Origin of the sequence: Pseudomonas sp. PDM25, assembly GCF_019219045.1 — a bacterium.
Lineage (GTDB): Bacteria > Pseudomonadota > Gammaproteobacteria > Pseudomonadales > Pseudomonadaceae > Aquipseudomonas.
In genome coordinates this window covers 230,686-346,028 of sequence record NZ_JAHUWL010000005.1, presented here as the reverse complement: position 1 = coordinate 346,028, position 115,343 = coordinate 230,686, and the positions used below count along the sequence as shown (strand labels likewise).

Here is a 115,343-nt window from a genome sequence, read left to right as displayed (position 1 = left end):
GCGCCAGCCTGTGGAACCTCGAAGGTTCACAGCTCGTGCCGATTTCGGCCTATCACCGCGCCAGCCAGGAATACCTGCTGCCGGAGCCGATCGACGTCAGTCTCTTCCCTGATTACCTGGACGCCTTGCACACCGGCCGCGCCATCGACGCCCACAACGCCATGTGCGACCCGCGCACCCGGGAAATGGCCGAACACCTGCGCTCGCGTGATGTGAACGCCATGCTCGACGCCAGCATCCGCGTCGACGGCCAAGTGGTCGGCGTACTTTGCCTGGAACAGACCGGTATGACCCGCGCCTGGCAATCGGACGAAATTGCTTTCGCCGGCGAGTTGGCGGATCAGTTTGCCCAAGTCATCAACAACCACAACCGCCGCACCGCCACCAGCGCCCTGCACCTGTTCCAGCGTGCGGTCGAGCAAAGCGCCAACGCCTTTTTGCTGGTCAATTGCGACGGTGTGGTGGAATACGTCAACCCGAGCTTCACGGCGATCACCCAGTACACCACCGAAGAAGTCCACGGCCAGCGGCTGTCGGAACTGCCGGCCCTGGAAAACCTCAGCGAACTGCTGTTCGACGCGCCCTCGGCGCTGGCCAAGAGCAACAGCTGGCAGGGTGAGTTCAAAAGCCGTCGTAAAAACCTCGAACCCTACTGGGGTCAGTTGTCGATTTCCAAGGTTTACGGCGACAACCGCGAGCTGACGCATTACATCGGCATCTATGAAGACATCACCCAGACCAAACTCGCCCAGCAGCGCATCGAGCGTCTGGCTTACACCGATAACCTGACCAACCTCGGCAACCGCCCGGCCTTCATCCGCAACCTCGATGAACGTTTCGCCCGAGACAGCGATACCCCCATCAGCTTGTTGCTGGTGGACATCGACAACTTCAAGCGGATCAACGACAGCCTCGGCCACCAGACCGGCGACAAACTGTTGATCAGCCTGGCCCGACGCCTGCGCAACAGCCTGAGCCCGAGCGGCAGTCTGGCGCGGTTCGCCAGTAATGAATTCGCCGTGCTGCTGGACGACACCGACCTGCGTGCGGGCCAACAGATTGCCAATCAATTGCTGGCGACCCTCGACAAACCGATGTTCGTCGACAACCAGCTGATCAGCGTCACCGGCTCCGTAGGCCTGGCCTGCGCGCCGTTGCACGGTCGCGATCCACAAACCCTGATGCGCAACGCAGGCCTGGCACTGCACAAGGCCAAAGCCAACGGGAAACATCAGGTTCAGGTGTTCACCGAAGCGCTGAACGCCGAAGCCAGTTACAAATTGTTCGTCGAAAACAACCTGCGCCGCGCCCTGACCCAGAACGAGCTGGACGTGTTCTACCAGCCCAAGCTCTGCCTGCGCAGCGGTCGTCTGTTGGGGATGGAAGCGCTGCTGCGCTGGAACCATCCGGAAAAAGGCATGATCCGCCCGGACCAGTTCATCAGCGTCGCCGAAGAAACCGGCCTGATCATTCCCATCGGCAAATGGGTCGCCCGCCAGGCGTGCCGCATGAGCAAAGACCTGACCGCCGCTGGCCTGGGCAATCTTCAGGTGGCGATCAACCTGTCGCCCAAGCAGTTCTCCGATCCGGACCTGGTGTCGTCCATCGCCAACATCCTCAAAGAAGAAGCGCTACCGGCAAACCTGCTGGAACTCGAACTCACCGAAGGCCTGCTGCTGGAAGCCACCGAAGACACCCACTTGCAGCTCGATCAGCTCAAGCGCCTGGGCCTGACCCTGGCCATGGATGACTTCGGCACCGGTTACTCGTCGCTCAGCTACCTGAAAAAATTCCCGATCGACATCATCAAGATTGATCGAAGCTTCATCCACGAAATCCCCGACAACCAGGACGACATGGAAATCACCTCCGCAGTGATCGCCATGGCCCACAACCTGAAACTCAAGGTCGTGGCTGAAGGCATCGAAACTGCCGAGCAGTTGGCTTTCCTGCGCCGTCACCGCTGCGACGTCGGCCAGGGTTACCTGTTCGACCGACCGATCCCCGGCGTAGAGCTGATCGAAAAGCTCAAGCGCTACCCGCGTGGCCCGCTATCTCTATAACACTGCAGTCAAAATGTGGGAGCGGGCTTGCTCGCGAAGGCGGTGTGACCGTCGACATCATTATTGCCTGACACACCGCCTTCGCGAGCAAGCCCGCTCCCACAGGGGTAGTGATTAACTTGGCATCATTGGGCAAACTGGCGGTCTGACTTTCTACATTCAAACCTGACTGAGAGGACTGATCATGGTTCTGCGCTCGGAAATCCTGGTGAACAAAAACGTGCTCCCGACTAAAGAACAAGCTCTGCCCGGCCGTGAAACCCCAATGACCGTGCCGGAAAAACACTTCGTCCACGACGCCCCGCTGCTCGGCCCGTTCGCGATGGACGTGGATTTCGCGATCTTCGGCCTCGGCTGCTTCTGGGGCGCAGAGCGCAAGTTCTGGCAGCGCGAAGGCGTGGTCAGTACGGCGGTGGGCTACGCTGGCGGCTTTACGCCGAACCCGACGTATGAAGAAGTCTGCTCGGGCCTGACCGGCCATAGCGAAGTGGTACTGGTGGTCTACGAGCCGGCGAAAGTCAGCTACGAAGAGCTGCTGAAAATGTTCTGGGAACTGCACAACCCGACTCAGGGCATGCGCCAGGGCAATGACATCGGTACTCAGTACCGCTCGGTGATCTACGCCACCAACCCGACTCAACTGGCGGCGGCCGAACACAGCAAGCAGGTGTTCCAGGCGGAGTTGACCAAGGCTGGCAAAGGCACCATCACCACTGAAATCGACGAAGCCCCGACGTTCTACTTTGCCGAGGCTTACCACCAGCAATACCTGGCGAAAAACCCTGAAGGGTATTGCGGGATTGGCGGTACAGGCGTGACTTGCCCGATCTAAATTTCAGGCCCTAAAAGCATCGCGGGCAAGCCCGCTCCCACAAGTTATGTGTCTGACCACAATGTTGTGATCGACATAAAACCCTGTGGGAGCGGGCTTGCCCGCGAAGGCGTCCGATCAGACGCCACTCATGCAACTGGTCAACTCTCTGCGATCAACCAATCCATCTGCCACCCACCCTGGGTCTGCCCCAACTTCTTGGACAACCACGGCAGCAACTCACGCAGCTCCTCTTCCAGCCCCCACGGCGGATTCGCAATCGCCAACCCCGAACCGTTCAGGCTGTTCGGCGTATCCAGCGGATGCACCAGCAACTCGACCCGCAGCAACTTTGGCGCGCCCGTACCCGCCAGGTCCTGATAAAAACGACGCAACAGGCGCTGGTCCTTCACCGGGTACCAGATCGCCGCCACCGTCTGCCGCATCCGGCCAATCGCCTCTTTCAGCGACGCCGCACAGCGCTGCATCTCATCCAGCTGTTCGAACGGCGGATCAATCAACATCACCGCCCGCTTCTCCTGCACCGGCAACATCGCACGCGGCACATGCCAGCCTTCGCCCAGATGCACCTTCACCCGACGGTCGCCCGCCATGTTGTCCTTGAGCAGCAAACCGTCCTCGGGGTGCTTCTCATTGAGCATCACCCGATCCTGCGGCCGCGTCAGACGTCGCGCCAACTCCGGCGACCCCGGGTAATAGCGCAACTGGCCATCCGGGTTCATGTCGTGCAGCACCTTCATGTAATCAGCGGTCAACGCCGGCAGATCCGGCTGATCCCACAAACGCGCAATACCTTCCAGGTACTCACCGGTACGGCTCGCCTGATCACCCTGCAGGTCATACAGACCAATGCCGGCGTGAGTGTCGAGATAGGCAAACGGCTGCTCCTTGCGCGACATCAAAGCGATGATGCGGGTCAAAGTCAGGTGTTTGAACACATCGGCGTGATTGCCGGCATGGAAGGCGTGACGATAATTCATGGCTGCTCCTGCGAAGGGCGGGAAGTTTACCTTGTACGGCGGCGAACGTCAGGACCTCACAGCCGAGCGGGCTATCTCACCCCCTACTTCGGGCATCACACAACCCCTGTGGCGAGGGGGTTTACCCCCGTTGGGCTGCGAAGCAGCCCCAAAACCTGCAATCCGGTTATGCCTGACATACCGCACTGCCCGGTTTACGACTGCTGCGCAGCCGAGCGGGAGCAAGCTCCCTCGCCACAAAAGCCGCCCGGCGCTACTCCGAAGACCGCGCCTTCAACCGCCGCCCAAGAACATCCAGCACATCACACCCATCCCGCAACGGAATGGCACAGAGCAACGCAAAATCACTAAGAATGAAGGACTGACACTCGATCGAACCGCGCATGGACAGGTTCTCCATCACTTGGGTGACGGCACGAATTCGGTAGTTGGCAGCGTCATACAAAACATCCAGCGGCGCTTGCGTGTCGACGAACAGGGTTGGCATGTCGTCGCAATTGCTGGTGAGTGCCATGAAGCGGCTTTGGGGATGGGGGGTTGGTTTTACGTAGGGTGGATCTGGCGTTAACGTCGTCATTTGTAAATTCCATGAGTATGAAAATGAGCTGCCAAACGCCCCCTCCTACAGGTTTGGGTGGCAGCCATGCGCAGGAGTAGGAGTACCGATCACTCATGAACCTCGGCCACGCCGAAGCGTGTCCCGCGCACAGCCGCCGCAAACGATCATATGGACACGAGTTAAGTGCCGCAATCAAACGACAGAGCTGTTGCATCATGAGATAGGGCTCCTACACCCTGCCACCACTTGCGCGGTGACAGCCAAAGACTATCCCTGCAACCCATCGCCCACCAGTTCATGGAAGCCGCCACAACTTGAAGGAAACCTCCGATGAGCTTGCCCGGAAATTTCGTAATGGTTGCGAGAATTTTAAACAAAACTTAAACATTCCGTAGGACTGGCAATTGGCATTGAGAATGCCGACGCATGGGATTCCAGCCTGACAGGCGCTACCTTCTCCATCACCAGCTGGCCCGATCTTCAACGCTCGCTAAAAGAAGATCTTCCTTCCAGGTCTCCTGAGCCAACAAATAGACATCTTGAAGAAATCCGCGGGGATCCTCCAATGCATACCACTCACCACGCGGCCAACTGCCTGCATCTTCTTCATCTATATCAAACAAACTCTGAAAATCATAAGACGCATCGCTTAGCTTTTCCGCTAGAAAATCCATCAGCACGAGCTTATGTCTATAGGACAGATAACCTAGATTTAAGCTGTATCTTTTGATCAGCTCCGCTCTGTCAAAGCGATCATTAGGATTAAACACTTCCAGTTCCGCACCCCGAGTTTCCTCGCGATCATAAACATCAAAGACGCCAATAAACCACATCAAATCGGGTTGAAATTCTTCATTTGAAAATGGATCTCGCAACATCATTTTCTCTCCGCAGGAAAACCTGTAAAAGGCCGAAGCACATTGTCCTTATCGAACTTAACTTCAAACCAATTTAGATCTTCATTTAGTGCTGGGTTACTAGCGTCTTTCTTGTTTGGTTTATAACCACGCCCAGCCCTAGGTAGTTCCATCCTTACAATTGGATATTTATTGTGGTCCTTCCCTGTATGTGGGCTCAAACCTAACACTTCCCTTGTCATAGCTTTATTCAACGCCCCAAAATGCATACGCCAGTTTCTGAATTGAGAGCTCAAATTCCCTCTAGCGCCTTTCGGAACCTCACCGGTATGAGGATCTGCCCCGTTAACTGCTCGCTGTTTGAGCGCTTGGTCAGATATTTCTGAGCTGTGTTTTTTGACTGTGTGCATATCATATTTTGCTTCCATTTCTTCAACACGCCGCTTCGCATTCGCCTCAGCCAGCTCATCAATCCGCGCCCTCCGCTGATCACCTGTCAGCTTTGGCAGCGGCGGCTCACCTTCATCCACCCTAGCGCCAGTCGTATCATCCGGCGCCGAACACCCAGGCTTATTCGGCGGCGGACAGCTCCCGCTCAACCCCAACGGATCAACCCACCCCGTCGGATTCGGCGTGTACTGGTACTGATTCAGTCCACCCGCCAACTTGATCGGGTCCGGTGTCAGGTACCGACCAATCTCCGGATCATAGTACCGATGCCGGTTGTAGTGCAGACCACTCTCGACATCGAAGTACTGCCCCTCGAACCGTAACGGTTGCTCGAGCTGCTCTCCCCCACCGAATGCCAGGCGAGTGACCTTGCCGTAGGCGTTGTACTTCGCCGACCAGACAATCTCGCCGCCAAAATCGGTCAGTTCCTGAGGCGTGCCCAGGTGATCGAGTTGGTAGTAGAACGGGCAGGCCTTGCGTGGTCCTTTTCCGTCGAGCATAGCCAGTGGGCGGAAGCTGCCCGGTTCGTAGACGTAGCTGCGGTAATGCTCGCGGCTGCTTTCGGCGATGAGGTGGTCGCCTTGCCAGAAGAACTCGGTGGTTTTGCTGTCGACGGTTTTGCTGATGCGGCGGCCGAAGGCGTCGTAGCGGTAACTTGAGCAACGACCTTCAGGGGTGGTGACGCCGACCAAGCGGTGCTGGCAGTCGTAGCGGTATTCGGTGACGAGTTTTTGCGCGGTGCCGCGGCGTTCGCGGATGAGGTTGCCGAAGGCGTCGTAGTCGTAATGGCGGTCGCCTTGCATGAGCAGGCGGTTGCCTTTGACGGTCGCGGCGCCGGGGCGGTCCTGCATCAGCAGATTGCCCGCTGGGTCGTGGGCGAAGCTTTCCGGTGCGTCGTCGCGGGTGTGGCGGACGCGGATCAGGCGGTTGAGCGGATCGTATTGGTAATTGCGTTGGCCGTGACGGGTGTCGGCGATGCTGTCGAGATTGCCGTTGGCGCTGTAGGCATAGTCGCGGCGATACAGTGTTTGGTGCTGTTGACTGACAGCGTGGGCCTTCAATCGACCTTGATCGTCGTAGGCATATTCGCTGAGCAGCTGCCCCTGCTGGCGTTGCTGTTCGCGGCCGAAGGCAAATTGGTGAGTGGTAAGCCGCGCGCCGTTGAGGTCGATCGCCGTCAGCGCGCCGCCCTTGGCGTGCTGGTAATCGAGTTTGCTGCCGTCCGGCAGGCGCAGGCGATTGAGCTGGCCGCAGGCGTCGTAGCCATAACGTAACGTCCCCCAGCCCTGATGCTCGGTGATCAGGCGGTCCTGTTGGTCGTACTCGAATTCCAGCGGATGGTCGTGGCCGTCGTCGACGCTGACCAACCGGCCAAGGCTGTCGTAGCGGTAATCAACCTGGATGCCATCAGGCAGGGTTTTGACCCGCAGGCGTCCGGCCGAGTCCCGCTCGTAAGCGGTCATCAGCTGCGAGCCGTCCTCGCCGAACTCGGTTTTCTCCAGCAGCTGGCCATTGAGGTCGTAGGCGTACGCCGTGCGTTGGCCGTCGAATCCGGTTTCCTGTCGGATCAAGCCATTGGGCGTGTAGTCCAGGCGATATTTTTCGCCGGATTCGTTTTCGATTTCCGTGAGCAACAGCTGGGCGTTGTCGTAGCGGTACTGCAGTTGGGTGCCGTCGGGATTGAGGCGGCGGCTGACCAGGTGCAGGTCGTCGACATATTCGTAGCGGGTGACGCGACCCAGTTCATCGCGTTCGGCGGTGATCTTGCCGTAGGCGTTGTAGCTGAACGCGCGGCTGGCGCCGGTAGGAAGCGTGGTCTGGATCAGTCGGCCAACGGCATCCCATTGGTACTGGGTGACGGCGCCGTGTTCGTCCTGACGGGTAATCTGCCGCCCCAGCGCGTCGTAGGAAAACCGCCGCACACCACCATCCGCCAGCGTTTCCTCAACCAACTGCCCCAAGGCGTTCCAGACGAACACATGCCGGCTGGTGTCCGGGTAACGGATCGACAGCAGTTGCCCTTTGTCGTCGTAGTGATAGTGGGTGACCTGACCGTCGGGATCGGTCGCTTCGGTGACGTCGCCCTGGGCGTTGCGTTGATATTTCCACACCGCTTTGCCGCGATAACGCGCATGCAGGAAACCGCTGCGGTACTCGTAGGCCGTCGGTTCGTCGTCCGGCGGAATCAGCGCAACCAGCCGTCCGACTTCGTCGTAACGGTATTCGGTGACGGCGCCGAGCGGGTCCTGCTCGGCCAGCAACCGACCGTGGTCGTCGTAGGCCTTGAGGTGTTCGCCGCCGTCCAGCTCGACCTTGCGCACCAGCCGCGCCCGGTCGTCGTGGACGTAAACCTCTTCGCTGCCATCGATGTTCTGAACGGTGACACTGCCTCCGTCATCCCAGACGTAACGCGCGTCCATCTGCGCAAACGACGCCCAGTGTCGGATGCATCGGGCCGCCTTGCCGGACCGTTCCCACTCCCAGAAGAAACTCACCCCTCCGGTCAGTTGCCGCTGCAGGATGACGTGCTGATCGTCGTAGTCGTAACGTTCGCTTTCGCCGGCGGCATTAGTCGCCTCGATCAAGCGATGACGAGCGTCGTAGCGGTAGGCAACCAGAGTTTGTTCAGTGCGCCAAGCGTCTTCCAGGGTGTCGGCCGGCTGAAAACGCTGATACTCGACGGCGATCATGTGCCGGCGGTCATAGCGCAACAGAAGGGAACGCCCTGCGCCGTTGTCGAGGCGCTTGACCCTGTCAGACGTATCCCGCTGCACCGTCAGCCGATTGCCATAGGCATCGCTGATCGCTGTCAGACGTCCTGCACTAAAGTGGAAAAACCGCGCTTTTTCTCCAGCCAGGGCGAGGATCAGTTCTTCTGGTTGATCTCCGAGATAAATCGCCGCCCGCGACAGGCTGTTGTGGATCGACGGGCGCTCGGTACTCGGTAGCGGAAAGGTCGTACGGCGGTTTTCGTGGTCGATCCAGATGACGGTGTCGCCATCGATTTCCAGTCGATGTGCAAGGCTGTGACTCCAGCCGAAACCGAGGCCGATATCGATCTCGGCGGCGCTGGTGCGATAGAGCCGGGTGAAGTCGAACGGCAGGATGCCGTCCAGCGAGCCGTCGGTCAGGGTCAGCAGTTCTTCGCCGGTGACCATCGACACCGGGCAGTTGTTGGTGCAGGTCAGCGGCACACAATCGGCGCTGTCGCCGTTAGGGTTTTTCGCCTGATCCGGGGCGTTGTCGTGGTGTTCGTCTTTCTTCAGGGACGCATTGCGACGTGCGCTCCAGTTCAACTGCATCCGGCCTTTTTTCATGCCGGCAGCAACGCCTCGGGCAGCGACTTTTTTGTAGCGGTCGACGTAGCTGATGAAGCCATTGATGATCGTGAAAATCGCTTTGACGAGGCGCAGGACAGCGCTGAGTAATTGCGCAGCTCGATTAGCCAGCCGCATAGTCAAATAGGCGATACCGGCCCCGGCTGCAGCGAACGTCAGAACGATGCCGATCAGGATGTCGATCAACAGTTGCACCACCACCGTCGACACGGCCTCGGCGGTTTTACCGGCAATCTCGCCGGGCGGCAGCATGTCCAACCAGAGGCTGGCGGTGCGTAACAGTAGGCACAGCGCCGCTTCGTCACTGGCCAGCAGTTGGGCCTTTTCCATGACATCGGGGGCGGTTTGCGCGAGTTTCTTCAACTCTGCCGCGCTCTCGCCCAACCGCTCACCAAACTTCCCGGGATCCTTGAGGATGTCCGACAGCAGGCCGATGCCGTCCCACACGCCCTCGATTGCCGCCCAACTGCCCGCGAGCATTCCATTGCCTACAGCAACCGAAGAAGATTCCGACCACTTCGGCTTGAATGCCTTCCATTCATCTTGCAGCCAGTTTTCGAGTTCCTTCGTCAGGCCATCGTAGGAAGAGAAAAGATCATCGACGTGCTGCGGCGTGACTTCCTGGTGAACATGAACGCGGTAGAACTTGCCGGGTGTACCGATGAACGTTCCCTTGCCGTTTTTATCGAGTGTGACTGGCGTCTTTTCGCCGCCCTCACTGGCAATCACATCGACCTGAATATTCCCCACGGGGATGTCATAAACCGACTCGAATTTGCTCTCTATCTCTAGCTTTCCACCCTTTGGGCACTGCACGACGGTAGATAAAAACTCGTCATCGCCACTGCTCACCGCTGTGCTAGTGCTGCCGAATCGAATGATCCGTTCCATGCCCATCAGCGAAGGCAAATCAGCCGCGTGACTGGCCTTGTCCGCCGCCCGATTGAACCAGTGCTTTAACTGTTCGCGATAAAGAGAAAGGGTGTTTGGGAAACCGTCGAGCTCCTGCTCGATACGTACGATCTGATCCATCAGTTCAGCTCCACCATCAGGTAGTCCACCAAGGCTGTTTTGGGTGCCTGAGGCAGGTCCGGTGTTTCAAGAAAGATCGCGACCTTGTGGCGTAAAACACTTTCGGAAAACGCCTCAAAAAGATCAGGACGTTCCTCGCTCAACCACTTCACCAAGTTGTTGATGCGGGTTGTTGCGGACTCTTCGGCGAGGTGTTTGAGCAGCGATTCGGAAACTTCCCACCATGGAAAAACCCGAGAAGCTTTCAGCGCACTACCACCAATTTCGACCGGCTGGCCATTGATCAAACAGCGCCCGATCACCGGCAGCAGCTGCGAAGCGTCAACCTCGGCCGACCGAAGAATTGGCAGCAAATAACGCCCGTCCCAGAAGCGGAAAAACACCGCATTACCGTTGGGCAAAAGGACTTGAGTGAGGCTGCGAAGATGCTCGACCAACACCTCCTGAGGGGCAGAAGACACCGCCAGCCAACCCCAATCACGAGACTCGGTATTGGCAACCCACTCCCAAAACTCACTGCCAGCAGCGACGATTCCGACATAGGGCATTATCGGCTCCCACTCGGCGTAAGCGGTGTCGGCCCAGATCGGACTGGGTGCTTGAGCGGAGATCGAACGCTGCCAGGCCTTGAAAGGCCCTGCGTCGCTCGCGTTGCTGAAAACCGCGAACAACTGCTCGGAAGGTTTGAGCGGTTGGTGATCCAGCCAGTCGAGAGGTGACAAGTGATCAGGCTGCACAGACACCGTCCTTGCAGCGCTCACACTCTTCACAGAACGGCGCGTCGCTTTTCAGGCTCATGATCTGTGCGGCGCTCAGCAGAGCGGCCGGGGCGACGACGAGTTTCAACGGCGTATCCGGCGACACGGGCGCAGCGGCCATCGACGGCATCAACCCGCCACCGACCTGAATTGGCACGCTGCTGAAAATCCCGCCGGGACCGATGTTGATCCACTGCCCGCCCGCCTGAATCGTCGCGCTGGCCCCGCCGTCGATCACCACTTGCTGACCGGCACTGACATGGAATTGCTGACTGGCATTCAGCGCCTGGCTGGTCACCCGAATGTGTCGGTCACCGACCACCACCAGGTGATCATCCAGTTTCACTTCGGTCTGGCGCTGGCCATGGGTGATGCGCTGCTCGTCGGCTTTCAGCTCATGGCGAGCGGTGCCGGTGACGACGATGCTGCGGGCGTTATCGACCTGCACCTGTTGATCATTCAGTACGTGCTGAGTCCAGTTTCGCTGTGCGCGCAGGTAGATTTCCTCGGCGCCTTTGCGATCTTCGATGCGCAATTCGTTGTAACCGCCGCCACCAGGACTGCTCTGGCTGCGGAAAATGCTGCGGGTTTTGTCGGCGGGAAGATCGAGCGGCACCGGGGTTGCGGCGTTTGGCAGGCAACCCATCACCAGCGGTTTGTCGGCATCGGCGTCGACGAATCCCACCAGCACTTCCATGCCGACTCGCGGGATCATCACGCTGCCATAACGGTCGTGCGCCCAGCCGGTGGCGACGCGCAGCCAGCAACTGGAGTGTTCATCGAGCTGACCGTCACGGTCCCAAGCCAGCTGAACCTTGACCCGACCGAACTCGTCGCAATGGATTTCACTGTCGGTCGGGCCGGTGACCACGGCAGGTTGATAGCCGAGCATGCGGGGTTTTTCCGGCCCGAGTGGAGGGCGAAACGAAACGTCCCACGGTGTTGCCAGAAAGGTATTGCGATAGCCCTGGAAATCATCCGGGCCGTCGCTGGTAACCGACTCTTCCAGCACTTGCGGCTGGCGGCCACGGTGTTCGATTTCGGTGATCAACCACAGGTCATTCCATGCCCGACGCGGATGCTCGGCCAGGTGTAGGAAATGCCCGCTGACCAATGCCGATTCGTCGCCACGACCTTCGGCCTGACGGAAGTCGGCGTTGTGGCGTTCGAGGGCTCGTTGGGCCAGATGCTTGCCGTGTTCGCGGTCGGTGAATTGGCCAGGGAAGTGGTAATCCTCGAGTACTGGTCGCAGCTCACTGTCGAGGCGGCTTTCAAGTTGCAGGCGAGGTTTTTTGAAGTCGTAGTCGCGACGGGTTACCGCTGTCGTCCGGGTTTCCAGGCGCACGTTGAAACGTTTGATGGCCGGCGCATCCGCCGCCATTCCGCTGCCCGGCAGGTACAACGTTGGTTCGGGCAGACGAGGGAAAACCGTCTGGTCATCACCAAACACCAACAGGTGCCCGTCGAGGCCGTGCTGAAAGTGGTAGTGAATGCCGATTTCGGCACACAGCCGCTGGATGAACGCCAGATCGCTTTCGGCGTATTGCACGCAGTACTCACGCGCTGGGTAGTCGCTGCCGAGCCGGAACTCGAAGGCATCGCGCTGGATACCGTGGTCTTTGAGAATTTGCGCGACGATCGCCGGCACGCTTTTGTGCTGGAAGATCCTCTGATTGATGCGCTGACCGAGGTAGGCCAGACGCGGCACGAGGCTGATTTGGTAGCCCGTCAGACGTTGCCCGGAATCGCTTTGGCCAACGCGAAAAATCTGACCATGAATGCCGGAACCCTGCGCATCAAAACTCAGAAATGCCTGACGATGCAGGAGGCTTTCGAGTTCGATGTCCGGCCGTTCGCTGACCAGTTCCAGGTCAAAACGGTAGGGCTGGCTGATGGCTTCCGTACCTGTGAACTCAAGCACCTTGAGCTCATTCTGGACGCCGTCGATCGTCAACGTGAAGCGCGGTTGATTGGCAGGAGCGAACATCCGATGTGTCTCTGCAGAATGAAGGCGGGCGATTCTGCATGAGCGACAAGGGGTGTTGATGGAGGTACAGGAAAATCAGATTTGCCCTACTTTTTTAGAGATTTGTCCTTCAATAATCAGTGTGTTTGGCTACATACAACTCCTTCAAAAGCACCACCGGACAAATGTGGGAGCGGGCTTGCTCGCGAAAGCAGTGTGTCAGTCAACATTAATGCCGAATGACCCACCGCATTCGCGAGCAAGCCCGCTCCCACATTGGAACTTCGATGCCACAAGATCTGCGCCATAAAAAAACGGCCCGCCTCCATAAGGAAGCGGGCCGTTTTCATGTTCGGCAAAAGATCAGAGCATCAGCTCATCCCGATCACTTGTTCAGGCGGAAATCTGCCTCGGCAGCGGCGAAGCGCTGAAGCATGCCTTTGGTAGGCTCGCCCGATTTGCTGACGATGTAGATGGCCAGGCTGGCGAAGATGAAGCCCGGGATGATTTCGTACAGGCCCAGCAGTTCGAAGTGTTTCCACACGATCACGGTGATCGCGCCGACCAGGATGCCGGCCAGTGCGCCGTTGCGGGTCATGTCTTTCCAGATCACGGAGATCAGGACAACCGGACCGAAAGCAGCACCGAAACCAGCCCAGGCGTAGCTGACCAGACCCAGTACACGGTTCTCCGGGTTAGCAGCCAGAGCGATAGCGATCAAGGCAACCAGCAGCACCATGGCACGGCCGACCCAGACCAACTCGACCTGGGAAGCGGTTTTACGCAGGAAGGTTTTGTAGAAGTCTTCGGTCAGGGCGCTCGAGCACACCAGCAATTGGCAGCTCAAGGTGCTCATCACAGCAGCCAGAATGGCCGACAGCAGTACACCGGCAACCCATGGGTTGAACAGGATCTTGGCCAGTTCGATGAACACACGCTCGTGGTTTTCGCTCACTGGCATGGCCACGGCAGGGTTGGCCGAGAAATAGGCAATACCGAAGAAGCCTACAGCCACGGTGCCGCCCAGGCACAGGATCATCCAGGTCATGGAGATGCGACGTGCTTTGGCAATCGACTTGACCGAATCCGCCGCCATGAAACGCGCCAGGATGTGCGGCTGGCCGAAGTAGCCCAGGCCCCAGCCCATCAACGAGATGATGCCGATGAAGGTGGTGTTTTTCAGCATGTCGAAGTTGCTTGGGTCTTGCGCTTCGATGGCCAGGAACGTGGTGTCGATGCCGCCGGTGGCCAGCAGCACGATGATCGGCGTCAGCAACAGGGCGAAGATCATCAGGGTGGCTTGTACGGTGTCAGTCCAGCTCACGGCCAGGAAACCGCCGACAAAGGTGTAGGCAATCGTCGCCGCAGCACCGGCCCACAGCGCAGTCTCGTAGGACATGCCGAAGGTGCTTTCGAACAGACGGGCGCCAGCCACGATGCCGGAAGCGCAGTAGATGGTGAAGAACACCAGGATCACGACCGCGGAGATGATCCGCAGCAGGCCGCTTTTGTCTTCGAAACGGCTGGAGAAGTAATCCGGCAGGGTCAGCGCATCGCCGTTGTGCTCGGTCTGCACGCGCAGACGGCCGGCGACGAACAGCCAGTTCAGGTAAGCACCGATGATCAGACCGATGGCGATCCAGCTTTCGGACAGACCGGACATGTAGATGGCGCCCGGCAGGCCCATCAACAACCAGCCGCTCATGTCGGAGGCGCCGGCGGACAATGCCGTCACGACGCTGCCCAGGCTGCGACCGCCCAGAATGTAGTCAGAAAGGTTGTTGGTGGAGCGATAGGCCATGAAGCCGATCAGCACCATTGCTGCGATGTAGATCACGAACGTGATCAGTGTTGGATTGCTTACGCTCATTAAGTGATGCCCTGGCTTTGTTTTTATGTAGCGGCAGAGTGTGAAACCGCCGACAAACGACAACGTTTGTTCAGACGACTTCGGGGCCCGCGCATTTATGACTGATGTTTCCCCAGGAAAGCCATCAGCCGGTGCACCTGTCTTTTGTGACCGGTTGCACCTTGGGCGCGAATGCTATTCAACAAAGCAAATAAGGTGCAACCAGTTTCGCGAGAATAAGTTGCACCTAATCGGATTTACCTGAAAAAGCCCTGTTTTTGCTCCTTTTTAGCGCAGTCTTGGCGGTTTACTAGAAGCAAAAGCACCAAGCAGGAGCGGTACGCTCGTACCGGAATTTATTTCCTGACGAGCTGCGTATTATTCCGACAAAAAAAGGGTTGCACCCGGTTGCACCTCGACGGTTGCACGGCTAATCTTGCCGCCAGCTGATGCCACGCGGTCGTGGCAAACATGAGGATAAAAATATGGCTACCACCACCCTTGGGGTCAAACTTGACGACCCGACCCGCGAGCGCCTCAAGGCCGCCGCGACCTCGATTGATCGCACGCCCCACTGGCTGATCAAGCAGGCAATTTTCAATTACCTGGAAAAACTCGAGGGTGGTGCAACCCTGACCGAGCTGAGCGGTTTGATCAGCAAAGATGCTGACGACGCCGGCGAAGTCCACGCTGACCACGCGCACCAATGCTTCCTCGAGTTCGCCGAAAGCATCCTGCCGCAATCGGTCCTGCGCGCTTCGATCACCGCCGCTTACCGTCGCCCTGAGCCGGAAGTGGTGCCGATGCTGATCGAGCAGGCTCGCCTGCCGATCGCCATGGCCGAAGCCACCAACAAGCTCGCCGCCTCGATTGCTGAAAAACTGCGCAATCAGAAGAGCGCCGGCGGCCGTGCCGGGATTGTTCAGGGCCTGCTGCAGGAATTTTCCCTGTCGTCCCAGGAAGGCGTGGCGCTGATGTGCCTGGCCGAAGCGCTGCTGCGCATCCCGGACAAAGGCACCCGCGACGCACTGATCCGCGACAAGATCAGCACCGGTAACTGGCACCCGCACTTGGGCAACAGCCCGTCGCTGTTCGTCAACGCCGCCACGTGGGGCTTGCTGCTGACCGGCAAACTGGTCGCCACCCACAACGAAGCCGGCCTGACGTCGTCCTTGAGCCGCATCATCGGCAAGAGCGGCGAGCCGATGATCCGCAAGGGCGTCGACATGGCGATGCGCCTGATGGGCGAGCAGTTCGTCACCGGCGAAACCATCGCCGAAGCCCTGGCCAACGCCAGCAAGTTCGAAGCCAAGGGCTTCCGTTATTCCTACGACATGCTGGGTGAAGCCGCACTCACCGAGCACGATGCCCAGAAATACCTGGCCTCGTACGAACAAGCCATCCACTCGATCGGCAAAGCGTCCCACGGCCGTGGGATTTATGAAGGTCCGGGCATTTCCATCAAGCTGTCGGCACTGCACCCGCGTTACAGCCGTGCGCAGTACGAGCGCGTGATGGACGAGTTGTACCCACGCCTGCTGTCGCTGACCCTGCTGGCCAAGCAATACGACATTGGCCTGAACATCGACGCCGAAGAAGCCGACCGCCTCGAGCTGTCGCTGGATCTGCTGGAGCGCCTGTGCTTCGAGCCGCAACTGACCGGCTGGAACGGCATCGGTTTCGTGATCCAGGCTTATCAAAAGCGTTGCCCGTACGTGATCGACTACGTGATCGACCTGGCTCGTCGCAGCCGTCATCGCCTGATGATCCGTCTGGTAAAAGGCGCGTACTGGGACAGCGAAATCAAGCGCGCCCAGGTCGAAGGCCTGGAAGGCTATCCGGTCTACACCCGCAAGGTGTACACCGACGTTTCCTACATCGCCTGCGCTCGCAAATTGCTGTCGGTGCCGGAAGTCATCTACCCGCAATTCGCCACGCACAACGCCCACACCCTGTCGGCCATTTACCACATCGCCGGTCAGAACTATTACCCCGGTCAGTACGAGTTCCAGTGCCTGCACGGCATGGGTGAACCGCTGTACGAACAGGTTGTAGGCAAAGTTTCCGAAGGCAAGCTGAACCGTCCGTGCCGCGTGTACGCACCGGTCGGTACTCACGAGACGCTGTTGGCGTACCTGGTGCGTCGTCTGCTGGAAAACGGCGCGAACACCTCGTTCGTCAACCGCATCGCCGACCAATCTATTTCGATCCAGGAGCTGGTGGCCGATCCAGTGGCCAGCATCGAGCAGATGGCGACGCTGGAAGGCGGCTTCGGCCTGCCGCACCCGCGTATCCCGCTGCCGCGTGATCTTTATGGTGCCGAGCGCGCCAACTCCAGCGGCATCGACATGGCCAACGAACATCGTCTGGCTTCACTGTCCTGCGCCCTGCTGGCAACCGCTCATAACAACTGGAAAGCCGCGCCGATGCTCGGTTGCGCGTCCAGCACTGAAACCCCGGCTCCGGTGCTGAACCCGTCGGATCTGCGCGACATCGTCGGCCACGTACAGGAAGCGACCGTCGAAGACGTCGATAACGCGATCCAGTGCGCCCTGAACGCTGCACCGATCTGGCAGGCCACTCCGCCCGCCGAGCGCGCCGCGATTCTGGAACGTGCCGCTGATTTGATGGAAGGCGAGATCCAGCCGCTGATGGGCCTGCTGGCTCGCGAAGCCGGCAAGACCTTCGCCAACGCCATCGCCGAAGTACGTGAAGCCGTGGACTTCCTGCGTTATTACGCGGTGCAGGCGCGCAACGATTTCACCAACGACGCCCACCGCCCATTGGGTCCGGTGGTGTGCATCAGCCCGTGGAACTTCCCGCTGGCGATCTTCAGCGGCCAAGTCGCTGCGGCACTGGCTGCCGGCAACCCGGTTTTGGCCAAGCCAGCGGAACAAACTCCGCTGGTGGCTGCTCAAGCCGTGCGCTTGCTGCTCGAAGCCGGGATTCCGGAAGGCGTGGTGCAATTGCTGCCGGGCCGTGGCGAAACCGTTGGCGCGCGTCTGGTCGGTGACGATCGGGTTAAAGGCGTGATGTTCACCGGTTCGACCGAAGTCGCTCGTTTGCTGCAACGCAATGTCGCTGGTCGCCTGGATGCTCAAGGTCGCCCGATTCCGTTGATCGCCGAAACCGGTGGCCAGAACGCGATGATCGTCGACTCTTCGGCACTGACCGAACAAGTTGTGATCGACGTGGTGTCCTCAGCCTTCGACAGCGCCGGTCAACGTTGCTCGGCACTGCGTGTGCTGTGCTTGCAGGAAGATTCCGCTGACCGTGTCATCGAAATGCTCAAAGGTGCCATGGCTGAATGCCGTCTCGGCAACCCGGAACGCCTGTCCGTGGACATCGGCCCGGTGATCGACGCCGAAGCCAAGGCCGGTATCGAGAAGCACATCCAGGGCATGCGCGACAAAGGTCGCAGCGTGTACCAGGTGGCAATCGCCAACACCGAAGAAGTCAAACGCGGCACCTTCGTGATGCCGACGCTGATCGAACTGGAAAGCTTCGACGAACTGCAACGGGAGATCTTCGGTCCGGTGCTGCACGTGGTTCGCTACAAGCGCAAAGACATCGATCAGCTGATCGGTCAGATCAACGCTTCCGGTTACGGCCTGACCTTGGGTGTGCACACTCGCATCGACGAGACCATCGCCAAGGTGGTCGACAACGTCAACGCCGGTAACGTCTACGTGAACCGCAACATCGTCGGTGCTGTGGTCGGCGTGCAGCCGTTCGGTGGCGAAGGCTTGTCGGGTACGGGTCCGAAAGCAGGTGGTCCGTTGTACCTGTACCGTCTGTTGTCGACACGTCCTACCGATGCAATCGAACAATCCTTCGCTCGTGGTGATGCCATCGCGACACCGGACGTTCGTCTGCGTGATGCCATGAGCAAACCGCTGAAGGCCCTGCAAGCCTGGGCCGGCAGCAGCAAGCTCACCGACCTGAGCACCCTGTGCGTGCAGTTCGCGGCGCAATCGCAAAGCGGGATCACCCGTCTTCTGGCGGGCCCGACCGGCGAACGCAACAGCTACGCCATTCTGCCGCGCGAACACGTGCTGTGCCTGGCGGAAGTCGAAGGCGATCTGCTGACGCAACTGGCGGCGGTATTGGCCGTCGGCGGTTCGGCGGTATGGCCGGAAGCTGAATTGACCAAGGCGTTGTTCGCACGTCTGCCGAAGGACATTCAGGCGAAGATCAAACTGGTTTCCGACTGGAACAAGGACGAAGTGCTGTTTGATGCGGTTCTGCATCATGGCCATTCCGATCAGCTGCGTGCGGTCTGCCAGCAAGTGGCCAAGCGTGCCGGCGCGATTGTCGGGGTTCATGGCTTGTCGCAAGGCGAGACCAACATCGCGCTGGAGCGTCTGGTGATCGAGCGGGCGTTGAGCGTTAACACTGCTGCGGCGGGTGGTAATGCCAGTCTGATGACTATCGGCTAAACCGCAACAAGACCAGGCACCTGCAATAGGTGCCTGGTTCGCAATATCCCCTGTGGGAGCGGGCTTGCTCGCGAAGGCGGAGTGTCAGTCGACATCCACATTGACTGATCCACCGCCTTCGCGAGCAAGTCGAATCGTCGCACCGCCGCCCCCACATTTGATTAGCGGTGCCCGCACCGCACCATCACGCTCATCAATCATCCTGTTCAGCCTTTATTCGCACGCCTAGACTCGGTCCATTCCAAAAAAAGGTAGGCCGCCATGTCCGAGACGTTGCTCAGTTCCCGCAATCTGGCTTTCGAGCTGTATGAAGTCCTTGATGCCGAGGGCCTGACCCAGCGTGAGCGTTTCGCCGAGCACAACCGCGAGACCTTCGACGCCGCCATCGGCACCGCCCGCACCATCGCCGAGAAGTTCTTTGCCCCGCACAATCGCAAGGGTGACGAGAATGAGCCGCGCTATGAGGACGGTCAGGCAATTCTGATTCCGGAAGTGAAACCGGCGGTGGATGCCTTCCTTGAAGCCGGTTTCCTCAACGCTGCGCGCAGTTTCGATGCGGGCGGCATGCAACTTCCTACGCTGTTGTCCCAAGCCTGCTTCGCACATTTCCAATCGGCCAACGCGGCGTCGACTTCTTATCCGTTCCTGACCATGGGCGCGGCGAACCTGATCGAAAGTTTCGGCACCGAGGAGCAAAAACAGCGCTTCCTGCAACCGATGATCGACGGTCGCTTCTTTGGCACCATGGCGCTGACCGAACCCCATGCCGGCTCGTCGCTGTCGGATATTCGTACCCGCGCAGAGCCTGCGTCTGACGGCACGTATCGACTCAAGGGCAACAAGATCTTCATCTCCGGCGGTGATCACCCGTTGTCGGAAAACATCGTGCACATGGTGCTGGCCAAGTTGCCGGATGCACCGGCGGGTGTGAAAGGGATTTCGCTGTTCATCGTGCCCAAGTTTCTGGTCAACGATGACGGCAGCCTGGGCAAACGCAACGACGTGTTGCTGGCCGGGCTGTTCCACAAGATGGGCTGGCGCGGCACCACCTCCACCGCGCTGAACTTCGGCGATAACGGCGAGTGTGTCGGCTACCTGGTGGGCAAGCCTCATCATGGCTTGAGCTACATGTTCCAGATGATGAACGAGGCGCGGATCGGCGTCGGCATGGGCGCGGTGATGCTCGGTTACGCCGGTTATCTGTATTCCCTGGAATACGCCCGCGAGCGGCCGCAGGGTCGCGTGCCGGACAGCAAGGACCCGAACACCGCGCCGGTGGCGATCATTCAGCACGCCGACGTCAAACGCATGTTGCTGACTCAGAAAGCCTACGTCGAAGGTTCGTTCGACCTTGGGTTGTACGCGGCGCGACTGTTTGATGACACCACAACCCTTGAGACTGAAGCTGAGCGCAAACAGGCCCACGAACTGCTGGATTTGCTGACGCCGATCGTCAAATCCTGGCCGTCGGAGTTTTGCCTGAAGGCCAACGAACTGGCGATCCAGATACTCGGCGGCCATGGCTACACCCGCGAATACCCGGTGGAGCAGTATTACCGCGACAACCGCCTGAACCCGATCCACGAAGGGACTCACGGCATTCAATCGCTGGACCTGCTGGGCCGCAAACTGGCACAGAACGGTGGTGCGGGGCTCAAGCAATTGATCCGCCTGATTGCCGATACCGCCGAGCGCGCTCAAGCGTATGAATCGTTAACCGCGCTGCGTGAGCCGCTGGAGAAATTGGTGGCGCGCCTGCAAACGGTGACCATCGGTTTGCTGACGGATTTGGCGCAAGGCAAGGTTAATAGCAGCCTGGCGAACTCGGCGCTGTACCTCAAAGTGTTCGGGCACACGGTGATTGGCTGGCGCTGGCTGGAGCAGGCGATTCGCGCGCAGGAAGGGCTGGCCAAAGGGAATGCGGTGGATGTGAGCTTCTATAAAGGCAAGCTGCAGGCGGCGCGGTATTTCCTGACGTGGGAAGTGCCGGGTTGCCACCATGAACTGGCGATTCTTGAGGCGCGGGATGATGTGTGTCTTGGGATGCAGGATGAGTGGTTCTAACTGGAGCCTTGTGGTGCTGCTGACATCCATTCGCGAGCAAGCCCGCTCCCACAGGAGTCCGCGTTGAACCAAACAACGCGATCAACTGTGGGAGCGGGCTTGCTCGCGAAGGCGCCCGCACAGACAACTCATCAACTCAGCTTGAACCCACCCACTTGCCGCGCCAAATCATCCGCCAACCGCTGCAACGTCTGACAATCCTCACGACAAGCCCTGACCTCCCCGGCGGTGGCACGGGCCAGGTCAGAAATCCCCTGCACGTTCCGGTTGATCTCTTCCGTCACCGCCGACTGCTCTTCCGTCGCCGCCGCCACCTGATGGTTCATGTCGCTGATGCGCTCCACCTGCCCGGTAATCGCGGTCAACGACACCCCGGTGCGTTGGCTCGACTCAACGCCCGTGCCAGTCGCCGCTTGCCCGGAATGCATCGACGACACCGCGTTCTCCGCGCCTTGCTTGAGGCTGCCAATCATCTGCTGAATCTCATCAGTCGATGACTGCGTGCGCCGCGCCAACGTGCGCACCTCATCCGCCACGACCGCAAACCCACGCCCCATGTCCCCGGCCCGCGCCGCTTCGATGGCCGCGTTGAGCGCGAGCAAATTGGTCTGCTCGGAAATCCCGCGAATCACTGCCAGCACCTGATCAATGGATGCCACTTGATGGGCCAACTCGCCCACCGCACTGGCAGCGAGGCCGATTTCATCGGACATGCTTTCAATATGCCGGATCGACCCGCCCACCACTTCCCGCGCCTGCATCGCCTCATCCCGGGCAGTTTGTGACGCCACCGCGGCATTGCCGGCGTTCTGGGCGATTTCCTGCACCGTCAGGCCCATTTCGTGAACGGCGGTGGCGACCATGTCGGTCATTTCCTGCTGTCGGCCGGAGCGTTCGGCAGTGTTGTCCACCACCCGCGCCACTTGCCCGACTGCCGTGCGTAAACGCTCGCTGGTGGTCAGCACTTCGCCGATCATGTCGCGCTGACTTTCCAGGAACCGATTGAAGCCGCGAGCCAGGTCACCCAGTTCATCCGCGCGACTGGAATCTAACCTGTGGGTCAAATCTCCACCACCGCTACCGATGGCTACCAGCGCCGCTGTTACCCGACGGATCGGCCGCACCAATCCACGGGCCAACAACACCACCAGCATCAGGCAAACCAGCGCCACCGCCAGGCCAATACCGCTGCTCATCCACATCGCGCGGCGGGCTTCGGCATAGATCTGCGACTGTGGCACTTCGGCCACCAGGGTCCAGCCCAAGTCCCGCAACGGCAGACTCAATGCCAGAAAATCTTCGCCATCGCGATCGAAGCTGCTGTGGGTGGCAGCCTGTTGGCCCATGACGGCTTGCGCTGCCGGGGCGCCAATCTGTTCGGCCAACGTGCGCTTGCCGCTGAACTGCGCTTCGGGGTGAACCTGGATCAAACCGTCGGAACGTACGAGATAGACCTTGCCGCGCTCACCGAAGTTGAAGTTGTGGATCAGCTCCGACAGCTCTTTCATGCTCAGGCCAAGCCCGGCAACGCCCACGACTTTGCCGGCCTGCTCGACCTTGAGGTCGATGAACAGCGCCAACTCTCCGGTCGCGGTGTCATTGTCGATATTGAGGGTGCGCGGCTGGTTGCTGTCGAGAAACGAATAGAACCAGGCGTCTTTGGGGTTGGAGCGGCTGAGGATCCGGTCCAGGCCTTTTTCCGTGAAGTAATGGTTTGAAGCCGTGCCGACGATCAGCGCGGTAAAGGCTTTGTGCTCGGCGCGGATGCCTTCCAGATAGGTGACGAAGGTGCTGGTCTGGGCACTGTTTTCACCCCCGGCCAACCAGTCGCGCACCATGCTATTGCTGGCGATGTCCTTGGCGGCGGTGAGGGGCTGAACGAGGATTCGCTCGATGTCGTTGCGCATCGCTTCGATGCTCGACGGCAGCGCTTGCTCGACCAGATAGCGCTCGGCGAGGCGATTGACCACGAGGGTATAAATGCCAACCACGATCAGAATACTGACCAGCAGGGCGGTGCCCATGCTCAGGATCAACTGCCATTGAATACTGCGTCGCCAGAACTGCATGGAGCACCCCCAAAGAATAAGAGGCTGAAACACTGCAACAGCCGTGCCGATTGTATACAACACAAACGACAATTTATTCTTTGGTTGTGCGCAAAGCCGATCAGGCCTGATTGATCGTCTTGGAGATCACTTCAACCGTGGCGCTGACTTGCTCTTGGTAACGGTCGAGTTCCTGCTTGTGCTGCTTCTGCATTTCGATCTGCTGGGAGCACAGATTCATCGCGGCCAATACCAGCAAGCGGTCACCGATCAGCGTCGGGTACTTCCTTTTGGTGTCGGCCAGGGCAGCCTTCAGCATTAACGCGGCGTCCAGCAGGGTTTGCTCTTCCCCGGCCGGCGCCTTGATCGAATAGTCCTCCCCCAGGATCGAGACGACTTTTACCCCTGCGGCGCCGTGATTCATGCGCTGACTGGGCCGGCGCTGACGCGCTCAACCAGGGCCTGGATGCGTGCCGCGGTGGCACCTTGTTTCTCTTCCTGTTCCATCAGGCTCAGTTGCAGGCTTTCGTTTTCATCCTTGGCCTGGGCCAGTTCTGCGCTCAGGGTTTGGTTGGTGCCGAGCAGGGTCTGGTTCTGTTGCACCAGGTCGCTGACCAGCTGTTCCAATTGGCTTAGGGATGCTTCCAACATTTTGATTTTCCAAGCATTTTCAAAGGGCGCGTACGATAAAGAAAAGTCACCACGGATGCCAGGGTTATTGGGGCGCAAGGCCTTGATTTTCCTGGCGGGCGACCTTCCTCGCGAGCTTTAAAGACTGTGATTGGCGGATCTGGTTCCTGCACTTCGTCGCCGGAGCGGTTGTGCGACAAAAACCCGCAGGGGCTCAAGACTTTAGTCGTATGACCGATAAGTCATCCATACGTCAGTCTCAGCGCCGCACGGATGCGCTCTTTTCGGTAAACACCATGTCCCTTCGTAATATGAATATCGCTCCACGGGCGTTCCTCGGTTTTGCCCTGATTGGCGGCCTGATGCTGATTCTGGGTGTGTTTGCCTTGAACCAGATGAGCAAGATTCGCGGCGCCGCCGAGGACATCACCTCAAGCAGCGTGCCGAGCATCAAGAGCCTCGACGAATTCACTCAGCTGACCCTGCGCCTGCGGGTGCTGTCCTACCGTTTGCTGGTGAACCGCGAGCCGGACGTCCAGCAAAAGACCATGGATCTGCTGGAAACCCGCAATCAGCAGATTCGTGCCGCTCAGGCGACTTACGAAAAACTGATCACCAGCCCGCAGGAACGTTCGGCCTACGACCAGTACGTGCAGTTGCTCGGCCAGTACCGTCAGATCGAAGACCGGATGAAGACCCTGTCGCGCAACAATCAGGTGGATGAACTGCGCACCCTGCTCAACACCGATCTGCTGACCAACTCTGAAGCGGTGAACACCGTGTTGAACCGTTTGCTGGAGATCAACACTCAGCAGACCCTCGACACCAATCAACAAGCCGCCGACCAGTACGCTTCGGCCTTCAACCTGGTGATCACCCTGCTGGTGATCGCGACCGGCCTGACTCTGCTGTTCGCCTGGTTGTTGACCAACAGCATCACCAAGCCGATCGCTAATGCCCTGAGCGCTGCCGAAGAAATTGCTGAAGGCAACCTGACCCGCCCGATCACCGTCGATGGTGAGGACGAAGCCGGCCGCTTGCTGCTGGCCATGTCGAAGATGCAGGACAAGCTGCGCGACACCCTGCAACGGATTTCCGGGTCCGCCACGCAACTGGCGTCCGCCGCTGAAGAACTCAACAGCGTCACCGACGAAAGCGCCCGTGGCCTGACCCAGCAGAACAACGAAATCGAACAAGCTGCCACCGCAGTCAACGAAATGACCAGCGCCGTGGAAGAAGTCGCGCGCAATGCCGTCAGCACGTCCGAAGCCTCGAAGAACGCCACCACCTCCGCCGGTGATGGCCGTGACCTGGTGCAGGAAACCGTCAGCGCCATCGAACGCATGAGCGCCGACGTGCAGAGCACCGCCACCCTGATCGGCGACCTGGCCAACGAGTCCCGTGACATCGGCAAAGTGCTGGACGTGATTCGCGGCCTGGCTGATCAGACCAACTTGCTGGCATTGAACGCCGCCATCGAAGCCGCCCGTGCCGGTGAGGCCGGTCGTGGTTTTGCCGTGGTGGCGGACGAAGTCCGTGCCCTGGCGCATCGCACCCAGCAGTCGACCAGCGAAATCGAACGCATGATCGGCAGCATCCAGAGCGGTACCGAGCACGCAGTGGATTCGATGCGCAACAGCACCGAGCGTGCTGAGTCGACGTTGAACATCGCTCGTGGTGCAGGCATGTCGCTGGACACTATTAATAGCGCGATCGTCGAAATCAACGAACGCAACCTGGTGATCGCCAGCGCGGCCGAAGAGCAGGCGCAAGTGGCCCGTGAAGTGGACCGCAATCTAGTGAACATTCGTGATCTGTCGGTGCAGTCGGCGACCGGGGCTAACCAGACCAGTGCCGCGAGCAATGAGCTGTCGCGATTGGCGCTGGACCTGAACAACATGGTTGGGCGGTTTAGCCTCTAAGAGCACCGCGAACTCTGTGGGTAAGGGATTTATCTGTGGCGAGGGGATTTATCCCCGTTCGGCGGCGAAGCCGTCGCAAGACCTGTTTGCGGGGCATGCCTGAAAGAACGCAGGGGGCCGCTTCGCAGCCCAACGGGGATAAATCCCCTCGCCACAGTGATTGCACCCGGAGCTGCGGGTGTCATCTGCTTGCTGCAAAAGCTTTTTGACAGCATCACATTTCAACAGGTTAGAATCGCTGGCACGCAGACTGCATGGTCAGTTTGCGCCCGCCTTTCAGCTTTCTGGAGTACTGCCTTTGAATGCGACGACCATCAACAGCCTGTTCTTGATCGGCGCGTTGCTGGTAGGTGCAAGCATTCTGGTGAGCTCACTTTCATCGCGCCTCGGTATCCCGATTCTGGTGATCATCCTCGCGGTGGGCATGTCGGCCGGCGTCGATGGCGCCGGCATTATCTTCGATAACTACCCAACGGCTTATCTGGTCGGCAACCTCGCGCTGGCCGTCATCCTGCTCGACGGCGGCTTGCGCACCCGGGTTTCCAGCTTCCGCGTGGCGTTATGGCCGGCGCTGTCGCTGGCGACGGTCGGGGTGTTGATCACCACCGGGCTGACCGGCATGGCCGCCGCGTGGCTGTTCAACCTGAACCTGATTCAGGGCCTGCTGATCGGCGCTATCGTCGGTTCCACCGACGCCGCGGCGGTGTTCTCGCTGCTCGGCGGCAAAGGCCTGAACGAACGGGTGACCGCCAGCCTCGAGATCGAATCCGGCAGCAACGACCCGATGGCGGTGTTCCTCACCGTGACCCTGATCGACATGCTCGCCAGCGGCCAGACCGGTCTGCATTGGAGCCTGCTCGGGCACTTGATGCGTGAGTTCGGTATCGGTGCTGTCATCGGCCTGGGCGGCGGCTGGGTCATGCTGCAACTGGTCAACCGTATCCACTTGGCCACCGGCCTTTATCCGATCCTGGTCATTGCTGGCGGACTGGTCGTGTTTGCCCTGACCAACGCCTTGCACGGCAGCGGCTTTTTGGCGGTTTACCTGTGCGGCCTGGTCATCGGCAACCGCCCGGTGCGCAGCCGCCACGGCATTTTGCACATGCTCGATGGCATGGCCTGGCTGGCGCAAATCGGTATGTTCCTGGTCCTCGGGCTGCTGGTAACGCCCCATGACCTGTTGCCGATTGCCCTGCCCGCTCTGGGCCTGGCGCTGTGGATGATTCTGTTTGCGCGGCCGTTGTCGGTAATCGTCGGCCTGCTGCCCTTCAAGGCGTTCCATGGGCGCGAGAAGGCGTTCATTTCCTGGGTCGGGTTACGCGGCGCGGTTCCGATCATTCTGGCGGTGTTCCCGCTGATGGCCGGCCTGCCCAACGCCCAGCTCTATTTCAACCTCGCCTTCTTTATCGTGTTGGTGTCGCTACTGGTGCAGGGCACGAGCCTGCCGTGGGTGGCGAAGCTTTTGAAAGTGACCGTTCCGCCGGAGCCGGCACCGATCTCCCGCGCCGCCCTGGAAGTCCACGTCACCAGTGAGTGGGAGCTGTTCGTTTATCGCCTCGGTGCCGAGAAATGGTGCATCGGCTCGCCCCTTCGCGAACTGAAAATGCCCGAAGGCACCCGCATTGCAGCCCTGTTTCGTGGCCAGCAACTGCTCCATCCGTCGGGTAGTACAGTGCTCGAAGTCGACGATTTGCTGTGCGTCATCGGCCATGAACACAACCTTCCGGCCCTCGGAAAACTCTTCAGCCAGGCACCGCAACGAGGCCTCGATTTGCGCTTCTTCGGCGACTTCGTACTCGAAGGAGACGCCCAACTGGCTGCGGTTGCGGCGCTGTACGGGTTGAAAGTGGAAGGCATCGATCCAGACATGTCGCTCGGCCACTTCATTGCCCAGAAAGTGGGCGGTGCCCCCGTCGTCGGTGACCAGGTGGAGTGGAACAACACCATTTGGACCGTCGCGGTCATGGAAGGGAACAAGATCGGTAAAGTGGGCGTCAGATTCCCCGAAGGAAGTCGCCCCGGTCCGGGACTCTTCCTCTAAACTCCACACTTCGTCTCGCTTTCGATCGGTCTCTATGTCAACCCTGCGCACGTTTATCATTACGGCCCTGCTGGGCTTGAGTCTTTCTGTCGGTACATTGCAAGCGGCCGAACCGCCGTCCAGCGAAGCCGTGCAGGCGAACCTGGACAAGATCGCCGAGCGCAAATTGCCGGAAGCCGATCAGAAAGCTCTCCAGAGCATCCTGCAAAGCACGCTGACACAGCTCAACAACAAGCGTGATTACGAGCAGAAGCTGGCCGATCTCAAGCAGCAACTGGCCAACGCCCCAAAGCAGAACATCGAGAACCAGCGAGAACTGGCCAAGCTCAAAGCCACCAAATTGCTGCCAGTACCGCAGCGCTATGCCAAAGAGCCTATTCAGCAACTGGAGCAAATGCTCACCGAGCGCTCCACCCAGCAAAGCGATCTGCAAAAAGCCCTGGCCGACGCCAACAGTCTGGTGATTACTGCCCAGACCCGCCCCGAGCGCGCCCAGGCCGAAATTTCTGCCAGCCAGACGCGCATCCAGCAGATCAACAACATCCTCAAGATCGGCAAGGACGGCGGCAAGATCTTGACCCCTGAGCAACGCGACCTGCTCAACGCAGAGCTCGCGGCGCTGAATGCCCTGATCCCGTTGCGCCGCCAGGAACTGGCCGGCAACAATCAACTGCAGGACTTGGGCAACAGCCAGCATGACTTGCTCTCGGAAAAATCCGATCGCCTGGATCAGGAAATCCAGGAACTGCAAACCCTGATCAACCAGAAGCGCCTGGCCCAATCCCAAGAGACGGTGACGCAGCAATCCATCGAAGCGCAGAAATCCGGCGGCAGCACCCTGCTGGCGACCGAAAGCGCAGCCAACCTCAAGCTTTCTGACTACCTGCTCAAAAGTACTGACCGCCTCAACGAAGTCACCCAGCAGAATCTGCAGACCAAGCAGCAACTGGACAACGTGACCCAGAGCGACTCGGCGCTGGACGAGCAAATCAACGTGCTCAAGGGCAGCCTGCTGCTGTCCAAGATTCTCTATAAACAGAAACAGTCCCTGCCACGCCTCAGGCTCGACCGTGACCTGGCCGACCAGATCGCCGACATTCGCCTCTATCAATTCGAAGTCAGCCAGCAACGGGAACTGCTCAGCAACCCGGCGACCTATGTCGACAACCTGCTGTCGACTCAGCCTCCCGAGCAAGTCACCCCGCAACTGCGCAAAAGCCTGCTGGAGCTGGCCACAACCCGCGCCGACCTGCTAGAGCGGCTGAACCGCGAACTCAGCGCGGTGCTCAACGAATCGATCACGTTGCAACTCAATCAGAAGCAACTGCTCAGCACCGCGCAAAGCCTGCGGGCGACCCTCGATGAGCAGATGTTCTGGATTCCCAGCAACAAGCCACTGGACCTGGAATGGATGCGCGCCGTACCGGAGCGCCTGGAACGTCAGGTCACCACGCTGCCGTGGGCTTCCAGCCTGAGCGAATTAAGTGACGGCCTGACCCAACGGCCGCTGCTGTTCCTGCCCCTGGCGCTGTTGATCGGCGCCCTGCTGTGGCGACGCAAAAGCCTGTATGCCCGACTGAGCAAGGTTCACCAGGACATCGGCCACTTCAAACGCGACAGCCAGTGGCACACGCCGCAGGCCATCCTGATCAACATTCTGCTGGCGATGCCGGTGTCCCTGGGCCTGGCCTTGTGTGGCCTGGCCTTGCAAATCGACGCCCGCGGACAGAACGCGAACATGGGCGCGGCGCTGCTGCAAATGGCCCAGGCCTGGCTAGTGTTCTACACCGCTTACCGGATCCTTGCGCCGGGCGGCGTGGCCGAATTGCATTTCCGCTGGGAAAAACCCCAGGTCGAATTCCTGCAGGGCTGGGTCCGTCGACTCGGGCTGGTGGTCATGGCGTTGGTCGCGGTGGTGGCAGTCGCCGAGCTGCAACCCGCGACCCTGGCCGATGACGTACTCGGCATGCCGGTGGTGCTGACTTGCTATGCGCTGATGGCCTGGCTGCTCAGCCGTCTGCTGATCAGCAGCCCGACTCACCAGAACGCTTCGCTGTTCCGCAAGGCCGTGGGGATCCTGTTCACCGTCCTGCCTGTCGCGTTGTTCGTGGCGGTGTGCTTCGGCTATTACTACACCGCGCTGAAGCTCAGTGACCGATTGATCAACACCCTTTACCTGCTGATGTTCTGGCTGGTGATCGAGGCCACCTTCGTGCGCGGCCTCAGCGTTGCGGCACGCCGCCTGGCCTACCAGCGCGCCCTGGCCAAACGCCAGGCCGCGAAAGAGGCCGGCGACGGCGAAGCGGTGATCGAAGAGCCAACGCTGGATATCGAGAAGGTTAACGAGCAGTCCCTGCGCCTTATCCGCCTGGCACTGCTGGGCGGTTTCATCGCGGCGTTGTACTGGGTCTGGTCCGATCTGATCTCTGTGTTCTCGTACCTGGATAACGTCACCCTCTACGAATACACCAGCGGCACCGGCGCCAACATGAGCATGGTGCCGATCAGCATTGGCGACATGCTCGGCGCGCTGATCATCATCGGCATCACCTTCGCCCTCGCGCGCAACTTGCCGGGGTTGCTGGAAGTGTTGGTGCTGTCGAAGCTGAACCTGGCTCAGGGCAGTGCGTACGCCACCACCACCTTGCTGTCTTACGTGATCGCTGGCATCGGTTTCGTCTCCACCTTGTCGACACTCGGCGTGAGTTGGGACAAGTTGCAATGGCTGGTGGCGGCGCTGTCGGTAGGTCTCGGCTTCGGGATGCAGGAAATCTTCGCCAACTTCATCTCCGGGATCATGATCCTGTTCGAACGTCCGGTGCGGATTGGCGACACCATCACCATCGGCAACCTGTCCGGTACGGTGAGCAAGATCCGCATCCGCGCCACGACGATCACTGACTTCGACCGCAAGGACATCATTGTCCCGAACAAGACGTTCATTACCGGGCAACTGATCAACTGGTCCCTGACCGACACCATCACCCGAGTAACCCTCAAGCTCGGTGTCGATTACGGCTCGGACCTGGACCTGGTCAAGGAATTGCTGCTCAAGGCCGCACGCGATAACCCGCGAGTGCTGAAAGACCCGGAACCCCACGTGTACTTCCTGAACTTCGGCGAAAGCACCCTCGACCACGAGTTGCGCATGCATGTACGTGACCTCGGTGACCGTAACCCGGTGCTCGATGAGGTCAACCGCTTCATCAATCGCGAGTTCAAGAAACAGCACATCAACATCTCGTTCCGGCAGATGGAGGTTTACCTCAAGAATCTTCAGGGCCAGGAATACAAAATGGTGCCCATCGAGCCGGAAACCAAGACCATCGTTCCCATGGCCGATGGCAAACCTGTGCAAGAGCCGCCGGCCGCCAAGCTCGACTAAGCGGCTTATCCCTAGCAGAATGCTCGGACATTCTGCTGGAGATGGCCCTTGAAAGCCCTCGACGAACTGACCTTCGATAATCGTTTCGCCCGCCTGGGCGATACGTTTTCCACCCATGTGCTGCCCGAGCCGATCGACAATCCGCGCCTGGTGGTGGCCAGCCCTGCCGCCATGGCGCTGCTCGATCTCGACCCTGCCGAGGCCGAAACCCCTGAGTTTGTCGAACTGTTCAGCGGCCATAAGCTCTGGGCCGACGCGATCCCGAGGGCGATGGTCTATTCAGGTCATCAGTTCGGTTCCTACAACCCGCAGTTGGGTGATGGTCGCGGTCTGTTGCTGGGCGAGGTCTACAACGAGGCCGGCGAGCATTGGGACCTGCACCTCAAGGGTGCTGGCCAGACGCCCTTTTCGCGCATGGGTGATGGACGGGCGGTGCTGCGGTCCTCGATCCGCGAATTTCTTGCCTCCGAAGCGCTGTATGCCCTGAACATCCCGACCACCCGCGCCCTGTGCGTGATCGGCTCCGACACGCCGGTGTGGCGCGAGAAGCAGGAACGCGCGGCCATGGTCCTGCGCATGGCGCCGAGCCATGTGCGTTTCGGGCATTTCGAGTATTTCTACTACACCAAACGTCCCGAGAAGCAGAAAGAACTCGGCGACCACGTGCTGGCCATGCATTTCCCGCGATGCCTGGAACAGCCGGAACCGTACCTGGCGATGTTTCGCGAAATCGTCGAGCGCAACGCCGAACTGATCGCCAAATGGCAGGCTTATGGCTTCTGCCACGGCGTGATGAATACCGACAACATGTCGATCCTGGGCATTACCTTCGACTACGGCCCGTTCGCCTTCCTCGACGACTTCGACGCCCACTTCATCTGCAACCACTCCGATGATCAGGGTCGTTACTCCTACAGCAACCAGGTGCCGATCGGCCAGTGGAACCTCAGCGCCCTGGCCCAGGCCCTGACGCCGTTCATCAGCGTCGAAGCCCTGCGTGAAACCCTCGGCCTGTACTTCCCGCTGTACCAGGCCCATTACCTGGACCTGATGCGCCGCCGCCTCGGTTTCACCACGGCCGAAGACGATGACCAGAAACTGCTGGAGCACCTGCTGCAACTGATGCAGAACAGTGGCGTCGACTACAGCCTGTTCTTCCGCCGCTTGGGAGAAGAATCACCGGAACTGGCCGTCGCCCGGTTGCGTGATGACTTCGTCGACATCAAAGGCTTCGATGCCTGGGGCGAGCTCTACATCGCCCGGGTGACACGTGAAGGCGAGGTCGATCAGGAACAACGCCGCAAACGGATGCATGCGGTGAATCCGCTCTACATTCTGCGTAATTATCTGGCGCAGAAAGCCATCGATGCGGCGGAAAGCGGCGACTATGCAGAAGTTCGCCGCCTGCATGCGGTGCTGAGTAATCCGTTCGAGGAGCAGCCGGGGATGGAGAGCTACGCGGAGCGTCCGCCGGAGTGGGGCAAGCATCTGGAGATCAGTTGTTCGTCTTGATGATTGATCAATCCATGGGATCGATGGCACTGACGACTCGAGCAATGATGTCTGCCATCGTGATGTCATCAAGTCGCTCAATGAACTTGGCTGAGCCGTCCCGAACTCGCTGCTCAATATCAAAACTGCGCACCTGATTGCAAACCGCTACACCGTTCGTTTCGTGGCCGGAGATGATGACCGCCAATCCGGAGTTTCGACTGAAGTTCCCACCACTGGTCACGGGCACTGTCATGCTGACACCCAACGAGTTGATTTCCCTTGGCGTAATCACCACAAACCGATGCCGGTTCATCATCTCTCGTCCCGCAACCGGGTTCGGGTCAATCCAGTAGACATCGCCCCGCTGGGGGGCTTGCCGCCTAACCATCAACCTAGCTCCCGGCCGACTGAATCGCCTTCACGTGCAAACGCCGTCTGAGCATTCAGCTCAGCGACTTCTTCGGAACCTTCAAGCAATTCGGCAAGGCTGTAGCGCTTGCGAGGAGGCTGTACAACCGGGCGGGCAATCAACTCGCCATCGACCACATTCAGTTCCAACTGTGCCCCTACTTCCAGGTGCAGGAGCTTCAGTAAAGTTGGCGGGAGGGTAATAACCGCAGCCCCACCTTGACGGCGGATTTTGGAAGTCACGGACATGGGATAACTCCTATCCGATAAATGAAAGGCATCGATCTCTCGATAAGTGCAACAAAAGTAGCACGAAGTTAAAGGCAAAGCGAACTCCTCACTAAGAGACTTGAAGATCGTGGCGTTGCTTCCAGCGTAGCCACCGATCCCAAACCGAACGCTTGGAAAATGTGAGGATTTGCGACAAACGCGTAGCTCCTGCCGGCCTTTCACGGCTTGATAAAAGCAGTTTGCAACACCAGATCAGTTCAAGATTGCCCACTCATTTCAGAGTACGACTATGTCCGACCCACTCCTCATCCCCTGCCCCCACTGCAACGGCCTCAACCGCATCCCCGCGGAGCGCCTCAACGACCATCCAAAATGCGGTCGCTGCAAAGCCGAAGTCCTGCTGAATAAACCCTTTGAGTTGAAGCAAAGCGATTACGCCAGCCAGATCAAAGGCGATCTGCCGTTGCTGGTGGACGTTTGGGCGGATTGGTGTGGACCGTGCAAGTCGTTTGCGCCGGTGTTCGAGCAGGCGGCGGCGCAATTGGCCGGCAAGTGCCGGCTGGCCAAGCTGGACAGCGAGGCAAACCAGCAGTTGTCGGCGCAGCTGGGGATCCGTTCGATCCCGAGTCTGATCCTGTTCAAGAACGGCCGGGAAGTGGCGCGTCAGAGCGGGGCCTTTCCGTTACCGCAGTTGATGAGCTGGTTGCGTAGCCAAGGGATCTAAAGCCACCCCAAATCAACTGTGGGAGCGGGCTTGCTCGCGAAGGCGATTGATCATTCAACATTGATGTCGACTGACCTGACGCATTCGCGAGCAAGCCCGCTCCCACATGGGTTCTGTGTCACCTGTAGGAATCAGGCGTTTTCGAGGAGGTTGTGCAGATCGACGAATTGCTGCGTCAGCTTGTGACGCGGGTCGAGGTGAATCAGCGGTGTGTTGGCCTGGTGGGATTCACGCATGCGCACCGAGCTGCACAGGTACACCGGTAATACCGGCAGGCCTTCGGCGATCAGTTCGTCGAGGATTTGCTGGGGCAGACTGGCGCGAGCCTGGAACTGGTTGACGACGATACCTTCGACTTCCAGCCCTTCGTTATGGTCATCCTTCAATTCTTCGATTTCCGCCAACAGGCCGTACAGCGCCTGACGCGAGAAGCTGTCGCAGTCGAAGGGAATCAGCACACGATCAGCGGCAATCAATGCAGATACCGCGTAGAAATTCAGCGCTGGCGGCGTATCGAGGTAGATCCGGTCGTAATCGCCGTCCAGTTCCTCGAGCAATTTGCGCAGCTTGTTGATCTTGTGTTTGGCCTCAAGCTTGGGCTGCAAGTCAGCCAGCTCGGCAGTGGCCGTGATGACGTGGAGGTTGTCGAATGGGGTTTCGTAGATATCGACCTGGTTTTTCTTGGCGAAAGGCCCGGAAGACAAGGTCTGCTTGAAAAAATCGGCGATACCCATGGGAATGTCATTACCGGTGAGCCCCGTCAGGTACTGAGTGGAGTTCGCCTGGGCATCGAGATCCACCAATAAAGTGCGATAACCCTCGCTGGCACTGACCGCCGCCAGATTGCAGGCAATGCTGGATTTGCCTACGCCACCTTTCTGATTGAACACCACGCGCCGCATGTCAAAACCTCCGTGTATCAAAGAATGACCGAGTGTAGTAGTCCACGGCGCTGCTTAGCTACCTCGCCAGCATCGGGACTACACAGTCAGGTGCAATCTCGCGCGGAAAAATCCGTGAACTCATGCACCGCTTGCTGACAGAGCCGGCAGATCCGCCGGCCGAAATGCGGATAATGGCCAAACGACAGCCATGCACGAACCAACCGGTACATTTCATTGAGCAAAATGTAACCATCATTTGCTACACGCCCGCCGCAACGGGATAATGCGCACCACTCAGCGCTCAGCGCTACGTAAGGTACGTTCGCCTGTTTTGCGACTCACCGCGTCAAGGAAGCCCGCAGGGGCGGGATGAATGTCAGTGATCAATTTCAACATCGCCCAATGGCGCGCGTGGGCTCCTGGGCTCGAAAGCGTGGACGATTGGCAAGCCTGGAGCCGACAACCGGTCGTGCTTGCGAGCAGCGATGCCGCACCCGACGTCTCGTTTCTGCCGGCCATGCAACGCCGGCGACTCAGTCGTCTGGCGCGGATGGCGTTCAGTGTCGGCTGGCCCTTGGCCGAAGGCCGTCAGGACCTACCGTTGGTCTTTATTTCTCGCCACGGCGAAACCCCGCGCACTTTCGATATTCTCAGCGATCTGGCTACCGAACAGCCGCTGTCGCCGACTCAATTCAGCCTGTCCGTGCACAACGCGATCATTGGCCTGTGGTCGATCATGCGCGGCGAAACCAGCGAAATGACGGCCCTCGCTGCAGCCGGCGATGGCCTTGAACACGGCATGCTAGAGGCCGCGGCTTTGCTTTCCGAGGGCGCTCCCGCGGTACTGCTGATCGTCACCGAAGAGCAACCGCCAAAGGCCTACTCGACCTGGATCGACGACGTGCCGTTCCCTTACGCGGTCGGCCTGCTGATCACTCCCGGAAATGACTGGCAGCTGTCCCTGAACAGCGCCTCGGATGAGTTGTCCAAAGCCCAATGGCCCCATGCCCTGAACCTTTTGCGTACCCTGCTCGGCCAGCAAACAACCTGCCAACATGCCTGGAAAAATCGTGTATGGACCTGGCAACGCAACCTGTAACCGAAAAAAACCGCGACGCCTATTACTGGCGCCTGCTGGCTACCGCCGCAAGCTTCACCCTGTTCGGGTTGGGCGGGCTGTGCCTGCGGCTGGTGGTTTTCCCGCTGCTGAACTGCCTGCCCGGCGATGCCCGGACACACCGGCGGCGAGCGCGGCACACCGTCGCCCGCCTGTTCTGGTTTTTTGTGCGATTCATGGCGCGTACCGGCGTGCTGACTTACGACATCCAGGGCGCCGAAAAACTCGGTCGACCGGGGCAAATGATCGTCGCCAATCACCCGTCGCTGATTGATGTGGTGTTCCTGATCGGCCTGGTGCGCCACGCCAACTGCGTGGTCAAGAAAAGCCTCTGGGAGAACCCTTTTACCCGCGGCCCGCTACGCTGCATCGAATACATCAGCAACGACGGCAGCATGGACATGCTCGATGCCGCTGCCGACGCGCTGAAAAGCGGCCAGACCCTGATCATCTTTCCTGAAGGCACCCGCACTCAGCCCGGTCAGACGCCAGCCTTCCATCGGGGTGCTGCGGCAATCGCCCTGCGCGGTGCGAAAATCCTCACCCCGGTGATCATCAAGGTCAACCCGACCACATTGACCAAGGCCGACCCCTGGTATCGGATCCCCAAACGCCGTGTGCACTTCAGTTTTCGTGTCGGGGCCGATATAGACCCACAAGCCTTCGCCTCGCTGGGCCCTGCTCCTCAGGCCTCGCGCAAGCTCAATGACTATTTGCATCATTACTACATTAAGGAGCTCGCCGAAGATGAGCGATCTACACCGTGAAATCAAAGAACTGATCATCGACGCCCTGGGCCTTGAAGACATCAGCGCACAAGACATCGGCGACGAGCAGACGCTGTTCGGCGAAGGCTTGGGCCTGGATTCGGTAGACGCCCTGGAACTCGGCCTGGCCATCCAGAAAAAGTACGGCATCAAAATCGACGCCGACGCCAAAGACACCCGCAATCACTTCAGCAACGTGGCGAGCCTTGCGGCGTTCGTCACTGCAAAACAGGCAGCTTGAGACCGGACCATGCAAACTCGTGACGACATCTTCAACACCCTGCGCGATGCTTTGGTCGAACTCTTCGAGCTGGACCCCAAGCGCGTAAGCCTCGAATCCAACCTGTATCAGGACCTGGAAATCGACAGCATTGACGCGGTCGACCTGATCGATCACATCAAACGCCAGACCGGCAAGAAAATCGCGGCCGAAGAGTTCAAATCGGTGCGTACCGTCAGCGACGTGGTCGAGGCGGTCTACCGCCTGGTTCAGCCAGCCGCATGAGCCGACTGATCGGCCTCGGCCTGCTGCTGGCGGGCCTGCTGTACCCCTTTGCGGTGTATTTCGGCATGGAACATTTCGCGCCGTGGCAGTTCGGACTGCTGCTGGGCAGCCTGTGGCTGGCCCGGGCGCTACTGGGTGCGCGCCGGCCTGGCAATCTGTGGATGGCGATCACCGCGATTGCTTTTTGCCTGTTGCTGGCGTTGTTCGACAGCCCACTGTTGCTGCGCTGGTATCCGGTGCTGATCAGCGCCTTCATGCTCGGGCTGTTTGGCCTGAGCTTGATCGTTGGCCCGCCGATCATCGAACGCCTGGCGCGTTTGCGTGAACCGCAACTGCCGGCCAAGGCGATTGTTTATACCCGCCAGGTGACGATCGTCTGGTGCGTGTTTTTCTTCTGTAACGGTTTGCTCGCTGCCGCCCTGACCCTCTGGGCGCCGCTAAGTTGGTGGATGTTGTACACCAGCCTGATTTCATACGGATTGATGGGCCTGCTGTTTGCCATTGAATGGCTTATACGACAACGGGTACGAGGCCACCCATGAATTGGATAAAACTTGAGCAATTGTTGCTCAAGGCACAACCGGAACGTGCCGTGACGGCCGAACCGACCCTGAATCACGCTCAGCTGTGCGAACAGGCGTTAAGCCTCGCCGCGGGCCTGCAAGCCCAGGATGTGCGGCGTATTGCCGTGCACCTTGAGGACGCCGCTGACCTGGCGATTGCCCTGCTCGGTGCCTGGCGCGCCGGGGTCAGCGTGCTGCTGCCCGCAGACCTGCAAGCCCAGACTCGCCAGCGCTGGTCGACCGAAGTCGATCTGTGGCTGACCGATCAGGCCGATGACGCACACCTGAGCGATTACCGGGATCCGCCGTTGATGGCGGCCGCACTGGATCTGGATCTGGATCGCTGTTCGCTGAGCCTGTGCACGTCCGGCTCCAGCGGCGAGCCCAAGCGTATCGACAAAACCCTGCGCCAACTGGCCAATGAAGTCGAAGCGCTGGAACGGCTCTGGGGCGCCGATCTTGGCGCCGCTTGCATCATCGGCAGCGTCGCCACTCAACATATCTACGGATTATTGTTTCGGGTGCTATGGCCGCTGTGCGCCGGGCGCTCGTTTGTGCGCAAGCAGCTGGCATTCCCTGAAGACCTGCAGCGCGCCAGCCGTGAACACCCGGCGTTTGCCTGGGTCGCCAGCCCGGCGCTGCTCAAGCGCATGGGTGACAACCTCGACTGGCCCGCATTAAGTGCGGTTCGCCGAGTATTTTCCTCCGGCGGTGCATTGCCGGCCGAGGCCGCACAAAGTCTTCAGCAACGCCTGCAGCAATGGCCGACGGAGATCCTCGGCAGCTCGGAGACCGGCGGTATCGCCTGGCGTCAGGGCCACGCGCTCTGGCAGCCCTTTGCTGACATCGAGTTGAGCCAGGACAGCGACGGCGCCCTGCTCATTGCTTCGCCGTACTTGCCGCCCGGCCATATCGAACACACCGCGGATGCCGCGCGAATCGCTGCCGACGGCCGATTCGAACTGCTCGGACGGCTGGACCGAATCGTCAAACTGGAAGAAAAACGTATCTCGCTACCGATGCTGGAACAGGCACTGATGGCCCACGACTGGGTCGCCGAAGCGCGTCTTGGCGTGGTTCAGGAGAACCGCGCCTCATTAGGTGCGCTGCTGGTGCTGACCGAGTCAGGCCTGCATGCCTTGCGCAATCAGGGTCGACGCACCCTCACGCAAGAACTGCGTCAGCATCTGAGCCAGCATTGCGAAGCCCTGGCCCTGCCACGACGCTGGCGCCTGCTGCGGCAACTGCCGCTGAACGCTCAGGGCAAACTGCCCCAGGCCACCGTTGAAGCCCTGCTGCTGGCGCCGCGCCCAAAGGCGCCGCAAGTGCTGGAGCAGGTCGAAGTCGATGGCGAGTGGAGCCTGCAACTGGCGGTACCACCCGACCTCGCCTACTTCAGCGGCCACTTCCCCCGGGCGCCGGTATTGCCCGGCGTGGTGCAAGTGGAATGGGCGTTAACGCTGGGCCAGCAATTGATGGACCTGCCGGCAAAATTCGCCGGCATGGAAGTGCTGAAATTCCAGCAACTGGTGCGCCCCGGCGATGAAGTCCAACTGCACCTGCGCTTCGATCCGACGCGCAGCAAGTTGTATTTCACCTATCGCAACGAGACCGCGACCTGCTCCAGTGGACGGATCTTGCTGGAGGCCTCAAGCGATGCATAACTATGGTGAGTGCTGCGCACTCATTCGCGAGCAAGCCCGCTCCCACAGGGGATTCGTGTTTGCAAGAGATCCAATGTGGGAGCGGGCTTGCTCGCGAAGCAGGCACCTCGGTCTTTCAGGTGTGAGCCAACATGCATAACCCCTGCGCAATTGTCCCGGTCTACAACCATGAAACCGCCATCACCACGGTGGTTGATGCGCTGCTCGCCAGCAGCCTGCCATGCATTCTGGTGGACGATGCCAGCAGCCTGGCCTGCGCAAAGGTGCTCGATCAACTGGCCTTGCGCGACAACGTATTCCTGATCCGGCTTGGTGCCAACCAGGGCAAGGGTGGCGCGGTCATGACCGGTTTTCGCGAAGCCTCGCGCCTGGGCTTCAGCCATGCCTTGCAGGTGGACGCCGACGGTCAGCATGATCTGCAAGACGTCCAGACCTTCATTGAACTGTCACGCGCCCATCCCGAGGCGGTGATCTGCGGCTATCCACGATACGACGCCAGCGTGCCGAAAGGTCGCTTGTACGCCCGTTACCTGACTCACGTCATGGTCTGGATCAACACCCTGTCGTTGCAGATTCGCGATTCCATGTGCGGGTTCCGCGTCTATCCGTTACCACCGACCCTGGCGCTGATCGATTCGGCGAAGATCGGCAAGCGCATGGACTTCGACTCCGACATTCTGGTACGACTGGCCTGGCGCAATATCCCCATGCAATGGCTGCAAACCAACGTTCATTACCCACTGGATGGCGTCTCGCATTTCCGCCTGTTCCACGACAACGTGCTGATTACGAGCATGCACACCCGGTTGTTCTTCGGCATGTTGCTGCGCGCGCCAGTGATTCTCTGGCGACGGTGGCGAACATGAGCACTGACGCGGATAAAAAGCACTGGGCTGATCGCGAAGAGCGCGGCAGTTTCTGGTTGATGAAATTCACCGCACTCTGCGCCAAAGTGCTGGGCCGTCGGCTGCTGAGCCCGCTGCTGTACGGCATCGTTCTGTACTTTTTCCTGTTCGGTCGCGGCGCCCGTCGCAGCGCCTGGCAATACCAGCAGCGGCTCGCCGACTGGAGTGGTCGCAACGAATTGCGCCCGACCCATTGGCGAGTGTTTGGCCAGTTCATGGCCTTCGCCGACTCCATGCTCGACAAGCTCGACGTCTGGAACGGCAAATTGAGCATCGAGCAGATTGAAATCATCGACCCGGCCTTGCTGCGCAATCAACTGCGCGGCACCCGCGGGCAGATGCTGGTAGGCGCGCATTTGGGCAATCTCGAGGTCTGCCGTGCGCTGGCCGAGATCGGCGAAAAAGTCACGATGAACGTGCTGGTGCACACCAAGCACGCCGAACAATTCAACCGCTTGCTCGGTGAAGCTGGCGCGACTAATTTGCGGCTGATTCAGGTCAGCGAACTGGACCCGCTGATCATGCTGCAACTCCATGAACGCCTGGAGCGCGGCGAATGGCTGGCGATTGCCGGCGATCGCGTGCCGCTGCATGGCGGGCGCAGCGTGACGGTGGATTTCCTCGGCCATCAAGCCGCGTTCCCTCAGGGGCCCTGGTTGCTGGCCGGTCTGCTGAAATGCCCGATCAACCTGATGCTGTGCCTGAAGAAGCCGACGGGCGACTATCGACTGACCCTCGAACCATTCGCCGAGGCCGTGGTGTGGAAACGCAGCGACCGTGAGCAGGTCATTCATCAGTGGGCCTCCCGCTATGCCGAACGCTTGGGTCACTATTGCCTTGAAGCGCCCCAACAATGGTTCAACTTTTACCCTTTCTGGAAGACCGATGACGACGCCAACGCTTGAGCCGGTAACCTTCGGCGAACTCCCTTTGCGCATTGAGGACGTGCTGGCCCTGGCCAACCGTCAGGTGCCGACGCAGTTGCAAAGCGACCCTGCGTACCGCGAGCGTATCGCCAAGGGTGCGCGATTCCTCGACTCCCTGCTGGACAAGGAAGGCGTGATCTACGGCGTGACCACCGGTTACGGCGATTCCTGCGTGGTCGCGGTGCCGCTGCATCACGTCGAGGCGTTGCCTCGTCATCTGTACACGTTCCACGGCTGCGGTCTGGGCAAACTGCTGGATGCGCAGGCCACTCGCGCGGTGCTGGCGGCGCGTTTGCAGTCGCTGTGCCACGGCGTGTCCGGGGTGCGCGTGGAACTGCTGGAACGCCTGCAAGCCTTCCTCGAACACGACATTCTGCCGCTGATCCCGGAAGAGGGCTCGGTGGGCGCCAGCGGTGATCTGACGCCGCTGTCCTATGTCGCCGCGACCTTGTCCGGCGAGCGTGAAGTGATGTTCCGGGGCGAACGCCGACTAGCTGCCGACGTGCACCGCGAACTGGGTTGGGAGCCGCTGGTACTGCGCCCCAAAGAAGCCCTGGCGCTGATGAACGGCACCGCCGTCATGACCGGTCTCGCGTGCCTGGCCTATGCCCGCGCCGATTACCTGCTGCAACTGGCCACGCGCATCACCGCGTTGAACGTGGTCGCCCTGCAAGGCAACCCCGAGCACTTCGACGAGCGCCTGTTCGCCACCAAACCGCATCCTGGGCAAATGCAAGTCGCCGCGTGGCTGCGCAAGGATCTGGCGATCGACGCGCCGACCGCGCCGCTGCATCGCCTGCAAGACCGTTATTCCCTGCGTTGCGCGCCCCATGTCCTCGGCGTATTGGCCGACAGCCTGAACTGGCTGCGCTCGTTCATCGAGATCGAGCTCAACAGCGCCAACGACAACCCGATTATCGACGCCGAAGCCGAACGCGTGCTGCACGGCGGGCACTTCTACGGCGGCCACATTGCGTTCGCCATGGACAGCCTGAAAAACCTGGTGGCCAACGTCGCCGACCTGCTCGACCGTCAACTCGCCTTGCTGGTGGACGAGCGTTACAACCACGGTTTACCGAGCAACCTGTCCGGCGCCACCGCTGACCGGGCGATGCTCAATCACGGCTTCAAAGCCGTGCAGATCGGCACCAGTGCCTGGACCGCCGAAGCGCTGAAAAACACCATGCCGGCCAGCGTCTTCTCGCGCTCCACCGAGTGCCACAACCAGGACAAAGTGAGCATGGGCACCATCGCCGCCCGCGATGCGATTCGCGTGCTGGAACTGACCGAACAGGTCGCCGCCGCCACCCTGCTGGCCGCCAACCAAGGCGTCTGGCTGCGCAGCAAGGCCGAGGATGCACGTCCATTGCCGCCAGCCCTGGCCGCCATGCACGAAGAGTTAGCCAAGGACTTCCCGCCGGTCATCGAAGACCGCGCGCTGGAAGGTGAATTGCGCCTGTGTCTGCAACGTATCGCCGAGCAACACTGGAGGCTGCATGCGTAGCAAGGGAGTGCTTCACACCGATACGGAAATCCTCGTGCCGTTCTTTGATGTCGACACCATGAACGTCGTCTGGCACGGCCATTACATCAAATACCTGGAAGTCGCCCGCTGCGCGCTGCTGGACAAGATCGGCCACAACTATTCGGCCATGGTCGAGTCGGGTTACGCCTGGCCGGTGATCGATCTGCAATTGCGTTATGTGCGCGGCGCCGTGTTTGGCCAAAAGCTCAACGTGCGCGCCAATCTGGTGGAATGGGAGAACCGTCTGAAGATCAGCTACCTGATCAGCGATCTGGAAACCGGCGAACGCTTGACCCGCGCCAGTTCCGTGCAGGTCGCCGTGGACATGAGCAGCCGCGAAATGCAGTTGGCCTCACCCAAGGTCTTCACCAACGCTGTTGAAAGGATGCTCGCATGAACCCGTTCTTCAAATGCCTCGGCGCATTGGCGCTGCTTGGGTTGTCATCGATCGCTCATGCATTCGATCTGCAACAGCTCAGCGATCAATTGGCCAAACCTGACGTCATCCACGGCAATTTCATCCAGGAAAAACACCTGCGCGCCCTGCCCCAGCCGCTGACCAGCAAGGGCACTTTCGTCCTCGCTAAAAACCACGGTCTGCTGTGGCTGCTGAAAACCCCGCTGCAACAGGATTACCGCATCAGCGCCAAAGGCATTGCCCGGCGTGACGCCAACGGTTGGCAAATGCTGCCGAGCAAGAGTGCCGGCGCCGAGCAGAACCGTTTGTTCCTCGCCGTCCTGCAAGGTGACAGCAGCGGGCTGCAACGGGATTTCGAGCTTTCACTGAGCGGCGACGCACAGAACTGGAAGCTGACGCTGACCCCGCGCTCCATGCTGCTCAAGCAGGTCTTCACTCAGATCAACATTGACGGCGGCGAACTGGTGCACAGCATCGAGCTGCTCGAAACCCAGGGCGACAGCACGCTTTTGCGCATGCAGGACAGCACCAGCGCCCAACCGTTGAGCGACGCGGAGCAACATGACTTTGCCGAGTGAACGGAGGCTTCCACGGCTGTTTCTGATCCTGCTGCTGGCGGTGCTCGCGCTCGCCGGTTGGCAATGGCGTGACGGCGCACCGCTGTCGGCCAACCTCATGGAACTGGTGCCGGGTACGGCGCCGGACGCGCTGGAACTGCGCGCCGAACAACGCATGCAAGAACCACTGAACCGCGAAATGCTGGTGCTGGTCGGCCACACCGATCGCCAGCAAGCGGTCGCGATGGCGCAGAAACTGGGCGAGCAATGGCAGGCGAGCGGCTTGTTCGAGAAGGTCCAGTGGAACCTGCAAGCCGACTTGCCGGCGCTGCGCACGCAATTGCTCAATGGTCGACTTGCGATGTTGTCAACGGCTGACCGACAGCAGCTGATCGAGCATCCCGATGCCTTTATCCAGCAGCGAGTCCAAGCGCTGTTCGACCCCTTCACCGGTTTCAGTCTGGTGCCGAGCCAGGATGACTGGCTCGGCCTGACCGGACGCATCCAGAACAGCCAGCCGCAGCACGGTTCAGTGCAACTGGACATCGGTAGCGGTGCGTTGGTCGCCGATGCCGACGGCAAGAGTTGGGTGCTGCTGCGCTCGCGCACCACCGGCAATGCCTTCGACATGAACCTGCCGCTGCAAGTGGCCGACCTGCTCCAGCACAGCCGTGAAGAAGCCGCCCAGGCCAACGTTCAATTGCTTGCCGCCAGCGGTTTGCTCTATGCGGCCAGCGGGCAAAAGCAAGCCACCCGGGAAATGACCTGGGTCGGAGGCGGCGCCACGGCGGGCATTCTGTTGCTGTTGCTGCTGGCCTTCCGGCGCTGGCGGGTGTTGCTGGCCTTCGTCCCGGTGCTGGTCGGCATGCTTTTCGGCGCGGTGGCCTGTGTGGCGCTGTTCGGCCATATGCATGTGATGACGCTGGTGCTCGGTTCGAGCCTGATCGGCGTAGCGGTCGATTACCCGCTGCACTATCTGTCCAAGAGCTGGAGCCTGAAGCCCTGGCACAGTTGGCCGGCCCTGCGCCTGACGTTGCCGGGCCTGACGCTGAGCCTGATCACCAGTTGCATCGGTTACCTGGCCCTGGCCTGGACACCGTTCCCGGCGCTGACCCAGATTGCCGTGTTCTCTGCCGCCGGTCTGCTCGGTGCTTATTTGTCCGCGGTGTGCCTGCTGCCGGCACTGCTCAAGGGCACGGATTTGCGTCCAGCGCAGTGGCCGCTGCGGGTGTCCGAGTATTTGCTGAGGTGCCGTGAAACGCTGCTCAAACTCGCAAGTACGCCGGTGCTGTTGGCGCTGCTGATTGCCTTTTGTGTGGGCGGCCTGTTGCAGCTCGACACCAAAAACGACATTCGCCAATGGGTCGCTGCACCGCAGCAACTGACTGACGAAGCACAAACCATTGCACGCATCACCGGCTATCAACCCACCAGCCAGTTCTTCCTGGTGCGCGCGGCCAATCAGCAGCAACTGCTGGAACGCCAAACCGCGCTGAGCGAGCGGCTGGATCAGCTGGTCAGCCTGGAAAAACTCCAGGGTTATCTGTCGCTCAATCAATTGGTCAGCCCACCCACCGAACAGCGCAAAGTGCGTGAAGCGCTGAACAAGTTGCCGCCGTTCTGGCAACCGCTGCTCGATGTCGGCGTGCCGGCCGAGGCGCTGCAAACAGAGCTCACGAAGTTGCAGGCACTGCCCACCGAAGACATCGACGCAGCGCTGGTCGGTCCGTTGGCTGAACCCTATCGCACGCTGTGGCTGGGACCGACCGATGACGGCGTAGCGGCGATGGTCAGTCTGCAAGGGCTGAACAACCCTGCCCTGCTGCGCGCCCAGGCGCTGGATTTGCCGGGGGTGGAACTGGTGGATCGCCTTGGTGAGTTGAACAAGGTGTTCGCCGACACCCAGATCAGTGCCGCAGAGTTGAAGCTCGCTTCCTGTGTGCTGATCGTGCTGGTGCTGATCCTGCCGTTCGGTTTCGGCGGCGCGCTGAGAATCGTCTCGCTGCCGCTGTTGGCCGCGCTGTGCAGCCTGGCCAGTCTCGGCTGGCTGGGGCAACCGCTGACGCTGTTCAGCCTGTTCGGCCTGCTGCTGGTGACGGCCATCAGCGTCGATTACGCGATCCTCATGCGTGAACAGGTCGGCGGCGCTGCCGTGAGCCTGCTGGGCACCTTGCTGGCGGCGCTGACCACCTGGCTGTCGTTCGGTTTGCTGGCGGTGTCCAGCACGCCGGCGGTGAGCAACTTCGGTCTGTCGGTGAGCCTCGGCCTGGCGTACAGCTTCATCCTTGCGCCGTGGGCCGGACGCCAGGTTCACGTCGCTCCGGTCACGGAGTCGGCAACATGATGGTCGCCGTGTTCTGGGTCATGGCCCTGGCGCTGTTCGCCGTGGCCACCCGTGTCGGTCGTCACTTCGGCGTGATCCCGATTGTCAGCCAGTTGCTGCTGGCCACCTTCGGCCTGCCGCTGTTGATGTACTTCTGGATCGAGCCCCAATGGCAATTGAGCGGCGCCGCACTGGTCGCGCCGGCCTGGCTGAAAAACGTCTACAGCCTGGGCTTTGCCTTGTTGCTGGGGCACATTCTCAGTGACGTTATTGACCTGCGGCTCGACCGTCAGAGCCTGAAAATCGCCCTGCCGAGTTTCTGCATTCCATTTGCCTGCGGTCTCGCGACAGCGGTGTGGCTGTTACCGCCGCAACCCTGGATCAGTTCGCTGGCGGTTGGTCTGCTGTTCGCCATCACGGCGATTCCGGTGTTGTATCTGTACCTGCGGCACATCAAGTACCCGCCTGCCGCTACCCGGCGACTGGTGCAGACCGCGATCCTGATCGACCTCACCTGTTGGACCCTGTTCGCCATCGCCCAGGGCAGCCTGCACCTGAGCAGCCTCTTGCTGCCGCTGGCCGGCGCCTGCCTGCCGTTGCTGCTGCGTCTGCTGCGCTTGCGCCAACCGTTGCTGCACAGCGGTTGCTTCTTCGCACTGCTGGTCGTGGCGGAACACTTCAAGCTCAATGCGCTGATTTTCGGTATCGGTTACCTGCTGTGGATGGCCGCGCTCAAAGTGCCGCTGGTGCTGCCGTTGCCGGTGATCTGGATGAGTCACTTGCAGACGTATGTCGCGATCCCGCTGATCCTCACGTTCGGTATCGTGCAAATCAACGTCCACGCGGCCATGGCCAGCCTCGGCTGGGTGCAACTGGCGGCACTGTTGCTGTTCCCGATAGCCAGTAAACTGCTGGGCAACTGGCTGGGCCTCGGCTGGGCCGGCGCCTCGTTTGAAGGCGCCAGTCGCTGGCGGGAAAGTGTCTTGCTGAATATTCGTGGCTTGAGCGAGATCGTCTTTCTCAACCTGCTGCTGCAACAACAACTCATCAGCCCGGCACTGTACTTCGCGCTGATGGTGATGGGCCTGATCGCGACACTGCTGCCGGCACTCGCCGGTATGCACCGAACCCCTCTGAACATCGCCGTCCCGGCAAGGAGCCCCCGTGCCAACAGTTGAAATGGAACATCGCCAGGTCGTGGTGATCGGTGCAGGTCCATCGGGCGCCATCGCCGCCGCGCTGCTCAAGCGCAAAGGTCATGACGTGTTGATGATCGAACGCCAGCATTTTCCAAGGTTTTCCATCGGTGAAAGCCTGCTGTCCCACTGCCTGGATTTCGTCGAAGAAGCCGGCATGCTCGAGGCGGTGAACGCCGCCGGATTCCAGTTGAAAAACGGTGCGGCATTCGCTTGGGGCGAGCAATACAGCGCCTTTGATTTCGGCGAGACGTTCAGCAACGGCAAGCCGACCACCTTCCAGGTCCTGCGTGCCGATTTCGACAAGCTGCTGGCCGATCAGGCCGCGCTGCAAGGCGTGGACGTTCGTTACGGCGAAGCCATCGTCAGCGTCGATTTCGCCCTGCCGAAACCGCAGCTCGACGTGCTTCGCGAAGACGGCAGCCAGTACCGCGTCGAAGCCGATTTCGTGCTGGATGCCAGCGGCTACGGCCGTGTGCTGCCGCGCTTGCTCGACCTTGAAGCACCGTCGGATTTCCCGGTGCGCCAGGCCGTGTTCACCCACGTCGAAGACCACATCGACAACCCGGCCTTCGAGCGGGAAAAAATCCTCATCACCACCCATCCGATCCACCGCGATATCTGGTTCTGGACCATCCCGTTCAGCAACGGCCGTTGTTCGGTGGGCGTGGTCGCGGCAGCCGAGCACTTCGAAGGCCGTATGGAGAATCTGGACGAGTGCCTGCGAGGGTTCATCGCTGAAACCCCAAGCCTGGCCGGCGTGCTGAACAACGCCGTGTGGGACACGCCGGCCCGAACCATCGGCGGCTACTCGGCCAACGTCAAAACCCTCCACGGGCCAGGCTTTGCCCTGCTCGGCAACGCGTCAGAATTCCTCGACCCGGTGTTCTCCTCCGGCGTGACTATCGCCATGCGTTCGGCGAGCATGGCCGCCGCGGTGCTGCATCGCCAACTGCAAGGCGAAAGTGTCGACTGGCAGACTGAGTTCGCCATCCCGCTCAAGCGCGGCGTCGACACGTTCCGTTGCTACGTCGAAGGCTGGTACGCCGGGACGTTCCAGGATGTGATTTATTTTGACGGCGGCTCGCCGGATATTCGCCGCATGATCAGCTCGATCCTCGCCGGTTATGCCTGGGACGAGCGTAATCCGTTCGTCGCCGAGCCCAAGCGCCGGCTGCGGATGCTCTCGGAGCTCTGTGCAAAGGACGCCACATGAGCTACTTGAGCGACACCTACGTCGAAGAAACCCGCTTTGGTTTCTGGTTCCTGCGCAGCCACACCTGGCAGCACCATGTTCTGCGAGTGGCAATCACCGATTTGCGCAGCCTGTTCAGCGAAACACCGCCAAGCAACCCGGTGCTGCTGGATGCCGGTTGCGGTCAGGGCAAGTCGTTTCAGTACCTGCGCCAGACCTTCGCGCCCCAGCGCCTGATCGGTCTGGACGCCGACCCGCACAGCCTGAACCTGGCCGGCGAAGAAGCCGCCCGTCAGGGCATGGCGGTGGAGTTGACCGGCAGTGACTGTGCGAGCATCAACGTCCCGGACGCCAGCGTCGACTTGCTGTTCTGTCACCAGACCTTCCACCATCTGGTGCAGCAGGAACAGGCACTGGCCGAGTTCTACCGTGTACTCAAGCCCGGAGGCTATCTGCTGTTCGCCGAATCCACCGAGGCTTACATTGATACCTGGGTAATCCGCTGGTTGTTCCGCCATCCGATGCACGTGCAAAAGAGCGCCGCCGGGTACCTGGAGATGATTCGCCAGCAGGGTTTCGAACTCGGCCCGCAAAACGTGTCTTATCCATACTTGTGGTGGAGCCGCGCCAAGGATTTCGGCCTGTTTGAACGCTTGGGTCTGCGCCGGCCAAAGCCCTTCGGCCAACGGGAAGAAACCCTGGTCAATGTGGTCGCGCGCAAACCCCTTGAAGGTGTTGTGTGATGTTCAGTGCAACTCAAACCTGTGGGAGCGGGCTTGCTCGCGGAAGCGGTGTGTCAGTCAACAATAGTGTTGGATGTGCCGACGCATTCGCGAGCAAGCCCGCTCCCACAGGGGCTGCTGTGCTGATCCGCTTTCTGCTGTTGGGTTGCGTCCTGTTGCTGAGCGCCTGTGCCAGCCGGGCGCCGCTGCCCGAGCAAACCCCGAACCTGTCGCTGCCGCTGCAATTGCACATCCAGCGCCTGGTAGCCGACCAACGGCAGGACTGGGTGCTGGTGATCCAGCGTGAAGGCCCCGGCATTCGCTGGTCGATGATGGACTTGCTGGGCATTCCCCAGGCACGCCAGAAACTGGTCGATGGCGAGTGGCAGGCTGACGGTCTGCTGCCACCCAATCCGGAAGCGCGAGAGCTGTTCGCCGCGCTGCTGTTTGCGCTGACTCCCAAAGATGAATTGTCGGGCAACTATCCCGCTGCGTGGCAGCATGGCTCGCAACGGTCCTTGCCAGCGCACTGGGAAGTCCGCTACTCACAACCCATGAGCTTTGAATTGAACCTGCCCAAAGGACCGAAATATCAAGTCACTCCGCTCAGCGAGGACGCGCCATGACGGCCTACCTGAATGCCCTCGGGGTGATCTGCGCCCTGGGCCGTGACAAGTCCGAAGTCGCCCGCAACCTGTTTGCCGGGGACTGTTCGGGCATGCGCAATGAGGCTGGCTGGGTGGCGGAACGGTCGCTGCCCGTGGCCGCGGTCCAAGGCGAGCTGGCGCCGATCCCGGCTGAGCTTGCGCCGCAAGACACCCGTAATAATCAATTGCTGCTGGAAGCCGCGCTGCAAATTCGCGAAGACATCGACCAGGCGATCCAGACCTACGGCCGAGACCGCATCGGTATCGTTCTGGGCACCAGCACCTCGGGGATCGACGAAGCCAGTCGCAGCCTGGCCCATTACATCCGCGAGCATCAGTTCCCGGCCGATTACGACTATCAGCAACAGGAACTCGGCGCCCCGGCGAACTTCCTCGCCGACTGGCTGCAACTGAGCGGCCCGGCCTATGTGATTTCCACGGCCTGCACTTCCAGCGCCCGAGCGCTGATGAGTGCTCAGCGACTGCTGGACCTGGGCGTGTGCGACGCGGTGTTGTGCGGCGGTGTCGACAGCCTGTGCAAGTTGACCCTCAATGGGTTTTCGGCGCTGGAAGCAGTGTCCGGGCAACGCTGCAACCCGTTTTCGGTGAACCGTAACGGCATCAACATTGGCGAAGCGGCGGTGCTGTTTTTGATGAGCAAGAATGTCGGCGACAGCCAGCCGATTGCCCTGCTCGGCAGTGGCGCCAGCTCCGATGCACATCACATTTCCGCACCGGAACCGACCGGCCGCGGCGCCCTGCAAGCGATGCGCAAAGCCTTGAGCCGAGCAAATCTGCAGCCGCAGCAGATCGATTACCTGAACCTGCACGGCACCGCCACCCAACACAACGACGCCATGGAAAGCCTGGCGGTGGCGACGTTGTTCCCGGCGGGTGTGCCGTGTTCGTCGACCAAACCCATGACCGGTCACACCCTCGGTGCGGCCGGCGCCCTGGAAGCGGCGTTCTGCTGGTTGAGCCTGAGTGCAGGCAATCACAAGCACGCCCTGGCGCCCCACGTCTGGGACGGCCAACCGGATCCCCAATTGCCAGCCCTGAAATGGGTGACCCCGGCCGATCGCCTGACGTCCATTGCACCTCGCTATCTGATGAGCAATTCCTTTGCCTTCGGTGGTAACAACGTCAGCCTGATTATCGGAGACGCCCCATGATTGACTGGCCGATCGCCGAGCTGCTGCCGCACGCTGGCGACATGATCTTCATCGAGCAGATCCTGTCGTTCGATGACGAGCAGATTTATACCCGCCTCACGGTCAAACCCGATGGCCTGTTCAACCGCCCGGACGGCAGCCTGCCGGCCTGGGTCGGCATCGAACTGATGGCCCAGAGCGTCGCCGCCTACGCCGGTTGCCATGCGCGCCAGCGAGGCGATGCGGTGGAGCTGGGGTTTCTGCTCGGCACCCGCAAATACGAATGCAACGTCGAGCACTTCCCTGCCGGCACCGAGCTGACCATCCACGGCATCCGCTCGCTGGAGGACGACAACGGCATGGGCGTGTTCGAATGCCACATCACAGCCCCCGGCATTCACGCCACCGCTCGTCTGAACGTGTTCCGTCCGCCTCAGGCTGCCCAATACCTTCATGAAACCCAAGGAACCCAGCCATGACTGAATCCGTACTGATCACCGGTTCCAGCCGTGGCATCGGCCGTGCTATCGCTTTGCGTCTGGCCCAGGCCGGGCATGACATCGTGCTGCATTGCCGCAGTGGCCTGGCGGACGCAGAAGCCGTGAAGGCCGAAATCGAAGCCTTGGGGCGCAACGTGCGCATTGTGCAATTCGACGTGTCCGATCGCGCCAACTGCAAAGCCATTCTCGAAGCCGACGTGGAAACCCACGGCGCTTATTACGGCGTGGTGCTGAACGCCGGCCTGACGCGCGACGGTGCTTTTCCGGCCTTGAGCGAAGAGGATTGGGACGTGGTGATGCGCACCAACCTCGACGGTTTCTACAACGTGCTGCACCCGGTGATGATGCCGATGATTCGTCGTCGCGCCGCCGGGCGGATTGTTTGCATCACCTCGGTGTCCGGGTTGATCGGCAATCGTGGCCAGGTCAACTACAGCGCTTCCAAGGCCGGTTTGATCGGCGCGGCGAAGGCGTTGGCGATTGAATTGGGCAAGCGCAAAATTACTGTTAACTGTGTCGCACCCGGCTTGATCGACACCGCGATGCTCGATGAAAACGTGCCGGTGGAAGACATGATGAAAATGATCCCCGCACAACGCATGGGCACCCCGGAAGAGGTGGCCAGCGCGGTGAATTTCCTGATGTCGGCGGAAGCGTCGTACATCACCCGGCAGGTTCTGGCCGTCAACGGAGGCCTGTGCTGATGAAGCGCGTCGTCGTCACCGGCATGGCCGGCATCACCTCACTCGGTAGCGATTGGGACACCATCGCCGCCAACTTCGCGGCCAACCGCAGCGGTATCCGTCGGATGGACGAGTGGGATCGTTTCACCGAACTCAACACGCGCCTGGCGGGGCCGATCGACGACTTCAAAGTGCCGAGCCACTGGACCCGCAAGCAATTGCGCAGCATGGGCCGGGTCTCGCGCCTGGCGGTCGGCGCGGCAGAACAGGCCTTGGCCGATGCCGGGCTGTTGGGTGACGAATCGATCAAGGACGGGCGCATGGGCGTTTCCTGCGGCTCATCCACCGGCAGCACCGACGAGATCAAGGCATTCGGCAACATGCTGCTCAACTCGGTGGCCGAGGGCCTGAACGCCAACTCCTACGTGCGCATGATGCCGCACACCACGGCGGCGAACATCAGCATCTTTTTCGGCCTCACCGGCCGGCTGATCCCGACCTCCAGCGCTTGCACCAGCGGCAGCCAGGGCATCGGTTATGCCTACGAGTCGGTCAAGTTCGGTCGCCTGCCATTGATGCTCGCCGGCGGTGCCGAAGAACTGTGCCCCACCGAAGCCATGGTCTTCGATGCGCTCTACGCCACCAGCCTGAAAAACGATGCACCGCAGACATCCCCACGGCCCTACGACAGCGGCCGCGATGGCCTGGTGATTGGTGAAGGCAGCGGCATGCTGGTACTCGAAGAACTCGAACACGCCTTGGCTCGCGGTGCGCACATCCACGCCGAACTCGTCGGTTTCGGCAGCAACGCCGACGGCCAGCACGCCACCCGCCCAGAGCAGGTCACCATGCGCCGAGCCATGGAACTGGCCCTGGAAGACGCCGGGCTGCAGCCTTCTGACATCGGCTACGTGAATGGTCACGGCACAGCCACTGAACAGGGCGACATCGCCGAAACACTGGCAACGAGTGCGTTGTTCGGCGAGCACATGCCGATCAGCTCGCAAAAGAGTTTCCTCGGTCACACCCTCGGAGCCTGCGGTGCACTGGAATCCTGGTTCAGCATCGAAATGATGAACCGCGACCTGTACATCCACACCCTCAACCTCGACGACGTCGACCCGCACTGCGGCAAACTCGATTACCTGCGCGGCGAGTTCCGGCCGATGAGCAACCAGTACGTGATGAACAACAACTTTGCGTTTGGTGGGGTTAATACTTCGCTGATCTTTCGGCGTTGGTCGTAACGAGGCGATGCCCGGCAGATAAAGAAACGCTGCGAGCAATGAATAACCTGTGGCGAGGGAGCTTGCTCCCGCTGGACTGCGTAGCAGTCCTTTCTTTTGGGGCCGCTTCGCGACCCAGCGGGAGCAAGCTCCCTCGCCACAATAGCGCCGTCTCAAACAGGTCGGTTCGACATAGCCCCGGCCCTGTCTGGCTCTGCGATGGCTGGTTACCCAGGATCCTCAGAGTCTCACAAGTCCCTCTCGGGAAAGCAGGCAGTGTTAGCGCCCTGACGCACTAGGATGGATCGAGGTTATCCAGCACCCGATTCACCGCCAGCTCCCCCAGCATGATCGACTGTTGAATACCCAGCAGTGTGTTGCTTTGCGATCCTTCCAGATATCTCGCGAAATCGCTCGCCATGACGTTGGCTGATGCCAGCGATTCACAGGCGTATGCCAGCAGGGTGTGATTGTCGATATCGGGGGCGATGAGGAAGATTTTGCTTGGTTGGCGTGGAGCATCCGGATCGGTGTCCGGTGAGTTCGATTTATATTCACGCATCATTCGGGTCCTGGAGATTAGAGCTACCACCACATCCCTACTAATAAGATGAGGTGGTAGCTGTGCGCAGGTTAGTAGACCGGGGACCCGTGAGACCGGCGCGCTCGAGAGCGCCCTACGCACAGCCACCATAAAGTACAGGGATGGGGATACCTGACAATCTGATGCGCTATACGCCACGGGTAAACACGGGCTACTAAACCCGATCACTGGAGATCAGTGATGCGAACGAAGTTACCGATGGCCCCCAAAGCGCACAAGCCGGCGGATTCTGGAGTAGTTGTAGGCAATGCCGCAAGGCGCTGTGGCCTGTTCAAGGTAGTTCGGAAATGTCTTACACCCTTCAGCGAAGCGTCCGCTTTGGCATAGGCAACTGCACCCTTTTTGGTGGACTTGCGAACGCTTTCGCGAGCAAGCCCGCTCCCACAGGGATTTGCGGTGTGAAGTGATTTTTGTTCCACCCCCCATCCACTGTGGGAGCGGGCTTGCTCGCGAATGACTGCGAAGCAGTCACGCCTTCAGCGGCTCAACCTTTCGCGTCAACAACTCCACAAACGCCTTGGCCATCGGCGACTTCTGATCCTTGCGCTGCACCAGCCACACCGCCGACACGGCCTCAGGATCGAGCAGCGGCCGATAGACCACCCCATCGATGCGCATCCGCTGATAAGACGCCGGCAGCACCGAGACACCCAACCCCGCCGCCACCAGACCAATGATCGTCATCGCCTCGCCCGCCTCTTGGGCAAAGTGCGGACTGAAACCGGCATCCCGGGCCAGGCTGAGCAATTGTGCGTACAGACCACTGCCATAACTGCGTGGGAAAAATACGAAAGGCTCGAGGGCCAGGGCCGACAGAAACAAGCCTTCTTCACTATCGGTCACCAATGGATGCTTGGAGCTGAGCACCGCCACCAGTGGCTCACGCATCAGCTCCACCACGCTGAGCGAGTCCGGCAACCCAAGCGGCCGCATGATCCCGACTTCAATCGACTCATCCACCAGCGCATCCGCTACCTGAGTGCTGCTCATCTCCCGCAGGTTCAGGTGCACCGCCGGGAATCGCTGACGAAACGAAAAAATCGCCTGAGGGATGGTCGAGTTGAATGGCGCCGACGAGGTGAAGCCAATCTTCAGTTCGCCCAGCTCACCCAGCTGCGCCCGCCGTGCAACATCCGCCGCCTTGTCGACCTGTGCCAGCACCAGCCGCGCCTCTTCCAGAAACAGCCGGCCGGCTTCACTGAGCTCGACCCGACGATTGGTCCGCTCGAACAACCGCGCGCCCACCTCTTGCTCCAGCGCCTGAATCTGCTGGCTCAGGGGCGGTTGCGAGATGCCCAGCACCTGGGCGGCGCGGCCAAAGTGCAGCTCTTCGGCGACGGCGATGAAGTAGCGCAGGTGACGCAATTCCATGAAAACTCCATTAGGTCGTTAAACCTATCAAACAGGTCGAACAATATATTGGATTGAATCATTAGGCAGCTATATGCTTTTTTCATTGCCTGACCGGCTGCGCCCTCCGAGGTCCGAAGTGAAAACTGCTGTTGCTCCCCTTGCCCATGAAGTTCCGCCCGCAGCGGTGGACGATGTTGTCGCCGAATTAAAGGAGATCTACATCGAAAAAGGCACGCCGATGTTCATGCGCACGGTGCTGGCGCTGTTCTGCGGCGGCTTCGCGACCTTCGCCCTGCTTTACTGCGTGCAGCCGATGATGCCGCTGCTGTCTCATGAGTACGCCATCAACGCCGCCCAGAGCAGCCTGATCCTGTCGGTCGCCACCGGCATGCTCGCCATTGGTCTGCTGATCACCGGCCCGATCTCTGATCGCATCGGGCGCAAACCGGTGATGGTCGCCGCGCTGTTCGCTGCCGCGCTCTGCACAATCGCCAGTTCCATGATGCCGAGCTGGCACGGCGTGCTGGTGATGCGGGCGCTGATAGGGTTGTCATTGAGTGGCCTGGCAGCGGTTGCCATGACGTACTTGAGTGAAGAGATCCACCCGCAACACATCGGTCTGGCCATGGGTTTGTACATCGGCGGCAACGCGATTGGCGGGATGTGCGGACGCTTGATCACTGGCGTGCTGATCGACTTCGTCAGCTGGCACACAGCGATGCTGGTGATCGGCGGCCTGGCCCTGATCGCAGCGGCGGTGTTCTGGAAAATCCTTCCCGAGTCGCGCAACTTCCGCGCCCGCTCTTTGCACCCGCGCAGCCTGATTGACGGCTTCACCCTGCACTTTCGTGACGCCGGCCTGCCGCTGCTGTTCCTTGAAGCCTTCGTGCTGATGGGCGCGTTCGTCACCCTCTTCAACTACATCGGCTATCGCCTGCTGGCCGAGCCGTACCACATGGATCAGGCCTTCGTCGGGCTGCTCTCGGTGGTGTATCTGTCGGGTATCTACAGCTCAGCGAAAATCGGCTCGTTGGCCGACCAGCTCGGCCGCCGCAAAGTGCTATGGGCGACCATCGTGCTGATGATCGCCGGCCTTGCACTGACCATGTTGACGCCGCTGCCGGTGGTGATCATCGGCATGCTGATCTTCACCTTCGGCTTCTTCGGCGCCCATTCGGTGGCGAGTAGCTGGATTGGCCGCAGAGCTATCAAGGCCAAAGGGCAAGCATCGTCGCTTTATCTGTTCAGCTATTACGCCGGTTCGAGCATTGCGGGTACGGTGGGCGGGGTGTTCTGGCACTTGGGCGGGTGGAACGGAATCGGGTTGTTCATTGGCGGGTTGCTGGTGATTGCGCTGTTGGTGGCGTTGAAACTGGCGAAGTTGCCGCCGCTGGGTGGAGTAAAAGCCTGACGCGGAACCCTGTGGGAGCGGCGGTGCGACGATTCGACTTGCTCGCGAAAGCGGTGGGTCAGTCGACATCGATGTTTAATGTTCAACCGCTTTCGCGAGCAAGCCCGCTCCCACATTTTGACCGCGTACGATCCGATATCTCATACAAAAACGCCCGGCAAAAGCCGGGCGTTTTTTATTGGACGACGATCACTCGTGATACTGCGCCGACAGTTCATGCACCGCGCGCAGGAAGGCGCCGGCGTGTTCCGGGTCGACTTCAGGGGTGATGCCATGACCGAGGTTGAACACGTGGCCGCTGCCCTTGCCGTAGCTGGCAAGGATGCGACCGACTTCGGTGCGAATGGCTTCTGGCTTGGCATAGAGCACGGTCGGGTCCATGTTGCCTTGCAGGGCGACTTTGCTGCCGACGCGATCACGGGCACTGCCGATGTCGCAGGTCCAGTCCAGGCCTAGCGCGTCAGCGCCAGCATCAGCAATGCTTTCGAGCCACAGGCCGCCATTTTTGGTGAACAGGATGACCGGCACTTTACGGCCTTCATGTTCGCGGATCAGGCCGCTGACGATTTTGCGCATGTAGGCCAGGGAGAACTCCTGGTACGCCGCCGCCGAAAGGCTGCCGCCCCAACTGTCGAAGATCTGCACCGCTTGCGCCCCGGCCATGATCTGGCCGTTGAGGTAGCTGGTGACCGTCTGCGCGAGCTTGTCCAGCAGCAGGTGCAAGGCTTGCGGGTTGTCGTAGAGCATGGTTTTGGTCTTGCGGTAGTCTTTCGACGAGCCGCCTTCGACCATGTAGGTGGCCAGGGTCCATGGGCTGCCGGCGAAGCCGATCAGCGGCACGCGGCCGTTCAGTTCGCGGCGGATGGTGCTGACCGCGTCCATGACGTAGCCGAGGTCTTTGTGCGGATCAGGAATCGGCAGTGCTTCGATGTCAGCCATCGTGCTGATGACTTTCTTGAAGCGCGGACCTTCACCGGTTTCGAAGTACAGGCCCTGGCCCATGGCATCGGGGATGGTCAGGATGTCGGAGAACAGGATCGCCGCGTCCAGTTGTGGGTAGCGGTCGAGCGGCTGCATCGTGACTTCGCAAGCGAACTCCGGGTTCATGCACAGGCTCATAAAGTCGCCGGCCTTGGCACGGCTGGCGCGGTATTCCGGCAGGTAGCGACCGGCCTGACGCATCATCCAGACAGGCGTGACGTCTACGGGTTGCTTGAGCAGGGCGCGAAGGAAACGGTCGTTCTTCAGGGCAGTCATGTCGGCATCCGGAAAAAAAGTGCGGGCATTTTCTCAGAGCGCGACGCAAAAGGCACGGTTGCAGGTCAGCCTTTTGTCTATCGGGTCAATTTGTCGCGGTGGAATGCGCTATTTAGCAACACCCTGAAACCAATGTGGGAGCGGGCTTGCTCGCGAAGAGGCCGTCACATTCAACAGAGATGTTGACTGACAGACCGCCTTCGCGAGCAAGCCCGCTCCCACATTTGATCCCATTTCAAATCGAAATCGGATTTAGACGCCCAGGTAATCCAGGATCCCTTCGGCGGCATTGCGGCCTTCGAAGATCGCCGTCACCACCAGGTCAGAACCGCGAACCATGTCGCCACCGGCGAAGATTTTCGGGTTGCTGGTCTGGTGCTTGTACTGACCTTGTTCCGGGGCCACGACGCGGCCCTGGCTGTCGGTCTGGATGCTGTGCTGTTCAAACCACGACGCCGGGCTCGGACGGAAACCGAACGCGATGACCACGGCGTCGGCCGGGATGATCTCTTCGGAACCCGGGATCGGCTCGGGGCTGCGACGGCCACGGGCGTCCGGTTCGCCGAGACGGGTCTCGACCACCTTCACGCCTTCGACGCGGTCTTCACCGACGATCGCGATTGGCTGGCGGTTGTAGAGGAATTTCACGCCTTCTTCCTTGGCGTTCTTCACCTCTTTGCGCGAGCCCGGCATGTTCGCTTCGTCTCGACGATAAGCACAAGTCACCGATTTGGCGCCCTGGCGAATCGACGTACGGTTGCAGTCCATCGCCGTGTCGCCGCCACCCAGCACCACCACCTTCTTGCCTTTCATGTCGACGAAATCTTCCGGCGACTTTTCAAAGCCCAGGTTGCGATTGACGTTGGCGATCAGGAAGTCCAGCGCGTCATGCACGCCCGGCAAATCCTCACCGGCAAAGCCGCCCTTCATATAGGTGTAGGTGCCCATGCCCATGAACACGGCATCGTACTCTTCGAGCAGTTGCTCGACGGTCACGTCCTTGCCCACTTCGGTGTTCAGACGGAACTCGATGCCCATGCCGGTGAAGACTTCGCGACGATTGCTCAGCACGGTCTTTTCCAGCTTGAACTCGGGGATGCCGAAGGTCAGCAGACCGCCGATTTCCGGGTTCTTGTCGAACACCACCGGGGTCACGCCGCCGCGGACCAGCACGTCGGCACAGCCCAGGCCTGCCGGGCCTGCGCCGATCACCGCAACACGCTTGCCGGTCGGTATGACCTTGGACATGTCCGGGCGCCAGCCCATGGCGAACGCGGTATCGGTGATGTACTTCTCGACCGAACCGATGGTCACCGCGCCGAAACCGTCGTTGAGGGTGCAGGCACCCTCGCACAGACGATCCTGCGGGCACACCCGGCCGCACACTTCCGGCAGGGTGTTGGTCTGGTGCGACAGCTCGGCGGCCTGGAGGATGTTGCCCTCGGCCACCAGCTTCAGCCAGTTCGGAATGAAGTTGTGCACCGGGCACTTCCATTCGCAATACGGGTTACCGCAACCCAGGCAACGGTGGGCCTGATCGGCCGAGTGCTGGGGTTTGAAGGGTTCGTAGATCTCCACGAACTCTTTCTTGCGTTGACGCAACAGTTTCTTCTTCGGATCCTTGCGCCCGACATCGATGAACTGGAAGTCGTTATTCAGACGTTCAGCCATTGTTAAAACCTCATCAAACTCTTCAGGCGCATATCACTGCGGGTTGGCACGGGTGCTGGAAAGCAACGATTTCAGGTTGGCAGCCTTGGGCTTGACCAGCCAGAAACGACGCAGATAATCATCGAGGTTTTCAGCGAGGTTACGACCCCACTCGCTGTCGGTTTCCTCGACGTATTCGTTCAGCACGCGTTGCAGGTGGCTGCGATAGGCTTCCATCGCCTCACCGCTGATCCGCTGAATTTCCACCAGTTCGTGGTTGACCCGGTCAACGAAGGAGTTGTCCTGGTCGAGCACGTAGGCGAAACCGCCGGTCATGCCTGAGCCGAAGTTGTAACCGGTCTTGCCCAATACGCAGACGAAACCGCCGGTCATGTACTCGCAGCAGTGATCGCCCGTGCCTTCCACCACGGTGTGAGCACCGGAGTTACGCACGGCGAAACGCTCGCCCGCGGTACCGGCGGCGAACAGCTTGCCGCCAGTGGCGCCGTACAGGCAGGTGTTGCCGATGATGGCACTGTCCTGAGTCTTGTAGACGCTACCCTTCGGCGGAACGATGACCAGTTTGCCGCCGGTCATGCCTTTGCCGACGTAGTCGTTGGCGTCGCCTTCCAGGTACATGTTCAGGCCGCCGGCGTTCCACACACCGAAGCTCTGACCAGCCGTCCCTTTGAAGCGGAAGGTGATCGGTGCATTCGCCATGCCTTGGTTGCCATGCTTGCGAGCGATTTCACCGGAGATCCGCGCGCCGATCGAACGGTCGCAGTTGCAGATATCCAGGGCGAAATCGGCGCCGCTCATGTCGTTGATGGCCGAGGTGGCCATGTCGACCATTTTCTCGGCCAGCAGGCCTTTGTCGAACGGTGGGTTGCGGTCGACCTGGCAGAACTGAGGCTTGTCTGTCGGGATGTGATCGCTGCCCAGCAACGGGGTCAGGTCCAGGTGTTGCTGCTTGGCGGTCTGGCCTTCGAGGATGTCCAGCAGATCGGTACGACCGATCAGCTCTTCGAGGGAGCGCACGCCCAGTTTGGCCAGCCACTCACGGGTTTCCTCGGCGACGTAGGTGAAGAAATTCACCACCATGTCGACGGTCCCGATGTAGTGATCCTTGCGCAGCTTCTCGTTCTGAGTCGCGACGCCGGTGGCGCAGTTGTTCAGGTGGCAGATACGCAGGTATTTGCAGCCCAGCGCGATCATTGGCGCGGTGCCGAAGCCGAAGCTTTCAGCGCCGAGGATCGCTGCCTTGATCACGTCGAGGCCGGTTTTCAAGCCGCCGTCGGTTTGTACCCGCACTTTGCCGCGCAGGTCGTTGCCGCGCAGGGTCTGGTGAGTTTCGGCCAGGCCGAGTTCCCACGGAGCGCCCGCGTATTTGATCGAGGTCAGCGGCGACGCACCGGTGCCGCCGTCGTAGCCGGAAATGGTGATCAAGTCCGCGTAGGCCTTGGCCACACCGGCAGCGATAGTGCCGACGCCCGCTTCTGCAACCAGCTTCACCGAGACCAGGGCCTTCGGGTTGACCTGTTTCAGGTCGAAAATCAGCTGCGACAAATCTTCGATCGAATAAATGTCGTGGTGCGGTGGAGGCGAGATCAGGGTCACGCCCGGCACTGCGTAACGCAGCTTGGCGATCAGACCGTTGACCTTGCCGCCTGGCAGCTGACCACCTTCGCCGGGCTTGGCGCCCTGAGCGACTTTGATCTGCAGCACTTCAGCGTTGACCAGGTACTCCGGGGTCACACCGAAACGGCCAGTCGCGACCTGCTTGATTTTCGAGCTCTTGATGGTGCCGTAACGCGCCGGGTCTTCGCCGCCTTCGCCGGAGTTGGAACGCGCACCGAGGCGGTTCATCGCTTCGGCGAGGGCTTCGTGAGCTTCCGGCGACAAGGCGCCGAGGGAGATGCCCGCGGAGTCAAAGCGCTTGAGCACCGATTCCAGCGGTTCGATCTCGCTGATGTCCAGCGGCGTGTCCAGGGTTTTGACCTTGAACAAATCGCGAATCATCGACACCGGACGGTTGTCCACCAGCGCCGTGTATTCCTTGAACTTGCTGTAGTCGCCCTGCTGCACAGCGGCTTGCAGGGTGTTTACCACGTCCGGGTTGTACGCGTGATATTCGCCACCGTGGACGAACTTCAGCAAACCGCCCTGCTGGATTGGCTTGCGCGGGCTCCAGGCTTCGGCAGCCAGGGCTTTCTGCTCGGCTTCGATGTCGACGAAACGCGCACCTTTGATGCGGCTCGGAACGCCACGGAAGCTCAGCTCGCAGACTTCTTCGGACAGGCCGATGGCTTCAAACAGCTGCGCACCGCGGTACGACGTGATGGTCGAGATGCCCATCTTCGACAGGATCTTCAGCAGACCTTTGGTGATGCCTTTGCGGTAGTTCTTGAACACCTCATAGAGGTCGCCCAGCACTTCACCGGTACGGATCAGGTCGCCCAGCACTTCGTAGGCCAGGAACGGATAGACCGCCGAGGCACCAAAACCGATCAACACGGCGAAGTGATGCGGATCGCGAGCCGTCGCGGTTTCCACGAGGATGTTGGAGTCGCAACGCAGGCCTTTTTCGGTCAAGCGGTGGTGCACCGCGCCGGTGGCCAGGGAAGCGTGGATCGGCAATTTGCCCGGGGCAATGTGACGGTCACTCAGCACGACCTGGGTGCGACCGGAGCGCACGGCTTCTTCAGCCTGATCGGCAACGTTGCGGATCGCCGCTTCGAGGCCGACGCTTTCGTCGTAGTTGAGGTCGATGATCGCGCGCTCGAAGCCCGGACGATCGAGGTTCATCAGCGAGCGCCACTTGGCCGGAGAAATGACCGGCGAGCTGAGGATCACACGCGAGGCGTGTTCCGGCGACTCCTGGAAGATGTTGCGCTCGGCACCGAGGCAGATCTCCAGCGACATGACGATGGCTTCACGCAGCGGGTCGATCGGCGGGTTGGTGACCTGCGCGAACTGCTGGCGGAAATAGTCGTACGGCGTGCGCACGCGCTGGGACAGCACGGCCATCGGCGTATCGTCGCCCATCGAGCCGACGGCTTCGTAGCCTTGCTCGCCGAGCGGACGCAGCACCTGATCACGTTCTTCGAAAGTGACCTGGTACATCTTCATGTACTGCTTGAGCTGGTCGACGTCGTAGAACGCCGAACCGTGGTCGTTGTCTTCCATGGTCGCCTGGATGCGCAGGGCATTCTTGCGCAGCCATTGCTTGTACGGATGACGCGACTTCAAGCGGTTGTCGATGGCGTCGGTGTCGAGGATCTGGCCGGTTTCGGTGTCCACGGCGAAGATCTGACCCGGGCCAACGCGGCCCTTGGCGATCACGTCTTCAGGCTGGTAGTTCCAGACACCGATTTCCGAGGCCAGGGTAATAAAGCCGTTTTTGGTGGTGACCCAACGCGCCGGACGCAGACCGTTACGGTCGAGCAGGCACACCGCGTAACGACCGTCGGTCATTACCACGCCGGCCGGGCCGTCCCACGGCTCCATGTGCATGGAGTTGTATTCGTAGAATGCACGCAGGTCCGGGTCCATGGTTTCGACGTTCTGCCACGCAGGCGGAATGATCATCCGCACGCCACGGAACAGGTCGATGCCACCGGTGACCATCAGCTCGAGCATGTTGTCCATGCTGGAGGAGTCGGAACCGACACGGTTGACCAGCGGGCCGAGTTCTTCCAGGTCCATCAGGTCATTGGTGAACTTGGTGCGACGGGCCACGGCCCAGTTGCGGTTACCGGTGATGGTGTTGATTTCGCCGTTGTGGGCGAGGAAGCGGAACGGCTGAGCCAGCGGCCATTTCGGCAGGGTGTTGGTCGAGAAGCGCTGGTGGAACACGCAAATCGAGGTCTGCAGGCGCTGGTCGCTGAGGTCTGGATAGAAGGCGGTCAAATCCGCCGGCATCATCAGGCCTTTATAAATGATGGTCTTGTGCGAAAAGCTGCAGACGTAGTGATCGGCGTCGGCGGCGTTGGCCACGGACGAGCGACGACGGGAGGTGAACAGCTTGACGGCCATGTCCTGATCGCTCAGGCCATCACCGGCGATGAACACTTGTTCGATCTGCGGCAGGCGCTCAAGGGCCAGGCGACCGAGGACGCTGGTGTCGATCGGCACTTTGCGCCAGCCGACGAGGGTCAGGCCAGCAGCGAGGATCTCGCGGTTCATGTTCTCGCGAGCGGCTTCGGCTTTGACCGGGTCCTGGTTGAAGAAGACCATGCCCACTGCATATTGCTTGGGCAGTTCGACGCCGAAGGTTTCCTGGGCGATGGCTCGCAGGAACACATCCGGCTTTTGAATCAGCAGACCGCAACCGTCACCGGTCTTGCCGTCGGCGTTGATCCCACCGCGGTGGGTCATGCAGGTCAGGGCCTCGATGGCCGTTTGCAAAAGGGTATGACTGGGCTCGCCCTGCATATGGGCTATCAGGCCGAAACCGCAGTTATCCTTGAATTCATCTGGTTGGTACAGACCTGCTTTCATAGACACTTTCTCACCAGGCTGCCTCTTGTCGAGGCAAATTTCTTTTCAATTCAACCACTTACCATCCGCGCCGAACGTACGCCAGCTTTGCGGGGGCAAAAGGGAGGTCATTGTACACACCGACACGGAGGCTCACAAATTTGACGACGAACTGTCGCAAATCTATGTCGCATTTGTGAAAGGTTTAAAGCGATATGCTGTGCTAGTCAAAACTTTTTTAATTTTGACCGCAACGACTCAAAGACTACTGTGACGCAGACACCACAAGGCACGCGGCCTGTAGAGGCGGCGCGCACTTGCAGAAATTTTGAGGTGCTTGGAGAGGCGGCCTGGGTAAGGCCGCCGAATCTTCAGCGAGTTGTTGCCAGTTCCTGTTGGACGCTGGCGACAGTGCGAGGCCAAGGTTTACCAGCCTGAACCTTCGCTGGCAAGGCCTTGATGGCGGTAACGGCTGCATCGCGGTTGGCGAAGCTACCGTAAGTGATGACGTAAAGCGGCTTGCCGTTGAGGACTTTCTTGAAATAACGGTACTCGCCGCCCTGCTCCTTGACGAAGGATTGCGCGGCCGCTTCGGAGCTGGTGCCGAGGATCTGCACCACATAGTTACCCGGCGCTTGCGCTGAGTACCAGGTGCCGCCAGCGGCCTTGGCCACGGTGGCTGGTTTCTCGGCAGGCTTGGCGGCAGCGGCGACGGCTGGTTTGGCTGGCACTGGAGCCGGCTTCACGGCAGGCGCAACCGGGACTGGCTTGGCCGTCGCGACCTGAGTCGGCGCAGGCACAGGCTTGGCGGCAGGTGTCGGTGCCGGGCCAGGCTGGACGCCCGCAGGCGGCGCTGTGGTAGTCACGGTCGGCGGCGTAGCGCTCGAGCCTTCGACCGGCACACCGTCATCGCCTTCGGTGATGCCACCGGCGGCTTCGGCCAGCGGACCGCGCATGACCGGCTGCGAGTTGCCGACCAGCGGCAATGGCATCGGTTGCGAGTTACCGGCGAATTCGACGGCAGGCGCGCCGCCGCTGTTAGGTTGTGGCGTGCCCTGACCGAGCGGCAGTTGCGCCTGTTCGTTGGCAGGTGCGCCAGTGGTCGGTGCTTTGCTGCGACCCGGCATCAACCAGGCGGCGGCTACCGCAACCACGACAACAGCGGAAATCGCCAATACGTGTTTCTTCGGCATGTTGAACCCCATACTTGGACGCTTCACCGCTGAGCGGCTGGCAATCATGGCTTCGATCATCGCATCGCGGGCAACCTGGTTGATGGTGCCAGGCCAACCGTCGGAGCTTTCGTGAATATCAGAGATCTGATCTGCGGTGAAAAGTTCGATACCCCGGCCGGCGCCTTCGAGTCGCTGGTCCAGATATTCGCGGGTTTCTTCTTCGGTGTAAGGCTGCAATTCGATGACGTGGAAACGCTCTTCCTCGAGGCTCAGCGCATCCAGTTGAGCAATCAACGACGACTCGCCGAACAGGAACACATGCGGGCGACCTTCCGGTGCACCGGCGGCCAGGGCCAGCAAGGCTTCCAGCGCGGACTCGTCGAGTTGCTCGGCGTCATCCACCAGCAGATAGACTTCCTGCCCCGTCAGTGCAAGTTGCACCACTTGAGCCAGAATCGCGCCGATCTCGGCCTGGGCGACGTTCAGCGCCTGAGCCACCTGACGCAGCACGCCGGCCGCGTCACCGGCGCCACGGGCGGAAACAACCACGCTCTGCACCGACTGTTTGTTGGTGCTGGCCACCAGGGCCTGACGCAACAGCGTCTTGCCACTGCCTTGCGGGCCGGTGACGACCAGCAACAACTGACTGTAGCGTGCCAGGTGATGCAGTTGCCCCAGCACCGGTTTGCGCTGGGCCGGGAAGAATTTGAAGCCAGGCACCCGTGGAGAAAAAGGGTCATGACTCAACTGGTAATGGCCGAGGAAAGCCTCGTCGGCGTGCAAACTAGTCATCGGGATCTTATTAACCTTTAAGCTGAGCCAGAGCGCGGTAATCCGCTCCCAGCGTGGCCTGTAAAACCTCTTTCGGATAATCGTCGGTCACCACCGCTTCGCCAATGTGGCGCAGCAGCACCAGGCGCAAACGACCGTCGATCACTTTCTTGTCAATTGCCATGTGTTCGAGAAAATCGGCTTCAGTCATCTCTTCAGGCGGGATAACCGGGAGGCCGGCACGCTGGAACAGACGAATGCCGCGATCGCGCTCTTGCTCGCTGATCCAGCCCAGGCGCGCGGACATTTCCAAGGCCATTACGGTGCCAGCAGCGACCGCCTCACCATGTAGCCAGACACCATAGCCCATGTGGGTTTCGATGGCGTGGCCGAAGGTATGACCCAGGTTAAGCGTGGCGCGAACACCGGTCTCCCGTTCGTCGGCACCGACCACCGCAGCCTTGGCCGCGCAAGAGCGCTCGATGGCGTAAGTCAGAGCTACTTGATCCAGAGCACGCAGGCGATCAACGTTTTCTTCGAGCCAGGTCAGAAACGGCTCGTCGCAGATCAGCCCGTATTTGATGACTTCAGCAAGCCCGGCGGAGAGTTCGCGGGCCGGCAGGGTATTGAGGGTCGCGGTATCAATCAGCACCACGTTCGGCTGATAGAAAGCGCCAACCATGTTCTTGCCCAGCGGATGGTTGATCCCGGTCTTGCCGCCCACCGAAGAGTCGACTTGCGACAGCAGCGTGGTCGGAATCTGGATGAAATCGACACCACGCTGGTAACAGGCGGCAGCAAAACCGGCCATGTCACCAATCACGCCGCCACCGAGGGCGATGACCGTGGTACGGCGGTCGTGCCGCGCGGTCAGCAGACCATCGAAAATCAGTTGCAGGGTTTCCCAGGTCTTGAACGCTTCGCCGTCCGGCAGCACCACGGAAACTACCGAGAACTGTGCGAGGCTGCGGGTCAGACGCTCGAGATAGAGCGGCGCAACGGTCTCGTTGGAGATGATCGCCACTTGCCGTCCGCGGATGTGCGGGGCCAGCAGCTCAGGCTGATCCAACAAACCTTCGCCAATATGAATCGGGTAGCTGCGCTCGCCTAGATCGACCTTGAGTGTCTGCATGTGTCCCCACAGTGAAGATGGAATCAGGCGTCCTGCCTTGAGTTAACGAATGTCCACGGCGTCTGCTGGTATGACGCCGCTCGGTAGCCATCTGCCACAACCTTGAGCGGCCATGACAGGACGCCGAGGATAGCGCATTTCGCGCTGCGCTTTAACGGGGAGGTAGCTGCTGCAAGCGTTCGAGAATATCGAGCACCACCATTCGCGGCGGCCGCTCATCGGTTTCCACCACCAGATCGGCGATTTCCCGATAAAGCGGATCGCGGATCGCCAGCAGATCCCGAAGGGTCTTGGCCGGATCGGCGGTACGCAACAGGGGTCGATTGCGATCGCGGGACGTGCGGCCCACCTGCTGCTCGACAGACGCATGCAGATAAACCACCCGCCCGCCGGCGTGCAGCGCCCGGCGATTGGCCTCGCGCATCACCGCGCCGCCACCGGTCGCCAGCACCACGCCGTCGCACCCGCACAGTTCGGCGATCATCGCCTGCTCGCGGTCACGAAAGCCCGGCTCGCCTTCCTTATCGAAAATCCACGGGATATTGGCGCCCGTGCGCAATTCAATTTCCTTATCGGAATCTTTGAACGGCAGGCGCAGCTCTTTGGCCAGCAACCGGCCGATGGTGCTTTTTCCAGCCCCCATCGGTCCAACAAGAATCAAATTTCGCACAGAATCAATGACTCACAGCAATCGCCTGGTTATTCATGATACGCGGAGTGAGAAATACCAGCAGCTCGGATTTTTTCTCCGAAACCACGTCACGCCGGAAAAGGCGGCCAAGATACGGCACATCACCGAGAAATGGCACCTTATCTACAACCTTGCTCTGAGTATTTGAGAAAACCCCGCCAATCACGATGGTCTCGCCGTCGTTGACCAGGACCTTGGCATTGACCTCGTTTTTCTTGATCGGCGGCACATCCTGCACCTTGTTCAGGTAGTCCGGTTCGTCCTTGGTGACCTTGACCTCCATGATGATCCGGTTGTCCGGAGTGATCTGCGGCGTCACTTCCAGAGACAGCGAGGCCTCCTTGAACGACACCGAGGTAGCGCCGCTGGAGCTGGCTTCCTGATAGGGAATCTCTGTGCCCTTGAGGATTTTCGCGGTTTCCTTGTCCGAGGTGACCACCTTGGGCTGCGAGACGATTTCGCCGTTGCCGGTTTTTTCCATGGCCGTCAGCTCAAGATCCAGCAGCACATTGTCAGTGATGAAAGCGATGCCGAGCCCCGAGGTGTTGCCGGCGGCGCCCAGGTCGACGAACGGCGAGTTGGTGCTGGTGCTGCCAGGCGTACCGATGGTCGATGAAGCATTCGCCCCATTATTGCTGACGCCTGAGGTGTTCCAGTTGCCCTTGTTCTGCATCGATCCACCCCAGCGCACGCCGAGGCTTTTGTCATAGTCGACGTTGGCTTCAACGATGCGCGCCTCGATCATCACCTGACGCACCGGAATATCCAGTTGCGCGACGATACGGCGCAGTTCGTCGAGGCGATCCTGGGTCTGGTAGGCAATGATGTTGTTGGTCCGCTCATCCACCGTGATCGAGCCCCGCTCGTCGGCTTTTGCCTCGGCACTGGTCACCGACTGGAACAGCTTGGCGATATCGGCAGCTTTGGCGTAGTTGACCTGCAACAGCTCGCGACGCAGGGGGGCCAGGTCGGCGATTTGCTTCTGTGACTCCAGCTCCTGACGCTCGCGGGCGGAGATTTCATCGGCCGGCGCCACCAACAAAACATTACCGATCTTGCGCTTATCCAGGCCCTTGGTTTTCAACACCAGATCCAGCGCCTGATCCCACGGCACGTTCTGCAAACGCAGCGTGATGCCGCCCTGCACCGTGTCGCTGGCCACCAGATTGAGGTTGGTGAAATCGGCGATCAGTTGCAGCACCGAACGCACATCAATGTCCTGGAAATTCAGCGAGAGCTTTTCACCGGTGTAGGCGAAGCGTTCGGTGTTGCGTTTCTGCAGGTCATCGACGGTCATCGGCCGGATGCTGACAGTCAGCTTGTTGTCGGTCTGGTAAGTCGAATAATCGAAGGCGCCGCTGGGTTCAATGCTGATCGTGGCCCGATCACCCGTGGCGCTGGCGTTGACGAACTGCACCGGGGTGGCGAAATCCTTGACGTCCAGACGCACACGCAACGGTTCAGGCAATTGAGTCTTGGGGAAACCGAGGATGATCTTGCCGTCGCGCTCCTGAATGTCCGGGGCGATGGAAGGATCCGACAGATCGATGACCACATTGCCTTCGCCCTGGGTGCCGCGCTGGAAATCCACACCCCGGATGGCCTTGCCTACGGGCGCATAGGCTTTCGCCGGGGCTGGCGTTGCAGTCGCTGTGCGCGGGGTTTTTGGCGCCGGGCTGGAGGCCGTTTTGTTGGCGCCTTGCCCGACCACCACGAACAGCGTGTTGCCTTCGACCCGTGCGTTGTACGGCGTCAACTGGGTCAGATTGATGATCAGCCGCGTACGATCCTTGGCTTGCACCACCGTAGCGCTGCGGGCATTTCCGCCACCCAGCTCACGACTTTTGCTTTTTAGCTGACTGACAACGCCAGGCAGATCCAGCGCAATCCGTGCAGGCGATTCCGTGGTGTAACCGTGAGGCGACGGTGGCGGCTCATCGAACGACAACTTCAACTCGACGCGGCCCCCCGGCAGCGCCGCAACATCCAGCGCTTTGAGGTTGGCCGCTAGCACCATCGGCGACAGCAACGCTATCCATAGCGAAATACCGAAGGTTGAGAAAATCCTGTTCATTTTTCGAGTTCCACTATGAGTGCTCTTTCAAAGGGATGGTCCGCGGCCGCTCCAGCCAGGCGCCTTCGCCGTCGGGAACGATTTCGACCACATCGACCTGCGAGCTACTGATGGCGACGATCCGCCCATCGTTACGCCCCAGGTAATCGCCGACTTTCAACCGATGTACCCCGCCCGCCCCGCGCAGCAGCGCAAAGGAGCCGGTCGCATTGGCGATCGTTCCGACCATTTCAAACTGCTCGATGTTGAAACCTTCGAGGTACTGTTTGACCCGGTTCGGGTCAGGTTTGACGTTGCGCGAGCCGTGTTTCTGGCCGGCCAGATCGACTCTGATCTGCCGGGAAAACGGGCTTCGCAGGTTGGCGGCGCTGTAGGTGAATGTTGGGTAAGACCGAAATGTCGGCGTTGGTTCAATCTTGCCGGGCGCACGCAAACGCATTTCGTTCATGTACGCGTCCAGGTCGCTGAAGTCATTGTCGCTGCCGCAACCGGCCAGGCTGGCGACCAACACAACCATCGAAAAACAACGAGTCGGGCTCATTTTTGCAGCCCCTTGTCGTTGTAGCGGTAAGTCTTGGCGAGGATGCTCATGCGCAACTTCGGACCACCTTCCGGGCTGGCCGGCGCAAGGTCGAAGTCATGCAGGGTGACAATCCGTGGCAGCCCGGCGACTCCGCTGACGAAGGTGGCCAGGTCATGATAGGCACCGGTGACGGTGATTTGGATCGGCAGTTCGATGTAGAACTGCTGCGTGTTCTCCGGCAGCAGTTTGATCTCTTCGAACTCCAGGCCACTGCCCAGGCCGGTGCGCGTGATGTCCTCCAGCAGGCCGGGCACTTCGGTGTCACTGGGCAATTGCCGCAGCAGCACGCCAAAGGAGTTCTCCATTTCCTTCATCTGCTGCGTATACAGCTCCAGATTCGCCGCCATATGGGCTTTGTCGGCGAATTGCTCCTTGAGGGTCGACTCTTCCTCGCGCTTGAGTTCGAGCTGGCTCTGAAGGTCGCTGATGGAAAAACTGTAGCCCAGTGAAAACACCAGAATCATGAGCAGGATACCCGCCAGTGCCTTGATGGCTGGCGGCCAGGAACCCATGTTATTGGTGTCCAGGTCATTGATGTCGATCTTGCGCAGGCCTTCGAACCAGTCAGACAGCCTCATTTGCCGCCCTCCGTAGCGGCGGGCTGAGCCTGGCGAACGGTCAGCTGAAAGACGTTGGCCTGATCCAGCTGACCGGCGGTCGTCGCTTTGACTTCCGTGAGGCTGGGCGCATCAAACCAATCGGACGCATCCAGATTGCGCATCAGGTCTGACACACGATTGTTGGACTCCGCCGCCCCCGTGATGGACAAGGACTTGCCGGCCATTTTCACCTCAGTGAAATACACGCCGTCAGGCAGCGTCCGCGCCAGTTGATCGAAAATACGCCCGCTGATCGGCCGGTTGCCTTGCAGGTCCTGGATGATGCGCATGCGCTCGACCAATTGCTGGCGACGGGCCTTCAAATCGCTGATCTGTTTAATCCGCTCGTCGACCACGGCAATCTGTTTGCCGATGTAATCGTTACGAGCCACTTGCCGATCGATAGCGCCACTGATGGCCTGGTTCGCGATCAACACCGCGCCCACGGCCCCCACCATCACACCGACCAGTGTCAGCAAAAAGCGTTTGCGGCGCGCTTCACGCAGTTCTTCACGCCAGGGTAAAAGATTGATCCGCGCCATCAGTCGAAACTCCTGAGGGCCAGCCCGCAGGCGATCATCAGTGCCGGCGCATCGCTGGCCAGGGCACCGGCGTTGACCTTGCTGCTCAGGGTCATGTCGGAGAAGGGATTGGCCACTTGCGTCGGCGTTCCCAATCGTTGCTCGATCAACCGGTCCAGCCCTGGGACCGATGCGGTACCGCCGGCCAACAGAATGTGATCAACCGAGTTGTACTGACCGGAGGCGAAGAAAAACTGCAACGAGCGCGACACCTGCTGCACCAGCGCGTCGCGAAACGGCTGCAGCACCTCACTGACGTAATCGTCCGGCAAACCACCCTGCTTCTTCGCCAGCCCCGCCTGCTCAATGGTCAGGCCATAACGTCGCTGGATTTCCTCCGTCAATTGACGACCACCGAACAATTGCTCCCGGGTGTAGATGATCCGCCCCTGATGCAGCACGCTCAGAGTGGTCATGGTGGCGCCGATATCGACTACCGCTACCGTCAGACGCTCTTGAGAGGCAGCCAGCTGGCTCGCCAGCAATCCGTAGGAACGCTCCAGCGCATAAGCCTCGACGTCGACCACGCGGGCTGTCAGACCGGCCAGGGCCAGGGCCGCTTCCCGGACTTCGACGTTTTCCTTGCGACAGGCCGCCAGCAGCACATTGACTCGCTCGGGATTGCGCGCAGAAACGCCCTGAACCTCAAAGTCGATGGCCACTTCGTCCAATGGATAAGGGATGTATTGATCGGCCTCGATCTTCAGCTGGTTTTCCATTTCATCGTCGGAAAGACCGGCGTCCATCTCGATGGTCTTGGTAATCACCGCCGAACCGGCCACGGCCACGGCGACGTTCTTGAGGTTGGTCCTGGCCTTGAGCAGCACGCGCGCGAGTGCCTGCCCTACGCCTTCGAGCTCGGCGATATTTTTCTCGACCACAGCGTTAGTGGGTAAAGGTTCCACCGCATAGGCCTCGACCCGATAACGGTCGCCTTGGCGGCTTAGCTCCAGAAGCTTGACCGATGTGGAGCTGATGTCGATCCCCAGAAGCGTATTGGCCTTTTTATTAAAGAGTCCTAGCACTACCAATTCCCTATGACTATCCGTGTCTTACGGACTCTGTAATATCAGTTGCGTTCAAACCACCCGTCTTGACAGCAGCGCAAATGACGCCCTCGGCGGAAAAATGCTTATAATGCCCAGCGTTTTTTTTCCGGTTTTTACTTCAAGCGCGGGTCGTTCCCTGTTTATCTGAACCCTGATGCCTAATTCATTCTTTGCCCTGGATGTCCAAAAGCCTTGATTCGTCTGCTGAAATTTTTCGGATGGTCCATCGTCGCCGTTTTCTGCGGACTGCTCCTCGGTCTTAGCGGCGCCTTTCTCTACCTTAGTCCGGGTTTACCATCCGTGGAGGCTCTGAGAAGCATCCAGTTGCAGATTCCTTTGCGGGTCTACAGCAGCGACAACAAGCTGATCGCAGAATTTGGCGAAATGCGCCGCACACCGATCCGGTTCGCCGACATTCCCCCCAATTTCATTAATGCGTTACTAAGTGCTGAAGATGACAACTTCGCCAATCACTACGGTGTCGACCCCAGCAGCCTGATGCGCGCGGCCACCCAGTTGGTAAAAAGCGGACACATTCAGTCCGGCGGCAGCACCATCACGATGCAGGTGGCGAAGAACTTCTTCCTGACCAGCGAACGCAGCTTCTCGCGCAAAACCACCGAAATTCTCCTGGCCCTGCAGATTGAACGGCAGCTGACCAAGGACGAGATTCTTGAGTTGTACGTCAACAAGATCTACCTGGGCAACCGCGCCTACGGCATCGAGGCCGCCGCGCAGGTTTACTACGGCAAGTCGATTCGTGATGTCAGCCTGGCGCAGATGGCGATGATCGCCGGCCTGCCGAAAGCCCCTTCGCGCTTCAACCCGCTGGCCAATCCGGCCCGCAGCAAGGAACGTCGCGACTGGATCCTTGGGCGCATGTACAAGCTCGGCAAAATCACCGAGGCCGACTACACCACCGCGATCAACGAGCCGCTGAACGCCAGTTATCACGTGCCGACCCCGGAAGTGAACGCACCGTACATCGCTGAAATGGCCCGCGCCGAAATGGTCGGCCGTTATGGCAGCGACGCCTATACCGAGGGTTTCCGCGTCACCACCACGGTACCGAGCAACCTGCAGGAAATGGCCAACACCGCAGTCCACGAAGGGTTGATGACCTACGACCAGCGTCATGGTTATCGCGGACCGGAGTCGCGCCTGCCGGGCAAGACTCGCGAGGCCTGGACAATCGAGCTGACCAAGCAGCGCACCATCAGCAGCCTTGAACCTGCCATCGTCACCCAGGTCGACAAGACCGGCCTGCAAGTGATGACCCGTACCGGTGACGAACACGTCGGCTGGGACAGCATGAAATGGGCGCGTCCGTTCCTGAACACCAACAGCATGGGCGCCAATCCGAAGCAGCCTTCGGACGTTGCGCAGGTCGGCGACCTGATTCGTGTGCAGCGCCAGCCGGACAACTCGCTGAAATTCAGCCAGATCCCGCAGGCTCAGGGCGCGCTGGTTTCCCTCGATCCGCAGAACGGTGCCATTCGCTCCCTGGTCGGTGGCTTCGCCTTCGAGCAGAGCAATTACAACCGCGCCCTGCAGGCCAAGCGTCAGCCGGGCTCGAGCTTCAAACCGTTCGTCTACAGCGCCGCATTGGATAACGGCTACACCGCCGCCAGCCTGGTGAACGACGCACCGATCGTGTTCGTCGACGAATACCTGGACAAGGTCTGGCGGCCGAAGAACGACACCAACACCTTCCTCGGTCCGATCCGTCTGCGCGAAGGGCTGTACAAGTCGCGCAACCTGGTGTCGATCCGTCTGGTGCAGGCGCTGGGCGTTGATCGCACCATCGACTACATCAGCAAGTTCGGCTTCAACAAGCAGGACCTGCCGCGCAACCTGTCGCTGGCCCTGGGCACCGCGACGCTGACGCCAATGGAAATCGCCACCGGCTGGAGTACTTTCGCCAACGGCGGCTACAAGATCACCCCCTACATCATCGAGAAAATCGAAAGCCGCAATGGCGACACGCTGTTCGTCGCCAACCCGTCGAGCGTCCCGAAAGGCAACGTCGCCACTGACGGCATCGCCGCTCCTGTCGCGGCCAGCGCCTTCACCGTCAACGCAACCCCGGGCGAAGCCCTGACTGCCCAGCCAGCGCCACAAACGCCGGCCGTGGCCGAGCGCATCATCGATGGTCGCACCACTTTCATCCTCAACAGCATGCTCGAGGACGTCATCAAACTCGGCACCGGTCGCCGCGCCCTGGCCTTGGGCCGCAGCGACATTGCGGGCAAGACCGGTACCACCAACGAGTCCAAGGACGCCTGGTTCTCCGGGTACAACGCCGATTATGTGACCACTGTCTGGACCGGTTTCGACCAGCCTGAAAGCCTGGGTCGCAAGGAGTTCGGCGGTACCGTCGCCCTGCCGATCTGGATGAACTACATGGGCGCCGCACTCAAAGGCCTGCCGCCCCATACGCAGCCAGAGCCGGAAGGCATTCTCAGCCTGCGAGTCGACCCGATCAGCGGCCGTGCAGCCACCCCAGGCACGCCAGGCGCCTACTTCGAGCTGTTCAAGGCCGAAGACACGCCACCGTCAGCGAACGAACTGGGCAACGGCACTGCGCCGGGCAGCCCACTGCCTGCGGATGAAGCGGCACCGATCGATTTGTTCTGATCGCCTGACGCTGCAAAAAGCCCCGCCTTCGAAAGAAGAGCGGGGTTTTTTTGTATCTGTAATTTCTACACCGCCTGTGATGGCCTCTTCGCGAGCAGGCTCGCTCCCACATTTGACCGATGTGTACATGAATCCCGAGTACACCCAAATTCACTGTGGGAGCGAGCCTGCTCGCGAAGAGGCCATCACTACCGCTGCAAAACCCGCAGACGAAAAAAAGCCCCGACTCAATAAGAGCCGGGGCTTTGTGTTGAAGCGCTACAACGACTTAGCCGTTGAACACGTCATCCACGCTTTTGAGCGGGTAGTTCTTCGGATACGGCAGGGTCGCTACGCCGGTCTCGATCGCAGCCTTGGCCACGGCATCGGAGATCACGGTGATCAGACGAGCATCCATTGGTTTCGGAATGATGTACTCACGACCGAATTCCAGTTTGATGCCGCCGTAGGCGTCGCACACTTCCTGAGGAACCGGCAGCTTGGCCAGTTCGCGCAGGGCGTTGGCCGCAGCCACTTTCATTTCTTCGTTGATGCGCTTGGCGCGAACGTCCAGGGCACCACGGAAGATGAACGGGAAGCCCAGCACGTTGTTGACCTGGTTCGGGTAGTCCGAACGGCCGGTCGCCATGATCACGTCGTCGCGGGTGGCGTGAGCCAGTTCCGGGGCGATTTCCGGATCAGGGTTCGAGCACGCGAACACGATCGGGTTGGCCGCCATGGATTTCAGGCCTTCAGCGCTCAGCAGGTTCGGGCCGGACAGGCCAACGAACACGTCCGCGCCTTTCAGGGCGTCGGCCAGCGTGCGTTTTTCAGTCGAGTGAGCGAAAACAGCCTTGTACTGGTTCAGGTCGTCACGGCCGGAGTGGATCACGCCGGTACGGTCAACCATGAAGATGTTTTCGATGTTGGCACCCATGCTCACCAGCAATTTCATGCAGGAGATGGCAGCAGCACCGGCGCCCAGGCAGACGATCTTGGCGTCAGCCAGGGTTTTGCCAGCGATTTCCAGGGCGTTGATCATGCCGGCCGCAGTCACGATCGCGGTGCCGTGCTGGTCATCGTGGAATACCGGAATGTCGCACTGCTCGATCAGAGCGCGTTCGATCTCAAAGCACTCAGGTGCCTTGATGTCTTCCAGGTTGATGCCACCGAAGGTGATGGAGATGCGCTTGACGGTGTCGATGAAGGCTTGCGGGCTTTCGGAGTCGACTTCGATGTCGAATACGTCGATGCCGGCGAAGCGCTTGAACAGCACGCCTTTACCTTCCATTACTGGCTTGGAAGCCAATGGGCCGAGGTTACCCAGGCCGAGAATTGCGGTGCCATCGGAAATGACTGCAACCAGATTGCCCTTGCCGGTGTACTTGTAGGCGAGTTCAGGGTCGCGGGCGATTTCGCGGACTGGTTCGGCTACACCGGGGCTGTAAGCCAGCGACAGGTCGCGGGCGGTAGCGGTGGCTTTGGTGAGCTCGACGCTCAGCTTCCCTGGACGAGGATGGGCATGATATTCGAGAGCGGCAGTTTTCAAATCAGACATAGGGGCATTCCGCTTTTTACTGTGGGACAGACGGACCGCCGAGGATACTCGTGTCGCAAAGTCCCTACAAGACTGACCGGTCACCCCTGTCAAGCGCCCGGTCCTACGACTTTGGACCAAGAGCCGCGGAACACAAGGGATTGACTGTTCACAATCGACAGAATAAATGTCTACAATTTTTTATCACTGTTCCATCTGAAGCATTGCCGGGTCGGTCAACGGCAAAAGCCAGCGCGCCTGCCCTTCTTTCAGTCCGCCACGCCGTGAACGGTCCAGCACCCAGCCACGGGCCTCGATCTGCCTGCCCTTCAGCCGCTCGAGATTCGCCACATCGAACTGCCCCAGCAAATTGGGTGCAACACGCAGTACAACTGAATCCTGTAACTCGATCCAAACCCCACCGCGATTGCGCTGAACCTTGCTCACACGACCGCTGAGCACAGCGAAACCGGACGTGTTGATTTGCTCCGCTTTCAGCACAGGGGATTGACGCCACAACCCGAGTCCGACCTGACGGGCGCTGTGTTCCGCCGCTTGCTGGCAGTCGACCAGATCGACATTCGGCGCGACCGCCACCTGGAAACCGAGCCCTTCAGCGAGCATCTGCGCTTCAAGGTTGGCGCCATCGGCGCTGTAGACATGGGCCAAGGTGCGGCCGTAATGGTCTTTGCTTTCTTTACCGGGCAGTAAGCCGACCCGCCCGTCGCTGGCAGCCACCAGTGCTTCCAGGCGTTGGCGTGCCGCCACTGCGAACGGCTCGTCGGAGCGGCCTTTCTTGCCCAGCTCCGGCGTATTCAACCCGATCATGCGCACGCTGCGGCCATCGCTCAGGCGCAGCGTGTCACCATCCACCACCCGCTGCACCACAACGGATGTCAGCCCGCTCGGCGCCGGGCAGAAGGCCTGGGCACCGGAAAGCCAAATCGCAGACACAAAAAAGGCGCCCGCGAGGGACGCCTTTTTCATCAGCAAGGTAAAGCCCATGGGGCTTTGCAACCTTACTCTGCAGCAGCAGGAGCTTTCTTGCCGAAAGCACCGAAACGGTCTGCGAAGCGCTGTACACGGCCGCCAGTATCCAGAGTCTTCTGCTTACCGGTGTAGAACGGGTGGCACTCGTTGCATACGTCAGTACCCAGTGGCTTGCACAGGTTCGAACGAGTTTCGAACTTGTTGCCGCAGCTGCAAGTTACTTCGATGGTTTCGTACGCTGGATGGATATCGGCTTTCATGGTGTATTCCTCAGGCTAGTGTGCCGCCACTCAACACTATTGTTGAATACCGCACATAATTAGGCCGCGGATTCTACCAGACCTTTGCGATCACGCAAGCTGTCCCTTACACCAGTCGTCTGCTAGGCTCCCGACCCAAAGCGCCGTCCCTGTTGGAGCGAACTGTGGCGAGGGGATTCATCCCCGTTGGGTCGCGAAGCGGCCCTGAACCTGTGATCACGGTGTTTCAGAAAAACCGTATTCACCTGGTTTGCGACTGCTTCGCAGCCGAACGGGGCGGTGCGACGTTTCGCTGAATCCCCTCACCACAGTTAGCTCCCACAGGTGGCAGCCCCGCTGTTTATTTCCTGCTTATCGAGATCCCCCGCGTGCCCGACGCCATTTTGCGCCTCGCCCTGCCTTCGCCCCTGCGCCGCCTGTTCGATTACCGTGCCCCGGCCGGGATCCTGCGTGCCCAGTTGCAGCCAGGCATGCGCCTGCGGGTGCCGTTCGGCCGACGGGAGATGATCGGGATTCTGGTGGAGGTGACCGACACCAGTGAAGTGCCGGTAGAAAAGCTCAAGCCGGCCCTGGCCCTGCTCGATGCTACGCCGCCTCTGCCGCCAGCGCTGTTCAAACTGTGCCTGTGGACGTCTCAGTATTACCAGCACAGCCTCGGCGACACCTTGAGCTGGGCGCTGCCGGTACTGTTGCGACAAGGCGAACTGGCTGAAGCGCGGCAGGAACGCTTCTGGTCCGCCGCGCCCGGCGCCAGCCTTGATGACCCGCGCATCGCTCGCGCCCCGCGTCAACGGGAGGCCCTGGCGACCCTGGCCCAACATCCCCACGGCGTCGCCCATCAGTTGTTGAGCAAACTGATGCTGAGCAAGGACAGCCTGGATTTGCTGCTGGCCAAGGATCTGGTACACGTCGAAATCCGCAAACACGCCCCCGACGCCCGCCACGAACACTGGCTGGCGCAGCCGGAACTGCCGCTCAACCCGGAGCAACGTGCGGCCTATGAGGCGATTCGCGCCGGGTTCGACAGTTATCACGCATTCCTGCTGGCCGGCGTCACTGGCAGCGGCAAGACCGAAGTCTATTTGCAGCTGATCCGCGAAACCCTCGAGGCAGGCAAACAAGCGCTGGTGCTGATCCCGGAGATCAACCTCGGCCCACAAACCCTGGCGCGCTTCGAGCAGCGCTTCAATGCACGCATCGCGCTGATCCACTCGGCGGTCAATGACCGCGAGCGCCTTGAAGCCTGGCTCGCTGCCCGGGACGGTGACGCCGACATCATTATCGGCACCCGCTCGGCACTGTTCACGCCAATGAAGAACCCCGGCCTGATCATCATCGATGAAGAGCACGACGGTTCCTATAAACAGCAGGAAGGCCTGCGCTATCACGCCCGCGACCTGGCATTGGTGCGCGCACGCCAGGAAAACATCCCGATTGTCCTCGGCTCCGCCACGCCTTCGCTGGAAAGCCTGCACAACGCCTACACCGGCCGATACGGGCTCTTACGCCTGAATGAGCGCGCCGGCGGCGCCAAGCAACCGCGATTCCTGCGCCTGGACGTAAAAAGCCGCCCACTGGACAGCGGCATTTCCGGACCGATGCAGCAGGCCATCGGCCAGACGCTGGCCGCTGGGCAACAAGTGTTGGTGTTCCTCAACCGTCGCGGTTTTGCGCCCACGCTGCTCTGCCATGACTGTGGCTGGATGTCCGAATGTCAGCGCTGCGATGCACGCATGACCGTGCACCAGCGCTCCGGCGAACTGCGCTGCCACCATTGCGGCTACGTCGAGCGCGTCCCTCGGCATTGCCCGAAATGCGGCAAGGTCGATTTAAGGCCAGTCGGCGCTGGCACCGAGCGCGCCGAAGAACGATTGGGGATTTTGTTTCCCGACGTCCCGGTGCTGCGGGTCGACCGCGATAGCACTTCGCGTAAAGACGCCATGAATCAACTGTTCGCGACCATTCAGAAGGGCCAGCCCTGCATTCTGGTCGGCACGCAAATGCTTGCCAAAGGGCACCACTTTCCACGGGTGACGCTGGTGTCGATTCTCGATGCCGACGGCGGGCTGTTTTCCGGCGACTTCCGCGCCAGCGAGCGCATGGCGCAGTTGATCGTCCAGGTGGCCGGGCGCGCGGGCCGGGCTGAAGAGCCGGGCAAAGTGATCATCCAGACGCACCTGGCCGACCATCCGCTGCTGGTGCAATTGACTGAACAGGGCTATTTCGCCTTTGCCGAACAGGCGTTGAGCGAACGTCGCTCGGCGGGTCTCCCGCCGTTTGCGCACTTGGCGCTGCTGCGGGCCGAAGCGCACAAACCGGGGCAAGCTGAAGGTTTTCTTGATGAGGCGTGCAGCGAGGCCGAGCGTTTGCTGGCCGAACAGCACCTGACCGGGATTGAACTGCTAGGGCCGGTGCCGGCACCGATGGAACGCCGGGCCGGGCGTTATCGTGCGCAGTTGTTGCTGCAAGCGACGGCCCGGGCGCCGTTGCATCGACTGTTAAGCAGCTGGCTGCTGGTGTTGGAACAGATGCCGAGCGGGCGGGCGGTGCGCTGGTCGCTGGATGTCGATCCTGTGGATTTGTATTGATTTTGATATCGCCATCGCGAGCAGGCTCGCTCCCACAGTGGATTTGCGGCGCTCACCCGGTCAATGTGGGAGCGGGTTTGCTCGCGAAGGCGGCCGATTTGTCACCACATATCCATAACCTGCCCGCTATAGTTGGCAAGCCCGTCTTCGCAACGGATAATGCCCAGTTTTTCCACTAGCGCATCCAGGCGCCGCCGCGCTTGCGGTCGAAAGAGAACACCATGAAAGACACCATTCGCCAGCTGATCCAACAAGCCATCACCCAACTCGTCAACGAAGGTGTGTTGCCTGAAGGCCTGTCGCCGGCGATCCAGGTGGAAAACTCCCGTGACAAGACTCACGGCGATTTCGCCAGCAACATCGCCATGATGCTGGCCAAACCGGCCGGTATGAAGCCGCGCGACCTGGCCGAGAAAATCATCGCCGCGCTGCCGGCTGACGAAAACGTCACCAAGACCGAAATCGCCGGTCCCGGCTTCCTGAACTTTTTCCAGAACACCCAGGCCCTGGCCACTCGCCTGGACGCCGCCCTGGCCGATGCCCATATCGGCGTGCGCAAGGCGGGTCCGGTGCAGCGCACTGTCGTCGACCTGTCGGCACCGAACCTGGCCAAAGAAATGCACGTCGGCCACTTGCGCTCGACCATCATCGGCGACGGCGTGGCGCGCGTGCTGGAATTCCTCGGCGACGAAGTGATCCGTCAGAACCACGTCGGCGACTGGGGCACCCAGTTCGGCATGCTGATGGCGTATCTGCAGGAAAACCCGATCACCAGCGACGAGCTGTCGGACCTGGAAAACTTCTATCGCGCCGCCAAGCAACGCTTCGACGAATCCGCAGAGTTCGCCGATCGCGCCCGCGGCCTCGTGGTCAAGCTGCAAGCCGGCGACCCGGACTGCCTGGCGCTGTGGACCAAGTTCAAAGACATCTCGCTGTCGCACTGCCAGAAAATCTACGAACTGCTGAACGTCAAACTGACCATGGCCGACGTGATGGGCGAAAGTGCCTACAACGATGACCTGATCAACGTAGTCAACGACCTCAAGGCCGCTGGCCTGCTGGTCGAGAGCAACGGCGCCCAGTGCGTGTTCCTCGACGAGTTCAAGAACGCCGACGGCGACCCACTGCCGGTGATCATCGTCAAGGCTGACGGCGGTTACCTCTACGCCACCACCGACCTGGCGGCCGTGCGTTACCGCAGCGGCAAGTTGAAGGCTGATCGCGCGCTGTACTTCGTCGACCAGCGTCAGGCCTTGCACTTCCAGCAAGTATTCCAGGTCGCGCGCCTGGCCGGCTTCGTGACGCACCCGATGGAAATGGAGCACATGGGCTTCGGCACCATGAACGGCGCCGATGGCCGTCCGTTCAAGACCCGTGACGGCGGCACCGTGAAGCTGATCGACCTGCTGACCGAAGCCCAGGAACGCGCCTACACGCTGGTGAAAGAAAAGAACCCTGCACTTGCCGAAGACGAACTGCGCAACATCGCCAAGGTTGTGGGCATTGGCGCGGTGAAATACGCCGACCTGTCCAAGCACCGCACCAGCGACTACAGCTTCAACTTCGACCTGATGCTGAACTTCGAAGGCAACACTGCGCCGTACCTGCTGTACGCTTACACCCGCGTGGCCGGCGTGTTCCGCAAACTCGGCAAGGACTTCAGCGAAGTCGAAGGCCAGATCGTCCTCGAAGCACCCCACGAGCACGAGCTGGCGGCGAAGCTCGCGCAGTTCGGCGAAGTGCTGAACAACGTTTCTGACAAAGGCACGCCGCACATCCTGTGCACCTACCTGTACGATGTCGCCGGCCTGTTCTCCAGCTTCTACGAGAACTGCCCGATCCTCAACGCCGACACCCCGGCGCAAATGCAAAGTCGTCTGCGCCTCGCCGCGCTGACCGGCCGCACTCTCAAGCAAGGCCTGGAACTCTTGGGTCTGGAAACTCTGGAGCGTATGTAAGTTGGCTGCCAAGAAAAAACCTGCACCCAAGCGTGGCGCCAGCCGTTACCAAGCTCCTGCAAAGCAACCGATCCCGGGGTGGCTGTGGATGGCCATCGGCCTGACGGTCGGCGCGTTTGTTGTGTTCCTGATGAAACTGGAACCAGGCAAGGGCAGCGAGAGCGTCAAGCGCGAGAAGATCGAGCAGCAGAAAGCCACCAAGATCGCCGAGGCCAACAAGACCCCGCCGAGCCCGACGCAACCGGTGAAGCCGAAGTACGACTTCTACACGTTGCTGCCGGAATCGGAAGTCATCGTGCCGCCGGATGCCGTGCCGGAGAAAACCCTGCCGACGCCACAAGTGCCGGCCATTCCGACGACGCCGGTTACGCCAGAGCAAGCGGCGAAGATCGATACCGCGCGGGCTCAGGCCGCACTGGCCGGGATTACCCCGCCGCCAGCGCCGCCGGTGTCCAAAGCGGCGCCAGTGACCAAGTTCTTCCTGCAGGCCGGCTCGTTCCGCAAGGAGGCTGATGCGGACAAGGTTCGGGCCCAGATCATCCTGCTCGGCCAGGCGGTGGCGGTTGAATCCGGCACCGTGAAGGACGAAACCTGGTACCGGGTATTGGTCGGCCCGTTCAGCAACCGTGAGCAACTGACCACGGCCCAGAAACAACTGGCCGGCAGCGGGTTCAGCAACCTGTTGTTACAACAACGCCAAAGCCGCTGACCCTTTTTTTGTGGGCACCTTAATCTGAGGTCGCCCACAAACCTGTGGTGAGGGGATTTATCCCCGTTGGGTCGCGCAGCGGCCCTCAAACCTCCACCTGCGGAGTATCAGACATACCGTGGGCACTGGTTTCGCGACTGCTCTGCAGCCGAACGGGGCGGTGCGACGTTTCGCTAAATCCTCGCCACAGTTATCGCATGCCATTCGTCCCCCACCGTTGAAATCCTCTCCACCACCCCCATATGAGTTGGCATAAGGCATTTTCGCCCCGCTGCGTGGAGACTCTCCCTTTGACCACCATCGTTTCAGTTCGCCGCCACGGCAAAGTCGTCATGGGCGGCGACGGCCAGGTTTCGCTCGGCAATACCGTGATGAAAGGCAATGCGAAGAAAGTTCGCCGCCTGTACCACGGTCAGGTGATCGCCGGTTTTGCCGGGGCCACCGCTGACGCCTTCACCCTCTTCGAGCGTTTCGAAGGCCAGCTTGAGAAACATCAGGGCCACCTGGTTCGCGCCGCTGTCGAACTCGCCAAAGAATGGCGCACTGACCGCTCCCTCAGCCGCCTCGAGGCCATGCTCGCGGTCGCGAACAAAGACGCCTCTCTGATCATCACCGGCAACGGCGACGTGGTCGAACCCGAAGAAGGTCTGATCGCCATGGGTTCCGGTGGCGGTTACGCCCAGGCCGCCGCCAGCGCGCTGCTGAAGAAAACCGATCTGTCGGCCCGGGAAATCGTCGAAACCGCCCTCGGCATCGCCGGCGACATCTGTGTATTCACCAACCACACCTTCACCATTGAGGAGCAGGACCTCGCTGAGTAAGCCTGTTTTGGCCACCACGCCACGGCTCACTTTTATCTGAGGACCGCCAATTACTATGTCCATGACTCCCCGTGAAATCGTCCACGAACTCAATCGCCATATCATCGGCCAGGACGATGCCAAGCGCGCCGTCGCCATCGCGCTGCGTAACCGCTGGCGCCGGATGCAGCTGCCTGAAGAGCTGCGCGTTGAAGTCACGCCAAAAAACATTCTGATGATCGGCCCGACCGGTGTCGGTAAAACCGAGATTGCCCGTCGCCTGGCGAAACTGGCCAACGCGCCGTTCATCAAGGTCGAAGCAACCAAATTCACCGAAGTCGGCTATGTCGGCCGCGACGTTGAATCGATCATTCGTGACCTGGCCGACGCGGCGATCAAGCTGCTGCGCGAACAGGAAATGACCAAGGTTCGCCACCGCGCCGAAGACGCCGCCGAAGAACGCATCCTCGACGCCCTGCTGCCACCGGCACGCATGGGCTTCAGTAACGACGACGCCGCACCGTCGGCCGATTCCAACACCCGCCAGCTGTTCCGCAAGCGCCTGCGCGAAGGCCAGCTGGATGACAAAGAGATCGAAATCGAAGTCGCCGAAGTGACCGGTGTCGATATCTCCGCGCCGCCGGGCATGGAAGAGATGACCAACCAATTGCAGAGCCTGTTCGCCAACATGGGCAAGGGCAAACGCAAGAGCCGCAAGATCAAGGTCAAGGAAGCACTGAAACTGGTGCGTGACGAAGAAGCCGGACGCCTGGTCAACGAAGAAGAGTTGAAGGCCAAGGCGCTGGAAGCGGTCGAGCAGCACGGCATCGTGTTCATCGACGAAATCGACAAGGTCGCCAAGCGCGGCAACTCCGGTGGCATCGACGTCTCCCGTGAAGGTGTACAGCGCGACTTGCTGCCACTGATCGAAGGCTGCACCGTCAACACCAAACTGGGCATGGTCAAGACCGACCACATCCTGTTCATCGCATCCGGTGCGTTCCACCTGAGCAAGCCGAGCGATCTGGTGCCTGAGCTGCAAGGTCGTCTGCCGATTCGTGTCGAACTCAAGGCGCTGACGCCTGAAGATTTCGAACGCATTCTCAGCGAGCCGCACGCCTCGCTCACCGAGCAATATTGCGCCCTGCTGAAAACCGAAGGCCTGGTGATCGAGTTCCAGCCGGACGGTATCAAGCGCATTGCCGAGATCGCCTGGCAGGTCAACGAGAAGACCGAGAACATCGGTGCCCGTCGCCTGCACACGCTGCTCGAGCGCCTGCTTGAAGAGGTGTCGTTCAGCGCCGGCGATCTGGCCAGCGCCCACGACGAAAAGCCGATCCTGATCGATGCCGAATACGTCAACAGCCACTTGGGCGAATTGGCGCAGAACGAAGACCTGTCCCGTTATATCCTGTAAGCCAAGCGACCCTCTGTAGGAGCACAGCTTGCTGGCGATAGCGCACTTGAGATCGCCATCGCCAGCAAGCTGTGCTCCTACAGGAGTCAGACCACGCGCCTACAGACGGACTCCAGGTCATGACCCAACTCCCCACCGACATCAAACTGCACAAAGCCTCGAAAACCCTGTCGCTGAAATATGCGTCCGGCGAGGAGCATCACCTGCCCGCCGAGTTCCTGCGCGTGCACTCTCCTTCCGCCGAGGTCCAGGGCCACGGCAAACCTATCCTGCAATTTGGCAAGATCGGCGTAGGCCTGACCAAGGTCGAACCGGCCGGTCAGTACGCACTGAAATTGACCTTCGACGACGGCCACGACAGCGGCCTGTTCACCTGGGAATATCTGTACCAGCTGGGCGTGCGCCAAGAGGATCTCTGGAACGATTATCTTGCCGAACTCAAAGCCGCCGGAAAGACCCGCGATCCGAATGAATCCGTCGTCAAGCTGATGCTCTAGCTCAGGCCTTTCGCTCATTAGAAGGCATTTTCTAATTCCATCTGTTTGAATGCTCCGCTTTCGGGTCAACGATTGGCCCGCTTGCGAAAAAAATTAAACTCGGGTAACCAATGGAGCTGGCAAGGTACCTGCAGTGCTCTCTGAACTAAAAAGCAGCGATGCAGAATTAACGGTCACCCGAGCAGTAGTACCTGGCATTTGCTGTGGACTGCACAGCTGGACCCAGGTATTCGTCTCAGGACAATGGAGCGTCGTAGATGAGTAACAAGAATAACGATGACCTGAAAGTTCAGGCCTCGGAAAATACCTTGGGGCTGAATCCGGTCGTTGGACTGCGTAGAAAAGATCTGTTGGGCTCTGCCCGAATGGTGCTGACCCAGGCCATCAAACAACCGATTCACAGTGCAAAGCATGTCGCTCATTTCGGTATCGAACTGAAGAACGTGCTGTTCGGCAAATCCGCGCTGCAACCGACAAGCGATGACCGTCGCTTCTCCGATCCGGCCTGGAGTCAGAACCCGCTCTACAAACGTTATTTGCAAACTTACCTGGCGTGGCGCAAGGAGCTCCACGACTGGATCGGCGAAAGCAACCTCTCGCCCAAGGACGTCGCACGCGGGCATTTCGTGATCAACCTCATGACCGAAGCCATGGCCCCGACCAACAGTGCGGCCAACCCGGCGGCGGTCAAGCGCTTCTTCGAGACCGGCGGCAAAAGCCTGCTCGACGGCCTCTCCCATCTGGCCAAGGATCTGGTGCACAACGGCGGCATGCCGAGCCAGGTCAACATGGGCGCGTTCGAGGTCGGCACGAGCCTGGGCGTCACCGAAGGCGCGGTGGTGTTTCGCAACGATGTGCTGGAGCTGATCCAGTATCGTCCGACCACCGAGCAGGTGCACGAGCGCCCACTGTTGGTGGTGCCACCGCAGATCAACAAGTTCTATGTTTTCGACCTGAGCCCGGACAAGAGCCTGGCGCGTTTCTGCCTGCGCAACAACATGCAGACGTTCATCGTCAGCTGGCGCAACCCGACCAAGGAGCAGCGTGAGTGGGGTCTGTCGACCTACATCGAAGCGCTCAAGGAAGCGGTCGACGTGGTCACCGCGATCACCGGCAGCAAAGACATCAACATGCTCGGCGCCTGCTCCGGCGGCATCACCTGCACTGCCCTGCTGGGCCACTACGCCGCGCTCGGCGAGAACAAGGTCAACGCCCTGACGCTGCTGGTCAGCGTGCTGGATACCACCCTGGACAGCGACGTGGCACTGTTCGTCGACGAACAGACCCTCGAATCCGCCAAACGCCACTCTTATCAGGCCGGCGTACTGGAAGGCCGCGACATGGCGAAAGTTTTCGCCTGGATGCGCCCCAACGACCTGATCTGGAACTACTGGGTCAACAACTACCTGCTGGGCAACGAGCCGCCGGTGTTCGACATCCTGTTCTGGAACAACGACACCACACGGTTGCCCGCAGCGTTCCACGGCGACCTGATCGAGATGTTCAAGACCAACCCATTGATCCGCCCCGACGCACTGGAAGTGTGCGGCACACCGATCAATCTGAAGCAGGTCACTGCCGACATCTACTCCCTGGCCGGAACCAACGACCACATCACCCCGTGGAAGTCCTGCTACAAGTCGGCACAACTGTTCGGCGGCAAGGTTGAATTCGTGCTGTCCAGCAGCGGGCATATCCAGAGCATTCTGAACCCGCCGGGCAATCCGAAATCGCGCTACATGACCAGCACCGAGATGCCGGTCAAGGCCGAGGACTGGCACGAAAACTCCACCAAGCACACCGATTCCTGGTGGCTGCACTGGCAGGCATGGCAAGCCGAGCGTTCCGGCAAGCTGAAGAAGTCTCCAAGCAGTTTGGGCAACAAGGCTTATCCAGCAGGTGAAGCTGCACCCGGCACTTATGTGCATGAGCGATAACTGACACACCTCGCCCTCCTGTGGGAGCGGGCTTGCTCGCGAAAGCGATTGATCATTCAACAGTGATGTCGACTGACCTGACGCATTCGCGAGCAAGCCCGCTCCCACAGGGGATCGAGGGTGAAATTGAGACAGTGACCCACAGGGCCTGAAGCATGCCGCAACCGTTCATATTCCGTACCGTCGACCTGGATGGCCAGACCCTCCGCACGGCAGTACGCCCCGGCAAGCCTCACTTGACGCCCTTGCTGATTTTCAACGGCATCGGCGCCAACCTGGAGCTGGTGTTTCCGTTCGTCGCGGCGCTGGACCCGGACCTGGAAGTCATCGCCTTCGACGTCCCTGGTGTCGGCGGTTCGTCGACGCCAAAGCGACCGTATCGCTTTCCGGGCCTGGCGAAACTCACGGCGCGGATGCTCGACTATCTCGACTACGGGCAAGTCAACGTAATCGGCGTGTCGTGGGGTGGCGCCCTCGCCCAGCAGTTCGCTTACGACTATCCCGAGCGCTGCAAGAAACTCGTTCTGGCGGCCACGGCGGCTGGCACGGTGATGGTGCCGGGCAAGCCGAAAGTCCTGTGGATGATGGCCAGCCCACGACGCTACATCCAGCCGTCTCACGTGATTCGCATTGCGCCGATGATCTATGGCGGTGCATTCCGTCGCGATCCGACCCTGGCCGCCAGCCATGCCGCCAAGGTCCGCTCGGCAGGCAAACTCGGTTACTACTGGCAGCTGTTCGCCGGCCTCGGCTGGACCAGCATTCACTGGTTGCACAAGATCCACCAGCCAACCCTGGTACTGGCCGGTGACGACGATCCACTGATTCCGTTGGTCAACATGCGGTTACTGGCCTGGCGGATTCCCAACGCCCAATTGCACATCATCGATGACGGGCATCTGTTCTTGATTACCCGGGCCGAAGCAGTGGCACCGATCATCATGAAGTTTCTCCAGGAAGAACGTCAGCGTGCCGTGATGCATCCGCATCCGGCGCCATTGGGCGGCTAATCGGCCCTGGCTTTTGTTACAAAAAGGGGTCGGGAAGACGCAGTGCCGCGCAACAATCCGCAACAGCGTCTATGGTGTTCTGGTTCGGTGTAACTGTATTTGGCCTGAAGACGAAGGAGTGTTGATTCATGCGCGAAAAACCAGCGAGGGAATTTTTGCCCACTCCCGCCGCGTTCATTAATGCGCAGAGTGCGATTTCCGGTTTGCGTGGGCGGGATCTGTTTTCCACCCTGCGCAGCGTTGCCGCCCATGGATTGCGCAACCCGGTGCACACAGCCCGACACGCCTTGAAGCTGGGCGGTCAACTGGGCCGCGTACTGCTGGGCGAAACCCTGCACCCGACCAACCCGCAGGACAATCGCTTTGCCGACCCGGCGTGGAGCCTCAATCCTTTTTATCGCCGCAGTTTGCAGGCTTACCTGAGCTGGCAGAAGCAGGTCAAACACTGGATCGACGAGAGCAACATGACCCCGGACGATCGCGCCCGCGCGCACTTCGCGTTCGCCTTGCTCAACGACGCCATGGCACCGTCCAACAGCCTGCTTAATCCGCTGGCGATCAAGGAGATCTTCAACTCCGGCGGCAACAGCCTGGTGCGAGGCATCAGCCACCTGGTCGACGACTTCCTGCACAACGACGGTCTGCCCAGACAAGTCACCAAACAAGCTTTCGAGGTCGGCAAAACGGTCGCCACCACTACGGGCTCCGTGGTGTTTCGCAATGAGCTCCTGGAGTTGATCCAGTACAAACCCATGAGCGAAAAGCAGTATTCCAAACCGCTGCTGGTGGTGCCGCCACAGATCAACAAGTACTACATTTTCGACTTGAGCCCGCACAACAGCTTCGTCCAGTTCGCCCTGAAGAACGGCCTGCAAACCTTCATGATCAGCTGGCGCAATCCAGATGTGCGTCATCGCGAATGGGGGCTGTCGACGTACGTCGAAGCCGCGGAGGAAGCGATGAATGTGTGCCGGGCGATCACCGGTGCTCGCGAGGTCAACCTGATGGGCGCCTGCGCGGGCGGACTGACCATTGCCGCCCTGCAAGGCCATTTGCAGGCCAAGCGGCAACTGCGGCGAGTGTCCAGCGCGACCTACCTCGTGAGCCTGCTCGACAGTCAGATGGACTCGCCGGCTACCCTGTTCGCCGACGAACAGACGCTTGAAGCGGCCAAGCGTCGCTCCTATCAGAAAGGCGTGCTGGACGGCCGCGACATGGCCAAGGTCTTCGCCTGGATGCGCCCCAACGATTTGATCTGGAGCTATTTCGTTAACAACTACTTGTTGGGCAAGGAGCCGCCAGCGTTCGACATCCTCTACTGGAACAACGACAACACACGGTTGCCGGCAGCCTTGCATGGCGACTTGCTGGACTTCTTCAAACACAACCCGATGAGTCATCCGGGGGGTCTGGAAGTGTGCGGCACACCGATCGACTTGCAGAAAGTCACCGTCGACAGCTTCAGCGTCGCGGGCATCAACGACCACATCACCCCGTGGGATGCGGTGTACCGCTCGACCCTGCTGCTGGGTGGCGAGCGGCGCTTCGTGCTGTCCAACAGCGGTCATGTGCAGAGCATTCTCAACCCACCCTCAAACCCGAAAGCCAACTTCGTCGAGAGCACGAAGCTGAGCACTGACCCACGGGCCTGGTACTACGACGCCAAGCCAGTCAGCGGCAGTTGGTGGACTCAGTGGCTGGGCTGGATTCAAGAACGTTCAGGCGCGCTGAAAGAAACCCATATGGCGCTCGGCAACCAGAACTATCCACCGATGGAAGCGGCACCCGGCACTTATGTGCGCGTGCGCTGACTGACAACGAACCACGGCCGGCGCCGGCCGTGGCATGACTCGACCATTAAGAAGACTGGATGAAAACCCGCGACCGGATTCTCGAATGTGCTTTGCAGTTGTTCAATCACAAGGGCGAGCCGAACGTCTCCACCATGGAAGTGGCCAACGAAATGGGCATCAGCCCGGGCAACCTCTACTACCACTTCCACGGCAAGGAGCCGTTGATTCTCGGACTGTTCGAGCGCTTCCAGGCCGAACTGGCGCCCCTGCTCGATCCACCGGCCGATGTGGAGCTGGCACCGGAAGATTATTGGCTGTTCCTGCACCTGATCGTCGAGCGCCTGGCCCATTACCGGTTTCTGTTCCAGGACCTGTCGAACCTCGCCGGGCGCTTGCCGAAACTGGCCAAGGGCATACGCAACCTGCTCAATGCGCTGAAGCGCACACTGGCTTCGTTGCTCGCACGATTGAAGGCTCAGGGGCAATTGGTCAGCGATACCCAGGCGTTGGGGCAACTGGTGGAACAGATCACCATGACGCTGCTGTTCTCGCTGGACTATCAGCGGATTCTTGATCGCGAGGGAGAGGTGAGATTGGTGGTGTACCAGATCATGATGCTGGTGGCGCCGCATTTGTTGCCGCCGATCAAGGTCGCGACGGAGCAGATGGCCCTTCAATACCTCGAAGAACACGAGTAACCCCTGTAGGAGCTGAGCTTGCTCGCGAAAGCGGTTTATCATTCAAAAATGATGTCGACTGACCCACCGCTTTCGCGAGCAGGCTCGCTCCCACAGTGGATCTGTGGTGTTCATTAATCCGCGCATAAAAAAACGCCCGACCTTCGCAGGCCGGGCGGTTTCTTGAGCCCTGAAAATCAGGACTGACTGGTTGGCGTCGAAGGAGCTGGCGCGACAGTCGGGGTTACAGCAGGGGTCGGCGCAGTCGCGGAGTTCGATGCACTGACCGGAGCTGGGGTTGCCGGTTTGGCGGCAGCTACTGCTGGTTTTGGTGCAGCTGCTTTCGGCGCTGCCGGCTTTTTCACCGCTGGCTTCTTCGCCGCGACAGGTTTGGCCGCTGGCTTGGTAGCGGGTTTGGCCGCTGCAGTTTTGGCAGCCGGTTTAGCGGCTGGTTTTGCTGCTGCCTTGGCCGCTGGCTTGGCTGCTGCAGGTTTCGCCGCGGCAGTTTTGGCCGCTGGTTTGGCAGCCGGTTTAGCGGCAGCTTTAGCCAGTGGTTTGGCAGCGGACTTCGCTGCAGGTTTGGCCGCCGCGGTTTTCGCCGCAACAGGCGCCACCTTGGCACCAGTGAGTTTCTCGATTTGCTTGGTCAGGGTATCGACCTTGCTGTGCAGTGCTTTGACTTCATTGCGGCTCGGTACACCCAGGCGCGAAATGGCGCTGTTTAGACGCTTGTCGAAAGCCCCTTCCAGCTCATCCCACTTGCCCAGTGCGCGATCTTTCACGCCGCTGATGCGCGACTTGGCCGACGAAGCGGAGTCCTTGGCAGCATCGACTTTTTTGCCGACAGCGCTCTTGGTGAGCTTCTCGGCTTTCTCGCCGTCTTTAACCAATGTATCGAAGAGCTTGCTGCCGTCAGTGTCGATCTTCGAGTACACGCCTAAACCAGCCAGCCAGATTTTGCGGGAGTAGTCTTCGACTTTCCCGATCCACGAGCTGCCTTCTTTTTCGGTGTTCTTTTTACCAGCCATCCCGTTCTCCTTAAGATTTACGCGCGACGCGTTCGAGCAATGCCGTCAGCTCATCGAGCTTGGCAGAGAGTGTCTCAACGTCATGTTTAGACGGAATGCCGATACGATTCAAGGTACTTGCGACACGCGAGTCAAAAGCCTTCTCGACCTTGTCGAGTTGAAGTTCGACCTTGCCTTTGAAAGTGCTTACTTCACTCTTGGCTTCATCGATCTCGGCATTGGCCGCTTCAAGTTTCTCGGCAACTACTTTTTTGCCTTTCTTTTCAACAGTTTGACCAGCCTTTACCAACTCTTGAAAGTACTCGCTGCCCTCTTGGCCGACCTTGGTGTAGGCACCCAGGCCTGCCAGCCAGATCTTGCGGGCATAAGATTTAACGTCGCTCAGAGCAGTCGTCGAAGCGTCGATTTTTTTCTTCAAAATAACTTTGGCCATGGTGCACCTCACGCGCAGAAGGTTTGAGGAACTGCCCGCGAAAGCGTCGGGCTCAGGCACAAAGTAGTGAGAATAATTAGAAACGGCACCCTAACAACTGACACAAACCCTTGGTCACACCACAAAACAAATGTGGGAGCGGGCTTGCTCGCGAATGCGGTGTATCAGTCAACATCTCAGGCAACTGACAGGCTGCATTCGCGAGCAAGCCCGCTCCCACATTGATCGCATTTCACAGAAAGAATCGGATCAGACCAACGCTTTATCGAGGGCCTTTTCGATTTCCGATTTGATCATGCCGCTCATGGCCGACATCATCAGGCCCAACTCCACATCGACGCGGATCGAATCCTCGCCCACATACACCGCGCCTTTCACACCGGAACGTTTGAGGTTCAGGGTGTCGCCGGACCATTGCGGCTCCAGGCCATATTGATCGGACAGCTTCTGCGCCAACAGATCAGCCTTCTCGCGGGCCGCTTCCTTACCCAGGCCATGGGCACGTTCAACACTAATACGGGCCATCGAATGACTCCTGCTTTATGAATACTTCCCTGAAGATCTTGACCGCTACTGCGGCAAAACGTCCCGGTGGTTACCTATCTTACCTGCAGCCTTGCCAAGACAAAGCAGGCCACCGGGATTAGAATGTCCCGCATTCTCTTCTGGTGACAGCGATATGACTGATCAGCGCAAAGGCAGTGATGCCGAACCCACCACTCACTTCGGTTTCAAAAACGTTCCGGAAAGCCAAAAAGCGGAAAAAGTCGCTGAGGTATTCCACTCGGTAGCCGCCAAGTACGACTTGATGAACGACCTCCTGTCGGGCGGCATGCACCGTCTGTGGAAGCGTTTCGCGATCGAGCTGTCGGGTGTTCGCACCGGTAACCGCGTGCTGGATATCGCCGGCGGCACGGGCGACCTGACCAAGAAGTTCTCCCACCTCGTTGGCCCGACCGGCCAGGTCGTGTTGGCCGACATCAACGAATCCATGCTCAAGGTCGGTCGTGACCGCCTGTTGGATCTGGGTGTGGCCGGTAACGTCGAATTCGTTCAGGCCGACGCTGAAAAGCTGCCGTTCCCGGACAACCATTTCGACTGCGTGACCATCGCTTTCGGCCTGCGCAACGTTACCCATAAAGAAGACGCCCTGCGCTCGATGCTGCGCGTACTGAAACCGGGCGGCCGTTTGCTGGTGCTGGAGTTCTCCAAGCCGACCAACGCGCTGATGTCCAAAGCCTACGACGCCTACTCGTTCGCCTTCATGCCGCTGATGGGCAAGCTGATCACCAACGACTCGGAAAGCTATCGCTACCTGGCCGAATCGATCCGCATGCACCCGAATCAGGAAACCCTGAAGTCGATGATGGTCGAGGCCGGTTTCGACCGCGTGACCTACCACAACATGACCGCAGGCATCGTCGCCCTGCACCGTGGCATCAAGCCCTGATGTTGCTGGCCGGCCTGCTCGCCAGCGTTGAACTCGGTCTGAACCGGGTGCTGCGTCTCGACAGCACGGCGTTGCCGCGGCTGGGGCATTTGAGTGGCAAGGTGATTGCCGTCGACTGCCGTAGCCCGGCGCTGCAAGTGTTCATCCTGCCCAGCGACGAAGGCCTGATGCTGGCTTCCCACTGGGAAACCGGCGCCGACTGCACCTTGCGCGCACCGGCCTCCAGCCTGTTGAAACTGGCCATGAGCAAGGACAAGACGTCGGTCCTGCATGCGCCTGAAGTCGAACTCGACGGAGACAGCGGCGTGCTGCTGGAGCTGGCGGCGATCCTTCAGGACCTTGAGCTGGACTGGGAGTACGAACTCTCGCGCTGGCTGGGACCGGTCGCCACGCAACTGCTCGGCGGTCACCTGCGCAGTCGCGCACGCTGGTATCAGCAAGGGTTCGCCAGCCTGAACCAGAACCTTGGCGAGTACCTGGCCGAAGAATCGCGCACCCTCGTCGGTCAGCGCGAAGCCGAAGCCCGTTTTAGTGAACTGGACCAGATCAAACTCGATCTGGAACGTCTCGAGGCGCGTTTCGAGCGCCTCTCCCGATCCCTCGACCCAAGCGATAACGCATGAAGCTGCTTGCCGTCCGCCGTTTGTTGCGCATCCAGCGCGTTGTGATTCGCTACCGCCTCGATGACCTGTTGTTCGCCCTGCCACTGCCGTGGTTTCTGCTGGCGCTGCGCTACGCCTTGCCGTGGCGCTGGTTCCCGCGCAAGACACTGGACCTGAGCCGCGGCGCGCGATTGCGTCTGGCGTTGCAGGACCTGGGACCGATTTTCATCAAGTTCGGGCAAATCCTGTCCACCCGCCGCGATTTGCTGCCCGAAGACATCGCCGATGAGCTGATGAAGCTGCAGGACCGCGTGCCGCCGTTCGACTCGCAAGTGTCGGTCAATCTGATCGAAGAACAGCTCGGCAAAAAGATCAGCGAAGTCTTCAGCCGCTTCGACGTCGAACCGCTGGCCTCGGCTTCGGTGGCGCAGGTGCATGCCGCGCAGCTGAAAACCGGCGAAGAAGTGGTGGTCAAGGTCATCCGCCCGGGGCTCAAACCGATCATCGCGCAGGATCTGGCGTGGCTGTTCATCCTCGCCCGCGCCGCCGAAAAGCTCTCGGCCGACGCGCGCCTGCTGCACCCGGTGGACGTGGTCCAGGACTACGAAAAAACCATCTACGACGAACTCGACCTGCTGCGTGAGGCGGCCAACGCCAGCCAGTTGCGACGTAACTTCGACGGCTCGGACCTGCTCTACGTGCCACAAGTCTATTGGGACTGGTGCCGGCCAAAAGTGCTGGTGATGGAGCGCATCTACGGGATCCAGGTCACTGACCTCGCGACCCTCGCCGACCAGCGAACCGACATGAAAATGCTCGCTGAGCGCGGCGTCGAGATCTTCTTCACCCAGGTGTTCCGCGACAGCTTCTTCCATGCCGACATGCACCCCGGCAACATCTTCGTCAGCACCGTGAACCCGTGGAGCCCGCAGTACATCGCGATCGACTGCGGCATCGTCGGTAGCCTGACGCCGGAAGACCAGGACTATCTGGCGCGCAACCTGTTCGCGTTCTTCAAGCGTGATTACCGTCGTGTGGCGCAATTGCACATCGATTCGGGGTGGGTGCCGGCGGAAACCAAACTCAACGAATTCGAGGCGGCGATCCGCACCGTGTGCGAGCCGATCTTCGAAAAACCGTTAAAGGATATTTCTTTCGGCCAGGTGCTGATGCGCCTGTTCCAGACCGCCCGGCGCTTCAACATGGAAGTGCAGCCGCAGCTCGTTTTGCTGCAAAAAACCCTGCTGAACATTGAAGGCCTGGGCCGTCAGTTGTACCCGGACCTCGATTTGTGGAACACCGCCCAGCCGTTCCTCGAACGCTGGATGCGTGAGCGCGTCAGCCCCAAAGCCTTGATCGGCAACGTGCAGAGCCAGTTCGAACAGCTGCCGCACCTGGCCAACATGGCCCGCGACCTGCTCGAACGCATGTCCCAGCCCCACGCCTACGACCCGCCGCCACCGTGGCACCGCCGCAAGGACGATTGGCTGCTGCGACTGCTCGGCTGTGCGCACCTGGCCGGCGGCACGATACTCGCTGCCGGTGGGCCGCTGAACGAACTGGGTCATTGGCCGGCCGGCATCATGGTGGCGGTTGGTTTGTATCTGGTCGTTCGCCGATAGCCAGCGTCCCCGCACGCTGGCACACTGTTTCAATGCTGAATTTCACGTAGGCTTCTATTCATGAAGTGTGGGCCTGCATCGGAGTCGAAGATGAAAAACTGGCTGGACGAGATCAAGTGGGACGCCGATGGCCTTGTGCCGGCGATTGCCCAGGATCACAAGACCGGGCGCGTCCTGATGATGGCCTGGATGAACCGTGAAGCGCTGGAACTGACCGCTGCCGAGAACCGCGCCATTTACTGGTCACGTTCCCGTGGCAAGCTGTGGCGCAAGGGCGAAGAATCCGGCCACGTGCAAATCCTGCATGAGATGCGCCTGGACTGTGACGCCGACGTGATCATCCTGATGGTCGAGCAGATCGGCGACATCGCTTGCCATACCGGCCGTCAAAGCTGCTTCTACCGCGTTTTCGAAAACGGCGACTGGACAACCGTCGACCCGGTTCTGAAAGACCCGCACGCCATCTATTCCGCAGGACACAGCCATGAGTGACACTCTGACCCGTCTGGCCCAAGTGCTGGAAGAGCGCAAAGGCGCCGCCGCCGACAGCTCGTATGTCGCCAGCCTGTACCACAAGGGCTTGAACAAGATTCTGGAAAAGGTCGGCGAAGAGTCGGTCGAAACCATCATTGCCGCCAAGGATGCCGCCATCAGCGGCGACTGCAGCGATGTGATCTACGAAACCGCCGATTTGTGGTTCCACAGCATGGTCATGCTCGCCCAACTGGGGCAGCATCCACAGGCTGTACTCGATGAACTGGACCGTCGTTTCGGTCTGTCCGGACACGCCGAGAAAGCCTCGCGTCCGTCCGCCTGAACAACTATTAGAGAGGAGCAGCGACATGGGCATTTTTGACTGGAAACACTGGATCGTCATCCTGGTTGTTGTCGTGCTGGTGTTCGGCACCAAGAAACTGAAAAACCTCGGTACTGACGTGGGCGAGTCGATCAAGGGCTTCAAAAAAGCCATGAGCGATGAAGACAAGCCAGCTGATCCGACCGCAACGCCGTCCCAACCGGTACCGCCGGTTCAGCCGCAGGCCTCGGTGAATCAGCCGCACACTATCGACGTGCAGGCGCAAAAAGTCGAAGAGCCGATCCGCAAAGACGTGTGAGCACTGACTAATGTTTGGTATCAGCTTCTCTGAACTGCTGCTCGTCGGCCTCGTGGCCCTGCTGGTGCTGGGTCCCGAGCGTCTGCCGGGTGCTGCGCGCACCGCCGGCCTGTGGGTCGGGCGGTTGAAGCGCAGCTTCAACGCGATCAAACAGGAAGTTGAACGTGAAATCGGGGCCGACGAGATTCGTCGGCAACTGCACAACGAGCACATTCTGTCGCTTGAGCAGGAGGCGCGGAAGATTTTCACGCCGACTCAGCAGGAGGCCACGCCGGTTCAACCGGTTGAGCCTGTGGCGGAGCAGACGATTCATGCTCCAGTCGCTGCCGAACCTGCACCTGTTGTAGCAGCCGTTGAGCCTGCGCCCGTTGTTGCAGCAACACCGGTTGAACCTGTTACGCCTGCGGCTGCGCCTGTTGCGTCGGCCCCTCATGACCCAACACTGCCGCCGCGAGCCCCATGAGCGATCTCCCCGAAAACGACCAGCACATGCCGCTGGTTTCGCACCTCACCGAGTTGCGTACCCGCCTGCTGCGCTGTGTAGCGGCGATCTTCATCATCTTCGCCGGGTTGTTTGCCTTCACCCAGCAGATCTACACCTTCGTCTCCACGCCGCTGCGTCAGTACCTGCCCGTGGGCGCGACGATGATCGCCACCGACGTGTCGTCGCCGTTCCTGACGCCGCTGAAGCTGACGATGATGGTCTCGCTGTTCCTGGCGATCCCGGTGATCCTGCATCAGATCTGGGGCTTTATCGCGCCAGGCCTGTACAAGCATGAGAAACGCATTGCGGTGCCGCTGCTGGTGTCCAGCATCCTGCTGTTCTATACCGGCATGGCGTTCGCCTATTACCTGGTGTTCCCGCTGATCTTCAAATTCTTCGCCTCCGCCACCCCGGCCGGCGTGGAAATGATGACCGACATCAGCAGCTACCTCGATTTCGTCATGACGCTGTTCTTCGCCTTCGGCGTAGCGTTCGAGATTCCGGTGGCCGTGGTGCTGCTGGTGTGGATCGGCGTGGTCAACGTCGCTTACCTGAAGAAAATCCGCCCGTACGTGGTCATCGGCTGCTTCGTGGTCGGCATGATCCTGACGCCACCGGACATCTTCTCGCAGACACTCTTGGCCGTACCGATGTGGCTGCTGTTTGAAATCGGCATCCTGTTCGGCAGCCTGGTCAGCAAGCGTGGCGAGCACCCTGACGACCAACCGGCCGACGATCACAACGACCAGCCGCCAGCGACTCAACCGTGAACCTGCTGCTGCTCGAAGAGGCCGACTTCATTGCGGCCGACCGGGCGATCCTGCGTGATCGCCGGTTGACGCACATGCAGGAAGTCCACCGCTCGGTTGTCGGCGACAGCCTGCGGGTCGGGCGTATCGGCGGACTGATGGGCTCAGCCGAACTGCTGCGCCTGGACGCCGATGAAGCCGAGTTACGCGTCACCCTCGACCAGCCACCACCGGCCAAGCTGCCGCTGACCCTGGTGCTGGCCCTGCCACGGCCGAAAATGCTGCGCAGGGTGTTCCAGACCGTAGCGGCCATGGGTGTGCCACGAATCATTCTGGTGAACAGCTATCGCGTCGAGAAGAGCTTCTGGCAAACGCCGTTCCTGGAGCCCGAGGCGATTCGCGAGCAGTTGATCCTCGGCCTTGAACAGGCCCGGGACAGCGTGCTGCCGGAAATCGTCATCGAGAAGCGCTTCAAGCCGTTCGTCGAAGACCGTCTGCCAGCCATTACCGAAGGCACCCTCGGCCTCGTCGGCCACCCCGGCAATTACCCGCCCTGCCCTCGTGGCCTGGACGAACCGGTGACCCTGGCCATCGGCCCCGAAGGTGGCTGGATTCCTTACGAAATCGACCTGCTGGGCAAGGCCGGCCTGCAACCGGTGCAACTCGGCGACCGCATCCTGCGGGTCGAAACCGCCGTCACCGCGCTGCTCGCTCGCCTGTTCTAAGGTCAAACACGCTCCCCTGTGGTGAGGGGATTTACTCCCCCGCCCATCGTGCTGCACCTACAGATTCCCGGCTGCCAGCCGATACAGTCCCCATAAAACCAACGAATGGTTCGAGGGAGTAGCAGCATGTACCGATGGCTAGCCGAGAAACTGGGGAACGTCAGCGTCAATCGCAAACTGAGTGTCGGCTTCGGTCTGGTGCTGCTGCTTACCTTGTTGATCACCTTCACCGGTTGGACCGGCCTGAGCGGCGTGATGAGTCGCGGCGATAAGCTGGGGTTCATTGCCAGCCTCAATGACCTGACCAAAGACCTGCGTGTGGCCCGCCTGGAATACGAAATGCGTCGCGGCGAACAAGGTCCCGGTGCGGTCAACGACCTGCTCGGCCAACTCGAAACCGGTCTGAAAACCGCGCGCACGCTGATTGAACAACCGGCCGACGTGGCCATGATCGACCAGCAACTGGCCGCCGTCAGTGAGTACAAACAAGCCTTCACCGCCATGACCCAGGCCGGCGCCCACCGCGAAGACGCCCGCAGCAAACTCGGCGCCACCGCCGACAATGCCGTGGCTCGTGTCGCCGAAGTCGAAAAATCCATGCTGCAAGGTGACAGCGTCGCCGATTTCAACAGCGTGATCGACCTGAGCAAACTGATCCAGCAAGCGCGCTTCCAGGTGCGCGGTTACACCTACAGCGGCAAAACCGAGGCCGAGCAACCGGCGCTGGACGCCATCGACAACGCGCTGAAAAACCTCGAAAGCCTGCCCTCCAAACTGCCGGAACAGCACATCGCCAACCTGCAGCAGGCCACTGACTCGCTCAAGGCCTATCGCGCCGCCGTCAGCCAGTTCCGAGACTCTCAGGTTACCAGCGCTGCCGCGCTCAAACGCATGGCCGCGCAAGGCGACATCCTGTTCGACGTCAGCAAAAAACTCACCGTGTCGCAAACCATCGTCCGAGACACCGACGCCGCGCACGCCAAAAACCTGCTGCTGCTGGCCACCGCCCTGGCGCTGGCTTTCGGCATGCTTGCCGCGTGGGCCATCACTCGCCAGATCGTGATTCCCCTGAGCCAGACCCTCAAGGTGGCGGAGCGTGTTGCTGCCGGCGACCTGACCCAAAACCTGATCTCTGAGCGTCAGGATGAACTCGGCCAGCTACAGCGCGCCATGCAGAGCATGACCCTGGGCCTGCGCGAGTTGATCGGCGGCATCAGTGACGGCGTCACGCAAATCGCCAGTGCCGCCGAAGAGTTGTCGGCAGTCACCGAACAGACCAGCGCCGGGGTCAACAGCCAGAAGGTCGAGACCGACCAAGTGGCCACCGCCATGAACGAAATGACCGCCACCGTGCAGGAAGTCGCGCGTAACGCCGAAGAAGCGTCCGAAGCCGCCGTCGCCGCTGACCAGCAGGCCCGCGAAGGTGACAAAGTGGTCGGCGAAGCCATCGCCCAGATCGAGCGCCTGGCCAAGGAAGTCGGCAACTCCACCGAGGCCATGGGTCATCTCAAACGCGAAAGCGACAAGATCGGCAGCGTGCTCGACGTGATCAAATCCGTGGCCCAGCAAACCAACCTGTTGGCGCTCAACGCGGCGATTGAGGCCGCCCGCGCCGGTGAGGCCGGACGTGGTTTTGCGGTAGTTGCCGATGAAGTCCGCAGCCTGGCCCAGCGCACCCAAAAATCTACCGAAGAGATTGAAGAGCTGATCGTCGGCCTGCAAACCGGTACTCAGCAAGTGGCGACCATCATGGACAACAGCCGCAGCCTGACCGACAGCAGCGTCGAACTGACCCGCCGCGCCGGTGGCTCGCTGGAAAGCATTACCCGCACCGTCTCGGCGATTCAGTCGATGAACCAGCAGATCGCAGCGGCGGCCGAGCAGCAGAGCGCCGTGGCCGAAGAGATCAACCGTAGCGTGCTGAACGTGCGCGACGTATCCGAGCAGACCTCGGCAGCCAGTGAAGAGACCGCGGCGTCCAGCGTTGAGCTGGCACGGTTGGGGACGCATCTGCAGATGCTGGTGGGCAGGTTCAAGGTTTGAGGTGATGTGAATGCCTCGGTTCGCACAGGACCGAGGTGAGACCTTCGCGAGCAAGCCCGCTCCCACAGGGGATATGTGACGATCACAAAACCAATGTGGGAGCGGGCTTGCTCGCGAAAGCGATCAAACAGGCGCTGAAGTTAAAGAACCTGGCTCAAGAAGGCCTGAGCCCGCGGATCCTTCGGTGCATCGAAGAATTCGGCCGGTGAAGCGTCTTCCAGCAATTTGCCGTGATCGAAAAACAGCACCCGATCCGCCACTTCCCGGGCAAAGCCCATTTCATGGGTGACGCACACCATGGTCATGCCCTCCACCGCCAGGGTTTTCATTACATCCAGCACTTCGCCGACCATTTCCGGATCGAGCGCCGAAGTTGGCTCATCGAACAGCATGACCTTCGGTTCCATCGCCAGTGCCCGGGCGATGGCCACGCGCTGCTGCTGACCGCCGGACAGGCGCGACGGAAACTCGTTGGCCTTCTGCGCAATACCAACTTTTTCCAGCAACGCCAGGGCCTTGGCCTCGCGCTCCTTCTTGCCACGCTTGCGCACGACTTTCTGGGCCAGGCAGAGGTTTTCCAGCACGGTCATGTGCGGGAACAGGTTGAAATGCTGGAACACCATGCCGACTTCGCGGCGATAGGCATTCACATCGGTTTTCGGGTCGGCCAGTTGCAGGCCGTCGATGCTCACCGAGCCCGAGTCGAACCCCTCCAGCCCGTTGAGGCAACGCAGGAAGGTCGACTTGCCGGAACCGGAAGGGCCGATCACCACCAGCACTTCGCCCTTGGCCACCTGCGTGGTGACGTTATCCACCGCGCGAACCACGTGGCCGCGGGTGTCGAAAACTTTTACCAGATCGCGGACTTCAATCACTTTGCGCGAGCCTCCGCTCAAGCCGGCTGGCGATTTTCGACAGCGGCAGGTTGATCAACAGGTACAGACCGGCCACGCAGAACAGGATTTCGAACGGCGAGAACGAGGTGGTGATGACTTCGCGACCGCTTTTGAGCAGCTCGGTAATGGCGATCACCGACACCAGCGAGGTGTCCTTGACCAGACTGATGAACTGACCGGCCAGCGGTGGCAGCACCCGTTTCAACGCTTGCGGCAGCACCACGTGGCGCATCGACTGACCAGCGCTCAGGCCCAGGGAGCGCGCGGCTTCGTTCTGGCCACGGGCGATGGATTGCACGCCGGAACGGATGATTTCCGCCACATAAGCACCGGTGAACAGCGACAACGCGGCGATCCCGGCGAACTCCCGGGAGAGGTTCATCACCGTGCCGATGAAGAAGTAGAAGATGAAGATCTGCACCAGCAGCGGCGTACCGCGCACCAGTTCGACGTAGATCGTCGAGAGATCGCGCAGGGTCGGGTTGCTCGACAGTCGGCACAGACCCGTGGCCAGGCCGATCAGCAGACCGAGCACACCTGAAACCACGGACAACCACAAGGTGGTCCAGAGCCCCCACATCAGCGGTCCGGCGGCCCAATGGCGGGTCACACCGATCACGTCGCCTTCGGCCACGTCATCACCTTGGGCGACTTGCAGACTGCTGTCGTCGACGGTCAGGTGCTGCTCGACGCCGGCATCATTGCGCAGGGTGACTTCAGCCTTGTCGCCCTTGCGCACCAGTTCGCTGACGGTGGAGATGTCGGCGGCGCGCTGGGATTCTTCGGCGTGGTAGGCGAAGTATTGCGGCACACGGTTCCAGCGCCATTCGTAGGACATCAGCGAGGTGGCGTAATACAACGCGCCGGCCAGGCCGATCAGCAGCAGCAAGGTTAAAACGTGCCACGGCCATTGGGCTTTTTTCTGTTTCATCAGCTCTTAAAATTCCGAATTCTGTGTTGCCAAGGAGGCCGTCTTCGCGAGCAAGCCCGCTCCCACAGTTGACCGAGTCGCTGGATAAGTACGCGGTTAAATGTGGGAGCGGGCTTGCTCGCGAATGGAGCGACGCGGTCTAGCTGACCGGGCCTTATTCCATGTCCTTGAGCCAAGCGGTGTCTTTGAACCACTTGTCATGGATGCGATCGTAGGTGCCGTCTTCGTGGATCTGGCGCAGGAAGTTGTTGATGAAGTTGATGCTGTCGTAGTCACCCTTCTTCAGGCCGAAGGCCAGCGGCTCGTAGGTGAACGGCTTGTCGAGGAACACCAGTTTGCCGTTGCCGACCTTGTTAACCGCCACAACGTTGTAAGGCGCGTCGTAGACGAAGGCGTCGGCCTTGCCGTTGACCACATCAAGCACGGCTTCCTGCTCGTTGTCGTAGCCGTGGTACTTGGCCTTGGAGATCAGCTTTCTGGCGACCATCTCACCGGTGGTGCCGAGCTTGGAAGTGATGCGGTAGTCGGCGGTGTTCAGGTCTTTATAGGACTGGATGGTGCCTTCCAGTTCCTTGCGGATCAGCAGGGTCTGGCCCACCACGATGAACGGTTCGCTGAAGTTCAGGCGCAGGTTGCGTTCCTGGGTCAGGGTCATGCCGCTGCCGATCATGTCGAACTTGTCGGTGAGCAAGGCCGGGATGATGCCGTCGTAGCCGGTGGAAACCATCTCCAGCTTGACGCCCATGGCCTTGGTCATGGCTTTGAGGATGTCGACTTCGAAGCCGATGATCTCACCGCGCTTGTTGGTCATTTCGAACGGCATGTAGGTCGGGTCCATGCCGACTTTCAGCGTGCCGCGCTTGACCGCGTCATCGATGGCACCGGCGTGCGCCGCGCTGACTGCAACCAATGCCGTGACGCCGACCAGCAGCATCGAGAGATACTTCTTCATCTTCAAGTCCCCAAAACCATCGCGTTGTGAGGCGCGCAAACCGCTGATTTCCCTTGGAAAACCGGCAGATACGAACAGAAAGTTGTCCGGGCGCACCAATTCGGGGACGGATGCTAACGCACTCGTTCGTTTGCACAAGGGCTTACACAGGATTTGTTACTCGACGCCGATCAGCAGCGCAAAAAAAACCCCGCTTTCGCGGGGTTTCTTGTCAGGCCAACTGAGGCTGCTCACTCAGCGGCTTGAGCGGCAACAGCGGCGCATGGGGGTCGGCGTTCACCGATTTACGCCACGCTTCCAGCCACTCGGGGTGACCTTCACTCCAGATTTGCTCATGCAGACGACCCAGTGCTACCGGGTCACTGAGCAGTTGCACGCGCTCATTGTTGTTCAGACCCTCAGGCCCGACTTTCAGCGCATGACGCACCCGTTCGACCCGCAACCATTCGATCGGCTCGGCCTCACGGTGGCGTGAAGTCGCCAGCGAGCACGCCAAGGCGTTCTGCTGTGGATCGACCACTGCCCGGACAAAGCCGTCGTTCAGCGCATGCCAACGGTTTTCGTGGGTGTACTGGTCGGTCGCCAGCAACGCCTGTGGCGGATTGTATTCCTCAGGGATCAGGAACAGGCTTTCGTCACGGGACTTGAGGCCCAGGCCAACTCGACTGGAGATCACCGACACCGGAATCGACAGCATCAACGAACCGACGATCGGCACCAGCCACCACAGGAAGCTCGGGTTCAGCCAGATCACCAGCAGGGCCCAGAAGAAGCCCAGCAAGGTTTGCGGACCGTGGCGTTTTACCGCTTCGCTCCATGGCGTGGAGTCGTCGTCACGTTGCGGCGAGTTCCAGGTCGCGGCCCAGCCGAGGAACGCGGCGAGCACGAAGCGGGTGTGGAAAATCATCCGCACCGGCGCCAGCAGCATGGAGAACAGCATCTCCAGCAGCATCGACAGGGTCACCTTGAACTTGCCACCGAACTCTTTCGCGCCCTTGGCCCAGATCAGGATGACGCTCAACAATTTAGGCAGGAACAGCAGCACGACGGTGGTCGAGAACAGCGCGATCGCCTTGTCCGGGTGCCATTGCGGCCACAACGGATAGAGCTGACGAGGCTCAAGGAAGTACTGCGGCTCCATCAACGTGTTGACCGCCAGCAGCGCCGTCGACAGCACGAGGAAGAAGAACCACAACGGCGCCGACAAGTAAGACATCACGCCCGTCAGGAACACCGCACGGTGCACCGGGTGCATGCCTTTTACCAGGAACAGGCGGAAGTTCATCAGGTTGCCGTGACACCAGCGACGGTCACGCTTGAGTTCGTCCAGCAGGTTCGGCGGCAATTCTTCGTAGCTGCCCGGCAAGTCGTAGGCAATCCACACGCCCCAGCCGGCACGGCGCATCAGCGCCGCTTCAACGAAGTCGTGGGACAGAATCGCACCGGCAAACGCGCCTTTACCGGGCAACGGCGCCAGGGCGCAGTGCTCGATGAACGGCTTCATGCGGATGATCGCGTTGTGGCCCCAGTAGTGGGATTCGCCCAACTGCCAGAAGTGCAGACCGGCGGTAAACAGCGGACCGTACACGCGGGTGGCGAACTGCTGCATGCGTGCATACAGCGTGTCCATGCCAGACGCGCGCGGCGCAGTCTGGATGATCCCGGCGTCCGGCGTGGCTTCCATCAAGCGCACCAGACTGGTCAGGCAATCGCCGCTCATCACGGAGTCCGCGTCGAGCACGACCATATACTTGTAATCACCGCCCCAACGACGGCAGAAGTCGTCGAGGTTGCCGCTTTTACGTTTGACGCGACGGCGACGGCGACGATAGAAGATCTTGCCGAAGCCCTTGGCTTCACGGCAGACGTCCAGCCAGGCTTGTTGCTCGGCGACGCAGATATCGGCGTCGTTACTGTCGCTGAGGACAAAGAAGTCGAAGCGATCCAGGCTACCCGTGGCCGCAACCGACTCGAAGGTCGCCCGCAAACCGGCAAACACCCGTGGCACGTCTTCGTTGCAGATCGGCATCACCAGTGCGGTGCGAGCGTCCTTGGGGATCGGCTCGTTACCGGCGCTTTTACCGGAAATGCGGTATTTGTCGTGACCGGTGAGCAACTCGAGGAAGCCCATCAATGCGGTCCAGAAACCGGCCGACACCCAGCAGAACAGAATCCCGAACAAGATCAGGATGCTGGTTTGCAGCGCATACGGCAGCACTTGCGTAGCCGTTTGCGACAGCGGTTGATGCAGCACTTCGTTCAGGTCGACGAACGACCAGCCCTGGTACGGCATGATGCCCTTCATGTACCAGCCGGCGACGATGGTCTGGCCGAGCATCAGCACCAGCAGGATGTAGCGGCGGATCGAACCGACGGTACGCCAGCGAGCGGCCGGCAGCACACGCTCATCCTTCGGCGGGGCCGGCGGATTGGTGCGCCCGGTCAGACGACGCCAGCCACGCACCAGAATGTTGGTGCGCCACGGCTCCGGCACGACTTTGGTCCGACGAATCGGCGGCGTTGCCCGCAGGCAAACCCGGCCGCTGGCGTCGAGCACCAGCATTTCGGCGTCGGCCAGTTCTTCGGCGGTGTTCAGCGTCAAACGACGACCGACTGAGGCTTGAGCAGCCTCGGTCGGCGCGTCGAACGTCGAGGACGAAAGGCGCTCATGCAATTCGCTGAAAGACTGGCAGCCCGCGAGTTCCGCGCGCTGCTCGTCTGTCATTGGCAGATGCGCCAGATACTCGGCAAGAGTCTCTGGCTGTACTTGAGAATTACTCATCGGCAGGCAACTGATAGCTCCAGGTCTCGGTCAAGACTTCTTCAGTCGGTACCGATTCCGGTGTGGCTGGGACCGCTTCGGCAGCGACTGGCTGCTTGGCGTCTTTGTTGTCCTTGTCCTTGGAATCTGCGGCTGGCTTGGCTGCGGCCGGTTTGGCTTCAACCTGCTTGGCCTCAGTTTGCTTGGTTTCCTTCGCGTCCTTGGCTTCCTTGTCCAGCTTCTCCTGCTGCCGAGCCGCAATCTTGTCAGCCTTGGCGACGGAAGAATTGGATGCCGGCAACGATGTTTTGGCCAGGTCGGCAGTCACGGCGTTCTTGACCAGTGCTGCACGCATCTCGGTAGGCTTGCCCGGATCCTTGATTTTCATCCGCAGCGTCAGGCGCCAGCCCTTGGTTTCAGGGTTGTAACGTACGCTGTTCTCGACCAGCTCGGCATTCTCGCCAACGCTGACCTGGCTACGAATCTCCGTATCTTCCGGCAATGCCGACAGGGACGGGCCTTCGAAGTCCACCAGATAGGCAACGCTACCGTCCGGCTGACGAATCAGGTTGGACTGTTTCACGTCACCCGTGGAACGCAGGGTCTGCTGGACCCAGGCGCTGTCCGGTGCGTGAAGCGCGGCTTCGTCGATGGTCCAGTGCATGCGATAAGCGACGTCCAGCGGCTGGCCAGGCTCAGGCAGTTTTTCCGGACTCCAGAACGCAACGATATTGTCGTTGGTTTCGTCGGCAGTCGGAATCTCTACCAGATCGACGGAGCCCTTGCCCCAATCGCCTTTTGGTTCGATCCAGGCACTTGGGCGCTTGTCGTAACGGTCGTCGAGGTCTTCGTAGTGGCTGAAGTCGCGGCCACGTTGCAGCAGGCCGAAACCGCGCGGGTTCTCGATCGAGAAGTTGCTCACCGACAAGTGTTTCGGATTGTTCAGAGGGCGCCAGATCCACTCGCCGTTGCCGGCATGGATCGACAGACCGCTGGAGTCATGCAGTTCGCGACGGTAGTTCAGCACTTTCGACGGCTGATTGGCGCCGAACAGGAACATGCTGGTCAGTGGCGCAACGCCAAGCTTGGCGACCTTGTCACGCAGGAACATCTTGGCCTTGACGTCGACAACGGTGTCGCTGCCCGGACGCAGGGTCAAGCGATAGGCACCGGTCGCGCGTGGCGAATCCAGCAGCGCAAAGATCACCAGATGTTTGTCACCCGGTTGTGGCTGTTGAATCCAGAACTCGGTGAAACGCGGGAATTCTTCGCCGGACGGCAAAGCGGTATCGATGGCCATGCCGCGAGCGGACAAGCCATAGGTGTGACCCTTGCCGACAACGCGGAAGTAACTCGCGCCGAGCATGGTCATGATTTCGTCTTGCTTGTCAGCCTTGTTGATCGGGTACAGCACACGGAAACCGGCATAACCCAGTTGTTCGGTGGCTTTAGGATCGAACTTCACGTCGCCGAAATCGAAACGACTTGGGTCGTATTTGATCTCTTCGACGGTGTTAGCTGTGATTTCGTTGATTTTCACCGGCGTATCGAAATGCATACCCTGGTGATAGAACGACAGCTTGAACGGGGTTTTCTGACCGGCCCACTCGGCTTTTTCGGTCAGGAAGCGAATTTTTTGATAGTCCGCGAATTTCATCTCGCGGAACTCGTTCGGCAGGTTACTGCGCGGAGCTTCGTATTTCTGCCCGGCCAGCTCTTTTGCCTTGACCGATACATCATCCAGATTGAATGCCCAAAGCTGACCGGCGCTGAGCAGGCAGAGCAGTGCAGAGCCCGCTACCAGAGCGCTTCGTAACCGTTTGGCAGACAATTTTGCATTACAGGGACTAACAATCACGAGCAACCCTCGCCGAAAACAGATCAAAAAACCAACGGCCAGTTAAAGTGCCTGTGAGGTTTACGGCATGAAAAAACCGACCCTACAGACCACTCTTGCCAAGTTGGCGAGCATTGTTCCGACTCCTATGGGGCTAAATGATTCCCCAAGAGGTCCAGGACAAGTCTCTACCTAAGTCAAAATGGACCAACGAACGCTGATCCCCGTAGCGCGCGATTATCTAGTAGGCCGCGTTACAACGCATCAGGGGTAACAAAGTATTTATCGCGAAAAACGCCTGTTTTCAGTCGAAAAGCCCTTAAAAACATGTTTCAAACGCTTTCAGGTCTGTAACAGGAAGGTGACCGGGCCGTCATTGACCAGGTGCACCTGCATATCCGCGCCGAATCTACCTGATGCCACAGTGCCATGCACCTGTTTCGCCTTACCTAATAGATAGTCGAAAAGCTCCTCGCCCAAGGCTGGAGGGGCAGCGGTCGAAAAACTCGGACGCAACCCGCTCTTGGTATCGGCGGCCAGGGTGAACTGCGAGACCAGCAGCAACCCACCGCCTACATCCGCCAGGGACAGATTCATCTTGCCCTCGGCGTCACTGAACACACGATAGTTAAGCAGTTTCTGCAGAAGTTTGTCGGCGCTGGCCCGAGTATCCTCGGGCTCAACCGCCACCAGGACCAGCAATCCCTGATCGACGGCGCCAACCACCTCCCCCGCTACCTCGACTCGCGCGCCACGCACGCGTTGCAGCAGGCCCTTCATGCTTCTTCAGGGGCCAGGTCGAGCAGACGATGGGCCATCTGATCGGCGGCACGAACCAGTGCGTCAGTAATGCCAGGTTCGGAGGCGGCATGGCCGGCGTCACGGATCACCTGCAATTCACTGTTCGGCCAGTTCTGATGCAGTTCCCAGGCATTGTCCAGCGGGCAGATCACGTCGTAGCGACCGTGGACGATCACGCCAGGCAAATGGGCGATCTTGCCCATGTCGCGGATCAGCTGGTTGGGCTCAAGGAACGCATTATTGGTGAAGTAGTGACATTCGATGCGGGCGATAGACAGCGCGCGCTGTGGCTCGGAGAAACGATCGACCACCATCGGGTTCGGGCGCAGGGTGGCGGTCCGGCCTTCCCAGGTAGACCAGGCCTTGGCCGCGTGCATCTGGGCAATCTGATCGTTGCCGATCAGGCGCTTGTGGAAAGCCGAGAGCAAGTCTTCGCGCTCGTCCAGCGGGATCGGTGCGATGTAGTCCTGCCAGTAATCGGGAAACAGACGACTGGCGCCACACTGGTAGAACCACTCGATTTCCTGCGGACGGCAGAGAAAAATCCCGCGCAGAATCAGACCGTGCACGCGCTCCGGGTGGGTTTGCGCGTAGGCCAGTGCCAGGGTCGAGCCCCATGAGCCGCCGAACAACACCCACTTATCGATGCCAAGGTGCTGGCGAATTCGCTCAAGGTCGGCGACCAGATCCCAGGTGGTGTTGTTTTCCAGGCTGGCGTGGGGCGTTGAACGACCGCAACCGCGCTGGTCGAAGGTCACAATGCGATACAGGTTCGGATCGAAATACCGACGGCTCTGGGCATCACACCCGGCGCCGGGGCCGCCGTGGATGAACACAACGGGCAAACCTTCCGGCGAACCGCTTTCGTCGACATACAGCGTGTGGGTTTCATCGACGGCCAGATCGTGCCGGGCGTGGGGTTTGATCTGCGGGTACAAAGTCTGCATTGCGCGCTCCGTAAGGGGTCTAGGTCATCCCTGGGGGGACTTCTATTATTCTGCCGTCCGGCATCATAAACCCGAATTACGCCAATGAGCATGCCTTGCAGAGTCAGAGTTTTTCAGCGCGTTTTTTCAGACAAATAGCCGAGCAGCGTTTCATAGAGAGCGTCGACCTCGGCGACCTGCCCCCGAGCCCGCAAACAGCCATGGACCAACCCCTCGCCGTAGTAAAGCGTCGCGGCCACGCCTGCTGCGTTCAGTCGCTCGGCGTAGAGCATGCCGTCATCGCGCAGCGGGTCGAATTGCGCCACGGCGATCAAGGCCGGCGGCAACCCACTGAAATCCTCGGCGAGCAACGGCATCGCATAGGCACTTGGCTGTCCAGTGCCGCGCAAGTACAGGGCGTGATAACAGTCCAGATCGCTGCTGCTGAGTAAGGGAGCATCGGTGCATTCAATGCGCGACGGCAAACGGTGATCGCCGCCCAGCCCCGGATAAATAAGCACCTGCGCCGCCGGCAATGGCTCGCCCGCATCGCGTAACGCCAGACACAACGCCGCCGCAAGGTTGCCACCGGCGCTGTCCCCGGCCACCAGCGTTCGCTCGGGATCGAGCCGGAATGGCCCGGTCCGTAGCGCGCGCCAGACACCCAGACAATCCTCGAACGCCGCCGGAAACGGATGTTCCGGCGCCAACCGATAATCCACGGCGATCACCAGCACGCCGAGCGTCGACGCCAGTTCGGCGCAGATGAAGTCATGGGAATCCAGGTCCCCCACCACCCAACCGCCGCCGTGCAGATACACGATGCACGGGCAACCGCTGGTCGGTGGTGAAAACGGCGGTTGATAAAACCGCACCGGCACGCCGGCCAATTCGAAATCCACTACATAAAGCCCGGCGGGACGTGAAGGGGTGAACGCCCGGCACATGTCGCTGTAGGCCTGACGCAAACCGGCGAGGCTGCTGTCGGTGCTGTTGAAGCTGACGGTTTTCTCGACGAAAGCCGTCATCTGTGCAGAAAGCGGGTAAGGAGCCATGAGCCGGTGCCCGTTCAAGGAAATAGGTCGGTCCCCCCCCTGTGGGAGCGGGCTTGCTCGCGAAGAGGGCGTGTCATTCAAATTGATGTCGCCGGACACGCCGCCTTCGCGAGCAAGTCGAATCGTCGCACCGCCGCTCCCACAGGGTTTTGCGGTTGTGGTCAGTTTTTCAAACTGGCCTGAACGGTAGCCACGCCATCCTTGCCATCGAGACTGCTGACACCGGCAAGCCAGCGTTGCAAATCTTCTGGATGGTCGCGCAACCACTGTTTGGCAACATCCTGCGGCGTCTTGCGCTCCATGATCGGCACCATCAACTGGCTTTCCTGGGCGGCGGTGAAGGTCAGGTTTTCCAGCAAGCGATTGACGTTAGGGCAGCGCTGGGCGTAGTCCGGGGCGGTCACAGTGGAGACGGTGGCGGCGCCCTCGTTCGGGCCGTAAACGTCTTCGCTGCCGGTCAGGTAGGCGATCTTCATGTTGATGTTCATCGGGTGCGGGGTCCAGCCGACGAACACCACGAATTCCTTGCGATTCACCGCTCGCTGAACGGCGGCAAGCATGCCGGCCTCGCCTGACTCGATCAGTTTGAAGTCCTTCAAACCAAATTGGTTGGTCTCGATCATGGTTTTGATGGTGGTGTTGGCGCCACTGCCCGGCTCGATGCCGTAGATCTTGCCGCCGAGTTGGTCCTTGAATCTGGCGATATCGGCGAAGGTTTTCAGCCCCGCTTGGGCGACGTACTCAGGTACGGCGAGCGTTGCCTGGGCGTCGGCCAGGCTCGGTTTTTCCATGACTTTCACTTGATTGGCAGCCAGGAACGGCGCGATGTTTTTGTCCATCGCCGGTTTCCAGTAACCGAGGTAGATGTCCAGACGCTTGTCGCGGATGCCGGCGAAGATGATTTGCTGCACGGCGCTGGTTTGCTTGCTTTCGTAGCCGAGGCCATTGAGCAGTACGTCAGCCATGCCGCTGGTGGCGATCACGTCGGTCCAGTTGACCACGCCCATGCGCACGGCCTTGCAGGAAGCGTCATCACTGGCCAGGACGCTGGTGCTCAGCAGAGCAGTGCCGCAGAGGATTGAGAGACAGCGGGTAAACAGTCTTTTCATTGGGGAGGTTCTCGTGCGGCAGCGGATTATTGTGGGGCCGGTGTCTTTGTGCACCGTGCCCGGAACATTACGCAGCGTCGAGAGGGTAAAAGCGAACTGTAGCGACCGTGTTTTGCACGGTGGCGACTTGGTAACAAAGTGCTTTACCTGTGGGAGCGGGCTTGCTCGCGAAAGCGGTGGGTCAGTCAACATTGTTGTTGCCTGACACGCCCTCTTCGCGAGCAAGCCCGCTCCCACAGTGATATGCGTCAGGCTTTAACGTTTGTAGTGCTTCTCGCCCCAGGCCAGCAGCCCTTGCAGCAATTCCTTGAGCACCACCTGCGTCGGCGCCGCCAGGTCCGGGCGATAACGGAATGGCTCGAATTCTTCCATGTACGTGCACTGGCCCAACTCCAGTTGCACCGCATGGATGTTTTCGGCCGGATTGCCGTAATGCCGGGTGATGTGGCCGCCCTTGAAGCGACCGTTCAGCACATGGCTGTAATCGTCGTGGCGTGCACAGATGGCTTCCAGCTGAGAGGCCAACTGTGGATCGCAACTGGCGCCGTTGAAGGTGCCGAGGTTGAAGTCCGGCAGCTTGCCGTCGAACAGGTGCGGGATGATCGAGCGGATCGAGTGCGCATCAAACAGCAATGCGTAGCCGAATTCGGCTTTCAGTCTCGCCAGTTCCTGCTGCAAGGTCGTGTGGTACGGCGTCCAGATCTGCTCCAGGTAAGTCGCGCGCTCTGCGGCCGATGGCTCATGCCCTTCGCGGAACAACGGAATACCGTCGAACAGCGTCGCCGGGTACAGGCCGGTGGTCGCGCCGGCATACAACGGCTTGTCGTCGGATGGTCGATTCAGGTCGATGACAAAACGCGAGTACTCGGCGGCCAAGGTGCTGGCGCCCAGCTCGGCAGCAAATTCGTAAAGCTGCGGGATATGCCAGTCGGTGTCCGGCAGGCTTTTCGCGTCGGGGATCAACCCGGCTTCGACCGCCGGAGTCAGGCGCAGGCCGGCGTGGGGCATGCTGATCAGCAGCGGTACGCGACCTTGTTTGAAGTTCAGAACCTTATCCACAACTGTTCTCCTAAATGCTCACTTCAACGCCGTGACGCACGACGCGTTTTTCCAGGTCACCGCCCAGCCAGTACGACAGGTCGGCCGGACGATCGATTTGCCAGGCGACGAAATCTGCACACTTGCCGACTTCCAGCGAACCGTGGGTTTCAGCCATGCCCAGCGCGGTAGCGGCATGAATCGTTGCACCCGCCAAGGCTTCTTCCGGGGTCATACGGAAACAGGTGCACGCCATGTTCAGCATCAAACGCAACGACAGTGCCGGCGAGGTGCCTGGGTTGAGGTCGCTGGCGATGGCGATTTTCACGCCGTGTTTGCGCAGCGCCTCCATCGGCGGCAATTGGGTTTCCCGCAGGAAGTAAAAGGCGCCGGGCAGCAACACCGCGACGGTGCCGGACTTGGCCATGGCGATGGCGTCGTCTTCGGTCATGAATTCCAGGTGGTCGGCCGACAGTGCGTGGTAACGCGCGGCCAGACTCGAACCCTGCAACGACGACAACTGTTCGGCGTGCAGCTTCACCGGCAAACCGAGCTGCTGCGCGGTGATGAACACCCGCTCGACCTGCGCCGGCGAAAACGCCAGGTATTCGCAGAACGCGTCCACCGCATCCACCAGCCCTTCGGCGGCCAGGGCCGGGAGCATCTCGGCGCAGATGTGATCGATGTAGTCGTCGGCACGGTCCGCGTATTCCGGCGGCAAAGCGTGAGCGGCCAGGCACGTGCTGCGCACGCTGACCGGCAGTTCGGCGCCGAGACGGCGGATGACCCGCAGGATTTTGCGTTCGCTGGCCAGGTCCAGGCCGTAGCCGGATTTCATTTCGACGGTGGTCACGCCGTCGCGCATCAGGCTCTTCAGACGCTTGGCGGCGCTGGCGAACAGTTCATCTTCAGTGGCCGCGCGAGTGGCGCGCACGGTGCTGGCGATGCCACCACCGGCCGCTGCGATTTCTGCATAGCTGACGCCTTGCAGACGCTGTTCGAATTCACCGCTGCGGTTACCGCCGAACACTGTGTGGGTGTGGC

At 60.3% G+C, this 115,343-nt stretch carries 94 protein-coding genes and 3 pseudogenes (2 of these 97 only partly in view); 53 read left to right on the top strand and 44 right to left on the bottom strand.

All coding sequences use genetic code 11. The features are described from left to right. On the top strand, window positions 1-2,063 hold the 3' portion of the coding sequence (locus KW848_RS11890; protein ID WP_218536923.1) for a bifunctional diguanylate cyclase/phosphodiesterase. The gene continues 634 nt to the left of window position 1, outside the view; the window shows 2,063 of its 2,697 coding nt (coding positions 635-2,697); its start codon lies off the left edge, out of view; the stop codon is at window positions 2,061-2,063. Between the two features lie 184 nt (window positions 2,064-2,247). Beyond that, a complete protein-coding gene (msrA, locus tag KW848_RS11885; protein ID WP_192409940.1) occupies window positions 2,248-2,895 on the top strand; it encodes a peptide-methionine (S)-S-oxide reductase MsrA in 648 nt (215 codons plus the stop codon). 140 nt (window positions 2,896-3,035) lie between these two features. Here msrA and KW848_RS11880 read toward each other — a convergent pair whose 3' ends face one another. The 7 genes from KW848_RS11880 to putP all read right to left on the bottom strand — a co-directional run bounded on the left by KW848_RS11880 (window position 3,036) and on the right by putP (window position 14,705). Then, window positions 3,036-3,875 (bottom strand): 23S rRNA (adenine(2030)-N(6))-methyltransferase RlmJ, encoded by an 840-nt coding sequence (locus KW848_RS11880; RefSeq protein ID WP_111449325.1) that lies wholly within the window; start codon window positions 3,873-3,875, stop codon window positions 3,036-3,038. A gap of 253 nt (window positions 3,876-4,128) precedes the next feature. Further along, window positions 4,129-4,452 carry a hypothetical protein gene (locus KW848_RS11875; RefSeq protein ID WP_218536922.1) on the bottom strand — a complete coding sequence of 108 codons (324 nt, stop codon included), beginning with the start codon at window positions 4,450-4,452 and terminating at the stop codon, window positions 4,129-4,131. Between the two features lie 443 nt (window positions 4,453-4,895). Beyond that, entirely contained in the window at window positions 4,896-5,315 is a 420-nt protein-coding gene (locus KW848_RS11870; RefSeq protein ID WP_218536921.1) for a hypothetical protein, read from the bottom strand. Next, window positions 5,312-10,111: an RHS repeat-associated core domain-containing protein gene (locus KW848_RS11865; protein WP_218536920.1), complete on the bottom strand. Its 4,800-nt coding sequence runs from the start codon at window positions 10,109-10,111 to the stop codon at window positions 5,312-5,314. The genes KW848_RS11870 and KW848_RS11865 overlap by 4 nt, the downstream gene beginning before the upstream one ends. Continuing rightward, window positions 10,111-10,848: a DUF4123 domain-containing protein gene (locus KW848_RS11860; protein ID WP_218536919.1), complete on the bottom strand. Its 738-nt coding sequence runs from the start codon at window positions 10,846-10,848 to the stop codon at window positions 10,111-10,113. Before KW848_RS11860 ends, KW848_RS11865 begins: the two co-directional genes overlap by 1 nt. Continuing rightward, window positions 10,838-12,856: a type VI secretion system tip protein VgrG gene (locus KW848_RS11855; RefSeq protein ID WP_218536918.1), complete on the bottom strand. Its 2,019-nt coding sequence runs from the start codon at window positions 12,854-12,856 to the stop codon at window positions 10,838-10,840. The genes KW848_RS11860 and KW848_RS11855 overlap by 11 nt, the downstream gene beginning before the upstream one ends. A 364-nt stretch (window positions 12,857-13,220) precedes the next feature. Continuing rightward, a complete protein-coding gene (putP, locus tag KW848_RS11850) occupies window positions 13,221-14,705 on the bottom strand; it encodes a sodium/proline symporter PutP (RefSeq protein ID WP_218536917.1) in 1,485 nt (494 codons plus the stop codon). A 464-nt stretch (window positions 14,706-15,169) separates the two neighbouring features. Between putP and putA the strand changes: the two genes are divergently transcribed. Then, the gene (gene putA / locus KW848_RS11845; RefSeq protein ID WP_218536916.1) at window positions 15,170-19,123 is read left to right on the top strand and encodes a trifunctional transcriptional regulator/proline dehydrogenase/L-glutamate gamma-semialdehyde dehydrogenase; all 3,954 of its coding nucleotides are present in this window, start codon (window positions 15,170-15,172) and stop codon (window positions 19,121-19,123) included. A 261-nt stretch (window positions 19,124-19,384) separates the two neighbouring features. Beyond that, window positions 19,385-21,187, top strand: coding sequence for an acyl-CoA dehydrogenase (locus tag KW848_RS11840; protein ID WP_218536915.1), 1,803 nt, complete (start codon window positions 19,385-19,387; stop codon window positions 21,185-21,187). A gap of 131 nt (window positions 21,188-21,318) precedes the next feature. On the opposite strand, the gene KW848_RS32425 is transcribed toward KW848_RS11840, so the two are convergent. The 4 genes and pseudogenes from KW848_RS32425 to KW848_RS11825 form a co-directional block, all read right to left on the bottom strand. Beyond that, a complete protein-coding gene (locus KW848_RS32425) occupies window positions 21,319-22,050 on the bottom strand; it encodes a methyl-accepting chemotaxis protein (protein ID WP_375154713.1) in 732 nt (243 codons plus the stop codon). A 135-nt stretch (window positions 22,051-22,185) separates the two neighbouring features. Beyond that, window positions 22,186-23,211: pseudogene (locus tag KW848_RS32420) on the bottom strand (cache domain-containing protein); the annotation flags it as partial. A gap of 145 nt (window positions 23,212-23,356) precedes the next feature. Next, a complete protein-coding gene (locus KW848_RS11830) occupies window positions 23,357-23,659 on the bottom strand; it encodes a cell division protein ZapA (RefSeq protein WP_008149648.1) in 303 nt (100 codons plus the stop codon). Next, complete coding sequence (locus KW848_RS11825) at window positions 23,656-23,886, bottom strand: hypothetical protein (RefSeq protein WP_008149645.1); 231 nt, start codon at window positions 23,884-23,886, stop codon at window positions 23,656-23,658. The genes KW848_RS11830 and KW848_RS11825 overlap by 4 nt, the downstream gene beginning before the upstream one ends. 209 nt (window positions 23,887-24,095) lie before the next feature. Between KW848_RS11825 and KW848_RS32415 the strand changes: the two are divergent. From KW848_RS32415 to selO, 5 genes and pseudogenes are all read left to right on the top strand, one after another. After that, window positions 24,096-24,932 (top strand): annotated as a pseudogene (locus tag KW848_RS32415) (MCP four helix bundle domain-containing protein); the annotation flags it as partial. Next, window positions 24,915-25,787 carry a methyl-accepting chemotaxis protein gene (locus tag KW848_RS32410; RefSeq protein WP_371925560.1) on the top strand — a complete coding sequence of 291 codons (873 nt, stop codon included), beginning with the start codon at window positions 24,915-24,917 and terminating at the stop codon, window positions 25,785-25,787. The pseudogene KW848_RS32415 and the gene KW848_RS32410, both read left to right, overlap by 18 nt. Window positions 25,788-26,085: 298 nt before the next feature. Continuing rightward, window positions 26,086-27,828: a potassium/proton antiporter gene (locus KW848_RS11815; RefSeq protein ID WP_008149642.1), complete on the top strand. Its 1,743-nt coding sequence runs from the start codon at window positions 26,086-26,088 to the stop codon at window positions 27,826-27,828. Window positions 27,829-27,862: 34 nt separating this feature from the next. After that, on the top strand, window positions 27,863-31,213 hold the full coding sequence (mscK, locus tag KW848_RS11810) for a mechanosensitive channel MscK (RefSeq protein ID WP_218536912.1): 3,351 nt from the start codon (window positions 27,863-27,865) through the stop codon (window positions 31,211-31,213). 48 nt (window positions 31,214-31,261) lie between these two features. Further along, window positions 31,262-32,725, top strand: coding sequence for a protein adenylyltransferase SelO (gene selO, locus KW848_RS11805; RefSeq protein WP_218536911.1), 1,464 nt, complete (start codon window positions 31,262-31,264; stop codon window positions 32,723-32,725). Between the two features lie 7 nt (window positions 32,726-32,732). Here selO and KW848_RS11800 read toward each other — a convergent pair whose 3' ends face one another. After that, on the bottom strand, window positions 32,733-33,095 hold the full coding sequence (locus KW848_RS11800; RefSeq protein ID WP_192409923.1) for a type II toxin-antitoxin system PemK/MazF family toxin: 363 nt from the start codon (window positions 33,093-33,095) through the stop codon (window positions 32,733-32,735). Next, window positions 33,095-33,364 carry an AbrB/MazE/SpoVT family DNA-binding domain-containing protein gene (locus tag KW848_RS11795; protein WP_095127471.1) on the bottom strand — a complete coding sequence of 90 codons (270 nt, stop codon included), beginning with the start codon at window positions 33,362-33,364 and terminating at the stop codon, window positions 33,095-33,097. Before KW848_RS11795 ends, KW848_RS11800 begins: the two co-directional genes overlap by 1 nt. Window positions 33,365-33,635: 271 nt before the next feature. Between KW848_RS11795 and trxC the strand changes: the two genes are divergently transcribed. Continuing rightward, window positions 33,636-34,070 (top strand): thioredoxin TrxC, encoded by a 435-nt coding sequence (gene trxC, locus KW848_RS11790; RefSeq protein ID WP_218536910.1) that lies wholly within the window; start codon window positions 33,636-33,638, stop codon window positions 34,068-34,070. A gap of 131 nt (window positions 34,071-34,201) precedes the next feature. On the opposite strand, the gene KW848_RS11785 is transcribed toward trxC, so the two are convergent. Continuing rightward, window positions 34,202-34,972: a ParA family protein gene (locus tag KW848_RS11785; RefSeq protein WP_111449343.1), complete on the bottom strand. Its 771-nt coding sequence runs from the start codon at window positions 34,970-34,972 to the stop codon at window positions 34,202-34,204. 355 nt (window positions 34,973-35,327) lie between these two features. On the opposite strand from KW848_RS11785, the gene KW848_RS11780 reads away from it, so the two are divergent. The 20 genes from KW848_RS11780 (at window position 35,328) to KW848_RS11685 (ending at window position 53,565) form a co-directional block, all read left to right on the top strand. Next, entirely contained in the window at window positions 35,328-36,053 is a 726-nt protein-coding gene (locus KW848_RS11780; RefSeq protein ID WP_008149630.1) for a beta-ketoacyl synthase chain length factor, read from the top strand. Further along, on the top strand, window positions 36,029-36,838 hold the full coding sequence (locus KW848_RS11775) for a 1-acyl-sn-glycerol-3-phosphate acyltransferase (protein ID WP_111449345.1): 810 nt from the start codon (window positions 36,029-36,031) through the stop codon (window positions 36,836-36,838). The genes KW848_RS11780 and KW848_RS11775 overlap by 25 nt, the downstream gene beginning before the upstream one ends. Next, window positions 36,819-37,079 (top strand): phosphopantetheine-binding protein, encoded by a 261-nt coding sequence (locus KW848_RS11770; RefSeq protein ID WP_046045641.1) that lies wholly within the window; start codon window positions 36,819-36,821, stop codon window positions 37,077-37,079. The genes KW848_RS11775 and KW848_RS11770 overlap by 20 nt, the downstream gene beginning before the upstream one ends. A 9-nt stretch (window positions 37,080-37,088) precedes the next feature. Next, a complete protein-coding gene (locus KW848_RS11765) occupies window positions 37,089-37,343 on the top strand; it encodes an acyl carrier protein (protein WP_110965992.1) in 255 nt (84 codons plus the stop codon). After that, window positions 37,340-37,885, top strand: a complete 546-nt coding sequence (locus tag KW848_RS11760; protein ID WP_218536909.1) for a hypothetical protein — start codon at window positions 37,340-37,342, stop codon at window positions 37,883-37,885. Before KW848_RS11765 ends, KW848_RS11760 begins: the two co-directional genes overlap by 4 nt. Continuing rightward, a complete protein-coding gene (locus tag KW848_RS11755; protein WP_218536908.1) occupies window positions 37,882-39,570 on the top strand; it encodes an acyl-CoA synthetase family protein in 1,689 nt (562 codons plus the stop codon). Before KW848_RS11760 ends, KW848_RS11755 begins: the two co-directional genes overlap by 4 nt. Before the next feature lie 131 nt (window positions 39,571-39,701). Continuing rightward, window positions 39,702-40,436, top strand: a complete 735-nt coding sequence (locus KW848_RS11750; protein ID WP_218536907.1) for a glycosyltransferase family 2 protein — start codon at window positions 39,702-39,704, stop codon at window positions 40,434-40,436. Further along, on the top strand, window positions 40,433-41,380 hold the full coding sequence (locus tag KW848_RS11745; RefSeq protein ID WP_218536906.1) for a glycosyl transferase: 948 nt from the start codon (window positions 40,433-40,435) through the stop codon (window positions 41,378-41,380). Before KW848_RS11750 ends, KW848_RS11745 begins: the two co-directional genes overlap by 4 nt. Beyond that, complete coding sequence (gene hutH, locus KW848_RS11740; RefSeq protein ID WP_218536905.1) at window positions 41,361-42,905, top strand: histidine ammonia-lyase; 1,545 nt, start codon at window positions 41,361-41,363, stop codon at window positions 42,903-42,905. Before KW848_RS11745 ends, hutH begins: the two co-directional genes overlap by 20 nt. Then, a complete protein-coding gene (locus tag KW848_RS11735) occupies window positions 42,898-43,323 on the top strand; it encodes a thioesterase family protein (protein ID WP_218536904.1) in 426 nt (141 codons plus the stop codon). Before hutH ends, KW848_RS11735 begins: the two co-directional genes overlap by 8 nt. Continuing rightward, window positions 43,320-43,922, top strand: coding sequence for an outer membrane lipoprotein carrier protein LolA (locus KW848_RS11730; protein WP_218536903.1), 603 nt, complete (start codon window positions 43,320-43,322; stop codon window positions 43,920-43,922). The genes KW848_RS11735 and KW848_RS11730 overlap by 4 nt, the downstream gene beginning before the upstream one ends. Beyond that, window positions 43,906-46,245: an MMPL family transporter gene (locus KW848_RS11725; RefSeq protein ID WP_218536902.1), complete on the top strand. Its 2,340-nt coding sequence runs from the start codon at window positions 43,906-43,908 to the stop codon at window positions 46,243-46,245. Before KW848_RS11730 ends, KW848_RS11725 begins: the two co-directional genes overlap by 17 nt. Beyond that, window positions 46,242-47,402 carry a sodium:proton antiporter gene (locus KW848_RS11720; protein WP_218536901.1) on the top strand — a complete coding sequence of 387 codons (1,161 nt, stop codon included), beginning with the start codon at window positions 46,242-46,244 and terminating at the stop codon, window positions 47,400-47,402. Before KW848_RS11725 ends, KW848_RS11720 begins: the two co-directional genes overlap by 4 nt. After that, on the top strand, window positions 47,389-48,636 hold the full coding sequence (locus KW848_RS11715; protein ID WP_218536900.1) for an NAD(P)/FAD-dependent oxidoreductase: 1,248 nt from the start codon (window positions 47,389-47,391) through the stop codon (window positions 48,634-48,636). The genes KW848_RS11720 and KW848_RS11715 overlap by 14 nt, the downstream gene beginning before the upstream one ends. Next, complete coding sequence (locus tag KW848_RS11710; protein WP_218536899.1) at window positions 48,633-49,358, top strand: class I SAM-dependent methyltransferase; 726 nt, start codon at window positions 48,633-48,635, stop codon at window positions 49,356-49,358. The genes KW848_RS11715 and KW848_RS11710 overlap by 4 nt, the downstream gene beginning before the upstream one ends. Then, on the top strand, window positions 49,358-49,963 hold the full coding sequence (locus KW848_RS11705; protein ID WP_218536898.1) for a hypothetical protein: 606 nt from the start codon (window positions 49,358-49,360) through the stop codon (window positions 49,961-49,963). Before KW848_RS11710 ends, KW848_RS11705 begins: the two co-directional genes overlap by 1 nt. Beyond that, window positions 49,960-51,156 carry a beta-ketoacyl-[acyl-carrier-protein] synthase family protein gene (locus KW848_RS11700; protein ID WP_218536897.1) on the top strand — a complete coding sequence of 399 codons (1,197 nt, stop codon included), beginning with the start codon at window positions 49,960-49,962 and terminating at the stop codon, window positions 51,154-51,156. The genes KW848_RS11705 and KW848_RS11700 overlap by 4 nt, the downstream gene beginning before the upstream one ends. Further along, window positions 51,153-51,614 (top strand): hotdog family protein, encoded by a 462-nt coding sequence (locus KW848_RS11695; protein ID WP_218536896.1) that lies wholly within the window; start codon window positions 51,153-51,155, stop codon window positions 51,612-51,614. The genes KW848_RS11700 and KW848_RS11695 overlap by 4 nt, the downstream gene beginning before the upstream one ends. Further along, on the top strand, window positions 51,611-52,339 hold the full coding sequence (gene fabG, locus KW848_RS11690) for a 3-oxoacyl-ACP reductase FabG (RefSeq protein WP_111449358.1): 729 nt from the start codon (window positions 51,611-51,613) through the stop codon (window positions 52,337-52,339). Before KW848_RS11695 ends, fabG begins: the two co-directional genes overlap by 4 nt. Beyond that, window positions 52,339-53,565, top strand: a complete 1,227-nt coding sequence (locus KW848_RS11685) for a beta-ketoacyl-ACP synthase (protein ID WP_111449359.1) — start codon at window positions 52,339-52,341, stop codon at window positions 53,563-53,565. Before fabG ends, KW848_RS11685 begins: the two co-directional genes overlap by 1 nt. 274 nt (window positions 53,566-53,839) lie before the next feature. Here KW848_RS11685 and KW848_RS11680 read toward each other — a convergent pair whose 3' ends face one another. Both KW848_RS11680 and KW848_RS11675 read right to left on the bottom strand, forming a co-directional pair. Next, window positions 53,840-54,106, bottom strand: a complete 267-nt coding sequence (locus tag KW848_RS11680; RefSeq protein ID WP_111449360.1) for a DUF6124 family protein — start codon at window positions 54,104-54,106, stop codon at window positions 53,840-53,842. 510 nt (window positions 54,107-54,616) lie between these two features. Next, a complete protein-coding gene (locus KW848_RS11675) occupies window positions 54,617-55,519 on the bottom strand; it encodes a LysR family transcriptional regulator (protein ID WP_201183980.1) in 903 nt (300 codons plus the stop codon). 118 nt (window positions 55,520-55,637) lie between these two features. Between KW848_RS11675 and KW848_RS11670 the strand changes: the two genes are divergently transcribed. Further along, window positions 55,638-56,912 (top strand): MFS transporter, encoded by a 1,275-nt coding sequence (locus KW848_RS11670; RefSeq protein WP_218536895.1) that lies wholly within the window; start codon window positions 55,638-55,640, stop codon window positions 56,910-56,912. A 189-nt stretch (window positions 56,913-57,101) separates the two neighbouring features. On the opposite strand, the gene hemE is transcribed toward KW848_RS11670, so the two are convergent. From hemE to KW848_RS11615, 11 genes are all read right to left on the bottom strand, one after another. After that, complete coding sequence (gene hemE, locus KW848_RS11665) at window positions 57,102-58,169, bottom strand: uroporphyrinogen decarboxylase (protein WP_008149581.1); 1,068 nt, start codon at window positions 58,167-58,169, stop codon at window positions 57,102-57,104. 252 nt (window positions 58,170-58,421) lie between these two features. Further along, window positions 58,422-59,840 (bottom strand): FAD-dependent oxidoreductase, encoded by a 1,419-nt coding sequence (locus tag KW848_RS11660; RefSeq protein WP_008149580.1) that lies wholly within the window; start codon window positions 59,838-59,840, stop codon window positions 58,422-58,424. Between the two features lie 33 nt (window positions 59,841-59,873). Continuing rightward, a complete protein-coding gene (gltB, locus tag KW848_RS11655) occupies window positions 59,874-64,319 on the bottom strand; it encodes a glutamate synthase large subunit (protein ID WP_218536894.1) in 4,446 nt (1,481 codons plus the stop codon). A gap of 350 nt (window positions 64,320-64,669) precedes the next feature. Further along, window positions 64,670-66,265, bottom strand: coding sequence for an SPOR domain-containing protein (locus KW848_RS11650; protein ID WP_218536893.1), 1,596 nt, complete (start codon window positions 66,263-66,265; stop codon window positions 64,670-64,672). Between the two features lie 10 nt (window positions 66,266-66,275). Further along, a complete protein-coding gene (aroB, locus tag KW848_RS11645) occupies window positions 66,276-67,376 on the bottom strand; it encodes a 3-dehydroquinate synthase (RefSeq protein ID WP_218536892.1) in 1,101 nt (366 codons plus the stop codon). 151 nt (window positions 67,377-67,527) lie between these two features. Then, on the bottom strand, window positions 67,528-68,046 hold the full coding sequence (gene aroK / locus KW848_RS11640; protein WP_010464421.1) for a shikimate kinase AroK: 519 nt from the start codon (window positions 68,044-68,046) through the stop codon (window positions 67,528-67,530). Window positions 68,047-68,050: 4 nt separating this feature from the next. Then, entirely contained in the window at window positions 68,051-70,141 is a 2,091-nt protein-coding gene (pilQ, locus tag KW848_RS11635; RefSeq protein ID WP_111449366.1) for a type IV pilus secretin PilQ, read from the bottom strand. A gap of 13 nt (window positions 70,142-70,154) precedes the next feature. Then, a complete protein-coding gene (locus KW848_RS11630) occupies window positions 70,155-70,682 on the bottom strand; it encodes a pilus assembly protein PilP (protein WP_111449367.1) in 528 nt (175 codons plus the stop codon). Next, window positions 70,679-71,302, bottom strand: coding sequence for a type 4a pilus biogenesis protein PilO (gene pilO, locus KW848_RS11625; protein WP_218536891.1), 624 nt, complete (start codon window positions 71,300-71,302; stop codon window positions 70,679-70,681). Before pilO ends, KW848_RS11630 begins: the two co-directional genes overlap by 4 nt. Beyond that, complete coding sequence (locus KW848_RS11620; RefSeq protein ID WP_008149563.1) at window positions 71,299-71,865, bottom strand: PilN domain-containing protein; 567 nt, start codon at window positions 71,863-71,865, stop codon at window positions 71,299-71,301. The genes pilO and KW848_RS11620 overlap by 4 nt, the downstream gene beginning before the upstream one ends. Next, complete coding sequence (locus tag KW848_RS11615) at window positions 71,865-72,929, bottom strand: pilus assembly protein PilM (RefSeq protein ID WP_111449370.1); 1,065 nt, start codon at window positions 72,927-72,929, stop codon at window positions 71,865-71,867. The genes KW848_RS11620 and KW848_RS11615 overlap by 1 nt, the downstream gene beginning before the upstream one ends. A gap of 216 nt (window positions 72,930-73,145) precedes the next feature. Here KW848_RS11615 and KW848_RS11610 point away from each other — a divergent pair, with 216 nt between their 5' ends. Beyond that, a complete protein-coding gene (locus tag KW848_RS11610; RefSeq protein WP_218536890.1) occupies window positions 73,146-75,590 on the top strand; it encodes a penicillin-binding protein 1A in 2,445 nt (814 codons plus the stop codon). Between the two features lie 268 nt (window positions 75,591-75,858). Here KW848_RS11610 and KW848_RS11605 read toward each other — a convergent pair whose 3' ends face one another. From KW848_RS11605 to rpmE, 3 genes are all read right to left on the bottom strand, one after another. Beyond that, the gene (locus KW848_RS11605; protein ID WP_008149557.1) at window positions 75,859-77,127 is read right to left on the bottom strand and encodes a malic enzyme-like NAD(P)-binding protein; all 1,269 of its coding nucleotides are present in this window, start codon (window positions 77,125-77,127) and stop codon (window positions 75,859-75,861) included. Between the two features lie 183 nt (window positions 77,128-77,310). Beyond that, on the bottom strand, window positions 77,311-78,111 hold the full coding sequence (locus tag KW848_RS11600; protein WP_218536889.1) for a thermonuclease family protein: 801 nt from the start codon (window positions 78,109-78,111) through the stop codon (window positions 77,311-77,313). Between the two features lie 14 nt (window positions 78,112-78,125). After that, window positions 78,126-78,356 (bottom strand): 50S ribosomal protein L31, encoded by a 231-nt coding sequence (gene rpmE / locus KW848_RS11595; protein ID WP_008080648.1) that lies wholly within the window; start codon window positions 78,354-78,356, stop codon window positions 78,126-78,128. A 368-nt stretch (window positions 78,357-78,724) separates the two neighbouring features. Between rpmE and KW848_RS11590 the strand changes: the two genes are divergently transcribed. From KW848_RS11590 to KW848_RS11545, 10 genes are all read left to right on the top strand, one after another. Next, window positions 78,725-80,944, top strand: a complete 2,220-nt coding sequence (locus KW848_RS11590; protein WP_218536888.1) for a primosomal protein N' — start codon at window positions 78,725-78,727, stop codon at window positions 80,942-80,944. Window positions 80,945-81,165: 221 nt separating this feature from the next. Then, entirely contained in the window at window positions 81,166-82,902 is a 1,737-nt protein-coding gene (argS, locus tag KW848_RS11585; RefSeq protein ID WP_218536887.1) for an arginine--tRNA ligase, read from the top strand. Between the two features lies 1 nt (window position 82,903). Further along, a complete protein-coding gene (locus KW848_RS11580) occupies window positions 82,904-83,611 on the top strand; it encodes an SPOR domain-containing protein (RefSeq protein WP_111449375.1) in 708 nt (235 codons plus the stop codon). A 290-nt stretch (window positions 83,612-83,901) separates the two neighbouring features. Continuing rightward, window positions 83,902-84,432 (top strand): ATP-dependent protease subunit HslV, encoded by a 531-nt coding sequence (gene hslV, locus KW848_RS11575; RefSeq protein ID WP_007899242.1) that lies wholly within the window; start codon window positions 83,902-83,904, stop codon window positions 84,430-84,432. 55 nt (window positions 84,433-84,487) lie between these two features. After that, entirely contained in the window at window positions 84,488-85,828 is a 1,341-nt protein-coding gene (gene hslU, locus KW848_RS11570; RefSeq protein ID WP_218536886.1) for an ATP-dependent protease ATPase subunit HslU, read from the top strand. 119 nt (window positions 85,829-85,947) lie between these two features. Beyond that, the gene (locus tag KW848_RS11565) at window positions 85,948-86,325 is read left to right on the top strand and encodes a gamma-butyrobetaine hydroxylase-like domain-containing protein (RefSeq protein WP_008025216.1); all 378 of its coding nucleotides are present in this window, start codon (window positions 85,948-85,950) and stop codon (window positions 86,323-86,325) included. A gap of 257 nt (window positions 86,326-86,582) precedes the next feature. After that, a complete protein-coding gene (gene phaC / locus KW848_RS11560; protein WP_111449377.1) occupies window positions 86,583-88,262 on the top strand; it encodes a class II poly(R)-hydroxyalkanoic acid synthase in 1,680 nt (559 codons plus the stop codon). 155 nt (window positions 88,263-88,417) lie between these two features. Further along, window positions 88,418-89,272 carry a poly(3-hydroxyalkanoate) depolymerase gene (gene phaZ / locus KW848_RS11555; RefSeq protein WP_218536885.1) on the top strand — a complete coding sequence of 285 codons (855 nt, stop codon included), beginning with the start codon at window positions 88,418-88,420 and terminating at the stop codon, window positions 89,270-89,272. A 128-nt stretch (window positions 89,273-89,400) separates the two neighbouring features. Continuing rightward, the gene (phaC, locus tag KW848_RS11550; protein WP_218536884.1) at window positions 89,401-91,083 is read left to right on the top strand and encodes a class II poly(R)-hydroxyalkanoic acid synthase; all 1,683 of its coding nucleotides are present in this window, start codon (window positions 89,401-89,403) and stop codon (window positions 91,081-91,083) included. Between the two features lie 59 nt (window positions 91,084-91,142). Continuing rightward, entirely contained in the window at window positions 91,143-91,763 is a 621-nt protein-coding gene (locus KW848_RS11545) for a TetR/AcrR family transcriptional regulator (protein WP_008149531.1), read from the top strand. Window positions 91,764-91,939: 176 nt separating this feature from the next. Here the strand turns inward: KW848_RS11545 and KW848_RS11540 are convergent, their stop codons facing one another. The 3 genes from KW848_RS11540 to KW848_RS11530 form a co-directional block, all read right to left on the bottom strand. Beyond that, the gene (locus KW848_RS11540; RefSeq protein WP_218536883.1) at window positions 91,940-92,770 is read right to left on the bottom strand and encodes a phasin family protein; all 831 of its coding nucleotides are present in this window, start codon (window positions 92,768-92,770) and stop codon (window positions 91,940-91,942) included. 10 nt (window positions 92,771-92,780) lie between these two features. Further along, window positions 92,781-93,203: a phasin family protein gene (locus KW848_RS11535; RefSeq protein ID WP_074872868.1), complete on the bottom strand. Its 423-nt coding sequence runs from the start codon at window positions 93,201-93,203 to the stop codon at window positions 92,781-92,783. A 249-nt stretch (window positions 93,204-93,452) separates the two neighbouring features. After that, complete coding sequence (locus KW848_RS11530) at window positions 93,453-93,728, bottom strand: polyhydroxyalkanoic acid system family protein (protein ID WP_111449381.1); 276 nt, start codon at window positions 93,726-93,728, stop codon at window positions 93,453-93,455. A 154-nt stretch (window positions 93,729-93,882) separates the two neighbouring features. Here KW848_RS11530 and ubiE point away from each other — a divergent pair, with 154 nt between their 5' ends. The 11 genes and pseudogenes from ubiE to KW848_RS32400 all read left to right on the top strand — a co-directional run bounded on the left by ubiE (window position 93,883) and on the right by KW848_RS32400 (window position 101,993). Then, window positions 93,883-94,653 carry a bifunctional demethylmenaquinone methyltransferase/2-methoxy-6-polyprenyl-1,4-benzoquinol methylase UbiE gene (ubiE, locus tag KW848_RS11525; protein WP_007948968.1) on the top strand — a complete coding sequence of 257 codons (771 nt, stop codon included), beginning with the start codon at window positions 93,883-93,885 and terminating at the stop codon, window positions 94,651-94,653. Continuing rightward, window positions 94,653-95,276: an SCP2 domain-containing protein gene (locus tag KW848_RS11520; RefSeq protein ID WP_218536882.1), complete on the top strand. Its 624-nt coding sequence runs from the start codon at window positions 94,653-94,655 to the stop codon at window positions 95,274-95,276. Before ubiE ends, KW848_RS11520 begins: the two co-directional genes overlap by 1 nt. Then, window positions 95,273-96,877 (top strand): ubiquinone biosynthesis regulatory protein kinase UbiB, encoded by a 1,605-nt coding sequence (gene ubiB / locus KW848_RS11515; RefSeq protein WP_218536881.1) that lies wholly within the window; start codon window positions 95,273-95,275, stop codon window positions 96,875-96,877. Before KW848_RS11520 ends, ubiB begins: the two co-directional genes overlap by 4 nt. Before the next feature lie 90 nt (window positions 96,878-96,967). Beyond that, the gene (gene hisI, locus KW848_RS11510) at window positions 96,968-97,369 is read left to right on the top strand and encodes a phosphoribosyl-AMP cyclohydrolase (protein WP_192409890.1); all 402 of its coding nucleotides are present in this window, start codon (window positions 96,968-96,970) and stop codon (window positions 97,367-97,369) included. Then, window positions 97,362-97,694 carry a phosphoribosyl-ATP diphosphatase gene (locus tag KW848_RS11505; protein WP_007899279.1) on the top strand — a complete coding sequence of 111 codons (333 nt, stop codon included), beginning with the start codon at window positions 97,362-97,364 and terminating at the stop codon, window positions 97,692-97,694. Before hisI ends, KW848_RS11505 begins: the two co-directional genes overlap by 8 nt. Before the next feature lie 25 nt (window positions 97,695-97,719). After that, a complete protein-coding gene (locus tag KW848_RS11500) occupies window positions 97,720-97,992 on the top strand; it encodes a twin-arginine translocase TatA/TatE family subunit (protein WP_008149519.1) in 273 nt (90 codons plus the stop codon). 10 nt (window positions 97,993-98,002) lie between these two features. Next, window positions 98,003-98,455 carry a Sec-independent protein translocase protein TatB gene (gene tatB, locus KW848_RS11495; protein ID WP_111449385.1) on the top strand — a complete coding sequence of 151 codons (453 nt, stop codon included), beginning with the start codon at window positions 98,003-98,005 and terminating at the stop codon, window positions 98,453-98,455. Continuing rightward, complete coding sequence (gene tatC / locus KW848_RS11490) at window positions 98,452-99,246, top strand: twin-arginine translocase subunit TatC (RefSeq protein ID WP_218536880.1); 795 nt, start codon at window positions 98,452-98,454, stop codon at window positions 99,244-99,246. Before tatB ends, tatC begins: the two co-directional genes overlap by 4 nt. Beyond that, window positions 99,243-99,950, top strand: coding sequence for a 16S rRNA (uracil(1498)-N(3))-methyltransferase (locus KW848_RS11485; RefSeq protein ID WP_218536879.1), 708 nt, complete (start codon window positions 99,243-99,245; stop codon window positions 99,948-99,950). The genes tatC and KW848_RS11485 overlap by 4 nt, the downstream gene beginning before the upstream one ends. A 105-nt stretch (window positions 99,951-100,055) precedes the next feature. Beyond that, window positions 100,056-101,135, top strand: a pseudogene (locus tag KW848_RS32405) (methyl-accepting chemotaxis protein); the annotation flags it as partial. After that, window positions 101,121-101,993: a methyl-accepting chemotaxis protein gene (locus KW848_RS32400; protein ID WP_375154712.1), complete on the top strand. Its 873-nt coding sequence runs from the start codon at window positions 101,121-101,123 to the stop codon at window positions 101,991-101,993. The pseudogene KW848_RS32405 and the gene KW848_RS32400, both read left to right, overlap by 15 nt. Window positions 101,994-102,133: 140 nt before the next feature. Here KW848_RS32400 and KW848_RS11475 read toward each other — a convergent pair whose 3' ends face one another. The 11 genes from KW848_RS11475 to hutI form a co-directional block, all read right to left on the bottom strand. Further along, window positions 102,134-102,868, bottom strand: coding sequence for an amino acid ABC transporter ATP-binding protein (locus tag KW848_RS11475; protein WP_218536877.1), 735 nt, complete (start codon window positions 102,866-102,868; stop codon window positions 102,134-102,136). Further along, window positions 102,861-103,820 carry an amino acid ABC transporter permease gene (locus KW848_RS11470; protein WP_375154710.1) on the bottom strand — a complete coding sequence of 320 codons (960 nt, stop codon included), beginning with the start codon at window positions 103,818-103,820 and terminating at the stop codon, window positions 102,861-102,863. The genes KW848_RS11475 and KW848_RS11470 overlap by 8 nt, the downstream gene beginning before the upstream one ends. A 154-nt stretch (window positions 103,821-103,974) precedes the next feature. Continuing rightward, window positions 103,975-104,772, bottom strand: a complete 798-nt coding sequence (locus KW848_RS11465; protein WP_218536876.1) for a transporter substrate-binding domain-containing protein — start codon at window positions 104,770-104,772, stop codon at window positions 103,975-103,977. 211 nt (window positions 104,773-104,983) lie between these two features. Beyond that, the gene (gene mdoH / locus KW848_RS11460) at window positions 104,984-107,554 is read right to left on the bottom strand and encodes a glucans biosynthesis glucosyltransferase MdoH (protein WP_111449391.1); all 2,571 of its coding nucleotides are present in this window, start codon (window positions 107,552-107,554) and stop codon (window positions 104,984-104,986) included. After that, window positions 107,547-109,391: a glucan biosynthesis protein G gene (locus KW848_RS11455; protein ID WP_218536875.1), complete on the bottom strand. Its 1,845-nt coding sequence runs from the start codon at window positions 109,389-109,391 to the stop codon at window positions 107,547-107,549. Before KW848_RS11455 ends, mdoH begins: the two co-directional genes overlap by 8 nt. Window positions 109,392-109,712: 321 nt before the next feature. Continuing rightward, on the bottom strand, window positions 109,713-110,150 hold the full coding sequence (dtd, locus tag KW848_RS11450) for a D-aminoacyl-tRNA deacylase (RefSeq protein WP_008149496.1): 438 nt from the start codon (window positions 110,148-110,150) through the stop codon (window positions 109,713-109,715). Then, window positions 110,147-111,118 carry a prolyl aminopeptidase gene (gene pip, locus KW848_RS11445; protein WP_046045592.1) on the bottom strand — a complete coding sequence of 324 codons (972 nt, stop codon included), beginning with the start codon at window positions 111,116-111,118 and terminating at the stop codon, window positions 110,147-110,149. Before pip ends, dtd begins: the two co-directional genes overlap by 4 nt. A gap of 113 nt (window positions 111,119-111,231) precedes the next feature. After that, window positions 111,232-112,152 (bottom strand): alpha/beta hydrolase, encoded by a 921-nt coding sequence (locus KW848_RS11440; protein WP_218536874.1) that lies wholly within the window; start codon window positions 112,150-112,152, stop codon window positions 111,232-111,234. Window positions 112,153-112,313: 161 nt separating this feature from the next. Further along, entirely contained in the window at window positions 112,314-113,261 is a 948-nt protein-coding gene (locus tag KW848_RS11435; protein ID WP_111449396.1) for a choline ABC transporter substrate-binding protein, read from the bottom strand. 255 nt (window positions 113,262-113,516) lie between these two features. Beyond that, a complete protein-coding gene (hutG, locus tag KW848_RS11430) occupies window positions 113,517-114,320 on the bottom strand; it encodes an N-formylglutamate deformylase (RefSeq protein ID WP_218536873.1) in 804 nt (267 codons plus the stop codon). 10 nt (window positions 114,321-114,330) lie between these two features. Continuing rightward, window positions 114,331-115,343, bottom strand: the 3' portion of a protein-coding gene (gene hutI, locus KW848_RS11425; RefSeq protein ID WP_218536872.1) for an imidazolonepropionase. 193 nt of this gene lie beyond the right edge of the window; 1,013 of the gene's 1,206 nt are visible here — the last part of the coding sequence; the start codon falls outside the window, past its right edge — the gene reads right to left on this strand; its stop codon occupies window positions 114,331-114,333.

Bases quoted from the DNA above. Each gene is read 5' to 3' on its own strand.
- msrA (WP_192409940.1), top strand. From the start codon at position 2,248: ATGGTTCTGCGCTCGGAAATCCTGGTGAACAAAAACGTGCTCCCGACT.
- KW848_RS11880 (WP_111449325.1), bottom strand. From the start codon at position 3,875: ATGAATTATCGTCACGCCTTCCATGCCGGCAATCACGCCGATGTGTTC.
- KW848_RS11875 (WP_218536922.1), bottom strand. From the start codon at position 4,452: ATGACGACGTTAACGCCAGATCCACCCTACGTAAAACCAACCCCCCAT.
- KW848_RS11870 (WP_218536921.1), bottom strand. From the start codon at position 5,315: ATGATGTTGCGAGATCCATTTTCAAATGAAGAATTTCAACCCGATTTG.
- KW848_RS11865 (WP_218536920.1), bottom strand. From the start codon at position 10,111: ATGGATCAGATCGTACGTATCGAGCAGGAGCTCGACGGTTTCCCAAAC.
- KW848_RS11855 (WP_218536918.1), bottom strand. From the start codon at position 12,856: ATGTTCGCTCCTGCCAATCAACCGCGCTTCACGTTGACGATCGACGGC.
- putP (WP_218536917.1), bottom strand. From the start codon at position 14,705: ATGAGCGTAAGCAATCCAACACTGATCACGTTCGTGATCTACATCGCA.
- putA (WP_218536916.1), top strand. From the start codon at position 15,170: ATGGCTACCACCACCCTTGGGGTCAAACTTGACGACCCGACCCGCGAG.
- KW848_RS11840 (WP_218536915.1), top strand. From the start codon at position 19,385: ATGTCCGAGACGTTGCTCAGTTCCCGCAATCTGGCTTTCGAGCTGTAT.
- KW848_RS32425 (WP_375154713.1), bottom strand. From the start codon at position 22,050: ATGGTCGCCACCGCCGTTCACGAAATGGGCCTGACGGTGCAGGAAATC.
- KW848_RS11830 (WP_008149648.1), bottom strand. From the start codon at position 23,659: ATGAATCACGGCGCCGCAGGGGTAAAAGTCGTCTCGATCCTGGGGGAG.
- KW848_RS11825 (WP_008149645.1), bottom strand. From the start codon at position 23,886: ATGTTGGAAGCATCCCTAAGCCAATTGGAACAGCTGGTCAGCGACCTG.
- KW848_RS32410 (WP_371925560.1), top strand. From the start codon at position 24,915: ATGTCGAAGATGCAGGACAAGCTGCGCGACACCCTGCAACGGATTTCC.
- mscK (WP_218536912.1), top strand. From the start codon at position 27,863: ATGTCAACCCTGCGCACGTTTATCATTACGGCCCTGCTGGGCTTGAGT.
- KW848_RS11800 (WP_192409923.1), bottom strand. From the start codon at position 33,095: ATGGTTAGGCGGCAAGCCCCCCAGCGGGGCGATGTCTACTGGATTGAC.
- KW848_RS11795 (WP_095127471.1), bottom strand. From the start codon at position 33,364: ATGTCCGTGACTTCCAAAATCCGCCGTCAAGGTGGGGCTGCGGTTATT.
- trxC (WP_218536910.1), top strand. From the start codon at position 33,636: ATGTCCGACCCACTCCTCATCCCCTGCCCCCACTGCAACGGCCTCAAC.
- KW848_RS11785 (WP_111449343.1), bottom strand. From the start codon at position 34,972: ATGCGGCGCGTGGTGTTCAATCAGAAAGGTGGCGTAGGCAAATCCAGC.
- KW848_RS11780 (WP_008149630.1), top strand. From the start codon at position 35,328: ATGTCAGTGATCAATTTCAACATCGCCCAATGGCGCGCGTGGGCTCCT.
- KW848_RS11775 (WP_111449345.1), top strand. From the start codon at position 36,029: ATGGACCTGGCAACGCAACCTGTAACCGAAAAAAACCGCGACGCCTAT.
- KW848_RS11770 (WP_046045641.1), top strand. From the start codon at position 36,819: ATGAGCGATCTACACCGTGAAATCAAAGAACTGATCATCGACGCCCTG.
- KW848_RS11765 (WP_110965992.1), top strand. From the start codon at position 37,089: ATGCAAACTCGTGACGACATCTTCAACACCCTGCGCGATGCTTTGGTC.
- KW848_RS11760 (WP_218536909.1), top strand. From the start codon at position 37,340: ATGAGCCGACTGATCGGCCTCGGCCTGCTGCTGGCGGGCCTGCTGTAC.
- KW848_RS11755 (WP_218536908.1), top strand. From the start codon at position 37,882: ATGAATTGGATAAAACTTGAGCAATTGTTGCTCAAGGCACAACCGGAA.
- KW848_RS11750 (WP_218536907.1), top strand. From the start codon at position 39,702: ATGCATAACCCCTGCGCAATTGTCCCGGTCTACAACCATGAAACCGCC.
- KW848_RS11745 (WP_218536906.1), top strand. From the start codon at position 40,433: ATGAGCACTGACGCGGATAAAAAGCACTGGGCTGATCGCGAAGAGCGC.
- hutH (WP_218536905.1), top strand. From the start codon at position 41,361: ATGACGACGCCAACGCTTGAGCCGGTAACCTTCGGCGAACTCCCTTTG.
- KW848_RS11735 (WP_218536904.1), top strand. From the start codon at position 42,898: ATGCGTAGCAAGGGAGTGCTTCACACCGATACGGAAATCCTCGTGCCG.
- KW848_RS11730 (WP_218536903.1), top strand. From the start codon at position 43,320: ATGAACCCGTTCTTCAAATGCCTCGGCGCATTGGCGCTGCTTGGGTTG.
- KW848_RS11725 (WP_218536902.1), top strand. From the start codon at position 43,906: ATGACTTTGCCGAGTGAACGGAGGCTTCCACGGCTGTTTCTGATCCTG.
- KW848_RS11720 (WP_218536901.1), top strand. From the start codon at position 46,242: ATGATGGTCGCCGTGTTCTGGGTCATGGCCCTGGCGCTGTTCGCCGTG.
- KW848_RS11710 (WP_218536899.1), top strand. From the start codon at position 48,633: ATGAGCTACTTGAGCGACACCTACGTCGAAGAAACCCGCTTTGGTTTC.
- KW848_RS11705 (WP_218536898.1), top strand. From the start codon at position 49,358: ATGTTCAGTGCAACTCAAACCTGTGGGAGCGGGCTTGCTCGCGGAAGC.
- KW848_RS11700 (WP_218536897.1), top strand. From the start codon at position 49,960: ATGACGGCCTACCTGAATGCCCTCGGGGTGATCTGCGCCCTGGGCCGT.
- KW848_RS11695 (WP_218536896.1), top strand. From the start codon at position 51,153: ATGATTGACTGGCCGATCGCCGAGCTGCTGCCGCACGCTGGCGACATG.
- fabG (WP_111449358.1), top strand. From the start codon at position 51,611: ATGACTGAATCCGTACTGATCACCGGTTCCAGCCGTGGCATCGGCCGT.
- KW848_RS11685 (WP_111449359.1), top strand. From the start codon at position 52,339: ATGAAGCGCGTCGTCGTCACCGGCATGGCCGGCATCACCTCACTCGGT.
- KW848_RS11680 (WP_111449360.1), bottom strand. From the start codon at position 54,106: ATGCGTGAATATAAATCGAACTCACCGGACACCGATCCGGATGCTCCA.
- KW848_RS11675 (WP_201183980.1), bottom strand. From the start codon at position 55,519: ATGGAATTGCGTCACCTGCGCTACTTCATCGCCGTCGCCGAAGAGCTG.
- hemE (WP_008149581.1), bottom strand. From the start codon at position 58,169: ATGACTGCCCTGAAGAACGACCGTTTCCTTCGCGCCCTGCTCAAGCAA.
- KW848_RS11660 (WP_008149580.1), bottom strand. From the start codon at position 59,840: ATGGCTGAACGTCTGAATAACGACTTCCAGTTCATCGATGTCGGGCGC.
- gltB (WP_218536894.1), bottom strand. From the start codon at position 64,319: ATGAAAGCAGGTCTGTACCAACCAGATGAATTCAAGGATAACTGCGGT.
- KW848_RS11650 (WP_218536893.1), bottom strand. From the start codon at position 66,265: ATGACTAGTTTGCACGCCGACGAGGCTTTCCTCGGCCATTACCAGTTG.
- aroB (WP_218536892.1), bottom strand. From the start codon at position 67,376: ATGCAGACACTCAAGGTCGATCTAGGCGAGCGCAGCTACCCGATTCAT.
- pilQ (WP_111449366.1), bottom strand. From the start codon at position 70,141: ATGAACAGGATTTTCTCAACCTTCGGTATTTCGCTATGGATAGCGTTG.
- KW848_RS11630 (WP_111449367.1), bottom strand. From the start codon at position 70,682: ATGAGCCCGACTCGTTGTTTTTCGATGGTTGTGTTGGTCGCCAGCCTG.
- pilO (WP_218536891.1), bottom strand. From the start codon at position 71,302: ATGAGGCTGTCTGACTGGTTCGAAGGCCTGCGCAAGATCGACATCAAT.
- KW848_RS11620 (WP_008149563.1), bottom strand. From the start codon at position 71,865: ATGGCGCGGATCAATCTTTTACCCTGGCGTGAAGAACTGCGTGAAGCG.
- KW848_RS11605 (WP_008149557.1), bottom strand. From the start codon at position 77,127: ATGTCTGATTTGAAAACTGCCGCTCTCGAATATCATGCCCATCCTCGT.
- KW848_RS11600 (WP_218536889.1), bottom strand. From the start codon at position 78,111: ATGGGCTTTACCTTGCTGATGAAAAAGGCGTCCCTCGCGGGCGCCTTT.
- rpmE (WP_008080648.1), bottom strand. From the start codon at position 78,356: ATGAAAGCCGATATCCATCCAGCGTACGAAACCATCGAAGTAACTTGC.
- argS (WP_218536887.1), top strand. From the start codon at position 81,166: ATGAAAGACACCATTCGCCAGCTGATCCAACAAGCCATCACCCAACTC.
- hslU (WP_218536886.1), top strand. From the start codon at position 84,488: ATGTCCATGACTCCCCGTGAAATCGTCCACGAACTCAATCGCCATATC.
- KW848_RS11565 (WP_008025216.1), top strand. From the start codon at position 85,948: ATGACCCAACTCCCCACCGACATCAAACTGCACAAAGCCTCGAAAACC.
- phaC (WP_111449377.1), top strand. From the start codon at position 86,583: ATGAGTAACAAGAATAACGATGACCTGAAAGTTCAGGCCTCGGAAAAT.
- phaZ (WP_218536885.1), top strand. From the start codon at position 88,418: ATGCCGCAACCGTTCATATTCCGTACCGTCGACCTGGATGGCCAGACC.
- phaC (WP_218536884.1), top strand. From the start codon at position 89,401: ATGCGCGAAAAACCAGCGAGGGAATTTTTGCCCACTCCCGCCGCGTTC.
- KW848_RS11545 (WP_008149531.1), top strand. From the start codon at position 91,143: ATGAAAACCCGCGACCGGATTCTCGAATGTGCTTTGCAGTTGTTCAAT.
- KW848_RS11540 (WP_218536883.1), bottom strand. From the start codon at position 92,770: ATGGCTGGTAAAAAGAACACCGAAAAAGAAGGCAGCTCGTGGATCGGG.
- KW848_RS11535 (WP_074872868.1), bottom strand. From the start codon at position 93,203: ATGGCCAAAGTTATTTTGAAGAAAAAAATCGACGCTTCGACGACTGCT.
- KW848_RS11530 (WP_111449381.1), bottom strand. From the start codon at position 93,728: ATGGCCCGTATTAGTGTTGAACGTGCCCATGGCCTGGGTAAGGAAGCG.
- ubiE (WP_007948968.1), top strand. From the start codon at position 93,883: ATGACTGATCAGCGCAAAGGCAGTGATGCCGAACCCACCACTCACTTC.
- KW848_RS11520 (WP_218536882.1), top strand. From the start codon at position 94,653: ATGTTGCTGGCCGGCCTGCTCGCCAGCGTTGAACTCGGTCTGAACCGG.
- ubiB (WP_218536881.1), top strand. From the start codon at position 95,273: ATGAAGCTGCTTGCCGTCCGCCGTTTGTTGCGCATCCAGCGCGTTGTG.
- hisI (WP_192409890.1), top strand. From the start codon at position 96,968: ATGAAAAACTGGCTGGACGAGATCAAGTGGGACGCCGATGGCCTTGTG.
- KW848_RS11505 (WP_007899279.1), top strand. From the start codon at position 97,362: ATGAGTGACACTCTGACCCGTCTGGCCCAAGTGCTGGAAGAGCGCAAA.
- KW848_RS11500 (WP_008149519.1), top strand. From the start codon at position 97,720: ATGGGCATTTTTGACTGGAAACACTGGATCGTCATCCTGGTTGTTGTC.
- tatB (WP_111449385.1), top strand. From the start codon at position 98,003: ATGTTTGGTATCAGCTTCTCTGAACTGCTGCTCGTCGGCCTCGTGGCC.
- tatC (WP_218536880.1), top strand. From the start codon at position 98,452: ATGAGCGATCTCCCCGAAAACGACCAGCACATGCCGCTGGTTTCGCAC.
- KW848_RS32400 (WP_375154712.1), top strand. From the start codon at position 101,121: ATGCAGAGCATGACCCTGGGCCTGCGCGAGTTGATCGGCGGCATCAGT.
- KW848_RS11470 (WP_375154710.1), bottom strand. From the start codon at position 103,820: ATGAAACAGAAAAAAGCCCAATGGCCGTGGCACGTTTTAACCTTGCTG.
- KW848_RS11465 (WP_218536876.1), bottom strand. From the start codon at position 104,772: ATGAAGAAGTATCTCTCGATGCTGCTGGTCGGCGTCACGGCATTGGTT.
- mdoH (WP_111449391.1), bottom strand. From the start codon at position 107,554: ATGAGTAATTCTCAAGTACAGCCAGAGACTCTTGCCGAGTATCTGGCG.
- dtd (WP_008149496.1), bottom strand. From the start codon at position 110,150: ATGAAGGGCCTGCTGCAACGCGTGCGTGGCGCGCGAGTCGAGGTAGCG.
- pip (WP_046045592.1), bottom strand. From the start codon at position 111,118: ATGCAGACTTTGTACCCGCAGATCAAACCCCACGCCCGGCACGATCTG.
- KW848_RS11440 (WP_218536874.1), bottom strand. From the start codon at position 112,152: ATGGCTCCTTACCCGCTTTCTGCACAGATGACGGCTTTCGTCGAGAAA.
- KW848_RS11435 (WP_111449396.1), bottom strand. From the start codon at position 113,261: ATGAAAAGACTGTTTACCCGCTGTCTCTCAATCCTCTGCGGCACTGCT.